The sequence below is a fragment of the Pseudomonas sp. AD21 genome (assembly GCF_002878485.1).
Taxonomy (GTDB): domain Bacteria; phylum Pseudomonadota; class Gammaproteobacteria; order Pseudomonadales; family Pseudomonadaceae; genus Aquipseudomonas.
Genome location: NZ_NQYG01000018.1, coordinates 1 through 100,659 on the forward strand (window position 1 = coordinate 1; position 100,659 = coordinate 100,659).

75 protein-coding genes and 1 pseudogene are annotated in these 100,659 nt (G+C 58.7%); 33 read left to right on the plus strand and 43 right to left on the minus strand.

Annotation, left to right across the window (positions count from 1 at the left end):
* Nucleotides 1-162: 162 nt before the first annotated feature.
* Nucleotides 163-498, minus strand: a complete 336-nt coding sequence (locus PseAD21_RS13570; RefSeq protein WP_102356131.1) for a DUF2834 domain-containing protein — start codon at nt 496-498, stop codon at nt 163-165.
* 252 nt (nt 499-750) lie between these two features.
* Here PseAD21_RS13570 and ilvA point away from each other — a divergent pair.
* Nucleotides 751-1,740 (plus strand): annotated as a pseudogene (ilvA, locus tag PseAD21_RS13575) (threonine ammonia-lyase, biosynthetic); the annotation flags it as partial.
* 30 nt (nt 1,741-1,770) lie between these two features.
* Here the strand turns inward: ilvA and PseAD21_RS13580 are convergent.
* On the minus strand, nt 1,771-2,076 hold the full coding sequence (locus tag PseAD21_RS13580) for an NIPSNAP family protein (protein ID WP_102356133.1): 306 nt from the start codon (nt 2,074-2,076) through the stop codon (nt 1,771-1,773).
* A gap of 21 nt (nt 2,077-2,097) precedes the next feature.
* A complete protein-coding gene (gene eco / locus PseAD21_RS13585) occupies nt 2,098-2,583 on the minus strand; it encodes a serine protease inhibitor ecotin (RefSeq protein WP_102356134.1) in 486 nt (161 codons plus the stop codon).
* 370 nt (nt 2,584-2,953) lie between these two features.
* Here eco and PseAD21_RS13590 point away from each other — a divergent pair, with 370 nt between their 5' ends.
* On the plus strand, nt 2,954-3,223 hold the full coding sequence (locus PseAD21_RS13590; RefSeq protein ID WP_102356135.1) for a DUF1652 domain-containing protein: 270 nt from the start codon (nt 2,954-2,956) through the stop codon (nt 3,221-3,223).
* Here PseAD21_RS13590 and PseAD21_RS13595 read toward each other — a convergent pair.
* From PseAD21_RS13595 to PseAD21_RS13640, 10 genes are all read right to left on the minus strand, one after another.
* Nucleotides 3,220-3,618 carry a hypothetical protein gene (locus tag PseAD21_RS13595; RefSeq protein WP_102356198.1) on the minus strand — a complete coding sequence of 133 codons (399 nt, stop codon included), beginning with the start codon at nt 3,616-3,618 and terminating at the stop codon, nt 3,220-3,222. The two genes, PseAD21_RS13590 and PseAD21_RS13595, sit on opposite strands and share 4 nt — an antisense overlap.
* A 91-nt stretch (nt 3,619-3,709) precedes the next feature.
* A complete protein-coding gene (locus PseAD21_RS13600; protein ID WP_102356136.1) occupies nt 3,710-3,979 on the minus strand; it encodes a DUF2790 domain-containing protein in 270 nt (89 codons plus the stop codon).
* 262 nt (nt 3,980-4,241) lie between these two features.
* Entirely contained in the window at nt 4,242-4,799 is a 558-nt protein-coding gene (locus tag PseAD21_RS13605; protein ID WP_102356137.1) for a hypothetical protein, read from the minus strand.
* A gap of 320 nt (nt 4,800-5,119) precedes the next feature.
* Complete coding sequence (locus PseAD21_RS30035) at nt 5,120-6,028, minus strand: hypothetical protein (RefSeq protein ID WP_256588145.1); 909 nt, start codon at nt 6,026-6,028, stop codon at nt 5,120-5,122.
* 474 nt (nt 6,029-6,502) lie between these two features.
* Nucleotides 6,503-7,153, minus strand: coding sequence for a hypothetical protein (locus PseAD21_RS29770; protein WP_256588146.1), 651 nt, complete (start codon nt 7,151-7,153; stop codon nt 6,503-6,505).
* Nucleotides 7,154-7,523: 370 nt separating this feature from the next.
* Nucleotides 7,524-8,498, minus strand: a complete 975-nt coding sequence (locus PseAD21_RS13620; RefSeq protein WP_102356138.1) for a tetratricopeptide repeat protein — start codon at nt 8,496-8,498, stop codon at nt 7,524-7,526.
* The gene (locus tag PseAD21_RS13625) at nt 8,498-9,484 is read right to left on the minus strand and encodes a tetratricopeptide repeat protein (RefSeq protein WP_256588148.1); all 987 of its coding nucleotides are present in this window, start codon (nt 9,482-9,484) and stop codon (nt 8,498-8,500) included. The genes PseAD21_RS13620 and PseAD21_RS13625 overlap by 1 nt, the downstream gene beginning before the upstream one ends.
* Nucleotides 9,481-13,047 carry a LysM domain-containing protein gene (locus PseAD21_RS13630; protein ID WP_102356139.1) on the minus strand — a complete coding sequence of 1,189 codons (3,567 nt, stop codon included), beginning with the start codon at nt 13,045-13,047 and terminating at the stop codon, nt 9,481-9,483. Before PseAD21_RS13630 ends, PseAD21_RS13625 begins: the two co-directional genes overlap by 4 nt.
* Before the next feature lie 29 nt (nt 13,048-13,076).
* Nucleotides 13,077-13,934 (minus strand): DUF4123 domain-containing protein, encoded by an 858-nt coding sequence (locus tag PseAD21_RS13635; protein ID WP_102356140.1) that lies wholly within the window; start codon nt 13,932-13,934, stop codon nt 13,077-13,079.
* The gene (locus tag PseAD21_RS13640; RefSeq protein WP_102356141.1) at nt 13,925-15,973 is read right to left on the minus strand and encodes a type VI secretion system tip protein VgrG; all 2,049 of its coding nucleotides are present in this window, start codon (nt 15,971-15,973) and stop codon (nt 13,925-13,927) included. The genes PseAD21_RS13635 and PseAD21_RS13640 overlap by 10 nt, the downstream gene beginning before the upstream one ends.
* Before the next feature lie 374 nt (nt 15,974-16,347).
* Between PseAD21_RS13640 and PseAD21_RS13645 the strand changes: the two genes are divergently transcribed.
* Complete coding sequence (locus tag PseAD21_RS13645) at nt 16,348-17,649, plus strand: OprD family porin (RefSeq protein WP_102356142.1); 1,302 nt, start codon at nt 16,348-16,350, stop codon at nt 17,647-17,649.
* A 141-nt stretch (nt 17,650-17,790) separates the two neighbouring features.
* Here the strand turns inward: PseAD21_RS13645 and PseAD21_RS13650 are convergent, their stop codons facing one another.
* The 13 genes from PseAD21_RS13650 to PseAD21_RS13710 form a co-directional block, all read right to left on the minus strand.
* Nucleotides 17,791-18,411: a hypothetical protein gene (locus tag PseAD21_RS13650; RefSeq protein WP_102356143.1), complete on the minus strand. Its 621-nt coding sequence runs from the start codon at nt 18,409-18,411 to the stop codon at nt 17,791-17,793.
* A gap of 43 nt (nt 18,412-18,454) precedes the next feature.
* The gene (locus tag PseAD21_RS13655) at nt 18,455-19,393 is read right to left on the minus strand and encodes a carbohydrate kinase (RefSeq protein WP_102356144.1); all 939 of its coding nucleotides are present in this window, start codon (nt 19,391-19,393) and stop codon (nt 18,455-18,457) included.
* Nucleotides 19,394-19,406: 13 nt separating this feature from the next.
* Nucleotides 19,407-20,903 carry a xylulokinase gene (gene xylB / locus PseAD21_RS13660; protein ID WP_102356145.1) on the minus strand — a complete coding sequence of 499 codons (1,497 nt, stop codon included), beginning with the start codon at nt 20,901-20,903 and terminating at the stop codon, nt 19,407-19,409.
* 135 nt (nt 20,904-21,038) lie between these two features.
* Nucleotides 21,039-22,511, minus strand: coding sequence for a mannitol dehydrogenase family protein (locus tag PseAD21_RS13665; RefSeq protein WP_102356146.1), 1,473 nt, complete (start codon nt 22,509-22,511; stop codon nt 21,039-21,041).
* 17 nt (nt 22,512-22,528) lie between these two features.
* Nucleotides 22,529-23,632, minus strand: a complete 1,104-nt coding sequence (locus PseAD21_RS13670) for an ABC transporter ATP-binding protein (protein WP_102356147.1) — start codon at nt 23,630-23,632, stop codon at nt 22,529-22,531.
* Between the two features lie 165 nt (nt 23,633-23,797).
* Nucleotides 23,798-24,628 carry a carbohydrate ABC transporter permease gene (locus PseAD21_RS13675; RefSeq protein ID WP_034154211.1) on the minus strand — a complete coding sequence of 277 codons (831 nt, stop codon included), beginning with the start codon at nt 24,626-24,628 and terminating at the stop codon, nt 23,798-23,800.
* Nucleotides 24,629-24,636: 8 nt separating this feature from the next.
* Nucleotides 24,637-25,563 (minus strand): carbohydrate ABC transporter permease, encoded by a 927-nt coding sequence (locus PseAD21_RS13680; RefSeq protein WP_102356201.1) that lies wholly within the window; start codon nt 25,561-25,563, stop codon nt 24,637-24,639.
* Nucleotides 25,564-25,716: 153 nt separating this feature from the next.
* Nucleotides 25,717-27,027 carry a sugar ABC transporter substrate-binding protein gene (locus PseAD21_RS13685; RefSeq protein WP_102356148.1) on the minus strand — a complete coding sequence of 437 codons (1,311 nt, stop codon included), beginning with the start codon at nt 27,025-27,027 and terminating at the stop codon, nt 25,717-25,719.
* Nucleotides 27,028-27,360: 333 nt separating this feature from the next.
* Complete coding sequence (locus PseAD21_RS13690; protein ID WP_102356149.1) at nt 27,361-28,266, minus strand: AraC family transcriptional regulator; 906 nt, start codon at nt 28,264-28,266, stop codon at nt 27,361-27,363.
* Nucleotides 28,267-28,333: 67 nt separating this feature from the next.
* Nucleotides 28,334-29,203 (minus strand): phospholipase, encoded by an 870-nt coding sequence (locus PseAD21_RS13695; RefSeq protein ID WP_102356150.1) that lies wholly within the window; start codon nt 29,201-29,203, stop codon nt 28,334-28,336.
* A 147-nt stretch (nt 29,204-29,350) separates the two neighbouring features.
* On the minus strand, nt 29,351-30,643 hold the full coding sequence (locus tag PseAD21_RS13700) for a glycosyltransferase (RefSeq protein ID WP_102356151.1): 1,293 nt from the start codon (nt 30,641-30,643) through the stop codon (nt 29,351-29,353).
* A gap of 100 nt (nt 30,644-30,743) precedes the next feature.
* Nucleotides 30,744-34,499, minus strand: a complete 3,756-nt coding sequence (locus PseAD21_RS13705; RefSeq protein WP_102356152.1) for a hypothetical protein — start codon at nt 34,497-34,499, stop codon at nt 30,744-30,746.
* A gap of 164 nt (nt 34,500-34,663) precedes the next feature.
* Nucleotides 34,664-35,026, minus strand: coding sequence for a response regulator (locus PseAD21_RS13710; RefSeq protein WP_102356153.1), 363 nt, complete (start codon nt 35,024-35,026; stop codon nt 34,664-34,666).
* A gap of 262 nt (nt 35,027-35,288) precedes the next feature.
* Here PseAD21_RS13710 and PseAD21_RS13715 point away from each other — a divergent pair, with 262 nt between their 5' ends.
* Genes PseAD21_RS13715 through PseAD21_RS13735 form a run of 5 tightly spaced genes read left to right on the plus strand, consistent with a single transcriptional unit; the run spans nt 35,289 to nt 41,842 of the window.
* Nucleotides 35,289-38,789 carry a response regulator gene (locus tag PseAD21_RS13715; RefSeq protein WP_102356154.1) on the plus strand — a complete coding sequence of 1,167 codons (3,501 nt, stop codon included), beginning with the start codon at nt 35,289-35,291 and terminating at the stop codon, nt 38,787-38,789.
* On the plus strand, nt 38,789-39,622 hold the full coding sequence (locus PseAD21_RS13720) for a protein-glutamate O-methyltransferase CheR (protein WP_102356155.1): 834 nt from the start codon (nt 38,789-38,791) through the stop codon (nt 39,620-39,622). The genes PseAD21_RS13715 and PseAD21_RS13720 overlap by 1 nt, the downstream gene beginning before the upstream one ends.
* The gene (locus PseAD21_RS13725; RefSeq protein WP_102356156.1) at nt 39,619-40,212 is read left to right on the plus strand and encodes a chemotaxis protein CheB; all 594 of its coding nucleotides are present in this window, start codon (nt 39,619-39,621) and stop codon (nt 40,210-40,212) included. Before PseAD21_RS13720 ends, PseAD21_RS13725 begins: the two co-directional genes overlap by 4 nt.
* Entirely contained in the window at nt 40,206-41,420 is a 1,215-nt protein-coding gene (locus PseAD21_RS13730; protein ID WP_102356157.1) for a hybrid sensor histidine kinase/response regulator, read from the plus strand. Before PseAD21_RS13725 ends, PseAD21_RS13730 begins: the two co-directional genes overlap by 7 nt.
* 44 nt (nt 41,421-41,464) lie before the next feature.
* Nucleotides 41,465-41,842, plus strand: a complete 378-nt coding sequence (locus tag PseAD21_RS13735; RefSeq protein ID WP_102356158.1) for a response regulator — start codon at nt 41,465-41,467, stop codon at nt 41,840-41,842.
* A gap of 82 nt (nt 41,843-41,924) precedes the next feature.
* Here the strand turns inward: PseAD21_RS13735 and PseAD21_RS13740 are convergent, their stop codons facing one another.
* The 10 genes from PseAD21_RS13740 to PseAD21_RS13780 all read right to left on the minus strand — a co-directional run bounded on the left by PseAD21_RS13740 (nt 41,925) and on the right by PseAD21_RS13780 (nt 54,634).
* Nucleotides 41,925-42,518 (minus strand): hypothetical protein, encoded by a 594-nt coding sequence (locus PseAD21_RS13740; protein WP_256588149.1) that lies wholly within the window; start codon nt 42,516-42,518, stop codon nt 41,925-41,927.
* A gap of 3 nt (nt 42,519-42,521) precedes the next feature.
* Entirely contained in the window at nt 42,522-42,836 is a 315-nt protein-coding gene (locus tag PseAD21_RS30040) for a hypothetical protein (protein ID WP_256588150.1), read from the minus strand.
* A 199-nt stretch (nt 42,837-43,035) separates the two neighbouring features.
* Nucleotides 43,036-44,706, minus strand: a complete 1,671-nt coding sequence (locus PseAD21_RS13745) for an ATP-binding protein (RefSeq protein WP_102356159.1) — start codon at nt 44,704-44,706, stop codon at nt 43,036-43,038.
* Nucleotides 44,703-46,205: an ATPase domain-containing protein gene (locus PseAD21_RS13750; protein WP_102356160.1), complete on the minus strand. Its 1,503-nt coding sequence runs from the start codon at nt 46,203-46,205 to the stop codon at nt 44,703-44,705. The genes PseAD21_RS13745 and PseAD21_RS13750 overlap by 4 nt, the downstream gene beginning before the upstream one ends.
* 140 nt (nt 46,206-46,345) lie before the next feature.
* The gene (locus PseAD21_RS13755) at nt 46,346-47,401 is read right to left on the minus strand and encodes a tetratricopeptide repeat protein (protein WP_102356161.1); all 1,056 of its coding nucleotides are present in this window, start codon (nt 47,399-47,401) and stop codon (nt 46,346-46,348) included.
* 266 nt (nt 47,402-47,667) lie between these two features.
* Nucleotides 47,668-49,089 carry an efflux transporter outer membrane subunit gene (locus PseAD21_RS13760; protein WP_102356162.1) on the minus strand — a complete coding sequence of 474 codons (1,422 nt, stop codon included), beginning with the start codon at nt 49,087-49,089 and terminating at the stop codon, nt 47,668-47,670.
* Nucleotides 49,086-52,277 carry an efflux RND transporter permease subunit gene (locus tag PseAD21_RS13765; RefSeq protein ID WP_102356163.1) on the minus strand — a complete coding sequence of 1,064 codons (3,192 nt, stop codon included), beginning with the start codon at nt 52,275-52,277 and terminating at the stop codon, nt 49,086-49,088. The genes PseAD21_RS13760 and PseAD21_RS13765 overlap by 4 nt, the downstream gene beginning before the upstream one ends.
* A 15-nt stretch (nt 52,278-52,292) precedes the next feature.
* Entirely contained in the window at nt 52,293-53,546 is a 1,254-nt protein-coding gene (mexE, locus tag PseAD21_RS13770; RefSeq protein ID WP_102356164.1) for a multidrug efflux RND transporter periplasmic adaptor subunit MexE, read from the minus strand.
* 272 nt (nt 53,547-53,818) lie between these two features.
* The gene (locus PseAD21_RS13775; protein WP_102356165.1) at nt 53,819-54,271 is read right to left on the minus strand and encodes a DUF805 domain-containing protein; all 453 of its coding nucleotides are present in this window, start codon (nt 54,269-54,271) and stop codon (nt 53,819-53,821) included.
* A gap of 15 nt (nt 54,272-54,286) precedes the next feature.
* Nucleotides 54,287-54,634 (minus strand): hypothetical protein, encoded by a 348-nt coding sequence (locus PseAD21_RS13780; protein ID WP_102356166.1) that lies wholly within the window; start codon nt 54,632-54,634, stop codon nt 54,287-54,289.
* A 392-nt stretch (nt 54,635-55,026) separates the two neighbouring features.
* Between PseAD21_RS13780 and PseAD21_RS13785 the strand changes: the two genes are divergently transcribed.
* Complete coding sequence (locus PseAD21_RS13785) at nt 55,027-56,205, plus strand: sugar transporter (protein ID WP_102356167.1); 1,179 nt, start codon at nt 55,027-55,029, stop codon at nt 56,203-56,205.
* Nucleotides 56,206-56,280: 75 nt separating this feature from the next.
* On the opposite strand, the gene PseAD21_RS13790 is transcribed toward PseAD21_RS13785, so the two are convergent.
* Entirely contained in the window at nt 56,281-57,210 is a 930-nt protein-coding gene (locus tag PseAD21_RS13790; RefSeq protein ID WP_102356168.1) for a LysR family transcriptional regulator, read from the minus strand.
* 270 nt (nt 57,211-57,480) lie between these two features.
* Between PseAD21_RS13790 and PseAD21_RS13795 the strand changes: the two genes are divergently transcribed.
* From PseAD21_RS13795 to pgm, 4 genes are all read left to right on the plus strand, one after another.
* On the plus strand, nt 57,481-58,503 hold the full coding sequence (locus PseAD21_RS13795; protein WP_102356169.1) for a zinc-dependent alcohol dehydrogenase family protein: 1,023 nt from the start codon (nt 57,481-57,483) through the stop codon (nt 58,501-58,503).
* A gap of 546 nt (nt 58,504-59,049) precedes the next feature.
* Nucleotides 59,050-60,525 (plus strand): hypothetical protein, encoded by a 1,476-nt coding sequence (locus tag PseAD21_RS13800; RefSeq protein ID WP_102356170.1) that lies wholly within the window; start codon nt 59,050-59,052, stop codon nt 60,523-60,525.
* Between the two features lie 48 nt (nt 60,526-60,573).
* On the plus strand, nt 60,574-61,974 hold the full coding sequence (locus tag PseAD21_RS13805; protein WP_102356171.1) for a PLP-dependent aminotransferase family protein: 1,401 nt from the start codon (nt 60,574-60,576) through the stop codon (nt 61,972-61,974).
* A gap of 96 nt (nt 61,975-62,070) precedes the next feature.
* Entirely contained in the window at nt 62,071-63,717 is a 1,647-nt protein-coding gene (pgm, locus tag PseAD21_RS13810; protein WP_102356172.1) for a phosphoglucomutase (alpha-D-glucose-1,6-bisphosphate-dependent), read from the plus strand.
* Between the two features lie 109 nt (nt 63,718-63,826).
* On the opposite strand, the gene PseAD21_RS13815 is transcribed toward pgm, so the two are convergent.
* The gene (locus tag PseAD21_RS13815; protein ID WP_102356173.1) at nt 63,827-64,522 is read right to left on the minus strand and encodes a pirin family protein; all 696 of its coding nucleotides are present in this window, start codon (nt 64,520-64,522) and stop codon (nt 63,827-63,829) included.
* Between the two features lie 278 nt (nt 64,523-64,800).
* On the opposite strand from PseAD21_RS13815, the gene PseAD21_RS13820 reads away from it, so the two are divergent.
* Nucleotides 64,801-67,275, plus strand: a complete 2,475-nt coding sequence (locus PseAD21_RS13820) for a UvrD-helicase domain-containing protein (protein ID WP_102356174.1) — start codon at nt 64,801-64,803, stop codon at nt 67,273-67,275.
* 59 nt (nt 67,276-67,334) lie between these two features.
* On the opposite strand, the gene PseAD21_RS13825 is transcribed toward PseAD21_RS13820, so the two are convergent.
* On the minus strand, nt 67,335-67,607 hold the full coding sequence (locus PseAD21_RS13825) for a DUF1652 domain-containing protein (protein WP_102356175.1): 273 nt from the start codon (nt 67,605-67,607) through the stop codon (nt 67,335-67,337).
* 263 nt (nt 67,608-67,870) lie between these two features.
* Here PseAD21_RS13825 and PseAD21_RS13830 point away from each other — a divergent pair, with 263 nt between their 5' ends.
* From PseAD21_RS13830 to PseAD21_RS13895, 14 genes are all read left to right on the plus strand, one after another.
* Nucleotides 67,871-68,686 carry an AraC family transcriptional regulator gene (locus PseAD21_RS13830; RefSeq protein ID WP_102356176.1) on the plus strand — a complete coding sequence of 272 codons (816 nt, stop codon included), beginning with the start codon at nt 67,871-67,873 and terminating at the stop codon, nt 68,684-68,686.
* A 52-nt stretch (nt 68,687-68,738) separates the two neighbouring features.
* Nucleotides 68,739-70,145 carry an FAD-binding oxidoreductase gene (locus tag PseAD21_RS13835; protein WP_102356177.1) on the plus strand — a complete coding sequence of 469 codons (1,407 nt, stop codon included), beginning with the start codon at nt 68,739-68,741 and terminating at the stop codon, nt 70,143-70,145.
* A gap of 31 nt (nt 70,146-70,176) precedes the next feature.
* On the plus strand, nt 70,177-70,521 hold the full coding sequence (locus tag PseAD21_RS13840; protein WP_102356178.1) for a cupin domain-containing protein: 345 nt from the start codon (nt 70,177-70,179) through the stop codon (nt 70,519-70,521).
* Nucleotides 70,522-70,576: 55 nt separating this feature from the next.
* On the plus strand, nt 70,577-71,662 hold the full coding sequence (locus tag PseAD21_RS13845) for a polyamine ABC transporter substrate-binding protein (RefSeq protein ID WP_102356179.1): 1,086 nt from the start codon (nt 70,577-70,579) through the stop codon (nt 71,660-71,662).
* Between the two features lie 477 nt (nt 71,663-72,139).
* Complete coding sequence (locus tag PseAD21_RS13850; protein WP_102356180.1) at nt 72,140-73,603, plus strand: serralysin family metalloprotease; 1,464 nt, start codon at nt 72,140-72,142, stop codon at nt 73,601-73,603.
* Between the two features lie 93 nt (nt 73,604-73,696).
* On the plus strand, nt 73,697-74,125 hold the full coding sequence (locus PseAD21_RS13855) for an AprI/Inh family metalloprotease inhibitor (protein ID WP_158242600.1): 429 nt from the start codon (nt 73,697-73,699) through the stop codon (nt 74,123-74,125).
* Between the two features lie 205 nt (nt 74,126-74,330).
* Nucleotides 74,331-76,106: a type I secretion system permease/ATPase gene (locus PseAD21_RS13860; RefSeq protein ID WP_102356182.1), complete on the plus strand. Its 1,776-nt coding sequence runs from the start codon at nt 74,331-74,333 to the stop codon at nt 76,104-76,106.
* Complete coding sequence (locus tag PseAD21_RS13865; protein WP_102356183.1) at nt 76,103-77,452, plus strand: HlyD family type I secretion periplasmic adaptor subunit; 1,350 nt, start codon at nt 76,103-76,105, stop codon at nt 77,450-77,452. Before PseAD21_RS13860 ends, PseAD21_RS13865 begins: the two co-directional genes overlap by 4 nt.
* A 2-nt stretch (nt 77,453-77,454) precedes the next feature.
* Nucleotides 77,455-78,828, plus strand: a complete 1,374-nt coding sequence (locus PseAD21_RS13870) for a TolC family outer membrane protein (protein ID WP_102356184.1) — start codon at nt 77,455-77,457, stop codon at nt 78,826-78,828.
* A 116-nt stretch (nt 78,829-78,944) separates the two neighbouring features.
* Nucleotides 78,945-81,896, plus strand: coding sequence for an autotransporter serine protease (locus PseAD21_RS13875; protein WP_102356185.1), 2,952 nt, complete (start codon nt 78,945-78,947; stop codon nt 81,894-81,896).
* Between the two features lie 237 nt (nt 81,897-82,133).
* Nucleotides 82,134-85,220 (plus strand): autotransporter serine protease, encoded by a 3,087-nt coding sequence (locus tag PseAD21_RS13880; protein WP_102356186.1) that lies wholly within the window; start codon nt 82,134-82,136, stop codon nt 85,218-85,220.
* Nucleotides 85,221-85,277: 57 nt separating this feature from the next.
* On the plus strand, nt 85,278-86,966 hold the full coding sequence (locus tag PseAD21_RS13885) for a polyurethanase (protein ID WP_102356187.1): 1,689 nt from the start codon (nt 85,278-85,280) through the stop codon (nt 86,964-86,966).
* A 203-nt stretch (nt 86,967-87,169) separates the two neighbouring features.
* A complete protein-coding gene (locus PseAD21_RS13890) occupies nt 87,170-89,023 on the plus strand; it encodes a polyurethanase (RefSeq protein ID WP_102356188.1) in 1,854 nt (617 codons plus the stop codon).
* 239 nt (nt 89,024-89,262) lie between these two features.
* Nucleotides 89,263-89,637, plus strand: a complete 375-nt coding sequence (locus tag PseAD21_RS13895) for a hypothetical protein (RefSeq protein ID WP_102356189.1) — start codon at nt 89,263-89,265, stop codon at nt 89,635-89,637.
* A gap of 46 nt (nt 89,638-89,683) precedes the next feature.
* Here the strand turns inward: PseAD21_RS13895 and PseAD21_RS13900 are convergent, their stop codons facing one another.
* On the minus strand, nt 89,684-89,908 hold the full coding sequence (locus PseAD21_RS13900) for a YgdI/YgdR family lipoprotein (RefSeq protein ID WP_102356190.1): 225 nt from the start codon (nt 89,906-89,908) through the stop codon (nt 89,684-89,686).
* 205 nt (nt 89,909-90,113) lie between these two features.
* Here PseAD21_RS13900 and PseAD21_RS13905 point away from each other — a divergent pair, with 205 nt between their 5' ends.
* From PseAD21_RS13905 to PseAD21_RS13925, 5 genes are all read left to right on the plus strand, one after another.
* Nucleotides 90,114-91,766 carry a VRR-NUC domain-containing protein gene (locus tag PseAD21_RS13905; RefSeq protein ID WP_102356191.1) on the plus strand — a complete coding sequence of 551 codons (1,653 nt, stop codon included), beginning with the start codon at nt 90,114-90,116 and terminating at the stop codon, nt 91,764-91,766.
* Nucleotides 91,763-94,048, plus strand: coding sequence for an ATP-dependent DNA helicase (locus tag PseAD21_RS13910; protein WP_102356192.1), 2,286 nt, complete (start codon nt 91,763-91,765; stop codon nt 94,046-94,048). The genes PseAD21_RS13905 and PseAD21_RS13910 overlap by 4 nt, the downstream gene beginning before the upstream one ends.
* 188 nt (nt 94,049-94,236) lie before the next feature.
* Nucleotides 94,237-95,145 carry a zeta toxin family protein gene (locus PseAD21_RS13915; RefSeq protein WP_102356193.1) on the plus strand — a complete coding sequence of 303 codons (909 nt, stop codon included), beginning with the start codon at nt 94,237-94,239 and terminating at the stop codon, nt 95,143-95,145.
* Between the two features lie 96 nt (nt 95,146-95,241).
* Nucleotides 95,242-97,164, plus strand: coding sequence for a PAS domain-containing sensor histidine kinase (locus PseAD21_RS13920; protein WP_102356202.1), 1,923 nt, complete (start codon nt 95,242-95,244; stop codon nt 97,162-97,164).
* 77 nt (nt 97,165-97,241) lie between these two features.
* Nucleotides 97,242-97,778: a hypothetical protein gene (locus PseAD21_RS13925; RefSeq protein ID WP_102356194.1), complete on the plus strand. Its 537-nt coding sequence runs from the start codon at nt 97,242-97,244 to the stop codon at nt 97,776-97,778.
* Nucleotides 97,779-97,831: 53 nt separating this feature from the next.
* Here PseAD21_RS13925 and PseAD21_RS13930 read toward each other — a convergent pair whose 3' ends face one another.
* From PseAD21_RS13930 to PseAD21_RS13940, 3 genes are all read right to left on the minus strand, one after another.
* Nucleotides 97,832-98,128, minus strand: coding sequence for a hypothetical protein (locus PseAD21_RS13930; RefSeq protein WP_102356195.1), 297 nt, complete (start codon nt 98,126-98,128; stop codon nt 97,832-97,834).
* Between the two features lie 186 nt (nt 98,129-98,314).
* Nucleotides 98,315-99,658 carry a sodium:proton antiporter gene (locus PseAD21_RS13935; RefSeq protein WP_102356196.1) on the minus strand — a complete coding sequence of 448 codons (1,344 nt, stop codon included), beginning with the start codon at nt 99,656-99,658 and terminating at the stop codon, nt 98,315-98,317.
* Nucleotides 99,659-99,664: 6 nt separating this feature from the next.
* Nucleotides 99,665-100,522, minus strand: a complete 858-nt coding sequence (locus PseAD21_RS13940; protein ID WP_102356197.1) for a glucose 1-dehydrogenase — start codon at nt 100,520-100,522, stop codon at nt 99,665-99,667.
* Nucleotides 100,523-100,659: the final 137 nt, after the last annotated feature.

The following is a 100,659-nucleotide window of genomic DNA, read 5'->3' on the forward strand; positions in this document are numbered from 1 at the left end:
TCTGACGCATAACCCCTGTGGGAGCGGGCTTGCTCGCGAAAGCTATTTCGGCAGCACTGGAGCTCGGGATCAGCTGCCACATTGGATCTGTGTCTGACGCATAACCCCTGTGGGAGCGGGCTTGCTCGCGAAAGCTATTTCAGCAGCACTGGAAGCTCGGGATCAGCTCGCTGGATCCGCCACAACCACCTTTGTGCGCTCCCGAACTCCACGTACCACCAGATACAACAAAGGCCCAATCGACACAAACACCGCCGTCAGCAGCAAATACGGCACCACCGACCACACAGACATCCCCCGCGACCGCGCATCCTTGACCATCCACACCCCGGCCAGCGTCGCCAGCAGATACAGATCAATCACCACCTGCGCCGTATCCGGACGCGACATCAGGCTGATGCCGAAGTCGATCAATGACTGTTCGGCCTGGAGCATCACCGACACGGTATAGCCGGTAAACGCAATCAACGCAGTGAGGGGCAGGGCGACAGACATCATGCATTCCTTCCTTGGGGTGATGAGCAGAATTGCCAGCCTATAGCGCCATCGCCAAATAAGCCATTGACGCGCGCACCGCCGTCGGGCTAATTTCAGGCCCATGACTTCCACCGTATTGCGCTGCCAGCCAAGCATTATTACCGCCATTCCTCATTTGGCGGGCTAGCTCACGACTGCAGCACCCAACCCGCCCTAGAGGCGGGGTTTTACTTTCTGTCTCCGGGGGTTTGATCAAAACGTCAGGAGACGACCATGCCGCACAGCCCCGACCAGCAAGCCCTGCTTGAGCAGTACGTGAAAAAGATCCTGGCCGCGCCGGTCTACGACATTGCCGTACGCACGCCGTTGCAAGCGGCGCCGGCACTGTCCGAGATGCTGGGCAACCGGATCCTGCTCAAGCGCGAAGACCTGCAGCCGACGTTTTCCTTCAAGATCCGTGGCGCCTACAACAGGCTGGTCCAGTTGAGCGATGCGCAGAAAGCATGCGGGGTGATCACCGCATCGGCGGGCAATCATGCCCAAGGCGTGGCGCTGGCGGCGCGGGAACTGGGGATCGCCGCGACCATCGTCATGCCCTCGACCACCCCCGAACTGAAAGTGCTCGGGGTGCGAAGTCGTGGCGCCGAAGCGCTGCTGCATGGCGAGAGTTTTCCATTTGCCCTGGCCCATGCGCTGCAACTGGCCGAGCAAACCGGGCGCACCTTTGTCTCGCCGTTCGACGACCCGGACGTGATCGCCGGCCAAGGCACGGTGGCCATGGAAATCCTGCGTCAGCATCAGGGTTCGCTGGATGCGATCTTCGTTCCGGTGGGCGGTGGCGGCTTGATCGCCGGCATCGCGGCGTACGTCAAATACCTGCGGCCGGAAGTGCGCATCATCGGTGTCGAATCGGAGCACTCGGCCTGCCTGAAGGCGGCGCTGCAAGCGGATGAACGGGTGGTGCTGCCCAACGTCGGGACGTTCGCCGATGGCGTGGCGGTGGCGCAGATCGGCGCTTATGGATTTGAAGTGTGCAGGTTTTGCGTGGACGAGGTGGTCACCGTCAGCAATGACGACCTCTGCGCCGCGATCAAGAATATCTACGACGATACCCGCTCGATCACCGAACCTTCCGGTGCGTTGGCGGTGGCCGGGATCAAACAGTACGTGGCCCGCACCGGTGTTCGGGAGCAGACCTTCGTCGCGATCGACTCCGGCGCCAACATCAATTTTGACAGCCTGCGTCACGTCGCCGAGCGCGCCGCAGTGTGTGGCGTCCCGGCGTGACAACGCTCAGGGCAGCAGTGGGCGCAGGAAACTGCGCTCGTAGCTGACGATGAACTTCTTCTGCACCAGTGATTCCACCAGCGCCGTGCTTTGCGGGTCGGTCAGCGCGATGTGCCGGTAGCTTTCGTAATCGGCCAGCGATGGAAAGCTGAACAGGCAATAAGCGATGTTGCTCGCGCCCTCGGAGGGCAGGAAGTAGCCGTGATGAGTGCCGCCCAACCGCTCGACGATGTCCAGCCAGGCCTTGGCGTAGGCCTCGAATTCGGTCAGTTGGTACGGATCGATCACGTATCGCACATGGCAGGTAATCACGTTTTGCGCTCCCGGTTCAGGTCATTCCGCGATGGCGGTGCCGACCTTGTCCGATGCCGACCAGATGCGGTAGCGCACCTCGACGTCTTTGGGGGCGTAAATCACCAGCGGCAGCTTGCTGTTGTAACGCAGCATGAAGCCGTCACCGACCACCGGGACAAAGGCGCGTTTCTTTTGGGAGCCAGGCGGGCAGGCCATCAGGGTGCTCATCGGGCCGATGACTTTTTCCAGGCGGTAGAACGGGTAGCCCCAGCCTTCGAGGTTTTTCTCGTCCAGAGCGCCGCCCAGTCGCTGGCGATTGCAGTCGACTTCCAGGGTTTTGCCGGCGAGGACTTCAACCTGGAAGTTCTCTTCCTGATCCTGCTTGGGCAGGTAGATGACCTGGCGGGTAAAGCCGTTTTCCGCCTTGGGATACGGCGCGACATCTTCGAGCTTGGCCGCGTGGGCGAGGGTGGACAGGCCGGCAACGAGCAGACCGATTGTCGCGCGAGCGCGTAAAGAACCCATGGAAGCCTCCTGGCGGGTGTAGGGTGGATGACGGGCATTCTCACTGTCATCAGCGATGAATGCAAACCGGCGTCGACTTGCAAATTGCAGTGCGCAAGCGGGTTCATCTTGCATTTTGCAACTGGTCAACCACTGGCCACAGCGCCAAGTGCTTGATTTATCGAGGGTCAAAACAACCCGATGAAAGGCACGCTTTATGCGTCTATTTGGTGCGGCGCACCGGGTTCGGGCGCCTACACTCCATGAGGCATTTCGCAGTACAACCGTTTGCCGCACCAGGGAATCAGCGGGGACACACCCGCGCAGGGGCAGCAAAAGCGGTCAACGTGAAGAGTTGATTGGCAGTTTCATCAATAAGGAGAGGTTCATCATGTTTCTGTCTGCCTTGGAACTACGCAATATCATTGAAAGCAGTTTTCTGCCTAAACGCTGCCAGTGCACGCTGTCGCCAGACTTGTCGATGACCGTCAAGGTATTCGGCGACCACCAGACTGACCAGGTCGACCTACACGTCAGCGGTATCGACGCCAGCCATTTGAATGGCTGTCGCGAAATCAACGACTTGATCGCCGGGTTGCGTTCGGACCTGGCGCAACAAACCATGCCAAACCATTACAGCCCGAGATCCAGAGCGGTTTAACTCACGGTTTCACCCAGTTCGACCGTCACGCGCCGGGCCTGCACAAAGCCAAGGCCCAGCGCGAACTCGACCAGCACCGCGAGCAGAATCCCGGGGCCGGCATGGCCGTTCAGCCACTCGCTGAAACCTAATACCGCCAAACCAAAACAACCGACGATAAACCCGTTGCTCAGGGCGTTGCGGCCCAGCGACGGCGGCGCGTTGCGCACCAGATAGAACATCACCCCCAACGCCGCAAACAGCACCGCGCTGCGCCGCGCGACAAACCCGGCAGCGCTCGAATACTCGATGCTCCAGATCGCCAGCAATACCTCCGGGAAAAAGCCCCAGACCAGCGCCAGCACAAAACACAACGAAGAAGTGATGATCGACAACGTGCGAAACGACAACTGCATGGCGAGTCCTTGCGGCAGTAAGAAGAAGGCCCCGAGCATAACCCGCGAGCCCTCCAGCGCCTACCGCAACGCCGCAAATCAGAGCCTTCTGTCAGTTCTGGTCACTGCAGGCGTCGGACATTTTCCGGTAGGTGATTTCCTCAGGCTTCCCGGCATTGTCGACGTACTTCATGTCAGCAGTAACGACTTTGCACTGACGAGTGGGTTGCTCGGTCATGAAGATCACTTTGTTCACATGCAACGGCATGCCGTACTGATAGGGAACCGGCTTGGTTGCAGCGGTGGTGTCATTGGCCTGAGCCAGCCCCGCGAAGGCGGTGCAGGCGAGAGCGGAGGTGAGCAACAGCGTGCGAATGTTCATGAATCGGACTCCCGTGCGACGGAATGAGCGTTCGGCGCAATACGGCCAAACCTGCCGCACTCGGCGTCAGCCAAGGGCTGAGGTGTGCGGTTCAGTACAGTTTTGGACTGCGGCGTTAAGTGATGGTTAACCTGGCTGAACGCCGGCTGTCAGGCAGAGGGGGGATTTCTCGAAGGGTAGGGCTGAAACCTCGAAGCAGCCAATGCTGGCACCCGTCGGGGCAATGACAGATACCGCAAGCAACCCTCGGATGTGCACGCGGTTAAAGTTTAAGCCTGATGAGCTTTTCACCACGAGCGCTCACTGGAAACGGAAGCTCATCGGTCTCCTGATAAGCCTCGTTTTTGCCGTAACGCAGGTACTTGTGTGAACTTTCATGGCCGACGTTCAAGAAAATCACCTGTGTGCCTTGAGTGCTCAGCCATATCCAGCCTGGACGGTTCCTTTCGGCAAAACTGATCCGGTTGACCTTTCGCTCGGCCGCATCGTAGTAAAACAAAAGTCCCTGAATGTAGTTGGACGTGAATTCACCCGAGACGACGAGCGCGTTCGAGTGCTTATCGAGAGCCACGCACTTCCAGTGAACATCACTACCGCGAGAGGCATCCGAATCCTCGTACAGGAACTGGAGTCCGTGAGCTTCACGCACTTTGTAAACACTCGAGCCGCTGAACGCATCACCACGCAGCAGAGAAATCCGGTGGTCAGCAGCCAGATCACAGCGAGTCAACGTCGAGAACGGCACCGGCGTCGCCCAGACTTGAAAGCACAGTGTCGTAAGGGTTATCCCGGCCAGGCAGCGCTTGAAAAGTCGCATCATTCAGTGCACACGCCGTGGTCGAAAGGAACACGGCGGTCTCACCACCGAGGTTCCGTCCGCCAATTCGAACGACACATCTGGCGCATTTTTTACAAGCTTGTCCAGTTTATTCATTTTCCAATCTCAATGTGCTTCGATGCGGTACACCAGACCGTGGATCTGGCCTTGCCGGTGGCGCCGAAGGTCAGGATGCCGGGTTTGTGCGTCAGCGATCGATAAACCTCACCTACCGTATGGCCGTGGTATGAAGTCATGTATCCGAATCGGATACATGCTCCACTTGAGTTCTTACCCCAAACCAGCGTAGCAAGGCTTCAGGTTCAAACTGAAAGGCTGCGTTCGCGCTCTAAATCAATCAGCCTTGTGGTGGGGCCATCAGATCGTAGTCTTTCGGTAACAATTTCAGGCCAGCGATTACGTGAACGACGCTTTGCCCTCTCATATACAAATTCCTGGATCTTATTGGAAGGGTAAAAAATGATGTTGCTTATTAGCATTAGTGCGTCAGTGCCGGTAAGGAAATTTTTTCCGCCACTAGCTTCTTTTTTGTTTTGGATTATTTTTTGCCAGGCACTTAAATTTTCAGACTGCTTTAGATTTAATGCTAATTGGCTTTTCACAAACTCATCCGACTCGCTATGTTCTCCATTGTGGTCGAACCAAGGCCCATTGTTCATGTAGGAGCGAATATATTCCCAGAATCCTTTTTGCATGTTTAATGATTTGCCTGCTGGTGTAACAAGGCTGACCATGATTGAGTTTTCAGGTTCTCCCAATCGCTTCATCAATACTTCGAGTGAGGTGTGTCGAATGTTGCCAGAGTAGAGGCCTACAATCTCAAATTCACAGGCAATGGCTTCTATTCCTTGCCATGGTGTGTGATAAAGCTCGCCGTCGTTATCGAAGTAAACTTCTTTAGTTCTTCGGTTGAAGATCACAGGAAGCGGCAGTGCTCGTCTCGCTTCAATAACAATCGGCACTATGAATAAAGGTGTGCCAAGGATTAGCATCCAGACAGCCCCATCCCACTTGCCGAGCAGCGCCATCCACACTCCAGTTATAAGAGCGATTAAGGCTGAAACTCCACCAAGCAGACCACTGAGTAATCCACGATTATGATCTCCGCCATTTTTTAGCGATAGATAGTTTTCTGTGTGTTCATCAGTAACGAAGAGTTCAATGGGCGGTTGGTCGGTAGGTGTGACGGATGTCAATGGATGAGTTTTCATGGGTTTGGTGTTTGGTGTCTGTTAAGAAGTAAATTAGAAATAAAGCAAGAGGGTGGAGGGTAAGTTGAATTCCAGTTCTTGTGATCTTTTTTTGCTTGATTCATGCTACTTGCCAATATTAGGTTTTCCATTAAAATCAATTTTAATGACTGCGCGTGAGAAGCTGGAGGCTTTCAGTTTACTAAACTGGTAAGCCTCGTTCGCGCTCAAGGTCAATTAAACGCGAGGTTGGTCCATCTTTACGTAAACGCTCAGTAACTATTTGTGGCCAAAAATCTCGCGTTTTGCGCTTTACATAGTCGTACGTTAAATCTTGTATGGCGTTTGTCGGGTAAAAAAGTATATGTCCAACAAGCATGAAGGCGTCGGATGCGCTTAGATAATTAGATCCGTCATTGTTTGTTTTTTCTTTTATTGTTTTTTTCCAGTACCCCAGAAAGTCAGACTTTCGGATGTTGCTAGAAAGAGTTTGCCTTATGAAGTCATCTGAATCGCTGTGCTGCCAATTTTTATCGAGCCAAGGTCATAGCTGCGGATGTACTCCCAGAATCCTTTCTGCATGCTTAGAGTCTTTCCCATAGGTGCGCCTAAACTTACCATTAATGAGTTTTCTGGTTCGCCAAGACGTTTTACTAGAATTTTGAGCGAGGCATTATTCATGCTGCCTGTGTAAATTCCGGTCATTTGAAATTCGCATGCAATCGCTTGAATATCATCCCACGGCGTATGGAATAATTCACCGTTCTGATCAAAGTAAACTTCCCTTGTCCTACGGTTAAAAAGAACAGGCATGGGCAGAGGCTTTCGTGTTTCAAAATAAAAAGGAACTAGAAACATGGCGATACCTAGAGAGGTACAAAGTCCAACTAGATCCCAGCGCCCTTTTATGATCGTCATTAGCGCTAGGGCGAAACTTGATAATGAGCCTACTCCAGCCGCCATGCCGGTAATGCTACCGCGATCTGAATCACCGGCAATCTGCAAAGTTAAAAAATTTTCAGTATGTTCATCTGTGATGAATAATTCGCATGGGGGTTGTCCAGTGCTCTTGTTTGCTTTCAGGACAAAACTTGAGGAGTCTCCATACTTTGAGGCTGCTCGAGCGATTAAATCTTTCATATCCATGCGATTTCCTTGATATTGCTATCGTCGGCGAACTCGGATTTCACCGCGCCCTCGGGCAGGATTTTCGGTTCTTAGAAGTCGTATTCACGGCAGTTGACGCAGGTTGTACGGGTTTCCAGACGCAGGTTGAACAGTTGATCACTGGTTTGCCGGCGTTCATGCTTGAGTCTTGCTAACTCACCGCTTTAAGTTTGGCGGAGCACCGTCCGGTACTCGAACAGCAGTGGATAAGGTGCAGGTCGGACACGTGGCTGCGCGCAGTAGTCGCACTGCGGGTATTCGGTGCCGACCTGAAAGCTTTAGGCATCGGTCAGAATGCCACGATCGTCCAACACTTGGTCGATGATCTTCGGCACTGTGAGGTTCTAGATTAACGTCCCAGTTTGTCAGGGAAAAAGGACAGGGGCGGATGAGTGTCTTTCCATTCTTGCGCAACAGTTTTAGACTGTTCAATTTGTTCTGGTGTCATTTTTTCAGCAATTTTATCGATTTTACGATCAACATAATCTTGCACTCCGCCGCTGTCACCGAGTTCCTTTAACAAAGAGAAAATAGCGTAGCCTTTAACTAAATCCAGTGGGTAGCCAACTTTGTCAGGAGTATGTGAGGTGTACGCTCCATAGTTGCTCATGGCTTCTTGTTCGCCGGTTGCTGCGGCCACTTCAAGCCAATGTCGAATGCTCTCCATTTCTCCTTTTTCATACAGTGTTTCTAGATATTCCATCATGGCTTTTGGGTTGCCACCCTCGGAAGAGAGTAGTAGCCATTTTCTTACTGACGCATCACGTCCTCCAGGAATGAAGAAGTAACCTTCACCCTGTCTTTCACTTACAGCCATCCAATATTGCGCGAGTGGATATCCTGCATTTGCAGATTTCTCTAGCCACTGATGATCCAAGGTGATTTCATACATTAAATACAGAGACTCTGGATCGCCATTATTCGCCTTCGGCAAAGTGATTTTCTTGGCTTCCATGAACCACTCTGCTTGAGTTTTTTGAGACGGTGGGCAGTTTTCCATTGTTGCGCAAAGATCGTTTTTTGCTCGGCCCAATTGAATCATAGCGTATATAGAGCCACTCATGGCAGCCGTTTCGTACCAGTGCTGTGCTTCAGGCGTCATATAGCGACTGCGCCTTCTTAGAGCTTCGCCTAAGTAGTACTGCGATTCCGCGCTTCCAGATCGTGCTTCTTCTTCTAATGTGGTGAAGGCTGTATCAAACTTAAACTGATTGTATAGGATAATACCCGGAGAGACTTCGTGTGCCGGCTCCGACGCAGAAGCAGGAGTGGCGGCTATACAAACTATCGCGGTTATGAAGTAGTTGATTAGCTTCACTGGCATTAATATCCTAGTTTGTCCGGATAAAATGAGAGAGGCGGGTGCGTGGACTTCCACGTTTTAGCGAGGTTTTTTGCTTCTGCTATCTGTTCTTTGGACATATTTTTTTCAACTTCTGGTAACGTATCGTTAACGTTGTTTATTACGTTGCCGCCACCGTCAAGTTCTAGCAGGTTCGATAATAGAGCATATGATTTTACTGGGTCTGATTGGAAACCGTATGTTGGTTCAATCCCACCAATGTAGGATGCATAGCCAAAAACTCCGGATACGTAGCTTAAAGTTGCAGCTTTTTCATTCCAAAATCTGAAAGACGATAAATCATTTTTTTCAATCCTGGCTGCTGCGAATCCCATCATGCCTGGAGGATAGCCATTTTCTGCAGACGCCTTCATCCATTTTTCGATTGCATCAGATCTTCTTGATGGAAGCAGGAATGCGCCACCCCCTTCTTGATATTTAGTGGCTAAACGAAATTGCGCCAAAGCGAACCCGCGTTCAGCAGATTTTTCTAACCAGTCATCGTTACCTGTTATTTCCCATAACAGGTACATTGACTCAGCATTTCCTTTGGATGCTTGTTCTGTTGCAAGCTCTTTAGCTTTGTTCGTCCACTCTTCGGGCGAATGCTCTGTAGGAGAACAATTCTTCATGGTTACGCACAAATCTTCGTTCGCTTCTCCAAGCCGAATCATCGAATAGATATTGCCTTTTTTTGCAGAATCCTCATAAGCTTTTTGTGCTTCTTGAGTCATGTAACGGTTGTTTTTTCTTAATGCTTCCCCTAGGTAGTAAAGTGCGTCGTCGTCACCACCATCGGCTGCGATCTTTAGGAAATCAATTGCGGAAATAGCTTTGTATTGATTGTAAAGTTCAATACCTTTTTTTTTGGCTTCTTCTTGCTGCTGGGTGAGAGCGGCATTCGCAGTGTTGCAGAGAAATAAGAAGAAAATACAGAGAGAGGTGTTAAGTAATTTTGTGATTTTCAATTTGGTTTGCTCGCTGGAGCTGAGTATCTTACTGACGGTTTTGGTATGTAGCTGTTTTCGTGCATAACAATTTTACAAGAGCCATCAAATGGCTCACCTAATAGCGAGGCGTTTTTCTTGTAACGAGTTCTCATTGTGTTCCCTAGCGCGTCAATTAAATTAAGCACGGGCTCGCTCATGAAATTATCGAGGAGATAGCGGTTCTCGCAGTATTTTTGACCGATATCAACGGGTTGTACTCCGAATTTATTCATGCATGCGCAGGCGAGTTCAAATTGTTTTTGAGCTTCTAGGAGACTTCCTTTGTTTTTAGCGTTGGTGGTGATGTAAGTTATTATAATTTCAATTGCTGTTTGCTGGGCTAAATACGATTCTTGCCTGGTGTATTTTTTCTTACCTTCTTTTGAGGTGCTGGCTGCACCTTGCTTTGCTGACGCGATGGTGAACTCCTCTGGGGTAGACATTAGTGTCATTAAAATCGGCCCTAATGCTTCTGGAGTTGCTTCTATTACCCATTTTTTTAACTCATCGGGATTTTGGTATTCAACAATCGCATGAGCAATAGGACCACCTTTTCCGCTACTTGTCATCGTCTCATACAAGCTCATGACCAAATCCCAACCCATGAGATAGGCCATTTCCACATTAAGCCCGGCTGCTCCTAAAACATTAAGAGTTGATGCATATTTCCCTGCTTCGGGTTCCATCCATTCAATTTTTCTACCTTTTGCCTTATGAAGTTCTTTTCGATACAAGTTGATGATATCAACCACCGCCTCATAACCAATCTCAAACTTAAAGCTGCCGTTAGCACCAGGGCCCAGTACTACCGCAGCCTTCAAATTGAGAATAAAGCGTCCCTTATCAAGAGAGATCTGCGCAGTTCCCTGGAATCCCGCACCCAACGCAACCCCGACAGACCCACTCAGCTTGGCAAGGGTCAACCATGGATTTGCTTTCTTCGCATCTTTGTCACTGCCGATGCCCATCGTTGGCGCGGTACGCAGGGCGACGAGTTCTTTTGGTGGTGCCCAGTTCAGTGCTCCGGTGAGTTCGATAGCGGCTTGCAAGCCTCCAAACACATTGAAGCTGGCTTTTGCACCGTTTTCGATTTGCACTTTGGCGAATCGTCCGCCCCGCAGTTGATCTGTGCTTTTGGAGTCGGCATAGGTGCCGGATTTGGACTTGTGTTCAAGATCGGGAGTAGGGCTGTTGTCGCCGCTGTCGGCCTTGGCTTTCTTGGCCGCATCGTGATCTGCGCGTTCTTCTTTGGCAGAGGCGTCTTCACGCTGTGCGCGTTTGACCGGGCTTAGAGCTGCGCCGTATTTGACGTTGCCGAAGATCGGGCTCAACTCGACGGTACCCGCCAGCAGCAGCGATGCCCCAGCGTAACCCCAGGCTTTCACACCAAAGTGAAAGGAGAACCGGCCGAAGCTCATTTTTTGGGGCACGCCGTCCAAAGAATAATCCAGCGTGATCTCTTTAGCGCTCGCTTTGGCAGGCATGTCGATTTTCATCAACTGTACTTCGCCGCGCGCCAAGTCCAGGCTTAGCCCTATATTGGCCGACATTTGAAAGCCTTCAGCGGCGGACATTTTCGGGCCTTCCAGCTTCACTTCACCGTGAATGCTTGGCTGGGGAGGGGTCAGGGCGCGGACGAATTGAGCTTGAGGGCTGTTATCGAACAGCCTGACTTTGCCGCGCACACTTTTCTTGAATACCAGTTGCTGAAGGTGCTTGCCCCAATTGGCTAATGTTGCACTGTTCTCCAGTTCAGTGACTTTGTAGCCCTGTTTTTTCAAATAAGCGTAGAAATCGTTGACTTTGAACCAACCTTTCTTATCAAAACAGTCACCTACCTGATCGCTGAACTTGATTGCGCCCTGCGCAAGAAGCCATTCGCGGAATGAGCTGTTTTCACCGTTTTTATCAGAGCCTTCTGTAGCGTCGGCAGGTAGGCTTTTAACGACTTTTTTTATCGAGTTGGCTGCACTTTTTGAATCCTCCTTCATGATCTTTTTTGCGTCTTTCAGGTTCGTCATGCTGAACCAGCTCAAGGGCGTACCCTTGGCGTCCGAAAGACTGACTTCACGCAGAGGGAAACCGGGTTTCACCATACGGTCGACGGGTTTGGGCTGAAACTCCTCCGGCTCCCAGATCAGGTGAAGTCTTGGTGTGGCTGCGTCCGCATTGTTCTGGGCGGTTACCTGGAGGTCGTCCTTGATTTTTTGCAGGCGATCCCACTCGGTTCGCTCAACGTCGACCAAGCCCGCCGGGGCCTGGGCATTTTGACCGGTCGCCTCGATCCAGCGTTTGTATTTCTCTTGAAGCTGCGCCGTGACTTCTGCCTGTTTCTTCTCGGTGTCCAGGTACAACTTGAATTGCGCGATGCCTGATGGAAGGCCGTCACTGATTAGCGCGAACTCCGGGAGTGCGATGCCGTATTCCGATGCTTTTATAATCGACTCAGTGTAAGCATGGAAACTCAGGGCATCGGCGTTCTTGTGCAGTGTGTAAACGTACGCGACGAGATCCGCGGTGCAATCGTTCATGCCGCTGCAGATGTTTTCGTAACTTTTTTTCTGTTCAGCCAGAGCCTTCGCGACGTCGTCCATTGGCACTTGCTTGAAGTCTTTGTTGCTGAGTAATTTTTGCCGAGCTTCGAGATACGCTTGCACGCGGGCGCGGACTTCAATTGCCTCTTTGGAGTACAGTGATCCACTTTCGTAGGAGTAGCCTTGAAGCTTCGCAGCTTTTATCGCTTCTTTTTTCAGCGCAAGCCACTCAGCCCGCTGTTTGTGATAATCGACGAACTCTTTGCGGATACTTTGCTGGGTAGCTATGTCCGCATTCAAACGGTCTATGCGCGATTGGGCCGTATCTTGCTGAGGAGGTTGCGCAGGAGCGGCTGCCGGCTTGTTTCGATTGGCTTCGTTTTGTCTCTTTTTAGCGGTGGCGGGATCGATTTCGATCTCATCTCCCATCGCCTCGAACTCTTCCATACGGGTACGTTGGGCGCCCGTTAGGAAGTTGCTCAACTTTGGTTCGAGGAAGTATTCAAGCAAACCCGACTCTTGCAGTCCGTTGAAGCGTGCATCACGCGCCTTGTTTGGCGCGATCATTTTCTCCAGCGCGAACATCGACTCTTTGATGGCGGACACCGCACGCTCAGGGAGCAGCCAGAACTCTTGTTCCTCCGTTGCATAAATAGCGCTCGCGAAAGTCTTGTCGCAAGCGGGGGCGTGGGGCTTAAAGGTCTTCGAGGACCCATCTGGAGTTTCCTTGACCGGATCCAGTTCAACCAGGTCTTTGGCCGAGCACTGACTTGCGGCTTTCGCAGGCGTCTCGGCAGGTGCCTTAGGCGCAGCGGGCGTCGAAGCGGCGGGTGTGGCTGAGGCGGCTTGCGTGCTTTTAGGGACGCTCAGGTTCCATCCGACTTTGACGTTGTTCGGATTGGTGATGAAGGGGTTGAGTTGGCGAAGCTGCGCCACGGTGCTGTTGTAGCGCGAGGCAATCTGGCTCAGGGTTTCGCCGGGCATGACGGCGTGATTCGTGATTTCCATGGTGATTCCGTTCTGTTGTCGCGTCGCCGTTAACGTTGGGCGACGGCGGCTGATTCCAGGAGCCGATCTACTTTGATAAACGACTCGTCCTTTGATTGCAGGATCGCCATGATCTCCGGTTGTGTTTCAAACAGCGGGCCGTTCACGGCATGACCAAGCTTGAGCAGGTGATCACCTTCATAGATGTTGCTCTTGAGCAGAAGGTCGAGGTTGTCGGCGATATCGTTCAGACGATCATCATTCGGCTCTTCAAAAGCTGTGTATTCCTCATCCACCCAATACAGCCAGCCGAGGCGCGCTTGAACTTGCGCGGCTACCTCCGGAAGGTTGAAAAGTGCTTTGTCATCTGGCCACGTCGATTCTTTGTTGGCTATCCAGGCCAACCATGGACCACGTTGCTCGCCGAAGTTCTTTGGCGCGGGGGAGTAAACGGCGCTCCAGCAGCCCAGTAACTGATCAAAGGTTTTATCGGCGGTGTAGGCCAATGCTGCCCACAGGCTTGGTTTGTGGTAGCTCAACAAACTCTGCCCTCCAGAACCGTCGTTGGCTCTGAGGAGCCAGCGTGCGTGAGCCAGGGCTTTTTCCGGGTCAGGTGTTGAGATTGCAATTCCCGAAAAGTGTTCCTCACAAAGTTTTGTCGCTTCTGCGGCCAGTTTGCTACCTCTGGGGGCGAGCAACCACAATGGCCCCTCAGGAATCTCTGCGAAGTCAGTACCGAAGAACAGCCCCTGGGAAACAACGGGTTCACCGACTCGATAGAGCCGGCTCAAGGCTTGCGGCTGGAGGCCCTGATCGATGATGAAGCACAGCGATTCGCTTGCAGCCGGCAGATCCGGGAAGTTGTAGCGAGGCTCTGCCAAGAGAGCGCTCAGCGCTTTTACATGCATGTGCAATCCTTACGGCTGCAAGCGCCGTTGCTTTGTTTGCCGCACAGCGGTGTGATGCCTGATTCATTGAGACGAGCGGGTAGCGGTGCTTTACCCGCCTTATCCGCATCCGCCACTTTCATCGGCCCCGGCAGCAATGGCGCTGCCGGCGTACCTACGCCCGGTGCGCCGCCGGTGTTGATCTTCACCTCGGCGCCGCTGATGGTCACGCCACCGGCGTCGACCTTGACGAAGCTGCCGCCCGCTTTGGCGGTCAACTCCATTGCGCCTTCGACCACGACCTTCTGGCCGGCGTAGTAATGGATTTCGCTGCCGGCTTCGACGAATTGTGCCGTCCCCACCTTGAGGTGCTGGGTGACTGCAACAGTCAAGTGATCATCCGCCCGCATCTCACTGACACGATCCAGATGGGTAATCCGGTGTTCCTCAACCTTGAACTCGCTCAGGGTGTTGGCTTCAACCGTGTCATGCCGCTCATTCCCAACGCGGATCTTCTGGTCGTGCTCGATGTTCTCGTCCCAGTCGCGCTGAGCATGGATATAGATCTGCTCCACGCCCTTTTTGTCTTCGATGCGGAACTCGTTATAGCCCTTGCCGCCCGGGGAGCTGAGGGTTTTGAAGGTGCTGCGGGTCTTGTTCGCCGGCAGGTCGTAGGGGACGACGTTTTCCTTGTGGTACAGGCAGCCGGTGACGAGTGGCTGGTCGGGGTCGCCTTCGAGGAAGGTGACGAGTACTTCCATGCCGATGCGCGGGATGGCGATGCCGCCGTAGGCCGCGCCGGCCCAGCCGCTGGCGACGCGTAGCCAGCAGGTGGTTTTGTCGTCGCTTTGGCCGTCGCGGTCCCAGTGGAACTGGACTTTGATGCGGCCGTACTGGTCGCAGTGGATTTCTTCACCTTTCGGGCCGGTGACGACGGCGGTCTGGCTGCCGAGGACTTTTGGTTTCGGGTGTTCGAGGGCAGGGCGGTAGTGCGCATCCCACGGCGTGGCGAGGAAGCTGTTGCGGTAGCCCTGGTGGAAATCGCTTTTGTTGTCGGTAACGTCGCTGGTGACGTTCTCGCCCAGCACTTGCGGTTGTTTGCCTTCGTGAAAGACTTCCAGCAGCAGCCACAGGTCGTTCCATTCAGCGCGCGGGTGTTCGGCCAGGGTCAGGAAGTGGCCGCTGGTCAGGGTCGGTTCGTCACCTTTGCCTTCGGCGAGTTTGTAGTCGCTGCGATGACGTTCAAGGGCGCGGGTCGAGAGGAATTTGCCGCGTTCGCGGGTGGTGAAGCGACCGGGGTAATCGTAGTCTTCGAGGTCCGGGGCGAACTCGGATTTGACCGCGCCTTCGGGCAGGATCTTCGGTTTTTCGAAGTCGTAATCACGGCGGCTGACGCGGGTGGTGCGGGTTTCCAGGCGCAGGTTGAAACGCTTGATCACTGGTTTGTCGGCGCTCATGCCGGAGTCTTGCTGGTAGCTCACGGCCTTGAGTTTGCGGAACACCGTCTGGTCGTCGCCGAACACCAGTTTGTGCCCGCTGCTGCTGTGCTGGAAGTGGAAGTGAATGCCTTCCTCTTCGCACAGGCGCTGGATGAAGTGCAGGTCCGACTCGTCGTACTGCACACAGTAATCGCGCTGCGGGTACTCGGCGTTGAGCTGGAAGCTGTAAGCGTCGGCCAGAATGCCGCGATCTTCGAGGACCTGGGCGATGATCTTCGGCACGGTGAGGTTCTGGAAAATCTGCTGGTCATGATTGTGCCGCAGATAGGCCAGTTGCGGCACCAGGCTGATGCTGTAACGGGTCAGGGTCTTGCCGGAATCGCCTTGCTCGATGCGGTACACCAGGCCGTGGATCTTGCCCTCGCCGGTGGCACCGAAGGTCAGCACGCCGGGCTTGTGCAGCAGCTCTTCGAGTTTGAGGTCGGGGCGGGCGCTGACCAGTTCGAGGTCGAAACGGAAAGGCTCGTTGAGGGCTTCGCGACCGGTGAAGCTGAGCACTTGCAGGTCGGCGGAGGCGCCTTCGAGCGTAAGGGTAATGTGGGTAGCGTTGGCGTCCGGCATGCCTTGAATTCCGTCCGTTGAATAAGCAGGTGACGGATGATGGAGGATTAAACCGCCTCGTTCAAGGCGCAAATGCCGTAGGGCCGGGGGCCGCAGGGCATAGGGAAAACCCTTATATCGGCGATTTCGCCTAATGAAACCGGGCACTTCGTCGTCATGAACGCGTGTCGAACGCGCAGGTCGGGCCAGCCCTGCGCTGAAGAATGATCGGTCAGTTTCAGACTAAAGTCGCCTTCAGCCCGTCAAAGCCATCCGCCATCATTGCGCCTCACCCCTGCGTGTCCACTTCTTCCCGGCTGTTTTTGACCCGGGACGGGAGCTATTTTTCTGGCTAACTGCGCCCCGGCGCAAACGCTGTACTGTTGGAGTTTTTCATGCGTCCCCCATTTCCCCTCATCACCCCGCGCCAGGCGTTTGGCTTCGGAGCCGTTGTGCTGTGCGCAGGTTTTGCCGCGCAGGCTCAGGCCAGTGGTTTTCTCGAAGACACCACGGCGAAAATCGAATCGCGCACGGTGTACTTCAACCGCGATTTCCGTGATGGGCACACCTCCAGCGACCAGGGCGCTTCCAAGCGTGAAGAGTCGGCACAGGGCTTCATTCTCAATCTGCAATCGGGCTACACCGAGGGCACGGTCGGCTTCGGTCTCGATGCGCTGGGCATGCTCGGCTTTCAGCTCGATTCCAGCCCTGATCGCAGCAACAGCGGCTTGCTGCCGTCCAGCGGCGAGAACCCGCGCGGCTCGAAGGGCCAGTACGCGAAAATGGGCCTGACCGCCAAGGTCAAAGTCTCGGACACGGTGCTGAAGTACGGCGCGTTGCTGCCGGATCTGCCGCTGCTCAAGTACAACGACGGTCGTTTGCTGCCGACCATGTTCAACGGCGCCATGCTGACCTCCAAAGAGGTCAAGGATCTGACCTTCATGGCCGCGCGTCTGGACAAGTACACCGCGCGCGATTCCACCGATTCGCAAGACATCCGCGTGCACTGCAAGAACAAGCGCTACGCCTGTAACACCACCGCCGATCATTTCGACATGTACGGCTTGGACTACAAGATCAACGATCGCCTGACCACGCAGTATCACTACGCGGAGCTGGAAGATATTTACCGTCAGCACTTCATCGGTTTGCTGGGCAATCAGCCGTTGGGCGACGGCGTATTGAAGGCTGACCTGCGTTTGATCAAGAGTGCCGACAGCGGCGCTGAGCGTGCCGGCTCCATCGACAACCGCGCCTTGAGCGGCATGCTCTCGTACGGCATCAGTGGCCACACCTTCAGCGCCGGCTGGCAGCGCATGAACGGCGACAACTCGATGCCGTACCTCGATGGCAGCAATCCGTATCTGGTCAACTACGTGCAGGTCAACGACTTCGCCGCGGCGCAGGAGCGTTCCTGGCAGCTGCGTTACGACTATGACTTCAAGGCCATCGGCATCAACGGCCTGAGCTTCCTGACCCGTTATGTGAACGGTGACCACATCAAGGTCCCGGGCAGCGATCAGGAAGGCAAAGAGTGGGAACGCGACAGCGAGCTGAAGTACGTGATCCAGACGGGCACGTTCAAGGATGTCAGCTTGCGTCTGCGTAATGCGACTTACCGCACCAACTATGAAAAGTTTGCGCGGGATGTGGATGAGACCCGGTTGATTGTGAGTTACAACTTTTCGGTGTTGTAACCCTTAGAGTTGTGGCGCCTGGGAGACCGCTATCGCGAGCAGGCTCACTCCTACAGGGATCGATGGCGAACACGCTATTCGCGTCTACCAAAATCCCTTTGTAGGAGTGAGCCTGCTCGCGATTGGGTCCGAAAGCCACCGCTACAACCAATGCCAGAACCGGCTCCAGAAGCCCCGATTCAGGTCTTCCTTGCACCCGGCATACTGCCGCGCATACACGTCGGACCGCACCTGTACCTTGCGTGCAGTCGGCATCAGCCAGGCCTTGCTGGCGTAGGTCTTGTTGCGGAAACCGCCCCAGCCTTCGTGGTAGTTGAGGTACTGGTTATAGGCGTCGTACTTGTACACGCCGTTGATCGAGGTGGTCTTGTCCATGTACCAGCCGACGAAGTCGATGGCATCGTCGAAGTCTTCGCGGTCGGCGCCGTGTCTGCCGGTGCTTTTCTGATAATCGGACCAGACTTCATCCTTGGCCTGAGCGTATCCCGACGCCGTCGTGACCCGACCCCACGGGATCACCCACAACAGGTATTTGCGCGGCGTCTTGGCGTCGTAGCGGTAGCCGGACTCCTGATACATGATCGCGAAGGGCACCTGGATCGGTACGCCCCAGCGCTTCTGCGTGACTTGCGCGGCGTCGTACCAATCGCTTTTCTCGCGGAAGATTTCGCAGATGTCTTCAGGCGATCGCGGCGGCGAGGTGCCGCAACCGCTGAGTAATCCCGCCAGTATCAAAAGTCCCGCCGTCCGCCCCGAAATCAAACTGTCATCCCCATGCGCGCAAAAAGGGCGACAGTCTACGCGCTCAGTTCAACTGGTGACGATAGGGTAAATCCGGACCGGTCTTGCTGCACGTAAGGGCGGCCGCCTGTACGGCAAACCTGAGCATTGCGTCGATCTGCTCGCGGCTGAGTTGTTGCACACCTTCAACCGAGTCCAGGTCTTGCTCGGTCAGCCAGGTGATCAACGCGGCCTGGAAGGTATCGCCGGCGCCGACGGTATCGGCGATTTTCACCGAGCACGCCGGCACCGACCACGAACCATGCGCGCGGCTGAACGCGGTCGCGCCTGCACCGCCACGGGTCAGGAACACCACCTGGCAGCGATGCTGCAGCCAGCCTTCGATGACCCGTTGTGGGTCTTGCTCGGGATACAGCAGGCTCAGGTCTTCATCGCTGACCTTGATCATGTCGGCCAGTTGCACCAGGGTCGCCACGCGCTCGCGCCACAGGTTGATGTTCGGCTCGGGGTTGAGGCGCACGTTGGGGTCGAGGGTGATCAGGCGCTTGCCGCTTTCGCGTTGCACCAGGGTCAGCAGGGTGTCGGCAATCGGTTGCACCACCAGCGAGAACGAGCCGATGTGCAATCCGCGCACGTCCGCGCCAAGCTCCGGCAGATGCGCAACGCTCAACTGGCGATCGGCACAGCCTTCACCGCGAAAGCTGTAATGCGGCGAACCATTGGCGCCGACCGCGACCATCGCCAGGGTGGTCGGCGCGGCGAAGTCCAGCAGATAGTCCGGGCGCACACCTTCTTCGCGCAGCACTTGCTGCAAACGCCGGCCCAGGTAATCCGTGGACAGCCCGGCAAACAGCGCTGAATCCACACCCAAGCGGCGCAAACCGACGGCGACGTTGAACGGCGAGCCGCCGGCAATCGCCTTGAAATTCACTTTTGAGGCCAGACCGCTGGCATCGTCTTCGCTGAAGAAATCGAACAGGGCTTCGCCACACACCAAATACATAATTGTTTGCTCTTTATAGGGTTGCGACATGCTGTTGATAGCGTTCATAGACCTGCTGGAACGCCGCGACATTGGCGGCAACCGGCAGGGTTTCACTGCTCAGGTCGAGCTTCACGCAGCGTTCGCACAGGGTCGAAAGGCTGTCTTCGTGACCGTTCGACCATGACTTGCACCACGCTGCCTGAATCGCTGCGCCAAGGGCTGCGGCTTCGCTTTGCTCGGTGCAGATCACCGGGGTGTTCATGATGTCGGCAACGATCTGCCGCCACACCGCACTTTTCGAGCCGCCGCCGATCAGGCAAATGCTGCGGCTTTGTAAACCATTGTGGCGCAACAGATCCAGTCCATAACGCAAACCGAAGGTCGTACCCTCGACCGCGGCACGACACAGATTGGCCTGGGTCAGGTTGCTCAGGGTCAGCCCGTGCAGGCTGCCGGTGGCATGGGGCAGGGCGGGGACGCGTTCACCATTGAGGAACGGCAGCATGCTCACGCCTTCGGCGCCGATGGGCGCCTGGGCGACGAGGTCGTTGAACTGTTGCAGATCGAGGTCGAACAGCTCGCGGATGGCCCCGGTGGCGTTGGTCAGGTTCATGGTGCAGATCAGCGGCAGCCAGCCACCGCTGGAAGAGCAGAACGTCGCGACCGACGCATCCGGGCTGACCTTCGGCGCCTCGGCGTAGGCGTACACCGTGCCGGAGGAGCCGAGGCTCATGGTAATCGCTCCCGGCTGAATGTTGCCGGTGCCGATCGCGCCCAGCATGTTGTCGCCACCGCCGCTGGAAACCAGCGCATTCGGGTTGAGGCCGAGCTGTTCGGCAATCGCCGGCAGCAGCGTGCCGACCGCCTGATGCGCGTCGACCAGCTCCGGCAACGCCGCTTGCAGGCGCCCCGTGGCGTCGATGTCGCGCAGCAGTTGCAAGTCCCACTGACGGCTGCGCACGTTGAAATAACCGGTGCCGGAGGCGTCTCCGTATTCGCTGCAGGCGCGGCCGGTGAGCCAGAAGTTCAGATAGTCGTGGGGCAGCAGGATGCGTGCGATGCGTGAGAACAGTGCCGGGTGCTGTTCTTTGGTCCACAGCAGTTTCGACACGGTGTAGCCCGGCGCGATGACCACGCCGAGGCGCTCCAGCGAACCTTTTTCACCGCCCAGGTGTTTGAGCAGACGGTCGTTTTCGTCAGCGGTTTCGGTGTCGCACCACAGCTTGGCCGGGCGCAGCACCTGGCCCTGGTCGTCGAGCAGTACCAGGCCGTGTTGCTGGCCGGAGACGCCGATGCCAAGGATCGACTGGCCGTCGATATTGGCCGCGAGCAAGGCGCGGCGGGTGGCGAGGGTGAAGGCTTCGAGCCATTGCTGGGTGTCTTGCTCGCGGCGGCCGTTGGCGCCGCTGATCATTGTGTGCGTGGCGGCGCCCTGACCGAGCACCTGACCGCTGGCGGCATCGAGGATGATCGCCTTGGTGCCCTGGGTGCCGCAGTCGATGCCGAGGAAGAGTTGTCGGGTTGTCACAGTGAGGTCCTCAGGGTGTCAGGTCTGCCAATGTGAGGCTGCCATTCGCGAGCAGGCTCACTCCCACATTTTGAAATGCGTTCCTCTGTGGGAGCGGGCTTGCTCGCGAAGGCGTCAGTCGTCTCAGCGCTGGACTCAGGCCAACACCCGCTCCAACGTGCGCGTCACACCCACCTCGCGCAAACTGTCGCAGCACCATTCGAACGCCGCAACAAACTCCGCCGAACGTGGAATTGCCGTGCCGAAAATCTCTTCGACCGCCAACAACCGTTGGGTGATTAAAGCATCGTCCGCCACCAACGCCTGACAAAACGTCGCCCGTGGATCCGGGATCGAATAGGTATCACCATTCTCATCCACCCCCTTCAGATACAGCGCCCAGGCCGCCACCACCAGCGCCGCGCGTTTGGTCTCACGGCCGTCGGCAATCAAGCGATTGATCGTCGGAATGGTGAACTTGGGAAACTTCGACGAGCCGTCCGAGCACACCCGCTCCAGTTGATCGGCGATTGCCTGATTGGAAAATCGCGCCACCAGCGTGTCTTTGTAATCAGTCAAATCAATGCCTGGTACCGGCGCCAGTTGCGGGGTGACGTCGAGGTCCATGTAGGCGCGCATGTAGCGCACGAACAGCGGGTCGTTCATGGTTTCGTGGACGAAGCGATAGCCCTTCAAAAAGCCCAGGTAGGTCAGGGCCAGGTGGCTGCCGTTGAGCAGTTTGATCTTCATTTCTTCGTAAGGCGAAACGTCATCGGTGAACTGCACGCCGACCTGTTCCCAGGCCGGACGACCGTTGACGAATTTGTCTTCCAGCACCCACTGCACAAACGGCTCGCAGACCACCGGCCAGGCGTCGTCCACCGCGTGTTTGTCGGCCAGTTGCAGGCGATGCGCGGTGCTGGTCATCGGCGTGATGCGGTCGACCATGGCGTTGGGGAAACTGACGTTCTGCTCAATCCAGTCGCGCAGCCCTTTATCACGCAGGGTCGCGAAAGCGAGTAGTGCCTTGCGGGTCACTGCGCCGTTGTGTGGCAGGTTATCGCAGGACATGATCGTGAACGCCGGAGTGCCTGCGCCGCGGCGTTTCTCCAGTGCCGAGCAGAGGAAACCGAATACGGTTGTCGGTGCGCCCGGGTTCGCCAGATCGTGCAGGATCTGCGGCAAGTGCGCCATGAATTCGCCGTTGCTGTCATCGATGCAGTAACCGCCCTCGGTGATGGTCAGCGAGACGATGCGGATCTGCGGATCGGCGAGTTTGTCGATCAGCGCCTGTGCGCCATCCTCGGCCAGGAGCATGTCGCGAATCGCGCCGATCACCCGTACTTCGGTGTCATCGCTGTCGCCGAGTTCGAACAGGGTGAACAGGTAGTCCTGCTCTTTGAGATCGTCACGGGCACGGCGGTCTTCAGCGCGCAGGCCGACACCGCAAATGGCCCAGTCCAGAGCCTGACCGGTGTTCATCAGCGCATCGGTGTAATACGCCTGATGCGCGCGGTGGAAGCCGCCGACGCCAATGTGTGCGATGCCCTGGCGGGTGTCGCTGAGGCTGTAGGCCGGCAGTTGCACCTCGGGAGCGAGGCGATGCAGGTTGTGTCTGTTCAGTTTCATCGGGCAAGTCTCGAAATTCAGGCCGCCGCGCGCAGCGGGCGGGTCAGCGCCACGCCGTCGGCGTCGAACAGGTGGCAATGGCTGGCGTCCAGGTGCAGGTTCAGTTGCTCGCCATAGCGGCTCCCGAGGGCACCGCGTACACGCATGGTCAGGGCTTCGCCGGCGTTGGTGGTGACGTGGCAGAAGGTGTCGCTGCCGAGGCGTTCGCTGACGTCGGCGGTGACTTGCAGGGTACAGTCGCCCGGTTGCGCCAGTTCCAGATGCTCCGGGCGAATGCCCAGGGTCACGGCGCTGCCGACGCTCAGATTGGCGGCGTTGAACGGCAGGGTGATGCGCGTTCCGGCGTCCAGCGACACTTCGCAGCTCTGGCCGTCGACCCGGGCGATCCTGCCCTTGAGGAAACCCATTTTTGGTGTGCCTAGGAAACCGGCGACGAACAGGTTGGCCGGGTTGTGATAGAGGTCAAGCGGCGAGCCGACCTGCTCGATCTTGCCGCCATTGAGCACCACGACCTTGTCAGCCATGGTCATTGCTTCGACCTGATCGTGGGTCACGTAGATCATGGTTGCCTGCAGGTCCTTGTGCAGGCGCAGCAGCTCCAGTCGCATCTGCACCCGCAGCGCGGCGTCGAGGTTGGACAGCGGTTCGTCGAACAGGAAAATCTTCGGATTGCGCACGATCGCCCGGCCGATGGCGACACGTTGGCGCTGCCCGCCGGACAGTTGTTTTGGCTTGCGTTCCAGCATCGGCCCGAGTTCGAGAATGCGCGCCGCTTCGCCGACTTTCTTTTCGACTTCGGCTTTTGGCACACCCGCCAGATCGAGGGCGAACGACATGTTTTTCTTTACGGTCATGTGCGGGTACAGCGCGTAGGTCTGAAACACCATCGCCAGATCGCGCTTGGCCGGGCTGACTTCGGTGATGTCGCGGCCATCGAGTTCGATGGTGCCGCCGCTGACTTCTTCCAGGCCGGCAATCAGCCGCAGCAGGGTGGATTTGCCGCAGCCGGACGGGCCGACGAAGACCACGAATTCCTTGTCGTTCACCTCAAGGTCGATGCCCTTGATGATGGAGAAACCTTCGAAGCCTTTTTGCAGATTGTTGATTTTCAGGTTGGCCATGATGATGGGCCTCCAGGTGTTGTTATTCGTTTGAGCCAGACGGGCTTTTCTGTAGGAGTGAGCCTGCTCGCGATAGGGCCATGTCAGCCGACATCGCCGTTGAATGACACTCCGCTATCGCGAGCAGGCTCACTCCTGCAGGGGATTGTGTTGAGTTGGTGAGATTCATTTCACCGCGCCAAAGGAGAGGCCGCGCACCAGTTGTTTCTGGCTGATCCAGCCGAAGATCAGGATCGGCGCACAGGCCAGGGTCGAGACCGCCGACAATTTGGCCCAGAACAAGCCTTCAGGACTTGAGTACGAGGCGATCAGCGCGGTCAGTGGCGCGGCTTTCGACGAGGTCAGGTTCAGCGACCAGAACGCCTCGTTCCAGCACAGGATCAGCGACAGCAGCACGGTCGAGGCGAGGCCGCCCTTGGCGATCGGCAGCAGCACGCGGACCATTTCCTGCCACAGGGTGGCGCCGTCGAGGCGGGCGGCTTCGAGGATGTCTTTGGGGATGTCCTTGAAGTAGGTGTAAACCATCCAGACCACGATCGGCAGGTTGATCAGGGTGTAGATCACAATCAACGCGATGCGCGTATCGAGCAGACCGAAACTCTTGGCCAGCAGGTAGATCGGCATCAGCACGCCCACTGGCGGCAGCATCTTGGTCGAGAGCATCCACAGCAGCGTGCCCTTGGTGCGCTGGGTTTCGTAGAACGCCATCGAGTAGGCGGCGGGCACCGCGATCAGCAGACACAGGGCTGTAGCGCTGAACGAGATCACCACCGAGTTCCAGGCAAAACTGAAGTAGTCGCTGCGCTCGTTGATGTGCAGGTAGTTTTCCAGCGTTGGCGTGAAGATGAATTGCGGCGGCGTGGCGAAGGCGTCGATTTCGGTCTTGAAACTGGTCATTACCATCCAGAAGATCGGGAAGAAAATCACGATCGCGATGGCCCAGGCCAGGGTGCCGAGCAGCAGGCTTTGCAGCCGGCGGGATTGTTGAAGAGTCATGGCAGGCCTCAGGCTTTGTCAGTCAGGTTTTTGCCGATCATCCGCACCAGAATGATCGCGGCGATGTTGGCGATGACCACGGCAATCAAGCCGCCCGCCGAAGCCATGCCGACGTCGAACTGCACCAGCGCCTGGTTGTAGATCAGGTAGGCGAGGTTGGTCGAGGCGTAACCGGGGCCGCCGTTGGTGGTGGTGAAAATCTCGGCGAACACCGACAGCAGGAAGATCGTTTCGATCATCACCACCACGGCAATCGGTCGTGCCAGGTGCGGCAGGGTCAGGTGCCAGAAGATCGCGATCGGCCCAGCACCGTCCAGGCGTGCGGCCTCTTTCTGTTCCTGATCGAGGGACTGCATGGCCGTCATCAGGATCAGGATCGCGAAGGGCAGCCATTGCCACGAAACAATGATGATGATCGACAGCAGCGGGTAGTGCGCCAGCCAGTCCACCGGGTCGGCGCCGAACAGCCGCCAGACGTAAGCGAGGATTCCCGAAACCGGATGGAAAATCAGGTTCTTCCAGATCAGCGCTCCCACGGTGGGCATGATGAAGAATGGCGAGATCAGCATCACCCGCACGATGCCGCGGCCGAGAAACTCACTGGCCTCGAGCAACGCGCTGATCAGCACGCCGAACACGATGCTGATCAGCAGCACGCTGCCGACCAGCAACAGGGTATTGGTGGCGCCGGGCAGGAAGCCCGAGTCGGTGAGGAAGTAGGTGAAGTTCTCCAGCCCGACGAATTCGTTCACACCCGGATCGAGCAGGTTGTAGCGAATCATCGAAAAGTAAATGGTCATGCCCAATGGCACGATCATCCACAGCAGCAACAGGGCCACCGAAGGGCTGACCAGAAACCAGCCGGGATTGGCCACGCGGTTTTTGCGCTGGGGCCGGGACAGGTCGATGTGGGCTTTGGCAGTTGAAGTATTCATGGCAATCACAACCGAGTCATACAGACCTATGGAGATCCCCTGTGGGAGCGGGCTTGCTCGCGAAAGCGGTGGGTCAGTGTCATGTGTATTGGCTGACACGACGCCTTCGCGAGCAAGCCCGTTCCCACAGAAGGCAGGAGCGAGCTTTGCGGGTTACTTGGGATAACCGGCGCGCTTCATCTCGCGTTCGGTGGTTTGCTGTGCGGCGGCCAGGGCTTGATCGACCGTGGTCTGGCCGATCAGTGCCGCCGAGAACAGCTTGCCGACCTGAGTACCCACGCCCTGGAACTCAGGGATGGTCACCAGTTGAATGCCGATGTAGGGCACTGGTTTCAGCGTCGGTTTGCTCGGGTCAGCGGCCTTGAGCGACTCCAGCGTGACCTTGGCGAACGGCGCGGCCGCCATGTAGGCGTCGCTGTAGGTCGAGGCGCGGGTGCCCGGCGGCACATTGGCAATGCCGTCAGTCTTGGCCACCAGTTCGCCGTACTCTTTGGACGTGGCCCAGGCGCTGAATGCTTTCGCGGCGTCCTTGGCCTTGGAACTGGTCGGAATCGCCAATGCCCACGAGTAAAGCCATGCCGAACCTTTATCGGTGACCTGATGCGGCGCGAAGGTGAAGCCGACGTGATCGGCGACCTTGCTCTGAGTCTTGTCGGTCACGAACGAGCCGGCGACGCTGGCGTCGACCCAGATCGCGCATTTGCCGCTGTTGAACAGCGCCAGGTTCTCGTTGAAGCCGTTGCTGGAGGCGCCCGGCGGGCCGGATTTTTTCATGGTGTCGACATAAAAGTTCAGCGCGTTCTTCCACTCGGGACCGTTGAATTCCGGCTGCCATTTCTCATCGAACCAACGCGCGCCATAGGCGTTGGCCACGGTGGTGATCAGCGCCATGTTCTCGCCCCAACCGGCCTTGCCGCGCAGGCAGATGCCGTACTGCTCTTTATCTTTGTTGGTGAGCTTCTCGGCGAAGCCGGCGATCTGCTCCCAGGTCGGGCGCTCGGGCATGGTCAGCCCGGCATCCTTGAACAGGTCGGTGCGGTAGTAGGTGATCGAGCTTTCGGCGTAAAACGGCAGGGCGTACAGCGAGCCTTTGACCGACAGGCCTTCGCGTACCGACGGGAACACATCGTCGAGGGCGTAACTGGCCGGCAGATCCTTCATCGGTTCCAGCCAGCCCTTGGCACCCCAGAGTGCCGCTTCGTACATGCCGATGGTCAATACGTCGAACTGACCACCCTGGGTGGCGATGTCGGTGGTCAGGCGCTGGCGCAGGACGTTTTCTTCCAGCACCACCCAATTGAGTTTGATGTCCGGATGCTCGGTCTCGAAGGTTTTCGAGAGCTTTTGCATGCGGATCATGTCGCTGTTGTTGACGGTGGCGATGGTCAGGGTCTGGGCGCCAAGGCTGACGCTGCTGAGGGTCATGCAGGTGAGGGCAAGCAGAGCTTTTGCAATGGGTTGCATCGTGCACTCCTTTTCTGCACCCGGCGGGTGGCAGAAGGACAGTTATTGTTTTTGTGTCTTCCGAATGCAGGAAGAATGTGTGCTGATTACAGCCCTCAATCGACAGACTGACAAATCATCCGTCGCACTAAAAACAATACTTTTTTGCACTGTGGATTGTCGGGATAAACGCAGGGAAGGGCTTTTCAGCGGGGAAAGGTTGGCGAATGTGTACAGGTTTCATCCAAGACTGTAAGAGTGAGCCTGCTCGCGAATACGGTGTGTCAGCGACATATTTGTCAACTGATCCTCCGCCTTCGCGAGCAGGCTCACTCCTACAGGGGGGGGCTGTTGTCAGTTGTGGTTCTGCTCGGTCAGGCGTTGCACCGCCAGGCGTCGATAGTGCGACGGCGTCATGCCCTTGAGTTGCAGAAAGCGTCGATTGAAATTGGAGATGTTGTTGAACCCCGACTCGAAACACACGTCGGTCACCGGTTTGTTGCCGTCGGCGAGCAGTTCGCAGGATTTGCTGATGCGCAGGCGATTGACGAACTCGATGAAGTTACGCCCAGTGGCCTGTTTGAACACGCGGCTGAAATAGGTCGGCGTCATTCCCAGATGCTCGGCGACTTCTTCCAGCGTCAGTTCCCGGGCGTAATGGGTGAAGATGAAATCGACGGCGCGGTTGGTGCGGTCGATGTTGTGCTCGTCGGCCAGTTGCGTGTTGGTGGCGCCGGACAGCAGTTGATAATCGTCAGTTGCCGCCAACAATTCCATCAGGATGAAAAAGTGTCCGAGCCGGGTGATGCCGCGAGTGTCGGCAATTCGTTGCATCAAGGTCATGGCCTGATGGATTGTGTCTTTGTCTCGAAACTCGATGCCGTACTGCGCGCGCTCCAGCAATGGCGCCAGAGTCTTGAGCTCGGCGAACACCTGATGTCCGCTGTCGAACAACTCGTCAGTGAAGTTCACCAGCATGTCGCGCTTTTCCACCACCTCGTCTTCGCCCACCTGGCTGATCCAGTTGTGCGGCAGATTGGGGCCGGTGAGGAACAGCGATTGCGGATAGAAGTTGCCGATGTAGTCGCCGATGAACACCTTGCCGGAACTGGCAACAATCAGGTGCAGTTCGTATTCCTTGTGGAAATGCCAGCGCACCAGCGGGCAGGGGAAACCGTGCTGACGGTAGATGATGGACAACCCGTTATGGTCGTCCATCAGCTCGTAGGAGGGGTCCGTGATTCTGGTTGCCCGAGTCATGTCCGATGCGTTCTGTCGTTATGTCAGATGCTCATCATGCACGCCCCCCATCGACAGTTCCAGCGCCTCAGCCGCGGGCTTTCCTCAGTCCTTTGGAGTGGTTGATCTGTTGGCAATAGTCGGCCAGCCGAGTGGCACCGACGAAGTCGGCATTGATAATGCTGCACTTCGGCGCCCATCCCGATTCCGGACCAAACCATTGATTGAGTTCGTTGGTGATGCGCTTGACGCCGGCCAACTCGCCGTAGCTGGTGGCCGACAGCGACCACAGGTTGCCGGTTGCCGGTGGGTTGGCCAGCGTTCGCGAAATGTGTTGCTGCAGTTGCTCGGTAGAGGTGATGTCCGAGCCGCTCCATTCATGGCGGATCTTCGGCCAGTACAGCGGTGAATTGAACTGGGGATGCCAATCACTTGCCAGCACCACTCGCTGTAACGCACTGGTTCGTTTAAGTTGCTCAAGTGTCAGGTGGCGGTTGTCTTGGGGAATGAGTCGCGGCGCCAGTTCAGTCATGATCACTTCATGGAAACCCTTGTAATCAAATGGCTCGTCGTTGACCCCCTTGAGCTCATGAAAGTCCAACACAATGAACTCGTCCCGATTGTCATTGAGGAATACTTCCAGGCTTTTTAGAAGTTCACTGAGCGAGCGCCCGCGTAACAGTTTATAGCCATGGAATGTATGGAATTTTTTTACCCCCAGCCAATGTTCATCCGAATGCAGGCGCAAGTCGAAAGCACGGATGCCTTCGCTGAGTTGCTGAATGAAAGGACCATCCTGGCAGACAAACCAATGAGTGGGGAGCTGCAGGTACGTCGGATAGGAGAAATCGTGATCCAGCCCGGAATTATGGGCTCCGGGCCAGACCAATTCGCCGAGAGTCAGTTGTTCAATGTAGGGCGAAGTGCTCATCCAGTTTTTGTAAGGGTAGTTATTCATGGTGCATTCCGTTGCAGATAAGTTGAGTTGTCGCTGATCAGTTAAATAATGGGATCAGGTCGAAAACATTCTTGGCTGCAGTGGAAACAAGTGCAAGGCAATACTCTTTTCAAAGTATTGGCGATGTACTTTTGCAATTATAAATAATTAGTTTGTCTGGTTTTTCGCTTCGATCCATTGCGACATGTACTGCGTGCTTTTATGCAAATGATGGCGCAACATGCCGCCAGTAAAGTTGTTGCGCCGCAGCGCTGACAAGTTGTCGCGGCAATCCTGCAAACGTTCGATCAATGCCGGCCCATGGATACGCTGCCGATACCGCTCGTTCAACAAATCGATGCCAGCCTGTTGCGCACCCGTCCAGCGCAACTTGTCTTCGTGCAGTTTGACTGCCGCATCGGCCAGCGCCTGGGCTGACAGTGCCACGTCACCGGGCCATGGCAGTGCACCGCCCATGCCTTCCGCGCCGATGGGAGTCGTGACGTTGGGGGTGCCACAGAGCATGGCATCGACGATTTTGCCCTTGATCCCTGCGCCGAAACGCAAGGGCGCCAGGCAAACCCGGGCTTGCGACATCACTTGCAGCGCGTCTTCGGCCCAGTTCATCACGTGAAAGCCCTGCGCCGCATTGTACAACGCCGTGGCCTTGGGGGGCGTGTAAGCGCCGTAGACATGTAGTTGGGCACCGGGCAATTGCTGGCGGATGAGCGGCCAGACAGCCGTCTTCATCCACAGTACGGCGTCCCAGTTCGGCGCGTGGCGGAAATTTCCGATGCTCAGAAAGTGCGCCCGGTCCTCGAATGGCACAAAGTTCCCGCGCGGTGGTTCGAGCATCAGCGGGCACCAGTGCAGCAGATCGCGGGGGACCCGGAACTGCTCGACCAGCAACTGGATTTCCACTTCGGAAATCATCAGATTCAAGTCGCAGCGATACAGCGCAGCGATTTCCCGCTTGGCCAAGTCGCTGTCGGCCATCAATTCGAATTCCTCACGCAACGCCGGCGCGAACAACGCGGTGAAATCCTGGTTGTCGGGATCGTGCTTCAAGCGCTCCTTGAGCCGCTGGTGACGGGCGTGTCGCAGGCTTTGCAGGTCGGATGTCTCCAGTACCCGCAGGGCATTCGGGCAATGTTTCTCGACGCGCCAGCCGAACTGTTCTTCCATCATGAACTGGTCGAACAATACGATATCCGGGGCCAGTTCACTGACGAAAGCGTCGAAGCTGCTGCTGTTGAGTTCTATCGGTACTTCGCAGATGCCCAGCTCGGTCAGGTCAGCCTTGTGTTCGCCGGGACCGGCGGGGCTGCTGAAGGTGATGTCCCAGCCTTGTTGCAGGAACGTTTCGAGAATCTGCATGACATGCCCGCTGGCGGCCGAGGACCTGGGTTCCGGCCACACGTAACCGATGACCAGAACTTTGGTGGCAGGGAGCTGACTCATGATGTGGATCCTTGATACGCGGGCGCGGGGCCTGGAAAAAAGCGCAATTAAACCACACCGCTTGCCGGTGCCGCGCAAGGATCGCGGCACCGACAATGGGTCAAACCGGGTTGAGGCGCAGCAGCACTTCCCAGTCGATCTTGTGATTTTTGCTTCTTTCCAGTGCTTTTTGCATTGCGATCATGTTCTGCCGATACATCTCCGGCTCCTTGGTCAGTTGGTTGAGCAAAGAGGTGGTCAGCATAAATGACTCGGCATTATCGAAAGGCTTCACCGTCTTGAGTGTGGAGGCGTCCTTGATATGCCCCGACGCCAGATTGAGCAGGTCTTTGACGTTCAGTCGTTGATAGTTTCCCTGGCGGCCGGACACGGGAGTATGGGCATAGGCGTGGTCAAACGTGTCGGGTGCTCCGTGAAACAGCTCATGTATCAGGTCGTCAGCCAGCACTTCATGACTGTAGCCCTCGGTGCGGAACTGCTTATTGAACATGTCCGTATAGACAACCATGAACTTTTTTCTGCTCGCCTCGCCTGACGGCAGATTCATCCACTCTTTATAGAGTTCCGGGCTCAAGGCGGCGATCGTGTTGTCTTCCACTTTTTCTATGAAAAAGTTTTCCGGGGTGACTTTGGCGATGTCTCTTTTGACGTCTTGAAGATGGCCCAGCAGTTTGTTTCTGCCCTGTACCGAGTTATCGCCCAAAAGCATTTTCACCACCTGACCCGAATCTGTTGTAAAGCTCGGATCGGTCAGCGCCTGGATTGCAGTGTCAATTTTGTTTCGGGAAACCGGCAGGGCGTCCTTGAGCAGTTTCCGGGTGTAGCTGGCCGGCATCAACTTATCCAGGTTGAACAGGTGCCATAGCTTGTGCGGCTTGAAGTGGTGGAGCGTCGGCCCCCAGGGTTTTCCGTGACGACTGAGTGCATACCATTGTTCGTTGTGGCGAATCCCCCAAATGTTGAAAAGGTCTGCCGCGTCGGGCGTCTGACGCCATTTTCCAAGGCGAATCAGTCCAGGATCGACCACCGTGCGCAGGCCACCATACGGTGCGCCCCCGGTCAGCTTGCGCAAGTCGGAAACAGTGGTTAACAGTGTGGTGGTGTTGTGAAAACGGTGGACGCCCCGATAAAGCAGCTTGGCGCCGCCGCGCAGTAAATCAGGCACACCGTCAACGGGATTGAACAGGCCGTTGAGCAACAATATGCCCGCTTTCGCCATTCGGGCGGACTTTGCGGCGGTCGTTCCGGCCTTGGCAGCAATCAGCGCGATTCTGGCCACCATCCCGACCACCAGCAAGAGCGTCATGGCGGTCTCGATCACGCACATACCCAGGCCTTCGCGTCGCCGATCCGGATCGTCCGAACGGAGGTCTTCAATGCAGGATTTGAAAGGCACGACGATGTTGAGAAACGTATCGAATTGCTCCTCGCGGTCCTGACGACGTTTCTCGAGCCGGGTTTGCCCCCAGCATTCCTTGACCAGTTCATCGTAGGTGGCGATGGGCCGATGTTTCAGCACAAGGTTGGCAAGCCGGTCAAACTCCCCGGCGTAGAAACACTGGTAATAGCCCTTGCTCTTGAGGTCGTCAGCGCCAGTAATGGCGGCCAGCACCGTGAGCTTTTCAATCACCCCCTGGCTGGACGAAACGAGGCCGGGTGGGACACCGTGGGTATAGCACTCCAGATCTGTAGGCAGTTGGTAAACCGGTTCGGGCGTGAAGTTGCGGGTCATGCTGTCAAAAAAATATTCACGCGCCGGCAGTTTTAGAAGGCCTTTGTCCTTGATCAACTCGGCCAGTTGCGGGTTTTCCCGGCATTCCCCGTGCAACGTGAACAACTCGTAGCAATAAAGCTGGTGCTCGTACTCGCTGCACATCACCACGCCATAGCGACCTGTCGCGGCATCCTTGTCTTTCTGGTTCTCCAGAAAAATCAGGTCACGCAGACCGCCGGGCGGGGAGATGATTGTCGCGATAGGATCCAGCAGTCCGGGTGAGGCGACTGATGGCCGTAAGGTGAAACAGCTCACCTTGCCCCGCAGCAGCCGCGTGCGATCAATCAGCGGCAAGGACGACAGTGTCAGTTTCAGCTGCGTTGCCATTGAATCGGTGTAAGTGACATAAGCGCGGTTGAACTGCAGTTGAAACACCCCGTCCGGTGGTGCGAGGCGCGATTGCATGTGGGCAAATTGTGTGTAGACACTGCCTGCGCGTTTCAAGTCCCAGTCGCCTGTCGCCAGGTCGTTGGACATGTGCAGATCAACCAGAGACATCGCCAATGGCTCGACATTGGCGTCCTGATAGGAAAAATTTCTTTTTTGGTAGAGCTCGTTCTCGTCCAGATAATCACAATCCGGCGCGGCAAATTCGAGAATGCTTCGTGCGACGGCTTTGCGCGTTGGCAGAGGCACGGACAAGGCTTGCGCCGTTTCAGCGGCCTGTTGCGAGTAGCGATCGTAGGCGGCCAACGCGGCTTCCAGGGCCTGCTGGGTGGACGCGTTGACCTCGTCCATCGTGACAATGCTGTTGAGTAACGCCCAGTCGATAACGGGATCCACTGCGGCTAGTGCATTGAGGGTCTGTTGCGGTTCGCTGACAGAACCGTACTTCATTAATTGCTGGAGTCGGGCATACGTGACGGTACGCGAAGAGCCCGGGGCGTTGATCTCGACGACGGCGACGGCGCGGCAGAAATCCACCCACTGTGGTGTACCCAGTAACACGCTGGCAGGCAGATCACGCACCAGAAACTCCGGTGCCGTGCCCGCCAGCAGCAAGTGCGCGGCCAGCGCCACATTCTGCTGAGAGATACGATGGTATTCGAGCAGATGCTTTTCCAGCTGTGTCTGGACGAAGGCAAAGGATTGTTCGATATGGTCGGCGCAGTAGAGATTAAAACCCAGAGTATGGTTGCGCGGCTCCGGTGCTTCGATGCTTGGGTGCAAGTCCAGCAGCACTGCCGTCAACAGCATCTGATGCAGTTGTTCATCGGCCATCGGCTCATTTTCACGGGCGCCGTACCAGGCCAGATCCTTGATGTAGGCCTTGGCCCAAACAACTCCGATCGGACTCGATACGATCTTGTGCAGAACATCATTCGCTTCTGTGCGCTGGAAAGGGAAGTTGCGCCCGCCGACCACTGCATCCGACAGCGTCTCCAACAGGGATTCACCACCCGTGTAGCGTTTGGTCAGTGCCCGAATCTGTACGCACTGCTCCGGGGACAACTGGGCAGCACTGTCAGCAGTTGCCAAGAGCATTTCCCGGTAATTACCGCTCGGTGGACTTGCGGGATATTCAAGTTGCAGGAAACCAAGGAGCATTTGGGCGTCTGCACCGGTCTGCGGAATATTGTAACGATGGAACTTCAACCACTGCAGTAGTTCGCCGCGATCACCGGAAGTGATCGTGCCTCCGGTCAAAGTTGCCATTTCAACCAATACAGCAACGTCCTCGTTCAAGTCGGCATTCGGCAGGGCTGCGCTGCTGAAACGCTGGCGACGGCCTGCAACTTCAATAATGATTTCGCCTTGCCCGGTCACCTGTATTGCGGAATAGCCAGTCAGCCTGAGTTTGGCCAGAAACGCCTGGAATTCGGGTTTCTCTTCGAGTTTTTTCAAACTGGCAATACCCGGCTGGAGCGCTTGATGAAGCGTTGATCCGGCCTCGAGCGTAAGGCTCGTGCCATCGAGATTTATCGAACCGTCAGACGCAATGTGGGCCGTGCGTTGCTTTAGCTTGTAAATGACTTCCAGGCGTTCACCTGCGTCACCGGAATGGCTTTTGTCTTCAAAGGGGGTAGGGGTGAAAGGTCGGGATAGCAACTTTTCAAAGTTGTTGAAATTCGCATCACTCATGTCAAATCCATTTGAGGCTTGGTTGAAAGTGATGCGAATCTAGGCGAGGGCTTTTTGAACGACAACTTATAGAGTGTGTAAGGCTGTTGCTCTAATGGCTAAGTTGTTGCTGTCGAGTGAGGTTTGAAGTTGTGGTGGCCGGGCGCTGTTGCGTAGAGCGCACTTTAGTTGCCCAGAACCTGTTTTACTTTGTCACGCAGTTGATCGATCGAAAACGGTTTGCCGATCACGTGCATGTCCGCGGGTACGTCGATGTTTTCAGCGTAACCGCTGGCGAACAGGATGGGCAGGGCGGGGCGCAGTTCCCGGGCTTTGCCGGCCAGTTCACGACCGTCCATGCCTGGCAGGCCGAAGTCGGTCATCATCAAATCGATTGACTTGCTCGAGTCTGCGAGAATCGCCAGTGCCGGCTCGCTGTCGTTTGCCTCCAGCACATTGAACTCCAGCTCCTCCAGCACATCGACGATGAGCATGCGCACGATGTTGTCGTCTTCAACTACTAGGATGGTGGGCGCTGGGATGGACATAGTGAAGGCTCTCAAGAAAGGAATGCGGGGGTCTCGGCCGGTCGAAAATGCCGGGCTCTTGCATGAGTAAGTGGCGCATGGCCACAAGTTCCCCGATGGATGCAAAAAAGATTAGCTGCAATCGGCGCGGCAAGGATAACTGTTGGTGGATCGGCAAGCGCAGCAAATGTAGGAAATTGCCGCCAAAGCAGTGAGAAAAATGGATCCATAACGCTGTTTTGGGGCAAACTCCCCGGTTTCAACAGTTTGACAAGGCTGCCCCATGTCCTCTCCGTCCTCGGTTGATGAACGCCGCTTCCGCAAGCTCCTGACCCGTAACATCGGCCTGCCGCTGGGTGTTGGTGCTATCAGTGCGGTGTTCTTCGTCTCGCTGATCAGCTATCTACTGTCGGTGATCCAGTGGGTGGAGCACACTGACCGGGTGATCAATAACGCCAACGAGGCGGTGAAACTCACCGTGGATCTGGAAACCGGCATGCGCGGCTTCCTGCTCAGTGGCGACGAGCACTTTCTCGACCCGTACGAGACCGCCAAGCCGCGGATCAACGTGGCGCTCGACACGTTGCTCGAACTGACCGCCGACAACCCGGTGCAGACCGACCGCTTGCGGCGTTTGCAGGCGTTGCAGACCGAGTGGAGCAACTATGCGCAATCGATGATCGATCTGCAGCGCTCCAGCGGCGACTACAAGGCTGCGGTCAAGGCCGGCCGAGGCAAGCGCCTGACCGATGAAATTCGTAAACAGTACGAAGACGTGATCGACATGGAGCAGCAGTTGCGCGCCACGCGCAACGAAGACGTGCGCCGCACCACGATCTGGAGCATCACCCTGTATCTGCTGTTCATTGCCGGCATCAGTGGTTTGCTGGCGTATGTCGGCCGGCGTGATCTGGTCAGTCTGTCTGAAAGCTACAGCGCCACCCTGGCCGCGCAGCAAGCCAGCGCCGAGCGTCTGGAGCGTCAGGCATGGATGCGCAGCGGTCAGACCGAGTTGGCCGAGCAGGTGCTGGGGCAACTGACGCTCAATCTGCTGGGGCGCAACATCTTGCAGTTCTGCGCACAGTACCTGGGCACCGCGGTGGCAGCGCTGTATGTGCGCGAAGAGCACGGCGGCCTCAAGCGGGTGGCGTCCTACGGATTCTCCCGCGAGCAGGAAGAGCAGAATCAGTCGATCTACAGTGGCGAAGGCATTGTCGGTCAGGTGGCCCAAGAAGGACGCCTGATTCGCCTCGATTCAGTGCCGTCGGACTACTTCAAGGTCAGCTCCGGTCTGGGTGAAGGCCTGCCGCGCAGCGTGCTGGTGGTGCCGACCAGTGATGACGACCGGGTCAACGGCGTGATCGAACTGGGCTTCTTGCGTCCGCTGACTCAGCGCGATGTTGAATTGCTCGAACTGATTGCCGGCAATATCGGTACTTCGATCGAAGCGGCGCGTTATCGCCAGCGCCTGCAAGAAGTGCTGGCCGAAACCCAGCAGCTCAACGAAGAGCTGCAGGTGCAGCAGGAAGAACTCAAGACTGCCAACGAAGAACTGGAAGAGCAGTCGCGGATTCTCAAGGAGTCCCAGGCGCATCTGGAAATCCAACAGGTCGAGCTGGAACAGACCAACGAGCAACTGGCCGAGCAGGCGCAGACCCTGGCCGAGCAGCGCGACGCCATGGACCTGAAGAACACCGAGCTCAATCAGGTTCAGGTACAACTCGAAGAGCGCGCCGAAGAACTGCAGCGTTCGAGCAAGTACAAGTCCGAATTCCTCGCCAACATGTCCCACGAACTGCGCACGCCGTTGAACAGTTCGCTGATCCTTGCCAAGTTGCTGGCGGAGAACCAGCACGACAATTTGAGTGCCGAGCAGGTCAAGTTCGCCGAGTCGATCTATTCCGCCGGCAACGACCTGCTGAACCTGATCAACGACATTCTCGACATTTCCAAAGTCGAGGCCGGCAAGCTCGAAGTGATCCCGGAAAACACCAGCGTCGCGCGCCTGGCGGACGGGCTGCGCAGCGTGTTCGAACCGCTGGCGGCGGACAAGCAACTGACGTTCAGCGTCGATCTGCAACCGGGTGCACCGGCCATGCTGTTCACTGATCGCCAACGTCTGGAGCAGGTGATCAAGAACCTGCTGTCCAACGCCGTGAAGTTCACCGAGAAAGGTACGGTCAGCCTGACCATCAGCGCTCAGCCGAACGAGCAGATCGCTTTCATTGTGCGCGACTCGGGCATCGGCATCGCGACGGATCAGCAGGAAAGCATCTTCGAAGCGTTCCGTCAGGCCGACGGCACCACCAACCGCAAGTACGGCGGTACCGGCCTGGGCCTGTCGATCTCGCGGGATCTGGCGGCCTTGCTCGGCGGCTCGATCAGTGTCAGCAGCACGCCGGGGCAGGGCAGCGTGTTCACGCTGGTGTTGCCGCAGCAATACAGTGAACAGGGTGATGCGCTGCGCACACCGTTGACCTTTACGCCGCCGCCGGTTTCGGCGCCGGCCCCGGTTGCGCCGCCATCGATCGCAGTGTCGCCAACGGTCCCGGTGCACATCCCGCGCTTTGCCGATGACCGTGGCAAGGCCCCGTTCGCCACCCGCTGCATCCTGGTGGTGGAAGACGAACCGAATTTCGCTCACATCCTTTATGACTTGGCCCATGAGTTGGGTTACCAGTGTCTGGTCGCCCATGGCGCGGATGAAGGTTATGACCTGGCCCGCGAGTTCGTGCCGGACGCGATACTGCTCGACATGCGCCTGCCGGATCATTCCGGGCTGACCGTGTTGCAACGTTTGAAAGAACACGCCGAAACCCGGCACATCCCGGTGCACGTGATTTCCGTTGAAGATCGTGTCGAGGCAGCCATGCACATGGGTGCCATCGGGTATGCGGTCAAGCCGACCACTCGCGAAGAACTGAAGGATGTATTCGCCCGTCTGGAAGCCAAGCTGACCCAGAAGGTCAAGCGCGTGCTGCTGGTCGAAGATGACGATCTGCAACGCGAAAGCATTGCCCGCCTGATCGGTGACGACGACATCGAAATTACCGCGGTCGGCCTGGCGCAGGAGGCGCTGGAGAAGCTGCGCACGACGATTTACGACTGCATGGTGATCGACCTGAAATTACCGGACATGCTTGGCAACGATCTGCTCAAGCGTATGTCCACCGAGGATATCTGCTCGTTCCCGCCGGTCATCGTCTACACCGGGCGCAACCTGACCCGCGATGAAGAAGCCGAGCTGCGCAAGTATTCGCGCTCGATCATCATCAAGGGCGCGCGTTCGCCGGAACGCCTGCTCGATGAGGTGACACTTTTTCTGCACAAAGTCGAATCGCAGTTGTCCCATGAACGGCAGAAGATGCTCAAGACCGCGCGCAGCCGCGACAAGGTTTTTGAAGGTCGCAAGGTGCTGTTGGTGGACGACGATGTGCGCAACATCTTCGCCCTGACCAGCGCGCTGGAGCACAAGGGCGCCGTCGTGGTGATCGGCCGTAATGGTCGTGAGGCGATTGACAGGTTGAATGAAGTCGAGGACATCGATCTGGTGCTGATGGACGTGATGATGCCGGAAATGGATGGTTTTGAAGCCACCCTTGAAATCCGCAAGGATCCGCGCTGGCGCAAGCTGCCGATCATCGCGGTGACGGCCAAGGCCATGAAGGACGATCAGGAGCGCTGCCTGCAGGCGGGCGCCAACGATTACCTGGCCAAGCCCATCGATCTGGATCGCTTGTTCTCGTTGATTCGTGTGTGGTTACCGAAGATGGAACGCATTTAGTGGAAAGCAGTCATTCCGTGGAGCGCAACAGCGAAATCGAACTGCGGTTGCTGATCGAGGCTATCTACCTCAAGTACAGCTACGATTTTCGCGATTACTCGGGCGCTTCGATCAAGCGCCGGGTGCAGCACGCCTTGAGTCAGTTCGAATGCGCGACCATTTCGGCGTTGCAGGAAAAAGTCCTGCATGACCCGACCGCGTTCATGCAGTTGCTGCAGTTGCTGACGATCCCGGTCAGCGAGATGTTTCGCGATCCGTCGCACTTTCTGGCGATCCGCAAGGAAGTGGTGCCGCTGCTGCGCACCTATCCGTCGCTGAAGATCTGGATCGCCGGGTGCAGCACGGGCGAGGAAGTCTATTCGATGGCGATCCTGCTGCGCGAAGAAGGCCTGCTCGAACGCACCATCATCTACGCCACCGACATCAACCCGCGCTCGCTGGACAAGGCCAAGCAAGGGATTTTCTCGATGGAAAACGTGCGCGCCTATACGGCCAATTACCAGCAGGCCGGCGGCCAGCGCTCCTTCGCCGATTACTACACGGCTGCGTACGGCTACGCGATTTTCGACAAGAGCCTGTGTGAGAACGTGACCTTTGCCGACCACAGTCTGGCGACTGACAGCGTGTTCTCCGAAACGCAGCTGATTTCCTGCCGCAATGTGCTGATTTACTTCAACAAGAAGCTGCAGGACCGCGCGTTCGGTCTGTTCCATGAATCGCTTTGCCATCGCGGCTTTCTGGTGCTTGGCAGCAAAGAGACGCTGGATTTTTCCAGTTATGCAAACCAGTTCGAGCCGCTGGTGAAACAAGAACGGATCTACCGCAAAACATGAACGAGGCCGTGGATTTACCTCGCGTCGAGGCGATTGTGGTCGGGGCTTCCGCTGGTGGCGTTGAGGCGCTGTTGAGCCTGCTCGGGCCGCTGCGCCGAGGCTATGTGTTGCCGATCATTGTTGTCCTGCACCTGCCCGAAGAGCGCCGCAGTCAATTGGCCGAGGTCTTCGCCCGGCGCGTGGAAATGCCGGTGCACGAGGCTGTCGACAAACAGGACATAGTGGCCGGCAACCTGTATTTCGCGACACCGGGTTACCACCTGTCGGTGGAGCAGGATCGCAGCCTTTCACTGAGCCTTGAAGAGCGCGTGCATTATTCCCGGCCTTCGATCGACTACCTGTTTGAATCGGCAGCTGACGCCTACGGGGAATCACTGGCCGCTGTACTGCTTACCGGCGCGAACCACGATGGCGCGCGCGGGTTGGCGCAAGTCAAACGCTGCGGTGGTTTGACCATCGTCCAGGACCCCGAAGAGGCGCAAGTCGCCACCATGCCACTGGCTGCACTTAAGGTACAGCAGCCGGATCATGTCCTAACCATTAACGGCATCGGCCGTCTGCTTGTCGAGCTGGAACGAATCGCATGCTGAGTAATATCCAGGCCAAATTGCTGATCGTCGACGATCTGCCGGAGAATCTGCTGGCTCTCGAAGCACTGATCAAACGCGAAGACCGCACCGTCTACAAGGCGCTGTCGGCGGACGAAGCACTGTCACTGTTGCTGCAACACGAGTTCGCCATGGCCATCCTCGACGTGCAGATGCCGGGGATGAACGGCTTCGAACTTGCCGAGTTGATGCGCGGCACCGAGAAAACCAAGAACATCCCGATCATTTTCGTCAGCGCCGCCGGCCGTGAACTGAACTACGCGTTCAAGGGCTACGAGAGCGGGGCGGTGGACTTCCTGCACAAGCCGCTGGACATCCACGCGGTGAAGAGCAAGGTCAATGTGTTCGTCGACCTGTACCGCCAGAGCAAGGCCATGAAGCAACAGGTCGAAGCCCTGGAGCAGGCCCGTCGCGAGCAGGAAGCGCTGCTGCAACAACTGCAGAGCACACAGCTTGAGCTGGAGCAGGCGGTGCGGATGCGCGATGACTTCATGTCAATCGTCGCCCACGAAGTGCGCACGCCGCTCAATGGCCTGATACTCGAAACCCAGTTGCGCAAGATGCACCTGGCGCGGGACAACGCCGCCGCGTTTACCCTCGACAAGATGCACGCGATGGTCGACCGCGATGAGCGCCAGATCAAAAGCCTGATCCGTCTGATCGAAGACATGCTCGACGTCTCGCGGATTCGCACCGGCAAGCTGTCGATCCGGCCCAATCGTTTTGATCTGTCGCAACTGGTGGGCAATCTGCTGCAGAACTTTGCCCAGCAAATGGAAGCGGCCGAGACTGAAGTCAGCTTCACCGCGCCAGAGCCGGTGGAGGGGCATTGGGATGAGTTCCGCATCGAGCAGGTGGTGTCCAATCTGCTGACCAACGCCTTGCGTTATGGTGGTCGCAGCCCGATTCAGGTGCGCGTGTATCGTGAGGGCGACGAAGCGCGGGTCGAGGTTCAGGACCGTGGCATCGGCATCAGTGAAGAGAACCAGAAACGTATTTTTCAGCAGTTCGAACGGGTCTCCGCCAAGACGGTAGTGGCTGGTCTCGGACTGGGTCTGTTCATTTCCGAGCAGATCGTCGCCGCCCATGGCGGTTCCATCGTCGTCGAGAGTCAAATCAACGAAGGCGCCCTGTTTCGCGTTTGTCTGCCAATCCAGGAAAACGGCACATCCGACGCAACCTCTGAGTGACCGCACGGTCGTATCAGCAGCTATTGACCGAACAAAGGCTTCCCATGAGCGTAGATGCACAAGATGTAGTACTCGTCGTCGAGGACGAACCGGTTATCTTGATGGTCCTGACCGATTATTTGTCAGGGCAGGGGTATCGCGTGTTGCAGGCCGAAAACGGCGAGCAGGCGTTCGAGATTCTCGCGAGCAAGCCGCATCTGGACATGTTGATCACCGATTTCCGTCTGCCGGGCGGGATCTCCGGCGTGCAGATCGCTGAACCGGCGGTCAAGTTGCGCCCGGATCTGAAGGTGATTTTCATCAGCGGCTATCCGCAGGAAATCCGCGAGACCGGCAGCCCGATCACGCTCAAGGCGCCGATCCTGGAAAAGCCGTTCGATCTGGACGTGCTGCAGGAGAAGATTCAGGAATTGCTGGCCTGAAGCGTGCGTCGGCGCAATGCCGACGCACATCCAGTGACTCCTTTCATCCTTCTGGCAGCTGCAGCCAATTGTTTCCGAACCGTTATTTGACCTGGTCTGCCTGGTTATATATGAACTGCGCATCGGCGTTGGCGGCGCGTGGCAGGTTAATCTTGATAATCGGCACAACCTTGCCGCCCGTCGAATTGAAAAAATCGTTTTGGTCAAACTGCGCCCCGGCCAATCCTCCATCCAGATAAAAGAACGCCTGAATCGGCAGCTCTTTCGGAATGTTTTGCGGCCAGGTCGCCAGAATCAGCTCAATATAGTCATGTTGACCGGCAAAAAAGCCGCCCAGCTGATGAGCACGAATGGTCTGGTAAAAAGAGTCCGCGCCCAGATGGTTCATGGAGTCGCGTACGTCGAAACTGCAAATATTCCAGCTATTCGCCTGACGATTGGCTAGCCAGCCTTCGGCTGTGGTTATGCCAATGGTCTGGCAGCGTCGACTGCGATCAGGTGAATAGGGATGCGCGCCACAACCGGGCGCAATTCTCAATTGCGTGGCGCCATCAAGTGGATAGGAGCAAAGCACTTCAATTTGCCGTGTGCCGGTGGGGCGTGATAGCACCGGGAAAAAAATAAAGCCATTCTTCTGACCGAACACGAGTCCCGTGAACTTGGCGTCTTTGCTCAAGAATTAAAAGGGCACACCGCCACTGGTTTGAGAATGAGGGCTGGGGTTCCAGGCCTTGTAAGCCGTGGAAGGAACGGTTGAGCGCAGCATGATCCCGCGACAGAGAAATGCCGGCATCGAAGCTGAGCCACAATTGACCCGCACATCGTTGTACTGCGCCGTCAGGTTCGCGGCGACCTGCGGGCCAGTTTGTGCCGTACTGGATGTCGCACTCGCGACGCTGATCCCGCTGTCGGTTTTGACCTGTGCCTGTTCGGGGGGCAAGCACCCCGCCAACGACAGTGCCAGCATCAATATCAGTGCAAGATTTCTGTTCATCGTGCCTTCCTTTGTTTCGCTCACGTGCCAACCAGGCACGGCTTCCCTTGATAAGGACGGAGCACCTTTCTCAGCGATTCAAGCAAGGGTGACTGCAGATGGATAGCTGTCAGAGTTGACAGGTTTCAACCATGAAAAAGCGGCCTATGCTGAGCAGTTGGCCGCTGATGAACTTCAGTTGTTCTGCCATGTTCGGGCGTCAGCCTCGGATCATCTCGCGGACCTTGGCGGTCAACAGGTCGAAGGTGAATGGCTTGGTGATCATCTGCATCCCCGGGTCGAGAAAGCCACCGCGTACCGCTGCGTGCTCCGCGTAACCGGTGATGAACAACACCTTCAGCCCAGGTCGGTACTGCCGGCCGATTTCCGCCAGTTGCCGGCCGTTCATGCCGGGCAGGCCGACGTCACTGATCAGCAGGTCGATGCGCTGCGCCGAGTTGAGAATCGGCACCGCGCCGTCGGCATCGCTGGCCTCGACAAACGCATAACCCAACTCACTGAGCACTGCGCTGACCAGTACGCGCACGGCGGGATCGTCTTCGACGATCAGCACGGTTTCGCCGTCCAGCGCTTCCGGGGCCTGCTGGGTATCGGAAACCGGATGCTCCAGTTCTTCACCACGAAAACGCGGCAAGTACAGTTTGACCGTGGTGCCCTGATCGATTTCGCTGTCGATCGAGACGTGACCTCGGGACTGTTTGCTGAAGCCATAAATCATCGACAAGCCCAGTCCGGTGCCCTGGCCGATCGGCTTGGTGGTGAAAAACGGATCGAACGCGCGGTTGATCACGCTCTGCGGCATGCCGCTGCCGTTATCGGTGACGCTCAGCATCACGTAATCGCCGGGTTCGAGGTTGGTATAGGCCTCGGTGAAGTCTCGGGCAAGCACCTGATTAGTAGTCTCGACCACCAGTTTGCCGCCATCGGGCATGGCATCGCGGGCATTGAGCACCAGGTTGAGCAGGGCGCTTTCCAGTTGATTGGGGTCGGCTTCGGCCACCCACAGATTGTCGTTCAGGCGCATGTCCAACTGGATGCTTTCGTTCAGGCTGCGTTGCAGCAACTCGCCCATCGACAGCACTAGCGTGTTCATCTGCACGGCTTTGGAGTCCAGCGATTGCCGGCGGGAAAAGGCCAGCAAACGGTGGGTCAGGCCGGCAGCACGGTTGGCCGAAGTCACGCCCAGATCGATCAGGCTGTCGAGGTCATCGGTGCGGCCGCGCGCCAGCCGCCGGCGCAGCAGTTCGAGGCTGCCGATGATCCCGGTCAGCATGTTGTTGAAGTCGTGGGCGATGCCACCGGTGAGCTGGCCGACCGCTTCCATTTTCTGCGACTGGCGCAGTGCCTCTTCGTTGTGCCGAAGTTGCGCAGTACGTTCCTCGACCTGTTGCTCAAGGGTTTCCAGGGTCGATTGCAGGCGGCGTTCGCTTTCACTCAGATCGATCAGGCGGTCACGCGCCTCGTACTGTCGTCGTCGCCCGCGCAAAGCCGTGGAGACCAGGCTGATCAGGGTTGCCGGATGAAACGGGCGCTCAAGGAAGGTGACGTTGCCCAGCAATTTGCTCAGGCGCGAGGAGGGGCCTTGTTCCGGGCCTCCGTGGTGGGTCAGCAGGATGATCGGCAAATCCGACCAGGCCGGCTGTTGCTCCAGATACAGCAACAGCCTTTCCAGTTCCGGTCCGCGCAGGGCTTCCGCGGCAATCAGCAGGAGTCCGGCACCGGGCTCCAGCTCGGCACACAACGCCCCCAGATCAGTGGCGATCATTCCACCAAATCCGGCTTCATTGAGGATCATCAGGGCCACTTGGCTGTCACGACCCATGGGCGCCAGAATCAGCGCCCGTTCCGACAGCGGCACGGTGACTGTCACAAGCCTTCTTCCCGCAGCAGCGGATTGCTCGCGCCGAGATAGGTCGGAACGCCGCGCAGCACGCCCTGGAAGGCTTCCAGCGGTTCACCGATGGTCATGCCCTGGGTTGAGATGCGGTATTCACGGATTGTCGACTCGTGACTGCCGGTACGTTTCTTGATGATGGAAATGGCCCGGCGGACCTTGCCGATGGCTTCGAAGTAACGCAACAGAATCACCGTGTCGGCCAGATAAGTGATATCGACCGGCGCCTGCATGTCGCCCACCAGACCATGCTGGGCGACGGTCATGAAGGTCGCCGCGCCTTTGCGGTTCAGATACAGCAGCAACTCGTGCATGTGCAGCACCAACGCGTTCTCTTCCGGCATCGCGGCCTGATAGCCGTTGATACTGTCGATCACCACGGTTTTGATGTCGCTGTCGTCGACGCAGCGTCTTACCCGGTGGGAGAACTCGCCAGGGGACAGCTCGGCAGCGTCCACTTGCTCGATCAGCAGGTTGCCGGTGGCTTGCAGGGCCTTGAGGTCGATGCCGATGTTTTTCATGCGCTCGAACAGCAGGCCCAGCTCTTCATCGAAGATAAACAATGCGGCTTTTTCGCCACGAGAGACTGCGGCGGCGGCGAAGATCATAGAGATCAGCGATTTGCCCGTACCCGCCGGGCCGAGGATCAGCGTACTGGAGCCGGTTTCGATACCACCGCCGAGCAACGCATCCAACTCCCTGATATTGCTGGTCAGTTGCAAACGCGGATAGTCGCCGCGATGTTCGGCGGCCACCAGTCGAGGGAAGACATGGATGCCATCGCCCATGATGGTGAAGTCGTGGAAGCCGCCGCGATATTTCTGGCCGCGATACTTGATCACCCGGATGCGTCTGCGCTCGGCACCATAGTTGGGGGTCAGTTCTTCGAGGCGGATGACCCCGTGGGCCACGCTGTGCACGGTCTTGTCGAGGGACTCGGCGGTCAGGTCATCAAGCAGCAGGATCGTGGCGTGGTAACGTACGAAGTAATGCTTGATCGCCAGAATCTGTCGACGGTAACGCAGCGAGCTTTGCGCCAGCAGGCGAATCTCCGACAGGCTGTCGAGCACCACGCGGGTCGGCTTGAAGCGCTCGACCACTTCGAAAATCTGCTTGGTGGCTTCGCCCAGCTCAAGGTCGGAGGAGTACAGCAGGCTTTGCTGATGCTCGGCGTTGAGCAGACTTTCCGGCGGCGTCAGCTCGAAGATTTCAATGTTTTCGTTCAGCTCCCAGCCGTGGGACAGTGCGCCCTGGCGCAGCTCACGCTCGGTTTCCGACAGCGTGATGTACAGACAGCGTTCACCGGCGCGCGCGCCAGCCAACAGGAAATGCAACGCGACGGTGGTTTTGCCTGTACCGGGTTCACCCTCGAGCAAAAACACGTGGCCTCGGGACAGACCGCCGGCCAGGATGTCATCCAGGCCGGCAATGCCGGTGGCGGCTTTTGCACTGATCAACTCGTTGGACGTAGACAAAGAATGCCCTCTCATGACTAGGGGAATCGAGGCAGCAGGCTGTACAAGCCGTTGTGCACTACCTGATTACTTGACCGCTGCGGGTCATGACGGTTCCGAGGTTTCGATATCAAAATGTCATTGATGAAAACTGCTGAGGCTCAAAGCCCTTGTTGCAAGACCGGGTCGTCAGGGTTCATCTGCTCCAGTTGCGCCAGCAGAATCTGCACGTTCTGCAACTGGCCGCTTTCCTTCCAGTAATTGATCAGCAACACCCGGGCCTTGCGGTCGGCGGGGTGGCGCTGCACGACTTCCTGCAACTGCTTTTGTGCCGCTTCCAGTTCTTCGGCCGTGTGCAGGGTGGTCGCCAGGTCGTAGCGGTAGTCCTTGTTGTCCGGCTCGAGTTCGACCGCTTTGGACAAGCCGAGCAGGGCGAACTCGCGCTGGCCGTGGTGCAACAGCCACAGACCCAGTGCGTGCTGCAGGTAGGCGGAATCGGGTTGGCTCTGCAGTTGTTTGGCAAGCAATTGGCGAGCAGCGTCGCTCTGGCCCTGACGGTCGAGGACATCGATCTGCATCACCAGCGCCTGAAGGTTTCCCGGCTCCAGACGCAGCGTGTTGTCGAGCGCTTGCTGGGCCTGTTTGAGTTCAGCGTTGTGCAGATACAGGCGCGCCAGTTGCGCGTAGGTGGCGGCGCTTTCCGGTTGGCCGGTGAGCACCTGCTCCCAGCCATCGATTGCTTGCTGCAGCGGGGCGAAATACAGACCGAGCTCATCCGGCGTCAGACCCAGCAGAGCGTTGATCGCGGCAAAACGCACGGTTTGATCTTCATCCTCCAGCATCGGCCCGAGCAACAGACTGCGTTGTCCGCCGGGCACCAGTCCCACCACGCTCTGAATCGCTGCCAGGCGCACCTCGGGCGCTTCATTCTGCAGATGCGCGTCGGCCAGTTTCAGGGCTTGCGGGCTTGGGTAGTTGGGCAGCTCGGCCAGCAGCCAGACACTGCGCTTGACCGACAGATCCGGGCGCCCCAGCTGTTGATACAACTGCCGCGCCGCCCCCGGCTGACCGGAACGGGCCGCCGTGAGGGCTTCGCTGTAGCCGCGTTTGATCGCCTCGGGCACCACCGGGGCGGTGGAACGCAGGGAGAACCAGGCAACGACGATGAGCAGCACGAGGCCAAGGCTGATGAGCAGGTAGCGGCGGGACTGAGGCATGCGATTTCCGTGAACGGGTGTTCTTTAGCAGAGGGGCAAGCTTCGGTCAGCTTGGCCGTTGAGTCAAATTCGCAAGCCGATCAATTGTAGGAGCGAGCCTGCTCGCGAATGCGCTATGCCAGTTCCCCTGCAAGTTGGCTGATCCGGCGCCATCGCGAGCAGGCTCACTCCTGCAGGGGCAGGCACAAAAAAGCCCCGCGACCGAATGATACACGGGGCAAAAAATTGGTTGGTTGCGGCCAACCAAAGGAGCTCTTGAAAAACGCTTACTTGCTGGCGACCGTTTCTGGCTGCCAGCCACCACCCAAGGCCTTGTAGATCGCGACGATGCCGCGATACAGATCGACTTCGGCCTGGGCCTGGCTGTCTTCGGCGTTCAGGCGTTCGCGCTGAGCGTCGAGCAGCACGAGGAAGTCAGTGGTGCCTTCGCGGTAGCGGATTTCCGCCAGATCGGCAGCCTTGCGGCTCGATTCACTCTGACGGATCAGCGAGATCAGACGTTGCTGACGCTTGCCGTAATCACTGAAGGCGTTTTCCGATTCTTCCAGGGCCAGCAACACTTGTTGCTCGTAGGTCGCCAGTGCGCCTTCGGCATCGGCATCGGCGCCGCGCAAACGGGCACGCACGCTGCCAAGATCGAACGCCGCCCAAGTGATGCTCGGGCCGAGTGCCCAGGCGTTGGCCGCCGAGGAACCGATCTGCGAACCACGCCCGGCCGTCCAGCCGAGGAAACCGCTGAGGCTGACCCGAGGGAACAGGTCGGCCTTGGCCACGCCGATCCGCGCGGTGGCCGACGCCAGTTTGCGTTCGGCGCTGAGGATGTCCGGACGCCGTTGCAGCAGTTCGCCCGGATCACCGATCGGCAAGGCCTTGGCAATCGCCGGCAAGTCTTTCGGGCTCAGATCGACGGTGAGTTTGTCCGCACGCTCACCCAGCAGGGTGGCGATACGGTTCTTCTGCCGAACCTGTTCGGCCTGCAGTTGCGGGACGCTGGCTTCAACCGAGGCCAGACGCGCATCGGCACGTTCGACGTCGAGTTGATCGCCGACGCCAGCGTCACGCAGGCTGATGGTGATTTTGCGCGACTCCTGCTGGTTTTCCAGGTTGGCCACCGCGATCTTCTCGCGCAGTTGCGCGCCACGCAGTTGACCGTAGGCGTCCACCAGTTCGGCAATCATGGTGACTTGCAGTTGGTACAGGTCGGCTTCGGCCGCTTGCTGGTCGGCGTCGCTGGCTTCCAGGTTGCGTTGGATGCGGCCAAACAGATCGATTTCCCAGGCCATGTCCAGCCCCAGGTCATAGCGTTCGCTGTTGACCCGTTTGGTGGTCTGGCCAGGGATTTGTCCCTTGGCCAGATCACTGCTGGCGCGGCTGGTGATGGTTGGCATCGCATCGTTGCTGACGTCGTCGCGGATCGCCCGGGCGGCTTTCCAGCGAGCGAACGCCACGCGCAGTTGCCGGTTGCCTTGCAGCGATTGGGTCACCAACTGGTTGAGAGTCGGATCGTCGAATTGCTGCCACCAGATGCCTTCGAATTTCGAACGGTCGAAGTTCTTTTGCCCGGCAGCGCCGTCGGTGGCGGTCGTGATATTGGCCGCCTCCGTGGCTGGGGTCTTGTAGTCAGGGCCGACGGCGCAGGCGCTCAGCGCCAGCACCAGCAGACTCGGCAGGAAGACTTTCAGACTCATTGTTGCGCCTCCAGTGGCTGTTGAAGATTGTGCGCTTTGGCCGCTTTGCGGGCTTCGCCGCGTTCGACAAAATTACGAATCAGCACATAGAACACTGGCGTCAGCAACAGACCGAAGAAGGTCACCCCGAGCATCCCGGAGAACACCGCTACACCCATGGCGTGACGCATCTCGGCACCGGCACCGCTGGAGAACACCAGCGGCACCACACCCATGATGAACGCGAAGGAGGTCATCAGGATCGGCCGCAGACGCAGACGGCAGGCTTCCAGTACCGCAGCCAGCGGATCGAGACCTTCCAGCTGTTTATCCTTGGCGAATTCGACGATCAGAATCGCGTTCTTGCAGGCCAGGCCCACCAGTACGATCAAGCCGATCTGGGTGAAGATGTTGTTGTCGCCGCCGGAGATGATCACCCCGGTGATCGCCGACAGCAGGGTCATCGGTACGATCAGGATCACCGCCAGTGGCAGGCTCCAGCTTTCGTATTGTGCGGCGAGCACCAGGAACGCCAGCAGTACGCAGAGCGGGAACACGAACAGCGCAGTGTTGCCGGACAGAATCTGCTGGTAGGTCAGGTCGGTCCACTCGTAGGTCATGCCGTTCGGAAGTTCATCCTTGAGCAGTTTCTCGATGGCTTTTTCGGCCTGGCCGGAGCTGTAGCCGGGAGCCGCAGCACCGTTGATTTCAGCGGTGATGAAGCCGTTGTAGTGCATCACGCGATCCGGACCCGAGGTGTCGCTGACCTTGATGAAGGTCGCCAGCGGGATCATTTCGCCCTTGTTGTTGCGCACTTTCAGCTGGCCGATCTGGTCGGATTCGAGGCGGAACTGTTGCTCAGCCTGAACGTTGACCTGATAGGTGCGCCCGAAGCGGTTGAAGTCGTTGGCATACAGCGAACCCAGGTAGATCTGCAGGGTGTCGAAGATATCGCTGACGGCCACGCCGTGGGTCTTGGCTTTCTCGCGATCGATGGCGGCATCGACCTGTGGCACGTTTACCGTGTAGCTGGTGAACAGACCCGCGAGCTCAGGAACGCTGTGGCTCTTGGTGATGATGTTCATCGTCTCTTTATACAACTCGTCGTAGCCCAGGTTGCCCCGGTCTTCGATTTGCAGGCGGAAACCACCAATGGTGCCCAGACCTTGTACCGGCGGAGGCGGGAAGATCGCCATGTACGCTTCCTGAATGTTCGCGTACTGGCCGTTCAGGGCCCCGGCGATTGCACCGGCGGACATGCTCGGGTCTTTACGTTCGTCGAACGGTTTCAGGGTGACGAACACGATGCCGGCGTTCGGGCTGTTGGTGAAGCCGTTGATCGACAGGCCCGGGAACGCTACGGCGCTTTCCACGCCTGGCTGTTTCAGCGCCAGGTCGGACATGCGCTTGATCACGTCTTCGGTGCGATCCAGGCTCGCGGCGTCCGGCAGTTGCGCGAAGGCCACCAGGTATTGCTTGTCCTGGCCCGGTACGAAACCGGTCGGGGTGCTGGAGAAACCGAAGAACGTCAGCACCATCAGGCCTGCATACAGGAACAGGGCAATGCCGCTGCCACGGATAACACGGCGCACAGTACCGACATAACCGTGGCTGGCCTTGTCAAAGAAACGGTTGAACGGACGGAACAGCCAGCCGCCAAAGATCTTGTCCAGCACTTTGGAGAAGCGGTCTTTCGGCGCGTCGTGGCTCTTGAGCAGTACGGCGGCCAGCGCTGGCGACAGGGTCAGCGAGTTGAACGCCGAGATCACGGTCGAGATGGCGATGGTCAGTGCGAACTGTTTGTAGAACTGCCCGGTGAGGCCGGAAATGAACGCCGCCGGTACGAACACCGCACACAGCACCAGGGCCGTCGCGATGATCGGGCCGGTCACTTCACGCATCGCTCGCTTGGTTGCTTCGACCGGGTTCAAGCCCAGCTCGATGTTCCGCTCGACGTTCTCCACCACCACGATGGCGTCGTCCACCACAATACCGATCGCCAGTACCAGGCCGAACAGCGACAGCGCGTTGAGCGAGAAGCCGAACAGGTGCATCACTGCAAACGTACCGATCAACGATACCGGCACCGCCACCAACGGAATGATCGAGGCACGCCAGGTCTGCAGGAACAGGATCACCACCAGCACCACGAGGATCAGCGCTTCGAAGAGGGTGTGAACCACCGCCTCGATCGAGCCGCGCACGAAAATCGTCGGGTCATAGACGATGCTGTAGTCCATGCCTTGCGGGAAGCCTTTCTTCAGCTCTTCCATCTTGCCGCGAACTTCGTTCGAGATCTGGATGGCGTTGGAACCTGGACGCTGGAAGATCGGGATCGCTACCGCCGGCTGATTGTTCAGCAACGAACGCAGGGCGTACTGGCTGGAACCCAGTTCGACGCGAGCGATGTCCTTGAGACGAGTGATTTCACCGTTGTCGCCTGCGCGAATGATGATGTTCTCGAATTCTTCTTCAGAGACCAGACGGCCCTGCGTGTTGACCGACAGCTGGAAGCTCTGGGCATTCGGGGCAGGGGGCGCTCCGAGCTGACCGGCAGCGACCTGACGGTTCTGCTCACGAATCGCCGTCACCACATCGGTGGCAGTCAGGTTGCGCGAAGCGGTCTTGTTCGGATCGAGCCAGACCCGCAACGAGTAGTCGCCCATACCGAACAGCTGCACGTCACCGACACCACCCAGACGCGCCAGCTCATCCTTGATGTTGAGGATCGCGTAGTTGGACAGGTAGAGCATGTCGTAGCGTTTGTCCGGCGAGGTCAAGTGCACAACCATGGTCAGGTCGGGCGAAGCCTTGTCGACGGTGATACCGATGCGCGTCACTTCTTCTGGAAGTTTCGGCTCGGTACGGGTCACCCGGTTCTGCACCTGTACCTGCGCGTTGTCCAGGTCAGTGCCCAGAGCGAAGGTGATGGTCAGGGTGATCTTGCCGTCAGCGGTGGACTGCGAGGACATGTACAGCATGTTCTCGACGCCGGTGATGGCCTGCTCCAGTGGAGCAGCCACGGTTTCACCGATGACTTTTGGGTTGGCGCCCGGGAAGTTCGCACGTACCACCACGGTCGGTGGCACGACTTCCGGGTATTCGCTGATCGGTAGCTGGAACAGCGAGATCGCACCGGCGATCAGGATCAACAGCGAAAGTACCGCTGCGAAGATCGGCCGTGAAATGAAGAATTGGGAAAAATTCATCGGAGTTGTCGTCCCTTAACCGCGTGGGGTCGTAGCAGCCAGCTTCACAACCGCACCGGACGCGCCTTTGGCAGGGGCGACTTTGGGCAGGTTGCTGGCTTCCAGCGCTTGACGTTGTTGAGCGAGTGCCGCGATGGTTTGTTCGCTGGCCATCGGGATCACTTCAGGAGTCACCGGCGAACCTGGACGTACCCGCTGCAGGCCCTTGACGATGATCGTGTCGTCCTTGTTCAGACCGGTACGGACGATGCGCAGGCCTTCGATCTTCGGCCCCAGTTCGACGGCGCGGTAGACGGTCTTGTTGTCCGCATCCATCACCAGCACGAACTTCTTGCCCAGATCGGTACCGACCGCTTCGTCGTTGATGAGCATGGCGTTGTAAGTGCCGCTGCCGACCAGTTTCAGTCGTGCGTACAGACCCGGGGTGTAGGTGCCATCGCTGTTGTCGAACACGGCGCGACCACGGATGGTGCCGGTTTTCGGGTTGACCTGGTTGTCGACGAAGTTCATCTGACCCAGGTGCGGGTTGCCGTCTTCGTTGGACAGGCCCATGTACACCGGGGTAGTGGCGCCACGCTGACCGTTACGGGCGAGCTGGGTGTATTTGAGGAACACGCGCTCGTCAGCATCGAAGTAGGCGTAAACCTTGTCGGTAGAAACCACGCTGGTCAGCGGCGTGGTGTCGGCGGTCACCAGGTTGCCGGCGGTGATCTCGGCACGGCTGACGCGACCGCTGATCGGCGCGGTGACGCGGGTGAAGCTCAGGTTCAGCTTGGCCAGATCCAGTTGCGCTTGCAGGGCACCGACGGCGGCGCGGGCTTCCTGTGCAGCGCTGGTGCGCGAGTCGGCCAGTTCGGCAGAGATGGCGTTGCTGGCTCGCAGGCGTTCACCGCGTCCGGCTTCGTTTTCACTGCGAGTGGCGTTGGCACGAGACTGGGCGACCAGCGCTTCGAGGCGGCGCACCTCAGCCTGGAATGGGCGTGGATCGATCTGGAACAGCAGGTCACCTTTCTTGACCAGCGCGCCTTCGGTGAAAGCCACCTCGTCGATCTGGCCGGAGACCCGTGGACGGATTTCAACGGTTTCCGGTGCTTCGAGGCGCCCGGTGAATTCGTCCCACTCGTTGACCGGTTGTTCCAGCACCTTGGCCACGCTGACTTTGGCAGCGGGCATGGTGGCGGCAGTCTCCGGAGTCTTGCCGCAAGCGCTCATCACCAGTACGGCCAACATGGCCAAGGGGAAGCGCAAATGTTTGAGTGACTGTTCCATGGAATCATCCGCCAATGTATTGAAGATGGGCGGATGATGCTCGGCGGGCTGTGATGGCACGAATCGAATGAAGCAAAGGTAACTATCATTCGGAATGATATAAGAACGATTCGAGCCCTCTAGCATGCACCTTTCGTTAGGGGGCTATCAATCTGTTTGATGACAAATGTGTGTTGCGTGGCGAGTAAAAGCGCCGCGGGTTTATCACAAGCAGGTCGCACAAACAAAGAGACGGCCATGAAGGCCGTCTCGATCAACAGTTGCAGGCTGACTCAGTTGTCACCTTTACGGTTCGGCCCGAAGCGGTTTGGGCCTGGCTGGCTGTCTTGCACCAGAAACACCAGGTTGACGATTGGCAGCAGCAGCCACCAGCCGCTGCGGTCGGTGTCGTGCATGCGGCGCGCGCCGACGGCAATGCTCGGGAGGAACATTGCCAGGTTGTAGAGGTTGGCCAGGATGCCCTTGGTATTGAGCATCGCGTCGAGGACACCCATGACAATGCAGATACCCAGGTTGATCAGCGCGAACATCCAGTACTCGCGGCGAGTGGCACGACCCTGGAACACGGCGTAATTCTTCAGCGCTTCCATGTAAGGGTTGCCCGTCGTGATGGCGGGGCCGCTTGCATAGGACGGTTGAGTTGCCTGAGGTGCACCGCACTGTGGGCATGCCACGGCCAGACTACTAATTTCCTTGGCGCAACCGCGGCAGAAAACCATGCTCATATTTTTTCCCTAAAATTATTCAATCGATAGACAGGACAAAACGAACGCGGCAAGGCCTGACAAAATAATGCCGGCAATCGCGAGGTTTCTTCCCGGGTGTTTTTGGTTGATACAGACGATGCCGCAAGTGAGGCCCGCAAGGCTGAGGATGCCCACACCGACAATCGCCTCTCTGTCCCATTCGGAATCATCAAACAGGGTGAGTGCGCTGAGAATCCCGAGGATCAGCGAAACGATGGCCAGCCAGGGTATTTCGGCTCGCGTTTGCGGCACGCAGGCCTGTTGGACAGCCCCGCATTGGGGGCAGGTGAGCGCCGTTTCGTGTAGCTCCTTGGCGCAAGCACGACAATAGACCATTGCCATCGTTTTCCTTAACTGAGTGCGAATGCCAGACCCTCCATCGGTCGAGGCGGCGGTAAGTTAAACTGTATTACCGGATTTGTCATTAGCACTTTGCCATCATGATGGCGTGGATTTGCCGATACAGTTTTGCTGAGGGCTGTCCGGATCGTCAGGAAACATCCGAATCCGCCACGCTATTACTTCTTCGGCATGGTCGAGCGCTTTACCGAAGTGACAGGTCGTGAGTGGGGTAGGCATCGGCGTGCTGGCCGACGCGTGACTGATTCTTCGGCTGTTGTTGTGAAGCACCCCTGCAACCGCTTAACGTTGCGCCAGCGCAGAGCGTCACAAGACACCCACAGATGGACACAGATCGAGTGCGCGCGATCATCGAAGAGTAAAACGACGTTTAAATGAGTGATTCTACGGCGACAAACAACGGCAACTGGTACGCGGTAATTGCACTGGCTCTGGCTGCGTTTGTGTTCAATACCACCGAATTTGTACCTGTGGGTCTGCTGAGTTCGATCGGCAGCAGCTTCGACATGTCGACCGCGCAGGTCGGCCTGATGCTGACCATTTATGCGTGGGTGGTGTCGCTGACGTCATTGCCGATCATGCTGCTGACGAGAAACGTCGAGCGGCGGAAATTGCTGATTGTGCTGTTCGGGATGTTTATCGCCAGTCACATCCTGTCGAGTCTGGCGACCAGTTTCGGGATGCTGCTGGTGAGCCGGATTGGTGTGGCGTTGTCGCACGCGTTGTTCTGGTCGATCACCGCGTCTCTGGCCGTGCGCCTGGCGCCACCGGGCAAACAGGTTCAGGCCCTGGGCTTACTGGCAACCGGTACTTCGCTGGCGATGGTGCTGGGCATTCCCCTTGGCCGCTTGCTGGGCGAGGCCATGGGCTGGCGCACCACGTTCATCGTGATTGCCGGCTTTGCTGCGGCGCTGGTGTTCTGTCTGGCGAAGGTGCTGCCGCTGCTGCCCAGCCAGAACTCGGGTTCGCTCAAGAGCCTGCCCATATTGCTGAAGCGACCTGCACTGGTGGCCGTCTATGTTCTGACGGCGCTGGTCGTGACGGCACAGTTCACCGCCTACAGCTACATCGAACCGTTCGTTCTGACCGTGGCCAACATGAGCGGTGATGTGGTGACGCTGCTGCTGTTGTTATTCGGCGGCGCCGGCATTTTCGGCTCGCTGCTGTTCAGCTACCTGCACAGCTATAACCCACAGCGCTTTCTGATCATCTGCGTGTCAGTGCTCGCCTTATGCCTGGCTTTGCTATTGCCTTTGAGCGGCAACGTTTCGTACCTCGGCGTGCTGAGTGTGTTCTGGGGCATGGCGATCATGGGCTTCGGGCTGGCGCTGCAGTCGAAAGTCCTGGTGCTGGCGCCGGATGCCACTGATGTAGCGATGGCGCTGTTTTCAGGGATCTACAACATCGGCATCGGCGGCGGGGCACTGGTGGGAAGCTGGGTGGGCAGTCAGTTTGGCTTTGCTTACATCGGAGTGGTTGGCGGAACGTTGGCGGCAGTGGCGCTGTCGTTTTACTGCTTGTCGATGTATCGCTACAGCCGGCCTGGGGCTTGAGTTTGAGGGCTAGCGTTCGCCGACAGGTGCATTTGCATTCGAACGCCAGCTTGGTCTGGTTCTTTCACTGCGTGCTTAATGCGCAGGCAGTTCAAGACTGTCCGGATCGCCAAAGAACATCTGAATCCGCGACCGCAACCAACGCTCCCCCGGATCATTATCCTGCGACCCACGCCACGCCATGTGCAGCTCAAACGTGCGCGTCGGCAACGGTGGATCCTCCGCCCGCACGCCGCCCGCAGCCGTCAACGCGTCAGCGGTGTAATCCGGCACGGTCGCGACGATATCGGTGCCTGCGAGCAACGTACTCAAGCCATTGAACTGCGGCACGGCCAGCACCACGTGGCGCTTGCGCCCGAGTTTTTCCAGCTCTTCATCGATGAAGCCACTGAGGTCGCCGGCGAACGACACCAGCGCATGCGGACGCGCACAATAGTCATCCAGGCTGAGCGGGCCGGGTACAGTGTCGGCGCGCAGCAGTTTCGGTTGGCTGCGACGCAGCACCTTGCGTTTGGCGTTGGCCGGCAGGTCGGTGGTGTAGCTGACGCCGATGGAGATTTCCCCCGAAGCCAGCAGGCCCGGCATCAATATGTAGTTGACGCGGCGCACCACCAGGACGATGCCCGGTGCCTCGGCGCGCAGGCGTTTGAGCAGCATCGGCAGCAGGGCGAATTCGACGTCGTCGGACAGGCCGATGCGGAACACCGAAGTGCTGGTGGCCGGGTCGAACTCCGCCGCACGGCTGACCGCCGTGGAAATGGAGTCGAGGGCAGGCGAGAGCAGGGCGAAGATTTCCACCGCTCGGGCGGACGGTTCCATGCTGCGTCCGGTGCGCACGAACAGGGGGTCATCGAACAGGCCGCGCAGGCGCGAGAGCGCCGCACTGATCGCCGGTTGGCCGAGAAACAGTTTCTCGGCGGCGCGGGTCACGCTGCGTTCGTGCATCAATGTTTCGAACACGATCAGCAGGTTCAGGTCGACACGACGCAGGTCATTACGATTCATCTGGAGTCCTGGCAGAGTCATCAAGCTTGACGAGAGCGGCCATATGAGAACAATGGCCGGCATGAATATTACGGGGAAAGGCTGGTACTCTGCACCGGTAAATTCAGCTTTAGCCAGCCGTTTACCGCGATTTTTTCATGGATTTTGCCGATGCCGCCCATACTGCGGAATCAATGACAGGCATGTCGACTATTAATAGCCACTGATAGTCTTGGGTCAAAAGCCCAGATAGAGTTCAGGGCATTAGAGGTTACTTTGACGAGGTTTGCGATGTCCCGCACGATCCGTTTTCACAAGTTTGGTCCGGCCGAGGTGCTCAAATGCGAAGAGCATGCGGCCGCTCAGCCAGGTCCTGGCGAAGTGCAGGTGCGTGTCGAAGCGATCGGCATCAGCTGGTACGACATTCTCTGGCGTCAGAATCTGGCCTCGTCGCAGGCACGTCTGCCTTCCGGCCTCGGCCATGAAATGGCTGGTGTGGTGACCGCCGTCGGCGAAGGCGTCGACGATCTGTCGGTTGGCGACAAAGTCGCCAGTTTTCCGGCCCAGAGCCCGAACGACTATCCGGTGTATGGCGAGCAAATCGTTCTGCCACGTACCGCGTTGACCCGTTATCCAGATGTGCTCAGCCCGATCGAAGCCAGCGTGCATTACACACCGTTGTTGATCGCTTATTTTGCCTACGCCGATCTGGCACGGGTCAAACCCGGGCAGTTTGCCCTGGTCACGGATGCCAGCCATTGCGCTGGTCCGTCCTTTGTCCAGTTGGGCAAGGCCATGGGCGTGCGGGTGATTGCGGCGACGAAAACCGCCGATGAGCGTGAATACCTGCTGTCCCTGGGGGCGGAGAAAGTCATCGTCACCGAGGAAGAAGATCTGTTGATGCGCATCAACAAGATCACTGACAACCGTGGCGTCGACGTGGTGTTCGACGGTCTTGGCGGCCCACAGATGTCATTGCTCGGCGATGTGCTCGCACCGCGTGGCAGCCTGGTCCTGTACGGACTTCAGGGGGGCAACCAGACACCGTTCCCGGCCTGCGCGGCGTTCCAGAAGAATATCCAGTTCTTTGTGCATTGCATCGGCAATTTCACTGGCAAGCCCGAGCTGGGCATTACTCAAGACCACGTCGCGCTGCAACGTGCACTGCGTGACATCAACCAGCTGACTGCCGACCGCGTGTTGCTGCCACTCAAGACGCGCGTCTTTGCGTTCAGCGAGTTCGTTGAAGCACATCGCTACATGGACGAATGCCCGTGCCGCGAACGGGTCGCCCTTCAGGTCGAACCCGCGTAACTCCCTCCCATCAGAGTCCGTGGCCCCACGGACTCTTGCGTTGTACTCCCTGCGAATCACGAGACATGCCAGACCCGGCGCCTGGCCCGTGTGCATCTGAACCGGTTTTTGCCCGCTATCTGTATCTTCTAATCGCCCTATAAGCCCTGATAATTGAATGATTACTTTCATCTCAAGGAATGAGCCATGTCTGTGCATTCTATTTTTTTAGCGCTGTTTAAAGAAACCTTCAATGAACGGAACAACTATTTCTGTTTAAGAGTTGTAGGGGGTTTCCTATTCTCGTTCTGCTTTTCTTGTACTCAATATTCGTGGGACGTTGTAAGAAGTTTCCTCAGATATTTTTCAACAAGAAAAAAGCCAATAAATACAATGTGTTGTGTTGTATTTTGTGGTGGGGTTGGCGGCTTCGTCGCATCATGTGTTTCAAATAACTTCAAAAACATAAGTGTTAGTATTTGATCGTCTATTACTTATTGATGAATTTATTGCGCCTGCCTCACCGCTGGAGCGCGATATGAATTTTTTACGCCGGGTAAAGTACTGATGAGCACGATCCATGATCAGGCAATGAACTATGTCTACCAGCAAGTGTTGCAGCGATTGCTGAGTTTCTTTTCCAGAGCCGAGCGCACGGCGCTGCAGTTGCTGATTCAGCGGCTGGTGGTCGCCGCCGGGGGAATGGAGCGCATCGGTGACTACAAGGTAATGGTGACACCGTCCGGCACCCGTGACAGTTGCTATACGCTGGCGTTGCTGCGAGCCGCGCAGCTGAGTATTGCCGGTCGCGCACCTGCTACCTTCCAGTTGCGTGTCGCCACATTGCGCTGGAGCGGGACGGGGTCGGCGGCGCTGGACAACCTGCATCGCAGCTTCGGCGCCCTGTTTCTTTACGATGACCCCAGGGTCGAGTTGCTGATGGTGGATCATCGTCAAGTATTGCCGTTCAATCATCTGGCACCCCTCGACAAGGACAGCGCAGATGCCAATCGCACCAACCTTCTGATGATGGGGCATCGAAGGATCGGGGACGAGAAGCTCGCGTTGTCGGCTGACGCCTGTCTGGCCTGGGCCGAGTTTTGCGGCCAGATTGCACGCTGGGGCAATGGGGTCGATGCCTGGGTGGCCAGCGAGTCGCCGCGTCGCCAGCAACAATTCATCGACGACCTTGATCGGGCCGTGCAGAAAGCTGGTTTGGGCGCGCTGCCGGCCAATGCCGGGACCTTTGACGAGTTGTTTGCTTTGCTCGATGGGTTGGGAGGGGATTTGTATCGCGGTTTCTATGCCGAATGCGAATGGCTGTGCTGGCGCCCGGAAGGCGGGTTCGAAGCGTGCCGTCGCACGACGTTTGTCGACATCCACGACATGGCTGTGGGCAAACTGGAAGAGCGCTGGCCGCTGCTCAGCGAGTTTCTTGGGTTTCAGGCAGAGGAATGGGCATTCCATCAGGGTGAAGGTGAATACGCCGACCCTTTGGTCGAGGCCCATTTACGTGGCCTTGAGGCTGAGTTCATTGACGGTCGCAGCTATGACACCGGGTTCTCGGAACATGTTCAGCGCGTGCTGGCGAACATGCAGCAAAAACGCGTGCTGGACCCGGTTTGCGAACAAATGATTGCAAGGCTGGGGGATCAACAGAGGCTCGAAGTACTGCGCGAAACGGCGGCCAGTTGCCTGCAGAAGACTTACGGTCTCAATGAAGCGCAATGGGTCTGTCTGTTGTTCACGCCGTTCATTGAGCGAGGCGCTGGTCTGGAGCGTTTTCTGCGCAGCTGTCATCCTGGCATGCTGGTGGCGATGCCCGAATTGCATCGGGCCATGCAGGGGCTGCACGGCCCGGAACAAGTGCTGCAATGGATGATGGATGTCAGTGGGTTGCCGGTCAGGCTGATAAGCCGTCTCTATGCCATGGAGCCCTTGCCAATGCGTCGGACTGCCCTGCATGTATTGGAAACTGCACTCGACACGGCGGGTCTCGATGGCCTCGATGCCGGCGCGGGTGACCGGTCAGCGGAACGCTGAGGTGAGTGATCCATCCTTCGGTGCATCTGTATCCATGGTCGCCGGTTCATGAAGGCTGTAAAGGAACCGGGGTTTGCTTACCAGGCGGTCTATCGCTACTTGATGCGATTGATTGCAGAACCGGCCGGTGATGGCAATGTAAGGCTGCCGTCGTTGCGCCAGCTGGCAGATCGTCTGAACGTATCGATCTCGACCATTCAATACGCTTATTCGTTGCTGGAGAAGGAAGGGCGGATCTATTCAGTCGCCAAGTCCGGGTACTACGTCCGGGCGGTTGTGGCGCTGGCGCCTCCAGCCGTTGGCAATGATCTGCTCGAAACGGTCTACGTCAATGCGCGGCGCCCGGGCATGCGATTATTGAGCGCCGAAGATCCGGTTTCGGTGCAATCGCTGGACAGCCCTTTGTTGTTGCTGGAGCGGGAATTGTTGCGTCAGTACCCCCGCCAGCCAGCGTTGCTCGACCAACCCTGCGGTGAACTGGAATTGCGCGCTGTACTGGCGGCGCGCTACACCACCTCGCCAAGTCAATGCTGGCACGCCGAAGATGTCTACATCGGTGCGGACTTGCGTGGGGTGCTGGAAATCCTGGTTGCCGTTCTACAGCTCAAGCATGCAACCGTTCTGGTCGAGTCGCCCTGCGACTGGGTGATATTGCGGATGCTGCAGGCTGCGGAGGTGCGCGTGATCGAACTGCCGTTGCAGGCCTGTGGCGGGCTGGAGCCGCAATGGCTGGAAACACAGCTCAACATCGGGAATGTGCGGCTGGTGCTCCTGTCTTCGGGCCTGTGCATGCCGCGCGGTACGCAGGTTCCGGCAGATAACCGCAACGCCATCGCCAGACTGCTTCACGAGCATGGCACTTGGGTTCTGGAAAACGATTGTTACGGCGAACTTGGCGAAACAACGGATGGCGAGCGCTTGCGTGATCGGCTCGACCCCGACCGGCTGTTGGTTTTCTCCACATTCGAGAAAATCATTGGCATTGAAGCGCCTTACGGTTTCGTCTTGTCGCGACAATGGAAGAACGAGATGCTGCGGCATTTTCTGATGCGATCATTCCGACTGTCGCCCATCCGCCAGAAGGCCATTGCCCGACTGTATCGAAACGGTCGGATCGACCAGCATCTGCATGTGCTTCGTCGGCTTCTCAAGGAGCGGCGAACGCCAATGATCCACTTGCTGCGCGAGCGTTTGGGCGATGCGTTGCAGGTTGTCGAACCGCAAGGAGGGGCGACTGTCTGGGTGCGTTCAGTGCGTCCGGTGGACATGCGCGATGTGTTTCAGCGCATGCTCAGGCAGCAGGTCCTGATTGCGCCGGGTGAACTGTTCAGCCTGCAGGGATTACACGGCCATCATCTGCGTTTGAGCCTGCTGGAGCAGGGTGAACACGGCCTGGTCGGGATAATCGGAATGTTGGGTGATGCGTTGCGGCTGGCACCTCTGGAATGAACGTTGAAAACGGTCGGATAGATCCCGTCGCGCTGTGGTCAAACTGCCAGTAAACTGCGCTGTATTTCCTGAACCACTCTATTTCAGAGGTTTTGCATGACTATCAGTCCTTTTGCGGGCAAACCGGCACCGGCAGAATTGTTGGTCGACATCCCGCGACTGGTAACGGCTTATTACACTGGCCAACCGGATGCTTCGATTTCCACCCAGCGCGTGGCGTTTGGTACGTCCGGGCACCGCGGCAGCTCCTTCGACTTGAGTTTCAATGAATGGCACGTACTGGCGATCAGCCAGGCGATCTGCCTGTACCGCGAAGCACAGGGCATCACTGGCCCGCTGTTCGTCGGCATCGATACCCATGCGCTGTCGACTCCGGCCGGAGCAAGTGCGCTGGAAGTGCTGGCGGCCAATGGCGTGACCGTGATGATCGCCGAAGGTGACGAGTACACGCCGACGCCGGCGATCTCGCATGCCATCCTCTGCTACAACCGTGGCCGCACTTCGGGGCTGGCCGATGGCATCGTCATCACGCCGTCGCACAACCCGCCGCAAAGCGGTGGCTACAAATACAACCCTACCAACGGCGGTCCGGCCGATACCCACATCACCAAGTGGATCGAAGCCAAGGCCAACGAACTGCTGCTCAACAAACTGGCGGGCGTCAAACGCATCAGCTATGAGCAGGCGCTCAAGGCCAGCACCACACACCGTCATGACTACCTCAACACCTACGTTGCCGACCTGATCAACGTGATCGACTTCGATGCCATTCGTGACGCCAAACTGCGTCTGGGTGTCGATCCGCTCGGCGGAGCAGGGGTGCGCTACTGGTCGGCCATTGCCGAGCACTATCGTCTGGACCTGGACGTGGTGAATAAGCAAGTCGATTCGACGTTCCGTTTCATGACGGTCGACTGGGACGGTCAGATTCGCATGGACCCATCGTCCAGCCACGCGATGCAGGGTTTGATCGGCCTCAAGGAACGTTACGACGTGGCTTTCGCTTGCGATCCGGACCATGACCGTCACGGTATCGTGACGCCTTCGGGCGGTCTGCTGGCGCCGAACAACTACCTGGCGGTGTCGATCGACTATCTGTTCCAGAATCGTGCGCAATGGCGCGCTGATGCTGCCGTGGGTAAAACCGTGGTCAGCAGCGGCCTGATTGATCGTGTGGCCAAGCGCCTGGGTCGTCGTCTGTACGAAGTGCCAGTGGGCTTCAAATGGTTTGCCGATGGTCTGTTCGACGGATCGCTGGGTTTTGGTGGCGAGGAGAGTGCTGGTGCCTCGTTCCTGCGCAAGGACGGTGGCGTGTGGAGCACCGACAAGGACGGCTTGATTCCAGCCCTGCTGGCGGCTGAAATGACCGCCCGTACCGGCCGCGACCCAAGCCAGGCTTATCGCGCACTGACCGATGAGCTGGGCGAACCGTTCTCGGTACGCGTCGATGCCAAGGCCAACCCTGAGCAGAAGGCCCTGCTGAGCAAGCTGTCGCCGGCGCAAGTGACATCGACCGAACTGGCGGGCGAGAAGATTCAGAGCATTCTCAGCCATGCCCCGGGCAACGATCAGGCCATTGGCGGCTTGAAAGTGATGACCGAAAACGGCTGGTTCGCTGCGCGTCCTTCGGGCACCGAAGACATCTACAAAATTTACGCCGAAAGCTTCATTGGCGACGACCACCTCAAGCAACTGGTGGCTGAAGCGCAAACTCTGGTGGATGGCGCTATCTCCACCAAGTGACTTTCAGGTAAGTGAGGGGGCTTTCTGTGGTGAGGGGATGAATTCCCTCACTACAAAAAAAGGGGGCGACCACTATGGTCGCCCCTTTTTTTGCAAGCTGTTCAAGCCATCAAGCCAGATCCACCAGCACGATTTCGCTGTCTTCGAGTGCGGTCACACTCAATACCGCCTCATGCTCCACCGCCACACCGTCTCGAGCTTGTGCACGCAAGCCATTGACTTCAATCACCCCGGTGGCAGGCACCAGGTACGCACGTCGCCCTGCATCCAGACGATACTCCGCCGTTTCCCCAGCCCTGATATTCGCCGCCACCAACCGCGCATCGGCGCGAATGCGCAGGCTCTGGTCATCGCCGTCCTTGCCGCTGGCCAGGGTCACGAAACCTTCGCGCTGACCTTTGGGGAATGGTTTTGCACCCCAGGATGGCGGCGCGCCGGTTTCAGTCGGCAGAATCCAGATCTGAAAGATCCGGGTTTCCTGTGCTTCCAGGTTGTACTCGCTGTGCGCGATACCCGTACCAGCGCTCATGACCTGCACATCGCCAGCCTCGGTGCGGCCCTTGTTGCCCAGATTGTCCTGATGGGTAATCGCGCCCTCACGCACGTAAGTGATGATTTCCATGTCTCGGTGCGGGTGCTGCGGGAACCCGGTGCCTGCAGCAATCACGTCATCGTTCCAGACCCGCAGATTGCCCCAGTTCATGCGCTGCGGATCGTAGTACTCGGCGAACGAAAAGTGGTGATGGGCATCCAGCCAGCCGTGATGAGCGCCGCCCAGCGTGTTGAAAGGTCTGAGTTCAAGCATGATCGTCTCCTCAAAAGGCTCGTCATGGGGCGCAACGCCTGAGCCACGAAGCGAGACCGTCGGTTAATGACGGGCATCATCCGTTAGTCAACAATCGAAAAAAAGCGTAAAAAGTGCGGCATTCTCATCGAATCAGTTGATGGTAAGCAGGCTCGAAACGCTCCCGTCCGACTTTCAGTTCATCGCCTAAACCAATGACCTGTAAGCATTTCGCTAGAACTCATGGGTAAATACGGCCACCATAGCCGCAACAGCCTCACACACTGGAGCCCCTCAGCGTGGCGCAACACACTCCCGATCTTCCTCCCGAACTCCGTCCTCTGGCCGAGATGCCTTGGTTCAAGCGCCTGGCTGCGCGTTTTTTCGGCCATGGCCTGACACGCTTGCGCGCGCAGCACCGTGCCTCTTGGCTACACGGCCAGGCCGATGGCTTTCGCAGCGGTCACACTGCAGGTGTGGAGTACGGTTTCAAAGAAGGGAAGCTTGAGGGACTGGAGGAAGGCCGACAGGTTCTGTTGATCCGTGACAGCCGCAGCACCGAGCATCGTCCGCCGAATGTCGACAATCATCTGTTCGACGACTGGCGACTGCCGCTCAGTGCCGAGCTGAAGAAACGCATGAAGGCCGATGTGGCGCGCCTGCTGCCCGAGCACGCTCAGCCAAGTGCGGCGCAATGGAAAATGATCTTCAGTGATACACCTTCAACGTCGGTGATTGCCGGTGCCGGTGCCGGCAAGTCGACGACGCTGGTGCTGCGCATTCTATTGCTCACGCACTACCTGGGGTTTGAACTCGACTCGATGACCGTGGTGACCTTCACCCGCGAGTCACGCAAGGACTTCATCAACAAGCTGATCGAGTTGTTCGCGCTCTGGGGTCAGGCATTGAGCCTCAAACAGGCACGAGAACTGGTGCGCACCTTTCACTCGCGCATTCTGCCCATGGTTCGCAGCCTGCCGGGATTCGAGCGCTTGCAGGCGTTCGAGAATCTCGGCGACCGGCCACAAGGCGCTGACGAAGAGGTCGACAGCAGTCCGTTCGATCTGCGGATCAACGACGCCCAGCGCCGGCAACTCAACGCCTGTTACCACCGTTTGTTTACCGAAGACGAACGTTTCCGTCAGTTGATTCAGCCGTTGGCCAAGGCCGGTTTGCAGCTTAAGGAGCTGGAGCGCGATCACCCGGACGTGCAAAAGCGTATGGCAGTGACCGAGTTGGCGGCTAAGCGCGATGAAGAACTGTGTGATGCCATCGAAGATCTTTGGTTTCGCGCCGGCGCATGGCCGATCAAGGGCATTGAGCCCAGCCGGCAGACCTTCGAGATCAACGGTTCGACCTTCCATTGCCATGGTTACATCCCCAGCCTTGATGCCTGGGTGGTGCTCGGTTTCGATCCCCGGGAAAACCCGCAGGTTTGCCGGCCAAACGCCAGGCTCAGCGTGCGCGCCGAGTGGGCTGTAAAGCGCACATTGTTTCAAGCTTTCTGTCGTAAGCCATTGATTTGGATTGATAGTTACGAGTCATCGAAGCGAGTTCTGGCGACGCTGGCGGCGGATGCGAGCGCCGGTCCAGGCTTCGATTACAAGGTCAAAGGTGAGCTCACATCGGCACCGCTGCTGGACTGTTTTGTCGCGGCGGCCGGCTTCATCGAAAACCTCGGGCTGGATGTGCCGGACGCGGTCGGCCGAATGAGTTTTGCCAAGGACGACCCGGACCGATTCTTCTTCGAGGCGTTGAGCCTGTTCTGGCGCGCATTGGAAGATCATCTGCTCGATCAGAAACCACCGGTGATGACCTACAACCGAATGTTCGCGCTGTTCAGCGAGCATTCACCGGAGAACCTCAAGTTGTTGGGCGATGAGCTGCTACGGCCGATGTCGCACTTGATGATCGATGAGTTTCAAGACGTATCACCGCAGATTGTCTCGTGGATCCGCGCCAGTCTCGTGGAAATCCGCAGCCGTGGCCCGGCCATGCATGTCGGGCGGGGTGCCCAGCGTTCATCGCTGCTGTGTGTGGGCGACGACTGGCAGTCGATCTACGGCTGGCGCGGCAGTTCGCCGAGTTACTTCATGGAATTCAACAAGGAATTCCCGTCGCCGAGCACCACGCGGGTGATGCTCAGCGACAACTACCGCAGTCATCAGCACATCATCGATGCTGCCGAGCACATCGTCCGTGCCGCGCCGGCAATTGCGGGCAAGAAGGCCAAGGCCAGCGGCGCACCCAAGCCGGTGCAGCCGGTCAATGTGCTGGAGCGCGATGATCAAGCCATGGGGCAGCGCTTGGCCGAACATTACAATCGTGGTGATTCAATCTTGATGCTTTATCGAAAAAGCAGTGATAAATCATTGATAGAACAGCATATTCAGCCTGTACTTAATGTTGATTCTAGCTTGCCGTACGAAGCGCGACGCCTGAAACAGCTGACTTACCACAGCGCCAAGGGCCTGCAGGCGGACGCGGTTTTCCTGCTTGGCGATTGCCAGCATCTGACCAGTTCACCTTACAAGAATCAGGTGTATCGCATGGCCGGCCTGGGCAAGGCTGGCGACAGCGAGCCTTATGACACGGCGCAAAAAGACGAGATCCTGCGGCTGGCGTACGTCGGCATTACACGTGCCGTCAGCCATTGTTACTGGTACGTCGAACCGCAGGACACCCAGGCCGTGAACATGCCGAGGGCGTCCGACCGGGTTGCCCAAGGCAAGGCGTTCTTTGCCGATCACCGCACCAAGGTGACAACCGCGTAACAGTCAGGCACAAAAAAGCCCGCCATCATTGGCGGGCATTTTTTAAACAAAACAAAAGCTCAGGCATAACTCTTGAGAGATTCTGGAGGAATGAAAGCCTCCAGTTCGTCTTCCACGGCCTCGATAATTCGTTCGACATCGGCCGCGTTCATCACCGTGGCACAAGGAATGCCGGCAATGGCGATCACGGTTTCACCGCTGGCACGATCGAACAGACGGGCAATCATGCTGCCCGGTGCGTCCATCGTCGCCTCGAAACCCATGGGATGAAAGTGCCAGCGCATCAGTTGGCACGCGTTGGGGAACGTGACTTTACTGGAACCTTTATTCATGTGTTGCCCGCCTTCTTCATCGAGCGCTTCCTTTTGCTCATGTTAGGTGGGAAGAGCCTTCAATGGCTCAACCGGTCAGTGACGTTAAAAGTAGCATCTGGATGTGAATTTTCCGTGAGATTTTTCAGTTCATTTTGCGATTGCTGCGCATTTTTTGATGTAAGTCACGTCAGGATCAATCATCGCCAAGAGGCCATCAGGGTTTAGCCGTTGATCGCTGTGCCGAACTTGGGCAAGCTCGATTCTTTTGCAGCGAGCCCTTTATGCAAGCCGACGATGACGGCCCGGAACAGACTCCGGCCACGGCCGCCACGGTCATGCGCTATCACCTGAGCTGGAAACACCGCGATCTGGACAGCGTCATGGCGCTGTATCACCCGGACGTCCAGTACAACGATTTTTTCCAGAACCGCGTCCTCGGCCTCGACGAATTGCGCGAGTACGTGCGCGTGAGCATGCCGCGAGAATCCGACGAAGCGCTCGAGCATTGCGACCGGATTCGCGTGGATGGCAACACCGCGTTCATTCAATACGAAGTGACTTTGCGCGGTGGCGACGGGCTGGTGTCGTTCCGATCCAGCGAAGCGATCACGGTCAAGGACGGCTTGATCTGGCGGGTGAATGAATACGCCTCGCTGGTGCGTGCGCAATCCCAAAGCGCCGCCGCGCCCAGTCAGCGACCGGCTGTCAGTCGTCTGGGCTTGTCGCCGCGCCAGTTGAGCTTCATGGCCCAAGACCTGCAGCAATACTTCGAACGGCAGCAGCCGTACCTCGATCCGGAGCTGGACCTGCAGCGGGTGGCAAAGGAGTGCGGGTACAGCCGCAATCAGATTTCCTACCTGCTCAACCAGGTGCTGGGGCAGAGCTTCTACCGTTACGTCAACCAGGCGCGCCTGCAACATTTACTTAACTCGCTGGACCACGCCACGCCACCGCTGCGCATCGACGAACTGGCGTTTGCCGCTGGCTTCAACTCGTTGTCGGCGTTCTACAGCTGTTTCCGCCAGCACACCGGCCAGTCACCGAAGGCCTACGCCAAACAAATTTCTTTGCGGGCACGCGCGCAAGACAGTGATTGAAGTCACGCACTAGGATCGACGCCATCGAAGGTTTTCAGTGGCGGAGTCTTGCATGCCGGCGTGGCGCACTATCAGTTTGTGGATGGATCAACTCGACGAGCCGCTGATTGCGCGGCCGGCGCTGGAGCAGGATCTGGATGTCGACGTGGCGATCATCGGCGCCGGTTATACCGGGCTGTGGACCGCGTACTACCTGAAAAAAAACGCACCGGGTCTGGATATCGCCATCGTTGAGGCGCAAACCGCCGGTTTTGGTGCGTCCGGACGCAATGGCGGCTGGCTGATGGGCAACCTGCTGGGCGAGGATCGGCTGCTCGCCGGCCTGTCGCCACAACAGCGCCGCACTTCGTTTGATCTGCTGCACAGCATCCCCGATGAAGTGGAAGTCGTCCTCGAACGTGAAGGCATCCACTGCGATTACCGCAAAGGCGGGGTGTTGTATTGCGCTGCCCGCTACCCGGAGCAGGAAGCCAGCCTGCGCGAATACCTCGACAAATTGCACGCCCAAGGCCTGACCGACGACGATTACCGCTGGCTGAGCCCCGAGCAATTGGCGCAACAGATTCGCGTCGCCAAGCCTTATGGCGGCATCTATGCGCCGCACGTGGCAACCATTCACCCGGCGAAGCTGGTGCGCGGTCTGGCGCGTACCGTGCAAAACATGGGCGTGAAAATCTACGAAAACAGCCCGGTCACGCACTGGCAGTCCGGCAGCTTGTGCACGGCCAAGGCCAGCGTGCGCAGTCGCTGGATCGTGCCGGCCGTCGAAGGGTATTCGGTCACATTGCCGCCGCTGGGTCGCTATCAGTTGCCGGTGCAAAGCCTGATTGTTGCCACCGAGCCATTGTCGGCCGCCACCTGGGATGAAATCGGCCTCAATCGCGGCCAGGCGTTCAGCGAGTTCAGTCGTCAGGTCACCTACGGTCAGCGCAGTGCTGACAACCGGTTGATCTTCGGCGCTCGCGGCGGTTATCAGTTCGCCGGCAAGTTGCGCCACAACTTCGATCTGACCCGCGATGAAGTCGAGCTGCGCCGCTATCTGTTCGGTGAACTGTTCCCACAGTTGAAAAACGTACAGATCACCCACGCCTGGGGCGGCAACCTCGGCATGTCCCGACACTTCAAGCCGCACATGCTCTGCGATCGCGCCAACGGTATTGCATTGTCCGGTGGTTATGGCGGGGAGGGTGTAGGTGCCAGCAACCTGGGCGGTCGCACACTGGCCGATCTGATTCTGGAGCGTGATACCGAGCTGGTGCACCAGCCGTGGGTACTGCCGGACGGCGGGATTCATGCGCTGCGCGCCTGGGAGCCGGAGCCGTGCCGTTGGCTTGGCTACAACGCGATCATCAAAAGCTTCGTCCACGAAGACCAGACCCTGGCCAATCCGGCCACCGCACCGTGGCGGCGCAAGCTTGCCAGTCAGGTGGCGGGCTTCATGGAAGGTTTCATGCACTAACCGCCGTTTTCCTCAAAAGACAGGTCCCACCATGAGCATTACGCAGTTCAAACACACCGCCACCCTGCCACTGGACGAATCCAGCCCGGTCGCCGTGCCACTTGGCGAGCCGATCGCCATTGCCTCGACCACCAGCGTCGAGCGCGACGACGGCGTCGAAACCGGCGTCTGGGAATGCACCCCGGGGCGCTGGCGCCGGCAGATCACCGCGCAGGAGTTCTGCCACTTCATCTCCGGCCGTTGCACATTCACCCCGGACAATGGCGGCGAAACCCTGCACATACAAGGTGGCGACGCATTGATGTTGCCGGCCAACACGCTCGGCATCTGGGATATCCAGGAGACCGTGCGCAAGACCTACGTGCTGATTTTCTGATTGTTTGATCCTTTGATTGCCTGCCAACAAAAATAGCCACTACAGGAATCACCTCATGATCCAGAAAACCCTCACCCTGGCGCCGCTGCTGCTGGCCGCCTCGATCAGCCATGCCGCCGAAACGGTCAAGGTTTACAACTGGTCCGACTACATCGCGCCGGACACCACGAAAAACTTCGAAAAAGACACCGGCATCGGCGTCACCTATGACGTCTACGACAGCAACGAAACCCTCGACGGCAAGTTGATGACCGGCAAATCCGGTTATGACGTGGTGTTCCCGTCCAACCACTTCATGGCCCGGCAAATCCAGGGCGGGGCGCTGAAAAAGCTCGACAAGGGCCAGTTGCCGAACTGGAAGAACCTCAACCCGGTGTTGCTCAAGGCCTTGCAGGTCAACGACCCGAACAACGAACACGGCTTCCCGTACCTGTGGGGCAGCACCGGGATCGGCTACAACATCGCCAAGGTCAAAGCGGTGCTGGGCGACAACGCGCCGGTGGACTCCTGGGACCTGATCTTCAAACCCGAGTACATGGAAAAACTGCAGAAATGCGGCGTAGCGATCCTCGACAATGGCCCGGAATTGCTGCCGGCGGCGCTCAACTATCTGGGCTTGCCGCCGCACAGCAAGAATCCCGAGGACTACAAGAAGGCTGAAGCGCTGCTGATGAAAGTGCGGCCCTACGTCAGTTACTTCCATTCCTCGAAGTACACCAGCGACCTGGCCAATGGCGATATCTGCGTGGCGGTCGGTTTTTCCGGCGACATCCTGCAGGCGGAAAATCGCGCCAAGGAAGCGAAGAACGGCATCGACATCGGTTACGCGATTCCCAAAGAAGGCGCGGCAATCTGGTTCGACATGGTCGCCATGCCAGCCGATGCGCCGGACGAGAAGGCCGGTTACGCGTTCATGAACAACCTGCTGCGCCCGGACGTGATGGCCGGCATCAGCAATTACGTGCACTACGCCAACGGCAACCAACAAGCTGACGGTCTGATCGACCCGGCGATCAAGGGCGACACCAAGGTCTATCCGAGCCCGGAGATGATGGGCAAGCTGTTTGCGCTGGAGGCGATGCCACTGAACATTGACCGGATTCGTACGCGGGTGTGGAACAAGATCCGCACCGGTAGCTGAAATTTCCAACACACACAAAACCTGTGGGAGCGAGCCTGCTCGCGAAGCGTTTAGTCATTCAACAGATTGTTGTCTGGGCGGACGTCTTCGCGAACAGGCTCGCTCCCACATGAGTCATGCAGTCGTCCGAAATTACTTTAATTGATTGATATCAATACACTGGCATTGCACTAATAGAGTGCAGGAAAGTGAGACGCGTCTAACAAAAAACAACTTACCGATATTTAATATTTAAATAGAAAATCGTCAGACAGTTGCACCTGGCGTGACCCGCTAAAACATTCTTCCGATCCCACAGGCTTTGTTTACGGCAGTTTGCCGGAACAGTTCAATTTGATCTAAAAAAAACGCTAGACGACAGATTTCAAATTGTGTCAGGTTTCTGATGCCTTCATTGGGCGAGTGATAGGACGATCTCGCCAGGGATTGTCGCTATCTGACAAAAACTGTTCCATTGCTAAACAAGGAAGTGTGTTTATGTCGAAAGTTAAAGCTAACGCTATTGATACCGCCGCCGAGACATTTGTGCCTGTAGGCGCAGTGCAGTCTCTGGCTGCAACCAGTTCCGCCTGGAACCAGATCAATAGCTTCAGCCATCAGTACGACCGTGGCGGCAACCTCACGGTCAATGGCAAACCCTCCTTCTCGGTGGATCAAGCCGCCACACAACTGCTGCGAGACGGTGCCTCCTGGCACGACCTCGACAACAGCGGCAAGATCGAACTGACCTACACCTTTCTGACCGCCAAAACCGCTAACTTCAGCGGCCTGGGTGTCACCGGTTTCAGTCAGTTCAGTGCCCTGCAAAAAGCCCAGTCCGTGCTCGCCATGCAATCCTGGGCGGATGTCGCCAACGTTACGTTCACCGAAGCTGCCCGTGGCGGCGATGGTCACATGACGTTCGGTAACTATAGCGGCGGCCAGGAAGGCGCAGCGGCGTTTGCGTTCCTGCCAGGCACCGAGCCAGGCTATGACGGTCAGTCCTGGTACCTGACCGGCAGTGGCTATGACGTCAATAAAACCCCGGGGCTGAGCAATTACGGGCGTCAAACCCTGACGCACGAAATCGGTCACACCCTGGGCCTGTCTCACCCTGGCGACTACAACGCCGGCGAAGGCAACCCGACCTACAAGGATGCTTCCTACGGGCAAGACACCCGTGGTTACAGCCTCATGAGTTACTGGAGCGAAAGCAACACCGCCCAGAACTTCAGCAAAGGCGGCGTGGAAGCCTATTCCTCCGGCCCGCTGATGGATGATATTGCGGCGATCCAGAAACTCTACGGCGCCAACATGAACACCCGTACCGGTGACACCACCTACGGCTTCAACTCCAACGCCGGTCGCGATTTCCTCAGCGCCTCGTCGTCGAGCGACAAGCTGGTGTTTTCGGTGTGGGATGCGGGCGGCAAGGATACCTTCGACTTCTCGGGTTTCACCCAGAACCAGAAGATCAACCTCAATGAGACCTCGTTCTCCGACGTCGGCGGCATGATCGGCAACGTTTCCATTGCCAAGGGCGTCACCATCGAGAACGCCATCGGTGGTTCGGGTAACGACCTGCTGATCGGCAACAGTGCGTCCAACGAGCTGAAAGGCGGTGCCGGCAACGACATCATCTACGGCGCCGGTGGTGCGGACAAACTGTGGGGCGGCTCGGGTTCGGACACGTTTGTGTTCGCAGCCAGTTCCGACTCCAAGCCGGGTGCGATCGATCAGATCCTCGATTTCGTCAGCGGTCTGGACAAAATCGATCTGAGCGCCATCACCAACGGCGCAGGCCTGCACTTCGTCAACAGCTTCACCGGTGCAGCCGGCGACGCGATCCTGACGTCGTCGGGCGGCAACAGCCTGTTGTCGGTGGACTTCTCCGGGCACGGCGTGGCGGACTTCCAGGTCAGCACCGTCGGCCAGGCAGCGACCAGCGACATCGTGGCGTGATGTGAAACGGGAAAGCGGCGCGTGATGCGCCGCTTTCTTTACTTGCATCCATTCGACCACTGGGCAAGGCTACGGGCCGGAGCGAATTTTCTCATGATCTGTAAAGCTTTTACCTACAAGGCAGTGGCGTGGCTTTCGGCGGCGTTCATCATGATTTCTGGAGAAACAACCATGGCAAGCAGCCTCAGACTCGAAGATCCATCCGTTTTCGCCGGGCAGTGGCAAGCCATTCTGACCGCACCTGATGACGCCCCAGAGGCGCAGGCGTTGCAGGACAAACCATCGAACACCTGCCTGATCGATCTTGAACCCGACCAGACGCTGGGCAAGGGTGCCGACTGCCTGGGTGCGTGGCTTGAGCAGACGCCGATCGGCTGGTTTCCCGAGCCGGACGGCCTGTCGATTACCGGCAAGGAAGGTTCAAGAATCCAGTTTTTCAGCCGACAACGTGATGGGCTTTATCTGAGTACTTTGAAGGCGGGCCTGGTGATTACACTCAAGCGCAACGCGCTACAGCCGTGAGTATCAGTAACGACTGACAGTTGAATATAAGGTGCCACGTTGCAGTTATAAGCGTCACGCCAATACAACGAATGATCGGTTGTATGACGGAAGTTGTGATTGAAGTGTCAGTGCAAAGTTGCAAGAAGTATTCCGGCATGCGCACGGATAATTAACAGAGACGTCTCGCCAAAGAATGGCGGGGAAATTATTTCAGGAATAATCAATGAAGATGGCGAAGGCCCCAGCCACCGCTCCCTTATTCAAGGCTTTGGGTGACTATAAAAGCATTCTGATCAGCGTCGGCTGCTTTACCGCGCTGATTAACGTGCTGATGCTGGTGCCCTCCATTTATATGCTGCAGGTCTACGACCGCGTGCTGTCTTCGCAGAACGAAACCACCTTGGCGATGCTGTCGTTGATGGTCGTCGGGTTCTTTGCGTTCATCGGCATGCTGGAAGTGATCCGCAGCTTCATCGTGATTCGCATCGGCAGCCAACTGGAGCGCCGCTTCAACCTGCGGGTGTATCAGGCGGCGTTCGAACGTAACCTGTTCAAGGGCGAGGGCAATGCCGGGCAGTCGCTGGGCGATCTGACCCACATTCGTCAGTTCGTCACCGGGCCGGCACTGTTCGCGTTCTTCGATGCGCCGTGGTTTCCGGTCTATCTGTTCGTTATCTATCTGTTCAACGTCTGGCTGGGCGTGCTGGCCACCGCCGGCGCGCTGCTGCTGATTGCGCTGGCGTGCCTCAACGAATACATGACCAAGAAGCCGTTGGGCGAAGCCGCCGGTTTCTCGCAGAAATCCAGCCAACTGGCGACCAGCCACCTGCATAACGCCGAAACCATTCAAGCCATGGGCATGCTCGGTGCGCTGCGCAAGCGTTGGTTTGGCGTACATTCGCGCTTCCTCGGCCTGCAGAACCAGGCCAGCGACACCGGTGCGGTGATCAGTTCGATCAGTAAAACCCTGCGTCTGTGCCTGCAATCGCTGGTGCTGGGCCTCGGTGCCTTGCTGGTGATCAAGGGCGACATGACCGCCGGGATGATGATCGCGGGTTCGATCCTGATGGGCCGCGTGCTGAGCCCGATCGACCAGTTGATCGCAGTGTGGAAACAGTGGAGCGGGGCGAAGCTGGCCTACCGTCGTCTGGACTCGCTGCTGCAGGCGTTCCCGCCGAGTGACGACGCCATGGCGCTGCCGGCGCCGAAAGGCCAGATCACCTTCGAGCAAGTCAGTGCCGGCCCTCCGGGGCAACGCGCGGCGACTTTGCAGATGATCAATTTCAATCTGGGCGCGGGCGAAGTGCTCGGTGTGCTCGGTGCCTCCGGTTCTGGCAAGTCGACCCTGGCCCGGGTGCTGGTCGGCGTGTGGCCGACCCTCGGTGGCACGGTGCGCCTGGACGGTGCCGACATCCATCGCTGGAACCGCGACGAACTCGGCCCGTACATTGGCTATCTGCCGCAAGACATCGAGCTGTTCAGCGGCAGCATCGCCGAGAACATCGCCCGTTTCAGCGAGGCCAACCCGGAAAAAGTCGTGGCCGCCGCGCAACAGGCCGGCGTACACGAGATGATCCTGCGCCTGCCACAAGGTTACGACACGCAACTGGGCGAGGACGGCAGTGGCCTGTCCGGTGGTCAGAAGCAGCGCGTGGCCCTGGCCCGTGCAATGTATGGCGAGCCGAGCCTGGTCGTGCTCGATGAGCCGAACTCCAACCTCGACACCGTCGGTGAAGCCGCGCTGGCCAGTGCCATCGCCCAGCTCAAGGCCCAAGGCACCACGGTGGTGCTGGTGACGCATCGCTCTTCGGTATTGGCCCAGGCGGACAAGTTGCTGGTGCTCAACGACGGTCGCTTGCAGGCGTTTGGCGCCAGTCAGGAAGTCCTCAAGGCGCTGTCCGGCGCCCAGGAACAACAACGGGAAAAATCTGCGCAGGCACCGGGCGGGCTCAGCATGAGCCGGCAGTACCAGCCCACGACAAGGAATTCGGGTGTATGAGCAGCGCCAGCATGAACACTGAAAACGAAGCGAGCATGGAACACACCTACATCACCGAGCGCCCGGAGCGCGATGCGAAATTTTTCGCACGCATGGGCTGGATTCTGGCCATTGTCGGCGCCGGCAGCTTTTTCACCTGGGCCGCACTGGCGCCGCTGGATCAAGGCATTCCAGTGCAGGGCACCGTGGTGGTCTCGGGCAAACGCAAGGCCGTGCAGTCGATGAGCAGCGGCGTGGTCAGCCGGATCCTCGTGCGCGAAGGCGAGATCGTCAAACAGGGCCAACCGCTGTTCCGTCTCGACCAGACGCAAGTCGCTGCCGATGTGCAATCGCTGCAGGCGCAATACCGCATGGCCTGGGCCAGCCTCGCGCGTTGGCAGGCCGAGCGTGACAACCTCAAAGAGATAACCTTTCCCGCCGAGCTGAGCAACGATCCGGACCCGCGCCTGGCGCTGGTGCTTGAAGGCCAGCGGCAACTGTTCAGCAGCCGCCGCGAAGCGTTCTACCGCGAACAGGCCGGCTTGCGCGCAAGCATCGAAGGCGCCACGTCGCAACTGGCCGGCATGCGTCGTGCCCGCACCGACCTCAATGCCCAGGCCGATTCCCTGCAACAGCAATTGAGCAACCTGCAGCCGCTGGCGGACAACGGCTACATCCCGCGCAATCGCTTGATGGAATACCAGCGTCAGCTGTCGCAAGTGCAACAGCAACTGGCCGAGAACACCGGTGAAAGCGGCCGCGTGGAGCAGGGCATCCTCGAATCGCGCCTGAAGCTGCAACAGCATGGCGAGGAATATCAGAAGGAGGTGCGCACGCAACTGGCGGACGCGCAGCTCAAAAGCGTGACTCTGTCCGAGCAACTGACCTCGGCCGGTTTCGACCTGCAGCACAGCGAGATTCTCGCCACCGCCGACGGCGTGGCGGTCAACCTTGGCGTGCACACCGAAGGCGCCGTGGTGCGGCAGGGCGAAACCCTGCTGGAGATCGTCCCGCAAGGCACGACGCTGGAAGTGGAAGGGCACTTGCCGATCAACCTGATCGACAAGGTCGGCACACATTTGCCGGTGGACATCCTCTTTACCGCGTTCAACCAGAGCAAGACCCCGCGGGTGCCGGGTGAGGTCAGCCTGATTTCCGCCGACCAGATGGTCGATGAGAAAACCGGTGTGCCGTACTACGTGTTGCGCAGCAGCGTCAGTGATCAGGCGATGGAGAAACTCCATGGCCTGGTGATCAAGCCCGGTATGCCGGCGGAAATGTTCGTGCGCACTGGCGAACGTTCACTGCTCAACTACCTGTTCAAACCGCTGCTCGATCGGGCCGGCTCCGCGTTGACCGAAGAATAAGGATGTTCGGCTGTATGAATAAGCTTTCGATGTTGGGAGCAGCGTTCGCGCTGCTCGCAGGAAACAGCGCGCTGGCGGCCATGGGGCCATTCGAGGTCTACGAACAGGCATTGCGCAACGACCCGGTGTTCCTCGGTGCGATCAAGGAGCGCGACGCGGGCCTGGAAAACCGCATCATCGGCCGCGCCGGACTGTTGCCCAAGGTCGGTTACAACTACAACAAGGGCCGCAACTCGTCGAAGGCCACTTCACTTGACGAGCGTGCGCGCAATCGCACCGAGGACCGCAACTACAACAGCTACGGTTCGACCCTGACGGTGCAGCAACCGCTGCTCGACTACGAAGCCTACGCGGCGTATCGCAAAGGCGTGGCGCAGTCGCTGTTTGCTGACGAGGCGTTTCGCGGCAAGAGCCAGGAGCTGCTGGTGCGGGTGCTGGACAACTACACCAAGGCCTTGTTCGCCCAGGATCAGATCGACATCGCCCAGGCCAAGAAGAAGGCCTACGAGCAGCAGTTCCAGCAGAACGAGCACATGTTCAAGCAGGGCGAGGGCACGCGCACCGACATCCTTGAAGCTGAATCGCGCTATGAACTGGCGACCGCCGAAGAGATCGAGGCGCGCAACGAGCAAGACGCCGCCCTGCGTGAGCTGGGCGCGTTGATCGGCGTACCGGCGGTGGACATCGGCGATCTGGTGCCGCTGGATCAGAATTTCCAGACGTTCGCCCTGATGCCGGCCAACTATGACACCTGGCATGAGCTGGCAATCAGCAACAACCCTAACCTGGCGTCGCAGCGGCAGGCGGTGGAAGTGGCGAAATATGAAGTCGAGCGCAATCGCGCCGGGCATCTGCCCAAGGTCAACGCCTATGCCTCGATGCGCCAGAACGAATCCGAGAGCGGCAACACCTATAACCAGCGCTACGAGACCAACACCATCGGTTTCGAAGTCAGCGTGCCGTTGTACGCCGGGGGCGGGGTGTCGGCCTCGACCCGTCAGGCCAGCCGCACCATGGAGCAGGCCGAATACGAACTCGACGGCAAGACTCGCGAGACATTGATCGAGCTGCGTCGTCAGTTCAGCGCCTGCCTGTCGGGCGTCAACAAACTGCGCGCCTACCAGAAGGCACTGTCTTCGGCCGAAGCGCTGGTGGTGTCGACCAAGCAAAGCATTCTTGGCGGTGAGCGAACCAATCTGGATGCGCTGAACGCCGAACAACAACTATTTACCACCCGCCGCGATCTGGCTCAGGCACGCTACGACTACTTGATGGCCTGGACCAAGCTGCATTACTACGCAGGGACATTGAACGAACAGGATCTGGCGCGGGTGGATGAGGCCTTCGGACAAGGCCCGAAAAGCAACACGAACTAAGGTCTTGCACTGACCTGTGGTGAGGGGATTCAGCGAAACGTCGCCACAGCAATCGTGTTGATTGCTGGGTGATCGGCATAACAACTCTAAAAAAACAAAGAAAGTGAGTGGTGAACATGGAAGTACGCATCAAGCCGGCAGCGGTCGGCACCCTGTTGCTCGCAGTTTCCATCGCGCAAGCCAATGCGCAGTACCTTGAAACCGGCAAACCCGGCGATCCGGCCAGTTGGCGCAGTGCCGAATTCCAGCGTGACTGGGGCCTTGCGCGGATGCAGGCCGATCAGGCCTACGCCGCCGGGATCACCGGCAAAGGCGTGAAGATCGGCGCCCTCGACTCCGGCTTCGATGCCACCCACCCCGAGTTCGCCACCGACCGCTATCACCCGGTGCTGGCGTCAGGCAGTTACGTCGACGGTTCGCTGTTCAGCGTCAACGGCACCCTCAACCCCAACAACGACTCCCACGGCACTCACGTGGTCGGCACCATGGGCGCGAGCCGTGACGGCAACGGCATGCACGGCGTGGCGTACAACGCGCAGATCTTCGTCGGCAACACCAACAAGAACGACAGCTTCCTGTTCGGCCCCAAACCCGATCCGCGTTATTTCAAAGCGGCGTACGACGCCCTGGCCGATGCCGGCGTGCGCGCAATCAACAACAGTTGGGGCAGCCAGCCGCCGGATGTCAGCTATCGCACCCTGGCTGATCTGCACGCAGCGTACGCCCAGCACTGGAATCAGGGCACCTGGCTCGACGCGGCAGCGGACGTCTCGCGCCGCGGCGTGATCAACGTGTTCAGCGCCGGCAACAGCGGCTACCCGAACGCCAGCGTGCGCTCGGCGTTGCCGTACTTTCAGCCGGATCTCGAGGGACACTGGCTGGCGGTCTCCGGGCTCGACCAAAGCAATCAGCAGAAGTACAACCAGTGCGGCATCGCCAAGTATTGGTGCATCACCACGCCTGGGGCGAAGATTGATAGCACCATTCCGGGGGGCGGGTACGCGATCAAGTCCGGCACTTCGATGGCCGCGCCGCACGCCACCGGGGCACTGGCGCTGGTGATGGAACGTTATCCGTACATGAACAATCAGCAGGCGCTCGAAGTGCTGCTGACCACCGCCACGCAACTCGACGGCTCGGTCACCGATGCACCGACCGAGCGGGTCGGCTGGGGCGTGGCCAGCATGAACCGGGCGATGCACGGGCCGGGACAATTGTTGGGGGCATTCAATGCCAATCTGGCCGCCGGGCAAAGCGATGTCTGGAGCAATGACATCTCCGACAAGGCCTTGCTTCAGCGTCAGGGCGAAGACCTCGTCGAGCACAGCGCCTGGCAGCAAACCCTGCAGGACAAGGGCTGGCAGAACGGTATTGCGCCCGGTGCCAGCCAACAGGATCAGACCGACTACGCGGTGGGCATGGCCCGTGATGCCGCCGCGGCGACGCGGGTCTATCAGGGCAGCCTGATCAAGTCCGGAGCAGGGCGCTTGCTGCTGAGCGGCGACAACACCTTCCGTGGGCCGACCACGGTCAATGGCGGCGTGCTCAGCGTCAACGGTTCGCTGGCCTCGGCGGTGACCGTCAATGACAGCGGCACCGTGGGCGGGTCCGGGCGGATCGGCTCGCTGACCGCCAACAGCGGCGGCCGCGTGGCGCCGGGCAATTCCATCGGCACCTTGAATGTGGCCGGTGACGTGACCTTTGCCCCGGGCTCGACCTACGCGGTCGAGCTGTCGCCGAGCAGCAGCGACCGCATCGTCGCCGGCGGTGCCGCGAGCATCAGCGGCGCCACCGTCAGCCTGTCGCTGGAAAACAGCCCGACCTTGCTCAGCACCACTGAAACCCGCAGCCTGCTCGGTCATTCGTACGACATACTGCAAGCGGCCGGTGGTATTCAGGGTCAGTTCGGCGCGGTGTTGCCGGAGTACCTGTTCATCGGTGGCAGCCTCGACTACGCGGCCAACGCCATTCAGCTCGACATCCAGCGCAACGCCACCTCGTTCGCCAGCGTCGGACAAACCCCGAATCAGCGCGCGGTGGCGGCGGCCGTCGAAGGGCTGGGCGCCGGCAACTCGGTGTACGAAAGCCTGCTGCTGTCGGCAGACGCCGCTTCCGCGCAACAGGCATTCCAGCAGCTGAGCGGGGAAATCTACCCCGCGCTCGGCTCTATGCTGATCAATGACAGCCGCCAGTTGCGCGACGCCGTCGGCGAACGTCTGCGCGATGCAAGCGCCACGCAAAGCAACGGCTGGATCAAGGCACTCGGCGCCTGGGGCACGACTGACTCCGGTCGTGACACCTCGCGCTACAGCACCTCGATCGGCGGCTTGCTGGCCGGCGTCGACGGCGCGCTGGACGAGCAGACCCGCATCGGTCTGGTCACCGGGTACAGCGACAGTTCGCTGAACATGGGCTCGGGCACGCATTCACAGGCTTCAGTCGACAGCTATCACTTGGGCGCTTACGCCGGTCACGACATCGGCGCCTGGCGCCTGAGTACGGGCGCGGCCTACAGCTGGCACCGCGCCGACGTCAAACGCGATCTGCAGTACGGCGACGTCAGCGCCAAACAGAAAACCAAGGTCGACGCGGCCACCACTCAGGTCTTCGGTGAAGCGGCTTATCGCCTGAACCTGCAACCGGTTGCGCTGGAGCCGTTCGCCAACCTCGCTTACGTGCATCTGGATACTGAAGGCTTCACCGAAAAGGGCGACGCGGCGGCGCTGAAAAGCTCCGGCGAGCAGCGTGATGCGGTGCTCAGCACCCTCGGTGTGCGCGCGGTCAAGACGTTCAATCTGTCGGCTCAACAATCACTCGATGTCAGCGGCCACCTTGGCTGGCAGCACAGCTTGAGCGATATCGACGCCGAACAGCATCTGCGTTTTGCCAGTGGCAGCACACCGTACGCGGTCGAGAGTTCGGCACTGGTGCGCGATGCGGCGCTGGTCGGCGTGCAAGCCAGCCTGGCGGTGAGCAAGGACGTACGGGTCAACCTCGATTACAACGGCCAACTGGCCAACCGCGAGAAGAGCCATGGCGTGGGGTTGAGCCTGAACTGGCAGTTCTGAGCGCCTGCAGGTCAGATGAACACACACACTTGTGGTGAGGGGATTTATCCCCGATCGACTGCGCAGCAGTCGCACACCCAGACGACTCGGTTTACGGAAGAGACTGTTCGGGGCCGCTTCGCAACCATCGGGGGTGCGACGTTTCGCTAAATCCCCTCAACACAAGCGTTAACTCCCAGGCCCAGGTGTGGGGCTGGTAAACGGATTTTTCGCAACAACACTAAGGAAGGTCGCTGGATGAATAAGAATAATACCCCCGCGCAAACGGGTGGTCGCTTCGCCATGAAAACCCTTAATTGCGCCGTGCTCTGCGCACTGGCCACCTGGGGCACCGCCCACGCGGCGCCTTACGTGGAAAGTGGACGCACAGGCGATCCCGCCAGTTGGCGCAGTGCCGAGTTCCAGGCGGAATGGGGCCTGGGCGCCATTGGTGCCGATCACGCTTACGCTGCCGGTTACACCGGCAAGGGTGTGAAGCTGGGGATCTTCGACCAGCCGGTGTACGCCGCGCACCCGGAGTTTTCCGGCACCAATAAAGTCGTGACGCTGGTCACCAGCGGGATCCGCGAATACACCGACCCGTACATCCCGGTCAAAGCCGGCGATGCGTTCCGCTATGACGGTTCGCCCTCGGTCGGTTCCGACGGCAAGCTCGGTGCTCACGGCACCCACGTCGGCGGTATTGCCGCCGGCAGCCGTGACGGCGGACCGATGCACGGTGTGGCGTTCGGTGCGCAGATCATCAGTGCCGACAACGGTGACCCGGGTCCGGAAGACGGCATCGTCCGTGGCAACGATGGCGCGGTGTACAAGGCCGGTTGGGATGCGCTGATCGCCAGCGGTGCGCGGATCATCAACAACAGCTGGGGCATCGGCATCACCGACCGTTTCGACCTCGGTGGCCGCGACCCGGCGTATCCGCACTTCACCGTCAACGACGCGCAATTGCAGTTCAATGAAATTCGCACGCTGCTCGGCACCAAGCCCGGCGGTGCCTACGACGGCGCCATCGCTGCCGCCCGCAGCGGGATCGTGACGATTTTCGCCGCCGGTAACGATTACAACCTGAACAACCCCGACGCGATCGCCGGCCTCGGCTACTTCGTGCCGGACATCGCGCCGAACTGGATCACCGTCGCCGCGTTGCAGAAGAACCCGGACCAGGCCAGCGCCAACCCGTACATCATGAGTACGTTCTCCTCGCGCTGTGGCTACACCGCGAGCTTCTGCGTCTCGGCGCCGGGCACGAAAATCTACAGCTCGATCATTGAGGGCACCAACGCCGACAACCTGACCACCGGCTATAAAAACTACAACGGCACCTCGATGGCCGCGCCGCATGTGGCCGGTTCCATGGCGGTGCTGATGGAGCGCTTCCCGTACATGACCGGCGATCAGGTCGCCACGGTACTGCGCACCACCGCCACCGACCTCGGCGCACCGGGCATCGACGCCCTGTACGGCTGGGGCATGATCAACCTGCGCAAGGGCATCGATGGCCCGGCGATGTTCGTCACCGAGCAGGACATTCCCGAAGAGTTCCGCATCCAGGGGGCTTACGGCTCAGGCCAGTTTGTTGCAGACCTGCCGGGCATCGGCGCGATCATCGACAAGGGCAAGCCGACCGAGCGTGTGTGCAACGACATCACCTGCGGCCTCGACACCTGGCGCAACGACATTTCCGGTCACGGTGGCCTGACCAAACAGGGCATCGGCACGCTGGTGCTGACCGGCAACAACACCTACAGCGGCCCGACCCTGGTCAATCAGGGGCGTCTGGCGATCAACGGTTCGCTGGCGTCGGCGGTCACCGTGAATGAGAACGGCATCCTCGGCGGTAACGGCCACATCGGCGCGTTGACCGCGAAAAGCGGCGGTACCGTCGCGCCGGGCAACTCCATCGGCACGCTGAACGTGGCCGGTGACGTGACCTTCGAGCGCGGTTCGACCTACGCGGTGGAAGTGTCGCCGACCAGCAGTGACAAGATCGTCGCCGGTGGCAAAGCGCTGATTGATGGCGCTACCGTCAGTCTGTCGCTGGAAAACAGCCCGACGCTGCTGACCACCGCCGAAGTGAAAAGCCTGCAGGGCGCCCAGTTCAACATTCTGCAAGCGGCCGGTGGCATTCAAGGCCAGTTCGGGCAAGTGCTACCGAACTACGCGTTCCTCGGTGGCACCCTGGCGTACTCGGCGAACGGCGTGCAACTGGACGTCGGGCGCAACGGTGCGTCGTTCGCCAGTGTCGGCCTGACGCCGAACCAGCGTGCAGTCGGTGCGGCTGCCGAGCGTCTGGGCGCGGGCAATGCACTGTTCGAAACTCTGCTGCTGTCGCCGAACGCGGCCTCGGCGCAACAGGCGTTCCAGCAACTGTCCGGGGAAATTCACCCGGCGATTGGCACGATGCTGATCAACGACAGCCGTTACCTGCGTGAAGCGGTGGGTGAGCGTCTGCGCGAGCGTGATCTGTTCAATGCCAATGCACCGACCGACGATCGCAGCAATGCCTGGGTCAAGGTCCTCGGTTCGTGGGGCAAAAGCGATGGCGGGCATGAAAACGCCGATTCCAACAGCTCTATCGGCGGCTTGCTGGCCGGTGTCGACGGCTTGATTGCTGAAGATACCCGTCTGGGTTTCGTTACTGGTTATAGCGACAGTTCGTTGAACATGGGGGGCGGCACGCATTCGTCGGCCTCGGTCGACAGCTACCACCTCGGTGCGTACCTGGGGCACCAGATCGATGCACTGCGTCTGACTGCCGGTGCGGCTTACAGCTGGCATCGCGTGGACGTGAAACGTGATCTGCAGTTCGCTGGCGTCAGTGGCAAAGAGAAAACCAAGCACGATGCCGCAACCACCCAACTGTTCACTGAAGCGGCTTACGATCTGCGCCTGCAACCGATGAACCTGGAGCCGTTCGCCAATCTGTCGTACGTGCACCTGAACACCGAAAGCTTCACCGAGAAGGGTGATGCGGCGGCGCTCAAGGGCGGCGAAGACAATCGCGATGTGGTGCTGTCGACCCTTGGTGTGCGCGCCAAGCGCACCTTCGCGCTGTCGGAGAAACATCAGCTGGAATTGGGCGCAACCCTCGGCTGGCAGCACAACCTGAGCAGCGTCGATGCTGACAGCCACCTGGCGTTCGCCAATGGCAACAGCGCGTTCACTGTGCAGAGTGTGTCGATGGATCGTGATGCCGCAGTGGTCGGCGTGCGTGCCGGTCTGGCGCTCAATCGCGATGTCCGGGTCAACCTGGATTACAACGGACTGATCGGTAACAACGAGAAGGACCACGGTGTGGGTCTGACCCTCGACTGGCAGTTCTGAAGGAGTACTGGCAGTCCCGCAGGGGACTGCCGTTTTTGAAGGAAGAGAGAGCACAACATGGGATTGTTCGATTACAAAAATGCCGATGGCAAAGCGTTGTACAGCGACGCCATCGCGCTGACGCTGTATGCCTACACCCCGACCGGTCAGCCTTTGCCGGCCACCGCCTGGAAGCCGGTTTTCGCGACGGCGCTGGGTTATCAGGGCAAGGTCGGGGCGCAAGGCACGTTCTTCGGCGAGAAGGACGGCTTCACCAGCGCCGAGGCCGAAGTGCTCGGCAAGTACGATGCGGCCGGCAAGCTGGTCGGTATCGGCGTGGCCTTTCGTGGCACCGGCGGGCTGGGTTACAGCGACACTTTCGGCGACATGAAGAACAACCTGCTAGCCGCCATCGGGCCATCGGATTACGCGAGTCAATACGCGAAAAACGCCTTCGACAACCTGCTCAAGGCTGTCGCTGCGTTCGCCATTGCCAATGGTATTGCGGCCAAGGACGTGCTGTTCAGCGGCCACAGCCTCGGCGGTCTCGGGGTCAACAGCGTGGCTGAGTTGAGCACCAGCAACTGGGGCGGGTTCTTCAAGGACGCCAACTACATTGCATTCGCTTCGCCGACCCAGAGCAGCACCGGCAACAACGTGCTGAACATCGGTTACGAAAACGATCCGGTGTTCCGCGCCCTGGACGGCACCACGTTCAGCAGCGGGTCGCTGGGCAAACACGACGGGCCGCATGAGTCGACCACCGACAATATCGTCAACTTCAACGACAACTACGCGTCCACCGCGCAGAACCTGGTGCCGTTCAGTATCGTCAATCCGCTGAACTGGTCGGCCCATGGCTCGCTGGGGTATGCCGATGGCTTGAACCGGGTGATCGACTCGACGTTCTACCACCTGACGCACAAGGACTCGACCATCATCGTCTCCAACCTGGAGCAAGCGTCCCGGGGCAAGACCTGGGTCGAGGATCTGGGGCGCAGCGGCGAGCCGCACACCGGCAGCACATTCATCATCGGCACCCAGGGCAACGACTGGCTCAAGGGCGGGGCGGGCAACGACTTCCTCGAAGGGCTGGGCGGCGATGACCGTTTCCGCGATGACGGTGGTTTTAACATCCTCCTCGGTGGCCAGGGCCACAACACCTTCGAACTGCAGAAACCATTGCAGAACTTCAGCTTCGCCAACGACGGTGACGGCACCCTGTACGTGCGCGATGCCTATGGCGGCATCAGCATGACCCGCGACATCGGCGCGCTGGTGAGCAAGGAGTCGGGATCGTGGTGGGGCAGCAAGGAGATCACCTGGGGCGTGACGGCCAAGGGACTGACCAATGGCAGCGAACTGACCCAGTACAGCCATTCGCTCAACGGCGATGCTTACGGCAACGCGCTGCACGCCAGCGCCGACGGTGACTGGCTGTTCGGTCTGGGTGGCGATGACCAACTGATCAGCGACAAGGGCCACGTGACCTTCGTCGGTGGTGCCGGCAACGACGTGATGACGGCGGTGGGTGGCAACAACACCTTCCTGTTCAGCGGCGCGTTCGGTTTCGACGCGATCAATGGCTACCAGGGCAGCGACAAACTGGTGTTCATGGGCGTCGAAGGTGCGGGGCAGGGCTATGACTACAAGCAGCATGCTGCGCAGTCCGGCGCTGATACGGTGCTGAAGATTGGCGAATATGCCGTGACCCTGGTCGGGGTTGGAGTGGCTAACCTGTCGGACTCGGCGTTCGTCTTCGCCTAGCTCCAAAGTGGGAGCGGGCTTGCTCGCGAAGGGGTCGTGTCAGTCAACATTGCTGTCGCTGATACGCCGCTTTCGCGAGCAAGCCCGCTCCCACAGGGGAAAATCTGCAACAAGTAGTACTGAAATGCTCCGGGGCGTGCCCGTGAGGGGCGCCCTGGCTGTGAGCTATCTCTGACAATTCCAACAAAAGAGAGGCAATGGCAATGGGTGTGTATGACTACAAGAACTTCGGTACAGCCGATTCCAAGGCGTTGTTCAGCGATGCCATGGCGATCACGCTGTATTCCTATCACAACCTCGATAACGGCTTTGCCACTGGCTATCAGCACAATGGCTTCGGTCTCGGTCTGCCTGCAACGCTGGTCACGGCGCTGCTCGGCGGCACCGATTCGCAAGGGGTGATCCCCGGTATTCCGTGGAACCCCGACTCGGAAAAACTCGCCCTCGACGCGGTGAAAAAGGCGGGCTGGACACCCATCACTGCTTCGCAGTTGGGTTACGACGGCAAGACTGACGCCCGGGGAACCTTCTTCGGCGAAAAGGCCGGTTACACCACGGCGCAGGTCGAAATCCTCGGCAAGTACGACGCTCAGGGCCATCTCACGGAAATCGGCGTGGCCTTTCGCGGCACCAGCGGCCCGCGGGAAAACCTGACCCTCGACTCCATCGGCGACGTGATCAACGACCTGCTGGCGGCCTTCGGTCCCAAGGATTACGCCAAGAACTACGTCGGCGAAGCGTTCGGCAATCTGCTCAACGATGTGGTGGCGTTCGCCAAGGCCAACGGCCTCACCGGCAAGGACGTGCTGGTCAGCGGCCACAGCCTTGGCGGGCTGGCAGTCAACAGCATGGCCGACCTGAGCGGCGGCAAGTGGGGCGGGTTCTTCGCCGACTCCAACTACATCGCCTACGCCTCGCCGACCCAGAGCAGCACTGACAAGGTGCTCAACGTCGGTTACGAAAACGATCCGGTATTCCGCGCCCTCGACGGCTCGACCTTCACCGGCGCCTCGGTCGGCGTGCACGATGCGCCCAAGGAATCGGCCACCGACAACATTGTCAGCTTCAACGATCACTACGCCTCGACCGCGTGGAATCTGCTGCCGTTCTCCATCCTCAACATCCCGACCTGGATCTCGCACCTGCCGACTGCGTACGGCGACGGCATGAACCGGATCATCGAGTCGAAGTTCTACGACCTGACCAGCAAGGACTCGACGATCATCGTCGCCAACCTGTCGGACCCGGCGCGGGCCAACACCTGGGTGCAGGACTTGAACCGCAACGCCGAAACCCACAAGGGCAGCACCTTCATCATCGGCAGCGACAGCAACGACCTGATCCAGGGCGGCAGCGGCAACGACTACCTCGAAGGTCGCGCCGGCAACGACACCTTCCGTGATGGTGGCGGCTACAACGTCATCCTCGGCGGCGCCGGCAACAACACCCTCGACTTGCAGCAATCGGTGAACAAGTTCGACTTCGCCAACGACGGCGCCGGTAACCTGTACATCCGCGACGCCAACGGCGGAATCAGCATCACCCGCGACATCGGCAGCATCGTCACCAAGGAGCCGGGCTTTCTCTGGGGCCTGTTCAAGGATGACGTAACCCACAGCGTCACGGCCAGCGGCCTGAAGGTCGGCAACAACGTCACCCAGTATGAATCCAGCGTCAAAGGCACCAGCGGCGCCGACACGCTCAAGGCGCATGCCACGGGTGACTGGCTGTTCGGTCTGGACGGCAATGACCACCTGATCGGCGGTGCCGGCAACGATGTGTTTGTCGGTGGCGCCGGCAATGACCTGATGGAGTCGGGGGGCGGTGCGGACACGTTCCTCTTCAACGGCGCGTTTGGTCAGGACCGGGTGGTCGGTTTTACGTCCAACGACAAACTGGTGTTCCTTGGCGTGCAGGGTGTATTGCCCGCCGACGACTTCCGCGCCCATGCCACGACGGTGGGGCAGGACACGGTGCTGACGTTTGGCAATGACTCGGTGACGCTGGTCGGGGTGGCGCTCAACAGTCTGCACGCCGATGGCATTGTGATCGCCTGAGGTTGAGGTGGCGCCGGTAAGGGCCTCTTCGCGAGCAGGCTCGCTCCCACACTGGATCTGTGTCGTTTACATAGACCTTGTGGGAGCGAGCCTGCTCGCGAAGGATTTAACTCGGTATTGGAAGTGACTCGATAGCCACACCCTGACTCAAAAGCTCTGCAAACAGTAAAAGCGGCCTAAAGCCAGCACGTGCACACACGTTCTATAGCTAGCCGCCATTGAGTACAGGAGATGCACACGTGAGAAGGTTCAAGGGGTATGTCGCGATTATCGGATTGGCGCTGTTATCGGCCAATGCCTGGGCCGATCTGCCGCCAACCTCGATTCTCAGCCGTTACGGGGTCAGTACCGATCAACTGCCCAAGCCTGCGAAGACCGAAGCGGTCGAACCGGTCGAAGAGAAAAGTTTGTTTCAGATTCAGCCCGAACAGCCGTTCGTGACGTTTCGGCAGGGTGACAGCAAACAAGCGCAAGCCACCGGTAACCTGAGCATTGACCGCATGACCCAACGGGATCTGGAACGCTGCCGACGCCTGCAAGCCGAACTGGCGCGCCGGGGTGAACAGTATTTCAGCTGCGATAACAGCATTTTGGGCCTGACGATGCCCGAGTAAACACCGGATTCAGGAGCTGCCATGGCGGCAGCTCCACGCGCACCGGTCAGTCTTCCTTGCGCACCGTGGCCACTTCATCGGAGCGCACCTTCACCTTGGCCCCGGAAATATCCTCGAACTCATAGAAGCCGTCCTTGTTTTTGGTTTTCGGCATGTCCTTGGTCAAATACTGAGTGCCGTTCTGCAAGGTCACCACGGTCGGTGTCGAGCAGCCGGCCAATGCCAGCAGGGCCACTACCACCAGGGGAAGACCCAGAGTCTTGATGTTCATACCCACCTCTAATACCTCATTCCATATCAATTGACCGTTGTCGGTCTCTAACGCGGTTGGTGCCATCAAGCCGCGAAAAGTTCGATGGCACCCTGAAAAAATCCCGATTGCCGCCGCCATTGATCTATTTCCGTTTGCACGCCACAGGGCAGAGCTGGTATCTGTACGCATAACCAGTATTCGCCCGCCATGGCCCAGAATTCCCGTGATAGCCAACCCCCTCGACGATCCGTTCTATTACCTCAACAACTTCCGGCAAGTGCTTGATTGGCTTGAACTTCGCTATGCCGACGTGATGAGTGAATCCGAGCACGGATTTATCCGCGACTTCAAGTCACTGCCCCGTGCCTCGCAGGGTTTGCTGGTGCGGATGGTCATGCGCAAGGGCGTGCATTTTCGCCTCGGCAAACTCAACTACACAGAAATCGGTGACATCAGCGACGCCGCGCAACCATTGCTGAGTCACGGCTGGCTCGACGATCAGGCTCGGTTGACGGTGACGGAGGTGTTCGACGTGTTGCTCAAGGCCGAACTCCTGCAGACGTTCGGCAGTTTCATCGAGCAACCCAAGGGCCGCAAGGACGACTGGCTGCCGACGCTGGCCGAGCAGTTCACTGAATCGCGCAGTCTGTCCGACTGGGCGCCGACGCTCGCCGAACGTTTGCTCAGCCTGACCATCATGGACCTGTGCGACCGCCTGCGCCTGATGTTCTTCGGCAATCTTTATCAGGACTGGTCGGAATTCGTCCTTGCCGACCTCGGCATCTTCACCTACGAAAAAGTCGAGTTCTGCGCCGACTCCCGCGGCCTGCGCAGCCGTGAAGACGTCGATGCCTGCCTGTTCCTGCATCACTGCCAGCTGCGCTTCGAAGCCGGTGAGCCGCTGCAAACCATTGTTGAACAGGTCAGCGCGCTGCAGTTTGCCAACCCGTGGCTGCAACGCCGGCGCGGCAAGCTGCTCTTCCAGATCGGCCAGTACTGCGAGCGCATCAGCGAGTTTGCCCTGGCCCTGAGTATTTACCGCGAGTGCGCGTACCCCGGTGCCCGCCAGCGAGTGATCCGGGTGCTGGAGCGCTGCGGCGAATACGCACTGGCGCTGGAGCTCGCCACCTTCGCCGAACAGGCGCCGGAAAGCGCCGCCGAACAGCAGAGCCTGCAACGGATGCTGCCGCGACTGCGGCGCAAACTCGGCGGGCCACCGCTTAAACGACAAGCGCCACGACCGGTTGAACGCCTCGACCTGCAATTGCCGCGCACCGACCCGGCACTGTCGGTGGAGTGCTACGTTCAGGCGCACCTGCACGAAGACGCCGGCCCGGTGCATTACGTCGAAAACAGTCTGATCAACTCGCTGTTTGGCCTGTTGTGCTGGCCGGCGATCTTTGCGCCGCTGCCGGGGGCGTTCTTTCATCCGTTTCAACGCGGGCCGGTGGACCTGCTCAATGAAGACTTCCAGCAACGCCGCGCCGAACTGTTCCAGGCCTGTCTGGACGAGCTCGACGACGGCCGGTATGCCGCGACCATTCGCGAGCGCTTCGTGACCAAATGGGGCGTGCAGTCGCCGTTCGTGTTCTGGGGCGCTTTGAATGAAGAGCTGCTTGAGCAAGCGCTGGCCTGTCTGCCGGCCGAACACCTCAAGCACTGGTTCAATCGCCTGCTGCTCGACATCAAGGCCAACCGCGCCGGCATGCCGGACCTGATCCAGTTCTGGCCGCAGCACAGGACCTACCGGATGATTGAAGTCAAAGGTCCCGGTGACCGCTTGCAGGACAATCAACTGCGCTGGCTGGAGTTCTGCCACGAACACCGGATGCCGGTCGCCGTGTGTTACGTGCAATGGGCGGAGCAGAGCGTTTGAGCTACAACATTGCGGTGCGCGCGTTGTGTGAGTTCACTGCCAAGACCGGCGACCTTGACCTGCGTTTTACCCCGTCGCCGACAGCGCTCGAAGGCATGCTCGGGCACCGCACTGTGGCCTCGCGGCGTAGCGACAAATACCAGAGCGAAATGGCGCTCGAAGGCGAATTTCTGCAACTGAAGGTCAAGGGCAGGGCAGACGGCTATGACCCGGCGCAAAACTGCCTGGAAGAAGTCAAAACCTATCGCGGCGACCTGAGCAAGCAACCGGCCAACCATCGCCTGCTGCACTGGGCGCAGGCGAGAATCTACGGCTGGCTGATGTGTCGCAAGCTCGCGCTTGAGCAGATCAATCTGGCGCTGGTGTATTTCGACATCGTCAGCGAGAAGGAAACCTGCCTGGTCGAGGCTTTCAGCGCCTCAGACTTGCAGGTTTTTTTCGAGGCGCAGTGCCGGTTGTTCCTCGACTGGGCCGAGCAGGAAATGGCCCATCGCGAAGCGCGGAATCGGGCGGCGCAGGCGTTGGCCTTTCCCCACGCGGACTTTCGCCCCGGCCAGCGGCATTTGGCCGAATCGGTGTTCAAAGCGGTCAGCACCGGCCGCTGCTTGATGGCTCAGGCGCCCACCGGAATCGGCAAGACCCTCGGTACGCTGTTCCCGATGCTCAAGGCGCTGGCGCCGCAGCAACTGGACAAGGTGTTCTTCCTGACCGCCAAGACCCCGGGGCGCAAACTGGCACTGGATGCCAGTCAGGTGTTGTTCGAACAGGGTGAAAGCCTGCCCTTGCGAGTGCTGGAGATGGTCGCCCGGGACAAGGCCTGCGAACACCCGGACAAGGCCTGTCACGGCGAGTCCTGCCCGTTGGCCCAGGGCTTTTATGATCGCCTGCCCGCCGCCCGTGAAGCGGCGAGCCGGATCAATCTGCTCGATCAGGCGGCGATGCGCGAGGTGGCCCGCCAGCACACGGTGTGCCCGTATTACTTGAGCCAGGAAATGGCCCGCTGGGCCGACGTGGTGGTGGCGGACTACAACTACTACTTCGATTTCAGCGCGCTGCTGTTCGGCCTCGCCCAGCTCAATCAATGGAAAGTCGCGGTCCTGGCCGATGAGGCGCACAACCTGGTCGAACGCGGGCGGTCGATGTACAGCGCCAGTCTCGATCAGGCCGCGCTGGCCAGCGTGCGCAAGTCTGCCCCTGAAGCCTTGAAGAAATCCCTGCAACGGCTCAACCGTGAATGGAACGCGCTGCATCAGCCGCAACTGGCGCCGTACCAGGCTTACGACAAGGCTCCGGAGAAACTGCTGCAAGCGGTGTCCCTGTGCAGCGCTGCCATTGGCGATTACCTCAACGATCATCCGCAGGGACTCGACAGCGCCCTGCAGGCCTTCTATTTCGACATGTTGCAGTTCGGTCGGGTGGCGGAACTGTTCGACGAGCATTACCTGTTCGACATCAGCAAGCGCGACCTCGAGCGCAAACGGCCGCTGTCGCAGCTGTACCTGCGCAATGTGGTGCCGGCCGCGTTCATCGGTCCACGGCTGAAAGCGGCGCGCAGCAGCGTGCTGTTCTCGGCGACGCTGAGCCCACGGCACTATTACGCCGATTTGCTGGGTACACCTGCCGACACGGTATGGATCGACGTGGAATCACCTTTCAGCGCTGAACAATTACAGGTGCAGATCGTCAGCCGGATCTCCACGCGCTTCAACCACCGTCAGGCGTCGCTGGAACCGATTGTCGAACTGATCGCCCGCCAGTTCAGTGAGCGCCCGGGCAATTATCTGGCGTTCTTCAGCAGCTTCGATTACCTGCAACAGGTGCTGACGCTGCTCGCCGAACGCCATCCGCAGATCAATCTGTGGCAGCAGTCGCGGGGCATGGCGGAAGGGCAGCGACAGGCGTTTCTCGACCAATTCACCGCCGAGAGCCAGGGCGTCGGCTTCGCCGTGTTGGGTGGTGCATTCGGCGAGGGCATCGATTTGCCCGGGGCCCGTCTGATCGGAGCGTTCATTGCGACGTTGGGTCTGGCCCAGCTCAACCCGGTCAACGAGCAGTTGAAGCGGCGCATGGCGGCGATTTTCGGTGCCGGTTACGACTACACCTATTTGTATCCCGGCGTGCAGAAAGTGGTGCAGGCCGCCGGACGGGTAATCCGCACGCGACAGGATCGCGGCGTGGTGATGCTGATCGACGACCGCTTTGCCGAACCGCGTATTCAGCAACTGTTGCCACGCTGGTGGTCCCTCGGCACAGACGAAAACGCAACGATCCAGGCAGGATGAAGCGGTACATTCTGTCCGTTTATAGCCCAGGAGAGGTGGGTCTTTTTCGATGCTGGCGTAGGAAAACTCATCATAAAATCAGTGACATATCTTGTCGTGATACGCTCTTTGCGCAACGTCCGCAATCAGGCTTTATTGAGAAGGCAGACCTGAATCTGCCCTCGATATTTTGATAAGGACATCAAAACATGACCGTCACCACCGCTTACACCTACAGCCCCGCCGACGTCATCCAGGCCTTCAACAAGATCAGCGCCACACTGTTCTCCGGCAAAACCGCCGAGACCATCCCGCGAATGCTGATTACCGCTGGCGTCCAGGCCTCAGGCAAAACCTATCTGCTGGAAAAGAGTCTGCTGACGTCGGGCCAATACGCCAACTATGTGCGCCTGTACAAACCGGAATATCGCGAAGAGCACCCTCAATACGCGCAAATGGTCAAGCTGGGCAAACTGCATGCCTATGAACACAGTGAGGACTTTGTGAGAGAGGTGTGCGGCAAACTTTTCGAGGAAGCTTTCCGGCGCAAACTCGACATCATCATCGAGTGCGCCTTCGACAGCATCGAATTTGCCGCGCTGCCGAGCGCTGCCACGGCAAGCGGTTATCAGCTGGAAGCTCACATTGTTGCGTGCGGGCATGCCTTTGCTTTTCTGTCGAACGTCAAGCGCGGGTTGAAAAGCCTGGAGAAGTCGGAACTGGAACGGTTTGTCAGGTCTTCGGATCTGAAAACCAGCATGAACAACGCCCATGCAGTGATCTGCCAACTCGAGGACGCGGCAAAAACCGTTGAGGGATCGCAGATCTACCTCTATGAGCGCGGACTGGGTGCGTTGAAGGAACGCGTGCTGCGCGGGCACAGCACCTGCACACGAAACGCGCAGGGTGCTCTGGAGCTGACTTCGACCGGACAACCGTACAGCTACGATACTTATGAAAGCATTGCGAGCAACACCGTCAACAGCCTTGCCGAGCGTGACGAGATGATCAAGGAGTGCCATCTGGCCCTGCAAAAAACCGCTCAATATGCCGAGCAGATTCCCGAATTTGTTTACAACGCCTTGTACTCTCGCATTGTCAAATACGTAAATCGTTGAAGATCGAACCCGTGGCCATCGATTGAAGCGTGTTTGCACTTCCCAAGGTGTCGCTTTACCGCATACTTGGGCTAACAAAAACCAGCGGTGAACCTGATGAGTGAGAACCCGAGCAAAACCGCCGCGATCGAGGAGATGCGTTTTCGTCTGCTGATCGATGCGGTGGTTGATTATGCGATTTACATGATCGACCCGGACGGCATCATCACCAGCTGGAACTCCGGCGCCAAACGCTTCAAGGGCTACGAAAAGGAAGAGATTCTCGGCGAGCACTTCTCTCGTTTCTACACCGCGCCGGATCGCGCTGCCGGCTTACCGCAACGCGCACTGGACACGGCGATCCGCGAAGGGCGATTCGAAGGCGAGGGCTGGCGGGTACGCAAGGACGGCACACACTTCTGGTGCCATGTGGTGATCGATCCGATCATCGATCCGGACGGGACGCTGCTGGGCTTTGCCAAGATCACCCGCGACCTGACCGACCGCAAGATGGCCGAAGAAACCCTCAAGCGAAGCGAGCAGCAGTTCCGTCTGCTGGTGCAGGGGGTGACCGACTACGCGCTGTACATGCTCAGCCCTGACGGTCGGGTGTCGAACTGGAATCAGGGCGCGCAGCGGATCAAGGGCTATCGGCCGGAAGAGATCATCGGCGAGCATTTTTCGATTTTCTACACCGCTGAGGACCGTGAGCACGGCGAGCCGCAACGGGCGCTGGAGACCGCAGCGCGGGAAGGGCGTTTCGAAAACAAGAGCTGGCGGGTGCGCAAGGATGGCAGCCGGTTTTTCGCGCATGTGGTGGTCGATGCCATCCGCGGCGATACCGGGACGCTGCTCGGCTTCGCCAAGATTACCCGCGACGTGACGGAGGTACATCAGTCGCAGCAGGCGCTGGAAAAAACTCGTGAAGCATTGTTCCAGGCACAGAAGATGCAGGCCATCGGCCAACTCAGTGGCGGCATCGCCCATGACTTCAACAACCTGCTGACCGTGATCCTCGGCAACCTCGAGATCCTGCGCAAGCGCGTCGGTGATGACCCGAAAATCAACCGTCTGCTGGAAAACGCCACCCAGGGTGCATTGCGCGGCGTGTCGCTGACCCAGCGCATGCTGGCCTTTGCCCGGCGTCAGGAACTCAAGACCGAGCCGGTCGACGTCGCACAACTGGTACAAGGCCTCACCGGGCTGTTGCGCAGTTCGCTGGGCCCGGGGATCAGCATCGAAACGTCGCTGCCCGAAGGGCTGGAGCCGGTGCTGGCCGATACCAACCAACTGGAACTGGCGGTGCTCAATCTGGCGACCAATGCCCGGGATGCCATGCCCGATGGCGGCAGCGTGGTGATCAGTGCACGACCGGAAGTCGTCCTTGAACAAAACCATTCCAGCCTGGCCGCGGGGCGTTATGTCTGCCTGAGTCTGGTCGACACCGGTGAAGGCATGGACGAGTACACGCTGGCGTCGGCCCGGGACCCGTTTTTCACCACCAAGGGCCTGGGCAAGGGCACCGGGCTGGGGTTGTCGATGGTGCACGGATTCATCGAACAGCTCGGTGGCTGCTTCATTCTCAAGAGCCAGAAGGGGCACGGCACGGTGGCGGAACTCTGGCTGCCGGTCGCGGCGGGCGGCGTAACCAGGTCATCGGTGTATCCGGGCACTGAACCGGCGGCGGTGCCGCGACTCAGTGTGCTGGTGGTGGACGATGACTCGCTGGTGTTGACCAGCACCACGTTGCTGCTCGAAGACCTCGGGCATCGCGTGGTCAGTGCCACCTCTGGAGCCAATGCGCTGATGCTGTTCGATCAGGGAGAAGTCATCGACCTGCTGATCACTGACATGGCCATGCCGCAGATGAGTGGTGCGCAACTGGCCCATGCGGTGCGTCTGCTCAAACCGGACCTGCCGATCATTCTGGCCACCGGATACGCCGAACGCCTGGAAGGCTTTGCGGCTCAACTGCCGCGTCTGCCCAAGCCGTTCACCCAACTCAATCTTGTGGAAATCATTGCCCAGTCGATGAAATGACCGGGCGACAGATCCGGCTGAACTAGTGCGTGAGGGGGCGCTTCTAAACACTTTCCCTGCCCCGGAGCGTGCGTCCCTTGCCTCGCATACTGACCCAGCCCACCGCCGAAGAAGTGCTGACCGAACACAACGCGAAAATGTTCGGTTCCCCCAAGGAACGGCTGGATTTTTATCGCAAGGAAATCCAGTACGAAACCAGCATCCTCGCCAATCGCACCGATGCCTATCTGGCGGCGCAATCATTTCTGGTGATTGCTTTTGCGTCGTGCATGGCCAATCTCAACCCGGAATGGGGCAAGCTGTTCACCCTGGTGGTGCCGCCGTTTCTGGCGCTGCTCGGGCTGCTCAGTTCGCTCAACGCCTGGCCCGGCATTCGTGCTGCTTACGACATCATCGACCACTGGCACTACAAACAAAGCGAGTTGTTGCGCAGCGAGCCGATCATGGGCCTGGCCTACGACGAGTCGCCGCTGTTCAGTGAAATGGAGTGGAGCCACAAGGGCTATCGCAAGTCGCTGTTGTTTTCGGTGCGCACACCGTGGATTTTTGCCACGTTCTGGATGCTGCTGGGGACTTATGCGGTGTTTATTCAGGTGACCAATCCCGGGACCTGATCGCCGCCCAAAGAAAAAGCCCGGACTTCACAGCCGGGCTTTTTTTGTGCGGTTTATTCGACGGTTTCAAGCTGCCGCCGCAGTTCCTGCGAGTGATGCGGCGACATCGGAATCGGTGGAAAGTCCTCGTTGAGGACACACAAATGGTCGATGGCTTCCTCGAACTTCGCATCGGCTTTGCGGCGCAATGCTCGATAACGCTCAAATTGTTCGATATCCAGGTTGTCCGCTTCCAGCAGCTCGTGAGCCGTTCGGTTGAGGGCGTGGGCGTCTTCGAACAATTGACGATTGCGTTCCAGGGCCAAAGCCCTGCAAGCCTTGATTTGTGCAGGAGTCGAGCATTCTTTCATGACCGTAACCTTGTTATTCAAAGATTCCTTTTCATGGGCTGCGAGCCGCAGGGGAACCGAACCTGCCGGACCCCGCCGAGTGCATCCAGCGAGGGGTTATGGTTGTGACTGCCAGGATCTGCAGGCGGATCCATTTATTTTTAGAAGAAAGTTCGATGGATTAACCCGAGAACACGCGCGGAAAAATCAGGCTTTTCGTTTTTGCCGTTGTTCGTAGCGGGCGAGGAGCGGCTGAGTACTGATGCCGTGCAGCAAAATGCTCAGTGCCACCACCGACAGCGTAATGTCGGTGCACAGTGTGGTGAGCGGGGCGCTGAGGCCATGGTTCAAGGCATAAAACAGGTAGAACAGGCTGCCGATCCCGCGAATGCCGAACCAGCCGATCAAGAGCCGCTGACGCGCGTCGAGCAATGCGCCCCACGGCATCAGCGCCACGCAGGCTGGACGCACTACGCAGAACAGCACCGCGCCCACCAGCAGCGCCCGCCAGTCCCAATGTGCCACCAACACCACGCCGAGCAGGGTCACCAGAAACACTTCCATTGCCCGTTCCACCAGGCTGCCAAACGACAGCATGTCGCCCATCATGATCCCGGCGGCGACCTGACTGCTCTCCAGCCGTTCGGTATTGCCGTGCACCGCATGTTGCGGCTCGATGTTCTGATGACCGACCACCGGCTGCACCAGGTGTTCAGCGGGTGGCTGGCTGGCGCCAGTGGATTTCACTTCTTCCTGACGCAAGCCCAGGCCAGCGGCGAACACCGCCAGAAAACCATAACCGCCGATGGCGTCTGCGCCGACGTAAGCCAGCGCTATCAGCGACAGCGCCAGGTAATCATTCGGGCTCAGCGTACTGTCGTCGTTACGGATGCGTAGCGAAAGTGTCACCCGCCCAATGCCGCGCCCCATCCAGTACCCGGTCAGCAGTCCTGCGGGAACCGCCCATAACAGACTGCGCAACAACCAGTCCTGCCACTCGCCGGAACTGCCTTCGCCATGAATCAGCAGCAGCCCGAGAATCACGAACGGAAAGGCAATCCCGTCGTTCAATCCAGCCTCACCGGAAAGGCCAAAACGCACACTGTCGACATCCCGCGCATCGTTGACCTGCACCAGCGCGGCGAGCACCGGATCGGTCGGTGCCAGGATCGCGCCGATCAGCAGCGACGATCCCCAAGCCAATTGCAAACCCCAATGCAGCAACAGGCTGACCCCGGCGATGGTCAATACCATCACCGGTCCCGCCAGCCCGAATGCGATCCGCCAGCGCTTGCCGTGCAACGGCAGACGCAGCTTCAGTCCGCAAACAAACAGCGAAAACAATACCGCGACTTCCGTCAGGTGTTCCATCCAGACCGAGGCGTTTTCCACCGACAGCTTCAACAGGCCGAGGCCGCTCGGACCAATGCCGATGCCCAACAAGAGGCACACGGCCGACGTGGTGACCGGCATCCAGCGCAGATACGAAGAGGTCAGCGCGAGGGTCAGCAAAACGGCACCGAGCACCGCGATCCAGATGACAAAGCTCATGAATGCTTACAGCATCGGCTTGCCGCCCGTCACGCCATAGCGCTGACCGGTGATGTAACTGCCTTCATCCGAGGCCAACAGCACATAGATCGGCGCCACTTCCACCGGTTGCCCGGGGCGGCCTAGCGGGGTATTGCCACCGAAGTTCTGCACTTCGTCATCCGGCATGGTCGAGACGATCAGCGGTGTCCAGATCGGGCCGGGGGCGACGCAGTTCACGCGGATTTCCTTTGGGCCGAGCATCTGTGCGAGGCCGCCGGTGAAGTTGGCAATCGCGCCTTTGGTGGTCGCATAGGCCAGCAGGGTCGGCTTGGGCAGGTCGGAGTTGACCGAGCTGGTGTTGATGATCGACGCACCGGGGCGCATGTGTTTGATCGCCGCCTGGCACAGACGGAAAATCGCCGTGATGTTGACGTCGAAGGTCATCACCCATTCTTCGTCGGGGATTTCTTCAAAGGTTTCGTGGGTCATCTGGAACGCGGCGTTATTGACCAACACGTCGATGCGCCCGAAGCGTTCGACGGTCTTGTCCACCAGCGCCTGGCAATGAGCTTTTTGCGCGATGTCGCCGGGCAGCAGCAGGCACTGACGACCGGCCTGTTCGACCCAGCGCGCGGTCTCTTTGGCGTCGTCATGTTCATCAAGGTAGGCCACGGCAACGTCCGCGCCTTCACGGGCGAAGGCAATCGCCACGGCGCGACCGATGCCGCTGTCGGCGCCGGTGATCAGTGCAATCTTGCCGGTCAGTCGTCCGGAACCGACGTAGCTTTGTTCACCACAATCGGGGTACGGCTCCATTTTTCGTTGCGCACCGGGAACGGCTTGGGCTTGGGCGGGAAAGGGTGGTTTTGGGTAGTCGGTCATCACAAATCTCCGGGGTCTCATGGCGGGTATGGATGGTTGACCCGGACGGTTTGCCGTGAGTTCGATCGGATTTGCGGCGCATTTCTTGCCATGGCAATGCAAAACCAACGTGGGAGCGGGCTTGCTCGCGAAGGCGG

What these genes read in the sequence shown, in the direction of transcription:
- PseAD21_RS13640 (WP_102356141.1), bottom strand. Translation starts at nt 15,973, where the DNA reads ATGCCGGACGCCAACGCTACCCACATTACCCTTACGCTCGAAGGCGCC.
- PseAD21_RS13675 (WP_034154211.1), bottom strand. Translation starts at nt 24,628, where the DNA reads ATGACTCTTCAACAATCCCGCCGGCTGCAAAGCCTGCTGCTCGGCACC.
- PseAD21_RS13630 (WP_102356139.1), bottom strand. Translation starts at nt 13,047, where the DNA reads ATGGAAATCACGAATCACGCCGTCATGCCCGGCGAAACCCTGAGCCAG.
- PseAD21_RS29770 (WP_256588146.1), bottom strand. Translation starts at nt 7,153, where the DNA reads ATGGATATGAAAGATTTAATCGCTCGAGCAGCCTCAAAGTATGGAGAC.
- PseAD21_RS13780 (WP_102356166.1), bottom strand. Translation starts at nt 54,634, where the DNA reads ATGGCAATGGTCTATTGTCGTGCTTGCGCCAAGGAGCTACACGAAACG.
- PseAD21_RS13605 (WP_102356137.1), bottom strand. Translation starts at nt 4,799, where the DNA reads ATGATGCGACTTTTCAAGCGCTGCCTGGCCGGGATAACCCTTACGACA.
- PseAD21_RS13930 (WP_102356195.1), bottom strand. Translation starts at nt 98,128, where the DNA reads ATGAAAGAATGCTCGACTCCTGCACAAATCAAGGCTTGCAGGGCTTTG.
- PseAD21_RS13805 (WP_102356171.1), top strand. Translation starts at nt 60,574, where the DNA reads ATGAAGGCTGTAAAGGAACCGGGGTTTGCTTACCAGGCGGTCTATCGC.
- PseAD21_RS13755 (WP_102356161.1), bottom strand. Translation starts at nt 47,401, where the DNA reads ATGCCTCAGTCCCGCCGCTACCTGCTCATCAGCCTTGGCCTCGTGCTG.
- PseAD21_RS13840 (WP_102356178.1), top strand. Translation starts at nt 70,177, where the DNA reads ATGAGCATTACGCAGTTCAAACACACCGCCACCCTGCCACTGGACGAA.
- PseAD21_RS13850 (WP_102356180.1), top strand. Translation starts at nt 72,140, where the DNA reads ATGTCGAAAGTTAAAGCTAACGCTATTGATACCGCCGCCGAGACATTT.
- PseAD21_RS13710 (WP_102356153.1), bottom strand. Translation starts at nt 35,026, where the DNA reads ATGTCCATCCCAGCGCCCACCATCCTAGTAGTTGAAGACGACAACATC.
- PseAD21_RS13645 (WP_102356142.1), top strand. Translation starts at nt 16,348, where the DNA reads ATGCGTCCCCCATTTCCCCTCATCACCCCGCGCCAGGCGTTTGGCTTC.
- PseAD21_RS13870 (WP_102356184.1), top strand. Translation starts at nt 77,455, where the DNA reads ATGTTCGGCTGTATGAATAAGCTTTCGATGTTGGGAGCAGCGTTCGCG.
- PseAD21_RS13860 (WP_102356182.1), top strand. Translation starts at nt 74,331, where the DNA reads ATGAAGATGGCGAAGGCCCCAGCCACCGCTCCCTTATTCAAGGCTTTG.
- PseAD21_RS13800 (WP_102356170.1), top strand. Translation starts at nt 59,050, where the DNA reads ATGAGCACGATCCATGATCAGGCAATGAACTATGTCTACCAGCAAGTG.
- PseAD21_RS13760 (WP_102356162.1), bottom strand. Translation starts at nt 49,089, where the DNA reads ATGAGTCTGAAAGTCTTCCTGCCGAGTCTGCTGGTGCTGGCGCTGAGC.
- PseAD21_RS13920 (WP_102356202.1), top strand. Translation starts at nt 95,242, where the DNA reads ATGAGTGAGAACCCGAGCAAAACCGCCGCGATCGAGGAGATGCGTTTT.
- PseAD21_RS13880 (WP_102356186.1), top strand. Translation starts at nt 82,134, where the DNA reads ATGAATAAGAATAATACCCCCGCGCAAACGGGTGGTCGCTTCGCCATG.
- PseAD21_RS13775 (WP_102356165.1), bottom strand. Translation starts at nt 54,271, where the DNA reads ATGAGCATGGTTTTCTGCCGCGGTTGCGCCAAGGAAATTAGTAGTCTG.
- mexE (WP_102356164.1), bottom strand. Translation starts at nt 53,546, where the DNA reads ATGGAACAGTCACTCAAACATTTGCGCTTCCCCTTGGCCATGTTGGCC.
- PseAD21_RS13855 (WP_158242600.1), top strand. Translation starts at nt 73,697, where the DNA reads ATGATCTGTAAAGCTTTTACCTACAAGGCAGTGGCGTGGCTTTCGGCG.
- PseAD21_RS13735 (WP_102356158.1), top strand. Translation starts at nt 41,465, where the DNA reads ATGAGCGTAGATGCACAAGATGTAGTACTCGTCGTCGAGGACGAACCG.
- PseAD21_RS13695 (WP_102356150.1), bottom strand. Translation starts at nt 29,203, where the DNA reads ATGAATAACTACCCTTACAAAAACTGGATGAGCACTTCGCCCTACATT.
- PseAD21_RS13940 (WP_102356197.1), bottom strand. Translation starts at nt 100,522, where the DNA reads ATGACCGACTACCCAAAACCACCCTTTCCCGCCCAAGCCCAAGCCGTT.
- PseAD21_RS13725 (WP_102356156.1), top strand. Translation starts at nt 39,619, where the DNA reads ATGAACGAGGCCGTGGATTTACCTCGCGTCGAGGCGATTGTGGTCGGG.
- PseAD21_RS13670 (WP_102356147.1), bottom strand. Translation starts at nt 23,632, where the DNA reads ATGGCCAACCTGAAAATCAACAATCTGCAAAAAGGCTTCGAAGGTTTC.
- PseAD21_RS13595 (WP_102356198.1), bottom strand. Translation starts at nt 3,618, where the DNA reads ATGCAGTTGTCGTTTCGCACGTTGTCGATCATCACTTCTTCGTTGTGT.
- PseAD21_RS13690 (WP_102356149.1), bottom strand. Translation starts at nt 28,266, where the DNA reads ATGACTCGGGCAACCAGAATCACGGACCCCTCCTACGAGCTGATGGAC.
- PseAD21_RS13790 (WP_102356168.1), bottom strand. Translation starts at nt 57,210, where the DNA reads ATGAATCGTAATGACCTGCGTCGTGTCGACCTGAACCTGCTGATCGTG.
- PseAD21_RS13590 (WP_102356135.1), top strand. Translation starts at nt 2,954, where the DNA reads ATGTTTCTGTCTGCCTTGGAACTACGCAATATCATTGAAAGCAGTTTT.
- PseAD21_RS13765 (WP_102356163.1), bottom strand. Translation starts at nt 52,277, where the DNA reads ATGAATTTTTCCCAATTCTTCATTTCACGGCCGATCTTCGCAGCGGTA.
- PseAD21_RS30040 (WP_256588150.1), bottom strand. Translation starts at nt 42,836, where the DNA reads ATGAACAGAAATCTTGCACTGATATTGATGCTGGCACTGTCGTTGGCG.
- PseAD21_RS13900 (WP_102356190.1), bottom strand. Translation starts at nt 89,908, where the DNA reads ATGAACATCAAGACTCTGGGTCTTCCCCTGGTGGTAGTGGCCCTGCTG.
- PseAD21_RS13865 (WP_102356183.1), top strand. Translation starts at nt 76,103, where the DNA reads ATGAGCAGCGCCAGCATGAACACTGAAAACGAAGCGAGCATGGAACAC.
- PseAD21_RS13680 (WP_102356201.1), bottom strand. Translation starts at nt 25,563, where the DNA reads ATGAATACTTCAACTGCCAAAGCCCACATCGACCTGTCCCGGCCCCAG.
- PseAD21_RS13785 (WP_102356167.1), top strand. Translation starts at nt 55,027, where the DNA reads ATGAGTGATTCTACGGCGACAAACAACGGCAACTGGTACGCGGTAATT.
- pgm (WP_102356172.1), top strand. Translation starts at nt 62,071, where the DNA reads ATGACTATCAGTCCTTTTGCGGGCAAACCGGCACCGGCAGAATTGTTG.
- PseAD21_RS13635 (WP_102356140.1), bottom strand. Translation starts at nt 13,934, where the DNA reads ATGCATGTAAAAGCGCTGAGCGCTCTCTTGGCAGAGCCTCGCTACAAC.
- PseAD21_RS13830 (WP_102356176.1), top strand. Translation starts at nt 67,871, where the DNA reads ATGCAAGCCGACGATGACGGCCCGGAACAGACTCCGGCCACGGCCGCC.
- PseAD21_RS13655 (WP_102356144.1), bottom strand. Translation starts at nt 19,393, where the DNA reads ATGTATTTGGTGTGTGGCGAAGCCCTGTTCGATTTCTTCAGCGAAGAC.
- PseAD21_RS13845 (WP_102356179.1), top strand. Translation starts at nt 70,577, where the DNA reads ATGATCCAGAAAACCCTCACCCTGGCGCCGCTGCTGCTGGCCGCCTCG.
- PseAD21_RS13700 (WP_102356151.1), bottom strand. Translation starts at nt 30,643, where the DNA reads ATGAGTCAGCTCCCTGCCACCAAAGTTCTGGTCATCGGTTACGTGTGG.
- PseAD21_RS13570 (WP_102356131.1), bottom strand. Translation starts at nt 498, where the DNA reads ATGATGTCTGTCGCCCTGCCCCTCACTGCGTTGATTGCGTTTACCGGC.
- PseAD21_RS13935 (WP_102356196.1), bottom strand. Translation starts at nt 99,658, where the DNA reads ATGAGCTTTGTCATCTGGATCGCGGTGCTCGGTGCCGTTTTGCTGACC.
- PseAD21_RS13875 (WP_102356185.1), top strand. Translation starts at nt 78,945, where the DNA reads ATGGAAGTACGCATCAAGCCGGCAGCGGTCGGCACCCTGTTGCTCGCA.
- PseAD21_RS13795 (WP_102356169.1), top strand. Translation starts at nt 57,481, where the DNA reads ATGTCCCGCACGATCCGTTTTCACAAGTTTGGTCCGGCCGAGGTGCTC.
- PseAD21_RS13885 (WP_102356187.1), top strand. Translation starts at nt 85,278, where the DNA reads ATGGGATTGTTCGATTACAAAAATGCCGATGGCAAAGCGTTGTACAGC.
- PseAD21_RS13890 (WP_102356188.1), top strand. Translation starts at nt 87,170, where the DNA reads ATGGGTGTGTATGACTACAAGAACTTCGGTACAGCCGATTCCAAGGCG.
- PseAD21_RS13620 (WP_102356138.1), bottom strand. Translation starts at nt 8,498, where the DNA reads ATGCCAGTGAAGCTAATCAACTACTTCATAACCGCGATAGTTTGTATA.
- PseAD21_RS13715 (WP_102356154.1), top strand. Translation starts at nt 35,289, where the DNA reads ATGTCCTCTCCGTCCTCGGTTGATGAACGCCGCTTCCGCAAGCTCCTG.
- PseAD21_RS13915 (WP_102356193.1), top strand. Translation starts at nt 94,237, where the DNA reads ATGACCGTCACCACCGCTTACACCTACAGCCCCGCCGACGTCATCCAG.
- PseAD21_RS30035 (WP_256588145.1), bottom strand. Translation starts at nt 6,028, where the DNA reads ATGAAAACTCATCCATTGACATCCGTCACACCTACCGACCAACCGCCC.
- eco (WP_102356134.1), bottom strand. Translation starts at nt 2,583, where the DNA reads ATGGGTTCTTTACGCGCTCGCGCGACAATCGGTCTGCTCGTTGCCGGC.
- PseAD21_RS13730 (WP_102356157.1), top strand. Translation starts at nt 40,206, where the DNA reads ATGCTGAGTAATATCCAGGCCAAATTGCTGATCGTCGACGATCTGCCG.
- PseAD21_RS13685 (WP_102356148.1), bottom strand. Translation starts at nt 27,027, where the DNA reads ATGCAACCCATTGCAAAAGCTCTGCTTGCCCTCACCTGCATGACCCTC.
- PseAD21_RS13815 (WP_102356173.1), bottom strand. Translation starts at nt 64,522, where the DNA reads ATGCTTGAACTCAGACCTTTCAACACGCTGGGCGGCGCTCATCACGGC.
- PseAD21_RS13705 (WP_102356152.1), bottom strand. Translation starts at nt 34,499, where the DNA reads ATGAGTGATGCGAATTTCAACAACTTTGAAAAGTTGCTATCCCGACCT.
- PseAD21_RS13600 (WP_102356136.1), bottom strand. Translation starts at nt 3,979, where the DNA reads ATGAACATTCGCACGCTGTTGCTCACCTCCGCTCTCGCCTGCACCGCC.
- PseAD21_RS13665 (WP_102356146.1), bottom strand. Translation starts at nt 22,511, where the DNA reads ATGAAACTGAACAGACACAACCTGCATCGCCTCGCTCCCGAGGTGCAA.
- PseAD21_RS13835 (WP_102356177.1), top strand. Translation starts at nt 68,739, where the DNA reads ATGCCGGCGTGGCGCACTATCAGTTTGTGGATGGATCAACTCGACGAG.
- PseAD21_RS13825 (WP_102356175.1), bottom strand. Translation starts at nt 67,607, where the DNA reads ATGAATAAAGGTTCCAGTAAAGTCACGTTCCCCAACGCGTGCCAACTG.